The sequence below is a fragment of the Cellulophaga tyrosinoxydans genome, from assembly GCF_900176415.1.
GTDB lineage: Bacteria > Bacteroidota > Bacteroidia > Flavobacteriales > Flavobacteriaceae > Cellulophaga > Cellulophaga tyrosinoxydans.
The window spans coordinates 115,344-230,686 of the sequence record NZ_FWXO01000003.1; the positions used below are offsets into that span (position 1 = coordinate 115,344).

Genomic DNA, 115,343 nt, shown 5'->3' on the forward strand with positions numbered 1-115,343 from the left:
TATTATCCATTACACTTTCCAATTTATCGCAATGCGTTCTTATTTTATCAAAATATGGTTTTACATTATCACAATACGCGTATGCTTTTTTATTAATGTCTTTTAACTTATTGGCACTTCTTCGAGCATCAGTCATCATATCGGTTTGCTTTTTCAAATCGGCTATATGCTCGGCAATTTGCTCAATAATTGCGAGTTGACCATCAGTAAGTTTTTTGTGCGCCGCGCCATAAATATCTTTTAATCCCATAACATTTTTTAAAAGATTATTTTGATAGGTGATTGCTGCGGGAATTACATAACTGTAGACCAATTCGTTATATACTCTACCTTCTATTTGCAACTGAAAAATATATGTTTCTAACTCTACCTCTTTACGAGCCGCGACTTCTACCTCGCTCATTACCTTCATGCTTTTGAACAATTCCAAACTTTCTTTTGAGGTCAAAACTTGAATTGCAGAAGGGGTGTTTTTATTATTGCTAAGTTTTCTTCTTATGGCTTCTTTTTCCCATTCATCACTATACCCATCTCCATCAAATCTTATTCTTTTTGATGTTTTAATGTATTCACGCAAAATGTTAAAAACGGCCTCATCTTTTTTAAGATTCTTTTTATCTATAAGTGCATCAACCTCTTTTTTGAAATCTATTAATTGCTTTGCAACAATGGTATTTAAAACCGTCATTGGTTTTGCGCAATTGGTTTTAGCTCCAACACCACGCATTTCGAATTTGTTTCCTGTAAATGCGAACGGTGAAGTTCTATTCCTATCTGTATTATCCAGTAGAATTTCAGGAATTTTACCTACCACGTTAAGTTTTAACTCGGTTTTCTCTTCTGGAGATAATTTTCCTTGTGAAACACCTTCCAATTCATCTAGAACATTACTTAATTGCGTTCCTACGAAAATAGAAAATATAGCTGGTGGCGCCTCATTAGCACCTAATCTATGATCATTACTAGCAGACGCAATAGAAGCCCTTAACAACTCTTCATACGTGTCTACAGCTTTTATTGTATTGATAAAGAACGTTAAAAATTGAAGGTTTTTCATAGGTGTAGACCCAGGACTCAACAAATTTACCCCTGTATCTGTAGCCAAAGACCAGTTATTATGCTTACCCGACCCGTTAATGCCTGCAAAGGGCTTTTCATGAAACAGCACCTTGAAATTATGCTTGTCGGCAATTTTATCCATCATATCCATTAGCAACAGGTTATGATCTACCGCAAGGTTAGCCTCTTCAAAAACAGGAGCAAGCTCAAACTGATTTGGAGCCACTTCATTATGTCTTGTTTTTACAGGGATGCCCAGTTTAGTACACTCCTTTTCTAGTTCACTCATGAAACTCAACACACGATCAGGTATTACACCAAAATAGTGATCATCTAATTGCTGCCCTTTTGCTGCTTGATGCCCAATTAACGTTCTACCCGTCATTAATATATCAGGCCTTGAGATTGCCAAAGCTTTGTCTAGTAAAAAATATTCTTGTTCCCAGCCCAAAGTTGCATTGACTTTAGACACGTTTTTATCAAAATATTTCGCTACTGCCGTTGCTGCTTCATCCACAGCACTTAAAGCACGTAAAAGCGGTGCTTTATTGTCCAAAGCTTCGCCCGTATACGAAACAAAAATAGTAGGTATACATAATGTAGTGCCATAAATAAAAGCAGAGGAAGTAGGATCCCAAGCCGTATATCCTCGCGCTTCAAAAGTGTTTCTAATTCCTCCACTCGGAAAACTAGAAGCATCTGGTTCTTGTTGTACTAACTGGCCTCCACCAAACTTTTCCAAGGCTCGACCATCTGGTAATAAATCAAAAAAAGCATCATGCTTTTCAGCCGTAGCACCAGTTAAAGGTTGAAACCAATGTGTATAGTGCGTTGCACCCATAGATATTGCCCAAGCTTTCATGGATTCAGCCACCTGATCTGCAATTTTCCGATCAATTTTAGAGCCCGAAAATATAGCACTATGTACACTATCGAGGGCATCTTTAGTAAGGTATTGCAACATCTTCTCTTCGTTAAAAACATTAAGCCCGAAAAGCTCTGATCTTCTCCCTTTTTCTTCTATTGTAATGCGTGGTCTCTCTTGACTTTTTGAAATTGCATTAAATCTTATTTTAGACATATTCATAACCTTACATTTAAAAACAGCAAAATTAGCGATTTAATAATTTAAACATTAAAAAAATATTATAATTGTAAAATACCCCATAAAAAGTACCATCAAATCCAATTATAATGAATTTTTAAATATTTACCCCCTAAAAAAATGGAAGTAAAGCTAAAAAAATTTATTTTTGTTGCAATCTAAAAGAATAATAACAACAAAATATTATGGCCAAAATTAAATTAGAATATATCTGGTTAGATGGATATTTTCCAACGCAAAATATGCGTAGCAAAACCAAAGTTGAAGAGCATGAAGATTTCAAAGGAACTTTAGAAGAATTAGGCAATTGGTCTTTCGATGGTTCATCTACGAGACAAGCAGAAGGAGGATCTTCTGATTGCATACTTGTTCCAGTAGCAATATACCCAGATCCAGAAAGAATTAACGGATGGTTAGTAATGACTGAAGTTATGAATCCTGACGGAACTCCTCATGTATCAAATGGTAGAGCTACTATTGACGACGAGGATGATGACTTCTGGTTTGGTTTTGAGCAAGAATATTTCATTATGGATACTAAGACTCAACTACCTTTAGGTTTCCCAATTGGTGGTTATCCTGCACCACAAGGTTTATACTACTGCTCTGTTGGTGGTAAAAACACACATGGTAGAGATTTAGTAGAAGAACATGCAGATTTATGTATTGCAGCAGGTATTAACTTCGAAGGAATTAACCAAGAAGTTGCTGCTGGACAATGGGAATTTCAATTGTTTGCTAAAGGTGCAAAAAAAGCTGGTGATGAAATCTGGGTAGCTAGATACTTATTAGATAGATTAACTGAAAAATATGGTTACTATATTGAATACCACCCTAAACCATTAGGAAAAGATATGGATTGGAATGGCTCAGGTATGCACGCAAACTTCTCTAACACTATTTTAAGAACTTGTGGAGACAAAGAAGTTTACGCTAAAATTTGCGAAGCATTTAGACCATTAGTAAAAGAACATATTGAGGTTTACGGTGAGTTTAATGATCAACGTTTAACTGGTAAACACGAAACAGCATCTATACATGATTTCTCATGGGGAGTATCAGATAGAGGAGCTTCTATTCGTATTCCAATTATTGCAGTACAAAAAGGATACAAAGGATGGTTGGAAGATAGACGTCCTGCATCAAACGGTGACCCTTACAAAATTGCTGCAAGAATTATCAAAACTGTTAAAACCGCTAAGGTTTAATACAAAGCATAAATTTTTATACAAAAAAAGGGCTGTTGAAATTTCAATAGCCCTTTTTTTTATTACCTAATTAGATATAATTATTGAATGGTAAAATATACAAATAACAAATAGGTAAACAGTAGCACTAAACCTTCCCACCTACCTAAACGCATACGTTTTGGAAAAAATACTAGAGGAAAAAGCAAGAATGATATACCAAGCATCCAAAATACATCATTGTTTAACAATCCTAAATCTACGGCTTTAATTGGAGTTATAATTGAGGTAATACCTAAAACAGCAAGAAGATTAAAAATATTAGAACCTATTAAATTTCCCAAAGAAATGGCTTTCTCTTTTTTAATAACTGCGATTATCGATGCCGCCAATTCTGGCACACTCGTCCCTACAGATACCACGGTAATTGCAATTACACGCTCACTAACCCCATAATAACTTGCTAAACCTACAGCTCCATTAATCAGTAGCTCTGAACCACCCCATAAAGCAACACCTCCAAGTAGTAAGAACATAGCCGTCTTATAATTAGGCAATAAAACATCATCTTCTGGCATTTCATCTTCAACCGCTGGTTTTTGAAAACGAAGTAAATAAACTAAAAAAGCAAAAAGAAATACCAACATGATTACACCTTCATACTGCTGAATTTCATGATCAAAGTATATAAAAAAGAAAAACAAACTTGATGCAATCATCATTACAGGCCAATCCGTAGTATAAAATCCTTTTTTAACATCTATTGCACCCAATAAAACAGTAATACCTAAAACCAGTCCAATATTTGCAATATTAGATCCTACTACATTACCCAAAGCCAAATCTGGAAAACCGTCTAAAGCTGCCTTTATACTTACTATTAATTCTGGAGCAGAAGTAGCAAAGGACACCACTGTCATTCCGATAACTATTTTTGGTATATTTAAACGAAGAGATAAAGCTACCGCTGATTTTAATAACCAACTACCTCCCATTATTAAAAATGATAATCCTAAAATGATAAATAGTAAGTTCAACATTGATCTATATTTTTTAACAAATATAATAGAATTATAACCTCTTTTCTGAAATTAAGAAAGCATGGTGACAATTATTTAGTTACTAAAAAAAATACAGTTCAAAGGTTAATAAAAAAAATGAAAAGCTTATAAAACTTCACTCTTTAAATGATTTGTTCCTTGTAGAATAAAAATAGCACCAAAAACACCCTATAATTATTACATATTTAAACACTAATACAATAATAACTTAATATTTATCACACAATTGAAGCAATAAAGTTAAATATCGAAACTATAATTATTTTTTTAGTTACAAAATCGTATTCAAATTTAATAAATCGATAGGTAGAATTTGTTAATAGTATTACTATTATATATCTTAATTGAATAATCGATTATTAATACTATTTATTAACCTTTAAACAACACAACTATGATTACTCTCGCTAAGTTATTATTGCTATTAATGCTGTCACTGATCATGACTTTTGCATAAGAAAAATCATATAGGCCTATATATCATAAAGACTATCCATGGGATAGTCTTTATATTTTTGTGAAATTTCATGCTATATTTGTCAAAAAGTATTAAAAATGAAAAAGTCTTTCTTTAAATTTTTAGCTAAGGTAAATAAGCTAATATTACCATCTTATACTAAAAAAAGACTAGACCTTGCCAAAGCATCTAAATTGCAATTAGCTATAATTGGTTGGCGTTATTTTGTTACTACTAATGCTATTAGCTAATAATGAATTAAAGAAGCAATTGTATATTCTGAAAGCTTTTCTCTGCCATTTAAAAAATCTAATTCTATCAAAAAATTACATTGGACTATTTCACCTCCTAAATCGGTAATGAGTTTACATGCTGCTTCTGCCGTGCCTCCTGTAGCCAATACATCGTCGTGCAACAATATTCTATCGCCAGGTGCGATACTATCTTTGTGAATCTCCAAGGTATCTATTCCATACTCCAAATTAAAAGAGGTACTAATAACTTCTGAAGGTAACTTACCCGGTTTTCTTATAGGCACAAAACCTGCACCTAATTTTACGGCAAGTAGCGGTGAAAATAAAAAACCACGACTTTCTAAACCCACGACTTTGTCTATTTTTTTATCTTGAATAAGATTAAACAAAGAATTTGCTGCAGAATGCATTGCTTCAGCATTTTTTAATAGCGGTGTAATGTCCTTAAAAACAATACCTTGCTTTGGAAAATTGACGATATCTCGAATATACTTTTTAAAATCCATATAATTTGATGGTTGTAATTTTGCTGTAAATTTAAAAAGAAATATATTTGCAGCCCGTTAAGGGAGAAAAATACGGCCTCGTGGCGCAACTGAATAGCGCATCTGATTACGGCTCAGAAGGTTACTGGTTTGAATCCAGTCGAGGTCACTAAAAAGAGTTAGCAAAATTAAATACTAACTCTTTTTTTTTTGCTCTATACTATAAATAGTACACAACTAACATTTTAAATACAAGATTCTTTTTTTTGCCCTAATCAAATCAATTATAAAACATAGTCTTACTAAGTTGCACTATTTTAATTGATAAAATGGATATATCTTATATCGTGCCTTTTAATATATATTTAAATAACTTTAGAATTGCAATCGTATTGATACATAACATTGGAAAGCTGTGCAAAGAGGCCGGAATTGAATTTGTGTTTCATAATCATGCAGATGAACTTTTGTGTATTGATAACACTCGTGTGTATGACTATTTTATTAAACACACTAACCCGGAATATGTGCATTTTCAAGCAGAATTGTACTGGATACATATTGCTGGAGTTAACCCTTCGGAATAACCTGAAAAATATCCGAATAGATTTATTAGTCGGCATGCGAAGGATTACAAGGAATTAGGGGTGAGTAAAAAAATTGATTTTGAGGCTATATTTAAGCATCAAAAAAATATAAAATATACAGTTGCAGAAGTTGAAGCATATTCTTTCCCTCCAATATATAGTGTAGGATTAGCGTGTAACTATATATAACAGCCTATCAAAAACTAGTTGTGAATAGCCTTTATTTCTGTTAATTTAAAAATCTGATTACCATATTATTAGGTAAAAAAAATAGAATAAATCTTTTTAAGGAACTTATTCTATTTTTAATTTTTAAAAAATATCTTTAGTTTTTATTCCACATACCGTCCATTTCTTCAAGGGTTTTACCTTTAGTTTCGGGGATATATTTTAAAACAATAAACATGGCAATTAATCCCATGATTCCGTAAATCCAATATGCAAAACCATGATGAAACTTTTCAATGAGAAAACTATTCTTATCCATCATAGGAAAAGTCCAAGAAACAAGATAGTTACTTATCCACTGCGCAGCGACTGCTACTGCCAATGCTTTATCTCTAATTTTATTTGGAAACATTTCGGATAACAAGACCCATGTTACTGGACCCCAACTCATAGCAAAAGCTGCTACATAAACCAGCATACATATTAATGCTAAAACACCTACAGTTTGCGAATAAAATGTAGCTCCCAGTGCAAACATTGCTACAGCCATACCTAAAGCACCAATAATCATTAAAGGTTTTCTACCAAACTTATCTACTGTAAGAATAGCTAGCACAGTAAAAATTAAGTTAACACCACCAACAATTATGGTTTGTAATAATGCCGTATCTGTGCCAGACCCCATGTTTTTGAATATCTCTGGCGCATAATACAATACCACATTAATACCTACAAACTGCTGAAAAACCGAAAGCAAAATACCTATTACAACTACAGCAATTCCAAAAGAAAACAATTTACCAGAACGGTGTATTACTGTATTTTGTATTTCATTTAATATTTTCTGTGCCGTTTCTTTACCATTCACTTTTTCAAGAACCTTTAACGCTTTCTCTGGTTGATTTTTAAGTACTAAAGAGCGCGGAGTATCTGGAACAAAGAATAAAAAAATAAGAAATAAAGTTGCAGGTATAATTTCTGAAGCAAACATCCATCTCCAACCAACAGTATTTAACCAAGAATCATCTCCTTGGCCTGCAATATAATAGTTTACAAAATAAACAATCAACATTCCAAAGATGATAGCAAATTGATTTAAAGAAACTAACTTTCCCCTAATTTTTGCAGGTGCAATTTCTGCTATATAAAGTGGAGAAAGCATAGATGCTAAACCCACACCTATACCCCCAATTATTCTATAAAATATAAAAATATAGATAAACGTATGATCACCTTCACCTACAGGTTTTATAAACATTTCGGGCATTGCAGAGCCTAATGCCGAACAAAGAAAAAGGCTTGCTGCAAGCAACAATCCTTTTTTTCTCCCTAATTTATTACTAATAAATCCACTAGAAATCCCACCAACAATACAACCAATTAATGCGCTGGATACTAAAAAGCCTAATCGCGAATTCGCCGACATTTCATTTAATCCGAATGGCATAACAAAAAAATTATCTAATGCACTTACGGTTCCTGAAATTACCGCAGTATCATAACCAAAGAGTAAACCACCTAATGTTGCAACAAGTGTAAGTTGTATTAAGTATTTAGAATGTCTTGAAGATTCCATATCAAATATTATATATATTGATTAATAATATTTTCAAATAATTCTTGTTTACCACTTTGTAACGGTAATTCTCCGTTTTCTTGTGCTAGCTTATACAAATCTTCTAATTTTAATTTACCAGCTTCAAAATCTTTACCCTTTCCACTATCAAAAGAACTGTAACGCTTTGTTCTCAAATCATCATAAGCAGATGATGTAATGATTTTATCAGCAGTTATTAAAGCTCTTGCAAAAGTATCTGCTCCACCAATATGGGCTAAGAATACATCTTCCATATCGGTAGAATTTCTTCTGATTTTGGCATCAAAATTAACACCTCCGCCTTGTAAGCCACCTGCTTTCAAGAACACAAGCATTGCCTCTGTTGTCTCTTGAATATTATTAGGAAACTGATCTGTATCCCATCCATTTTGATAATCGCCTCGGTTAGCATCTAAACTACCTAACATACCCGCTTTTGCTGCTGTAGCAATTTCGTGCTGAAATGTATGCTGCGCTAAGGTGGCATGGTTTACTTCAATATTAATTTTAAAATCTTTTTCTAAACCATACTCTTTTAAGAATCCAATTGCGGTTGCAGAATCAAAATCGTATTGATGTTTCATTGGTTCCATTGGCTTAGGCTCTATAAAGAAATTTCCTTTAAATCCTTTTGCTCTAGCATAATCTCTAGCCATTACTAAAAATTGACCCATGTGGTCTAATTCACGACCCATATCGGTATTTAATAACGACATATAACCTTCTCTACCGCCCCAGAAAACGTAATTTTCACCATCTAATGCCATAGTAGCGTCTAAGGCTAATTTTACCTGACCACCTGCTCTTGATACTACATTAAAATCAGGATTGGTAGCAGCACCATTCATATAACGTGGATTAGAGAAACAGTTGGCGGTTCCCCAAAGTAGTTTTATACCTGAAGCGGCCTTTTTCTGTTTTAAATATTCAGTAATTGTAGCCAGTCTTTTTTCTGATTCTGCAAAAGTTGAAGCTTCTTGAACTAAATCGTAATCATGAAAACAGAAATAATCAAAACCCATTTTGCTAATGAATTCAAAAGCAGCGTCGGCTTTATCTTTTGCTGCTTGAATAGGATCAGAAGCTTTATCCCATTCAAAACTTTGCGTACCTGGACCGAACGGATCACCACCTTGCCCACAGAATGTGTGCCAATAAGCAACAGAAAATTTAAAATGCTCGCGCATTGTTTTTCCAGCAACCACTTGTTCTGGGTTATAGTATTTAAAAGCTAACGGATTATCGGAATCCTTACCTTCAAACTTAATTTGTCCAATACCTTTAAAATATTCTTTATCTCCTAAAATTGCCATTTTTATTGATTTTTAATTTGTTATATTATTTATTATTTAAAACGAGTTCTAATTCTTTTTTCCAATTTTCATATGCTTTTTGATAAGGTTCTTTATCCTTAAAAGGCATAAACGTCATTACATGATCATTATCCATGATTAATTTACCATAGGTATCAAAATCGCCTTCATGTAAACCAGCTGCTCTAGCCGCTCCAATTGCTCCAGTGGTATTGTATATTTCTATTTCATAACCTATAAGGGTTGCAACAGTATTAGCGAAAATATCTGATCTAAATAAATTATCATTTCCAGCTCGGATTACATTAACATTAATCCCGTCTGACTTTAATATTTCCATACCATAAACAAAGGAAAAAGCAATTCCTTCAAGAGCTGCTCTACATAAATGGCCTTTGTGATGGTTGTTTAGATTAACATTGACTAACCTAGTGCCTATGTTCATATTGTTAAGCATACGTTCTGCACCATTTCCAAACGGGAGCATACATACGCCATCGGAACCTATGGTAACCTCAGAAGCTAGGTTATTCATCTCTTCATAAGAATTCACCGCGAGATTATTCAATAACCAACGATACTGAATACCTGCTCCATTAATATTCAACAACTTACCAATTCTTGGGTTGGATTTAGTGTAGTTTACATGTGCAAAATTGTTAACACGCGTACTTTCTTTTCCAGACAAGCTCTCGGTTACTGCATAGACGACGCCAGAAGTACCTCCTGTTGCCGCTACTTCACCTGGGTTAAAAACATTTAAAGACAATGCGTTATTAGGCTGATCGCCAGCTCTATAAAAAATTGGCGTACCTACAGCCAAACCGCTAGCTTCGGCCCCTTTTTCATCAACAGTAGATTGCAATCCAAACGTATCCACTATTTCTGGTACTAATGCCTTGTCTATACCATAATGGTCGAGCAGAAATTGCGCTAATTCATCATTTTTAAAATCCCAAAAAATGCCCTCAGACAAACCTGAAATAGTCGTATTTATCTTATTGGATAATTTATAAGCAATGTAATCTCCAGGCAGCATAAACTTATGAATTTTAGCATATAGGTCTGGTTCATTGTCTTTTACCCATTTTAATTTTGAAGCTGTAAAATTGGCCGGTGAGTTTAATAAATGTGTTGCACATTTTTCTTGACCTAAAGCTGCAAATGCAGCATTACCTATTTCTACTGCTCTACTATCGCACCAAATAATACTTTTTCTAATAGGCTTACCATTTTCATCAACAATAACAAGGCCATGCATTTGATAGGATATTCCTATTCCTTTAATATCTGCTATTGATACAGCATATTTTCTTTTTAAACGTTCTATAGCCTTACAAATATGTTTCCACCACTCTTCAGGATTTTGCTCCGCCCAGCCATTTTTTAAGGCAAGCATACTCATTTCTGTTTCTGGTTCTTGAACAACTCCAAGACTTTTCCCTGTTTTAATTTCTACTAAAGCCGCTTTAATAGACGAGCTTCCTAAATCGAATCCTATGTAATACATAATGTTATAATGAATCTCTTAAAATTATTTTCGTAGGTACGTAAACCTGAATAGGCTTATCTGAATTAATAAACTTCGCTGCACTAACACCTAACTGGTTAAAATCGGTAGAAACCACAGTAATACCTTTATAAATGAATTTTTTCATTGGTGTATCGTTGTAAGACAAAAAACCAACGTCCACACCTGGTTCTAAATTTTTGGCTCTACACTGTTCTAAAAAAGTACCTAACACACGATCGCTAACACTTAAATAAGCTATCCCTTTTTCAATAACATACTCCTTAGGGTTCATTTTTATAACACTTACAAAACCATAATCTTTACAATATTTATCAAAATATTCTAGCGTTTCTTTAGGATGATTTGTGTAATTTGGATATAAAAAGTGAAGCTCTCTATAGTTTCTAAACGATGTTGTCACACTTTCTAGCGCGGCATAAAACGATTTACCAAAATCTTGAAATACGTAATTATTGTCACTACGTGCATGTATATTCCAATCTATTAATAATAAATCTTCATTAGGTATTTTAGCTAAGGTTTTAGACACCAATTTATGATCAAAACCCATAACCACATATTTGTAATACTTACCAAGACTATTATTTATTATGGTCTTAAAATTGTCAATATTATAATGATGAAATTGCACATCTGTGATGATATCATTTTCCATTTCATTTACGAAAGAATGATATAGCACTTCTTTATATGCTTTAAAGGTGTCTAATACCAGAAGTACTTTTCTGTTTTTACTAGCAATATAATACCCCTTGTTAGGAACAGACTTTATTACTCCATTCTCTTTCAAAATTGTATAAGCTTTAAAAACGGTATCTCTAGAAAGTTTGTGTTCTTGACACACACTGTTCACAGACGGTATCGCATCACCAACTGCCAAGATATCTTTAGCCACTGATTGGTTAATTTTATCAACAATTTGCTGATATTTTGGGATATCGCTATCATGATCAATAAAAAAACTAAAGTTATTTTGCATAATTACAATCCGTACTGGTCTGTTCTGGTATGTGCCAAAAATATAAATTTATTCCGAAATACAAAAAATAATTTCTGTACTTACCTTTTAAAGACGACCTTAATACTATTATTATATTTAATAAATGTAACTAAGATTACGAGTTATAATCGTTTTAGTAAAAGTTAGTAAGTTTTGGCCTAACTAACTGGAATATAAAAACTATAAATAATACATAAATTCAAATAAATAATATTGAAAATTTTGAACTTAGAAAGGAATGCCATGGAGAGATAGAGACATCCTATTAATATATATTGATGAACAAAATAATAAGTGCAGAAATTTATTATTTGAATTATTAAACACCAATTAAATCAAAGAAAATTTGAAGCCTTTATTTTTTAGTTTTCTATATTTAGTATAATCAAACTCATATAAAAAGGCACCTTTTTTGGAGCTAGATTTGTCTTTTTCTTTTAACTGGATTAGTATGTTTAAAGACAATAATTTTTTTCTGAAATTTCTACTATCAAATTTTTTCTGAAAAATCTCTTCATACAGTGTTTGTAATTGAGGTATGGTAAACTTCTTTGGCAACAATTCTAATCCTATAGGATAGTATTGCGCACGATTTCTTAAGCGAGCCAAAGCATCAACAACCATTTGATTATGATCCAATACCAATTCTGGTAAATCAGAAACACTATGCCATTGCACACCATCTTTAATCTCTAAAGTTTCTTCATTTTCTAAACCAATTAATGCAAATTGTCCAATAGAAATACAACGAGCCCCTGGATCCCTATCTACCGCAGTATATGATTTTAGTTCTTCCATATAAACTTCATCTAGGCCAGTAATTTCATGTAAAACACGCTTACCCGCCTCTTCTACAGATTCGTTGGGCAAAATAAAACTACCTATTAAAGACCAACCTCCTTTAAGTGGCTCTAATAATCTTTTAAAAAGCAAAAGTTTTAGCGTGCCATGATCATATCCAAAAATAATGCAATCCACTGCTACTAAAATCTTTTCTCCATGCTTGTATTTATCGCTCAAAACCAAAAAAAATTAATCCTTTAAAAATTAATAAACGTAATATATACATTTATTTTTATATTTGCTTTAAAATCATCCGCTATTATGACTTTTATTGACGAATTTTTACCAGATTTAACTGTTGAATCGCCAGGCAGAATAAACTTGATTGGAGAGCACACAGATTATAATTTAGGTTTTGTAATGCCCACCGCCATTGATAAAAAAATAATATTAAAGTTTCGCAAAAATGGCTCACCAACTGAATGTAAAGTTCATAGCTTAAACAATAACGAAACACTATTATTTTCGCTCACAAATATAGCTAAAAGCCCTTTAAACTGGGAAAATTATATTTTGGGAGTAATGCACGAACTACTAAATAGAACAACTAAAATAGCTGGTTTTGATTGTATCATACAAAGTAATTTACCTATTGGCTCAGGACTAAGTTCTTCAGCTGCATTAGAATGTGGGTTAGCATCTGGTTTAAATGCATTATTTGATCTAGGGCTTTCAAAAGAGGATATTGTAGTGTTATCAAGAGCTGCAGAACATAATTACGTAGGAACAAAATGTGGAATTATGGACCAGTACGCCTCAGTCATGAGCAAACCTGGATTCGTTATCATGTTAGATTGCAGGAGTTTAGAATCAAAATATATTCCTTTAAATCTCCATGACTATAAATTGTTATTACTGAATACCAATATTTCTCATAGTCTTGCAGATAGTGAGTATAATACCAGGCTGAATGAATGTTTAGAAGGCTTAAAAATGATTCAGCAAAAACATCCAAATAGTGCTTCGCTAAGAGATGTTACAAAACCAATGCTAGATGAAATAAAACAAAAAATAGATCCAGTTATATACAACAGATGCGAATATATTATAGAAGAAAACGATCGCGTAATTGCTGCATCTAATGCCCTTAAAAATGATGATTTAGTACTTTTTGGCAAACTTATGTATGGCTCTCATGATGGGCTACAACACAAATATCAAGTAAGTTGCCCAGAACTAGATTTTCTTGTAGACTATTCGAGAGACAAAGAATTTATTTTAGGTTCACGAATGATGGGTGGTGGTTTTGGCGGCTGCACCATTAATTTAATTCATAAAGATGTTGTTGAAGCTTATACAAAAGAAATGTCACAAGCCTATCGTAAAAAGTTTAACATAGATCTAGATGCCTATTTAGCAATGCCTGACTCTGGTACAATTATTAAAAAACAAAAATAATGGATAATACGTTTAATGAAAATCCACATAGAAGGTTTAATATTTTAACAGGAGAATGGGTTTTGGTTTCTCCACACAGAACAAAAAGACCTTGGCAGGGAAAAGTTGAAAAAACTGTTTCACCTTTAAAAGACACTTATGATGAAAATTGCTATTTGTGCCCTACTAACACCAGAATGGGTGGGAAAAAGAATCCTGACTACAAAAAAGCGTATTCTTTCATCAATGATTTTGCCGCATTAATGCCCGAAGTACCTGAAGGAGAATTACAGCATAATCTTTTACAGGCAAAATCTGAAAAAGGTGTCTGTAAAGTTGTTTGCTTTTCACCAGACCATTCTTTAACACTCCCTGTTATGGAAGAAAAGGATATTGTCGAAGTCATTTCTTTATGGCAAAGAGAATACTTAGAACTCGGTAAATTGCCGTTTATAAATCATGTTCAAATTTTTGAAAACAAAGGCGATACCATGGGATGTAGTAACCCACATCCACACGGTCAGATATGGGCTCAAGAATCTATTCCTCAAGAAACTTTAAAAAAGACTAAAAATCAAGCAAATTATTGGAAAGGCTTCAAAAAAAGTATACTTTTAGAATACATTGAGCAAGAATTAAAGGCCAAAGAACGAATCGTTGTAGAAAACAAAGATTTCCTTGCATTAGTGCCCTTTTGGGCAATATGGCCCTATGAAACTATGATTATACCAAAACGACATATTCAGAATATTGCACTGTTAAATGAAGATGAAAAAGTTTCCTTTGCTGCAATCATAAAAGAATTGACCATAAAATACGATAACTTATTTAATACAAGTTTTCCATATTCTGCGGGAATTCATCAAGCACCTACAGACGGAGAAGATCATCCGGAATGGCATTTTCACATGTCGTTTTATCCACCATTACTAAGATCTGCAACGGTGAAAAAGTTTATGGTTGGATATGAAATGTTTGCCGATCCGCAAAGGGATATTACTGCTGAACAAGCGGCAAAAAGTTTGAGAGAACTTAGTACCATTCATTATAGCAAACTATAAATATTACATTAGATATGAACAAAAAAATTACTTTAAAAGAGTTAGCTGTCATATCTAATTTTTCCGTTTCAACCATTTCTAAAGCCTTATCTGGCAATAGAGAAATTAGCGAAGAAACACGCAAAAAAATTATTGCCATTGCCAAGTTATATAATTACAGACCCAATGCAGCTGCAAGAAGTTTAAAATCGCAAAAAACAAAAACCATTGGTGTAATTATACCAAATATATTGACACACTATTTTGCCAAAGTTTTAGTTGGTATTGAGCATGAAGCTAGCAAAAAAGGTTACAATATTATCACTTGTATTTCTGATGAATCTTATAAAAAAGAAGTAAAAAGCATGGAAATGTTGGCTTCTGGAAGTGTTGATGGTTTTTTAATATCACTTTCAAAAGAAACTCAGACAAAAGGCAATTACGATCATATTACATCGGTTATAAACAACGGCCTACCAGTACTTATGTTTGATAGAACCTCAAATAAAATCCACTGCGATAAAGTAATAATTAATGATTTTGATGCCGCTTATAATGCTACAAAAGTATTGTTGCATTCGTCCTGCAGAATAGTAATCTTTATTTCGCCTATTTCTGATACAAATGTTGGTTTGGAAAGAGCAAATGGTTATACACAAGCAATAACTGACTTTTTTAATGGTACTGTAGCACCGCTTATTTATAACTTTACGGATTATTCACAAGCTAGGGAAGATATAGAAAATATTTTATCAAAAAAGAAGGTAGATGGCATTATTACTTCAGACGAACTTTCAGCAATATTTTCCATGAATATAGCTATTTCCAAAGGCTTTAAAATCCCAGGTGACATTTCCATTATAGGTTTTACAGATGGTATTTTATCAAGAAATAGCAATCCTCCACTCACCATCGTCAATCAAAATGAAACCGAATTAGGTAAAATTTCTGCCGCTAATTTAATTAAAAGAATAGAAAATAATTCAAAAGAAAGCTATACAACACAAATAATTGAAACTAATATTATTTATCGAAAATCTATAAATGCAACTATTGAGATTTAGAAAACTAAAATATCATGACCAATTAATGGCTGTTTCTTATATTTTTGCTGAAAATTATTTTAAATGGATTTTATATTAAAACCTTGGCCGTGGTATGTTTCTGGCCCACTAATTACCCTAACAATGCTAATACTAGTTCTATTTGGTAAAACCTTTGGAATGTCATCTAACCTAAGAACTTTCTGTGCTATTGGTGGGGCAGGAAAATATGCTGATTTTTTTAAGTTTGATTGGAAAGCGCAACGATGGAATTTAACCGTTGTTTTGGGAGCAATTATTGGTGGATTTATAGCTGTGCATTTTTTGTCTGATGGATCACCTATACAATTGAACCCAGAAACAGTTTCTGATTTAAATTCTTTAGGGTTTGAAAACGTTGGAGCATCACTCTTACCTTCAGAAATTTATAGCTGGGACAGTATTTTAACTTTAAAAGGTATTTCAATACTAACAATTGCTGGTTTCTTGGTTGGTTTTGGAACTAGATATGCGGGCGGATGTACTTCTGGTCATGCCATTACTGGGTTGAGTAATTTACAATTACCTTCCTTAATTGCCGTTGTTGGCTTTTTTATTGGAGGCATAATCATGACCTATTTTCTAATCCCCTTAATATTTTAAGTATGAAGTTTTTAAAATTTTTATTCGTAGGTATATTTTTCGGGATTGTATTAGTAAAATCTGAAGCTGTTTCTTGGTACCGTATTTTTGAAATGTTCAAATTTCAATCTTTTCATATGTATGGAATCATCGGATCCGCAGTTGTGTTAGGTGCTTTGTCTCTATGGCTTATTAGAAGACTAAACGTTAAAAGTACTGAAGGGCAAACTATCCAATTGCCTGAAAAAGAAAAAAATTACACAGCAAATATTATTGGAGGTGCTATATTCGGTTTAGGTTGGGCCTTAGCTGGGGCATGCCCTGGACCTATGTACATTCTTTTAGGCACAGGTGTGTTTAGCATGCTAATTGTTATTGCGGCGGCAACATTAGGCACTTTTGTTTATGGTCTTTTAAAAGGTAAGTTACCTCATTAATCTAATTACGAATTAGTGAGAATATACACGAACATAGTCTATTATAAATTTTTGCGGAAAGAGATGGTCATCAATATCATTTCCACCCAAATTACCTCCTACCGCAGTGTTTAAAATAACATAGAAAGGCTGGTCAAAAGGCCAGTTATTTTTATTTTTAAGAGTGGGATTATAACTAAATAATTCTTTTCCATCTACAAAAAACGATATCTTATCTGGACTCCAGTTTACTGCATACACATGAAAACCTTCTTCTATTCCTATTATTTCAGTTGTTTTAGTATAGGCCTTATCGCCAAACTGTTCTTGAAAATGTAAGGTATTAAAAACGGTATTTGGCTTTCTACCAATATATTCTAAAATATCTATTTCCCCTGAACGAGGCCAACCTACTTCAGAAATATTACTCCCTAACATCCAAAATGCAGGCCATAAACCCTTCGCTAATGGCAATTTTGCACGCGCTTCAATGCTACCGTATTTAAACTCTTTCTTGCCCTTGGTTGTTATACGTGTAGAAGAATAATTATTAGCTCCTTTTTTAATATTTATATGCAAAAATCCATCCTTTAATTCATGGTTGGTTTTTGTATAAATCTGTTTTTCATTATTTCCCCAACCACATAAATTTGGGCAACCATCACCTAATTCAAAATTCCAATACTTTTCATTCAAAGTGGTGCCATCAAAATTATCTTCCCAAATTAGCGTAGATTTAGATTTGCAACCAACACAAATAAGAAATATGGTGAATGCTTTTACTATGGTATTAAACTTCATGCTATTATTCGGTTACAGAAAAATCGGCTTCAAGTGTAGTTTTTGAACTTCCACCTATAAAAACTTTAAAATCCCCTGGTTCAACTTCCCACTTATTATTAGCCGTATAAAACTGAAGCGTTTCTTTTGAAATTTCGAAGGTTACTTCTTGTGATTCATTAGGTTTCAAGTTTACCATTTTAAAATCTTTAAGTTCTTTTACCGGTCTGGTAACACTACCCACCAAATCTCTTATATATAATTGCACCACCTCTTTTCCTTCATATTTACTAGTATTCTTCAAGGTAAAAGAGACAGTTAAAGTATCTATATTTTTTATTGATGTAGCACCTAATATAAGATTACTATATTCAAAATTCGCATAACTCATGCCGTGACCAAATGGGTACAATGGTTCATTACTTTCATCGCTATAATGCGACCAAAAAACAATATCATTTCCTGGATTTGTAGGTCTTCCTGTATTTTTATAGTTATAGTAAATTGGAATTTGACCAACACTTTTAGGGAAAGTCATTGGTAATTTACCACTCGGATTATAATCACCATAAAGTACCTCAGCAATAGCATTCCCACTTTGAGTTCCCAAATGCCATGCTTCAACTATGGTTGGAATATTTTCATTTGCCCAATTAATAGTTAAAGGCCTACCATTCATTAAAACCAAAACTATGTTTTTATTCACGGCATATACTGCTTTTAAGAGCTCATCTTGTAAGCCAGGTAAATCTAAAGATGTTCTACTCCGTGCTTCGCCTGTTTGAAAGCCATACTCACCTAATACCATTACTACTACATCTTTATTTTTAGCAGCTTCTACTGCTTCTTTTATTCCTTTTCGGTTGGTAGTATTTATTTTTGTTTCTGTAATAAATGCATTTTTACCAATAGTTAATTCCACTCCTTTTTGGTGGGTTAAAATATTGCCTGAATATTTTTGTAATCCTTCTAAAACGGAAACAGCCGTATTATCATCTCCTGCAATACGCCAACTTCCTAAAGGACTATTTTTATCTGCTGCCAAAGGACCAATTAATGCTATTTTTAAACCACTTTTCTTTAATGGCAATAACGAACCCTTATTTTTTAAGAGAACTATAGATTTTTTAGCAACATCAAGAACTGCTTCATTATTTTCTTTGCTTCCAATAACTGCATTTTCTCGTTCTTCATTGCAATATTTATAAGGATCATCAAATAAACCTAATTCAAATTTTAATCTTAAAATTCGTTTTACAGCATCATTAATTAATTTAACATCGACCTTGCCTTCGTCAATTAACTCCTCTAAATATTTTACATACACGTATGATTCCATGTCCATATCAGAACCAGCATTTACTGCAATACTAGCAGCCTGTTTCCCATCTTTAGCATAACCATGGTTAATCATTTCACCAATAGACCCCCAATCAGAAACAACAAAGCCATTATAATTCCATTCCTTTTTCAAAACATCACGCTGAAGAAAAGAGTTTCCTGTTGCTGGAATTCCGTTTAATTCATTAAAGGCATTCATAAATGTTTTCACGTCTGCTTTAATTGCCGCCTGAAAAGGAGGAAAAATAGTATTGTAAAGTGTAGAAGTACCAACATCAACAGTATTATAATCTCTTCCTGATTCTGAAAATCCATAACCTGCAAAATGTTTTGCACATGCTGCAATGGTATGTGGCAATGTTAAATCATCTCCTTGAAAACCTTTTACACGAGCGTAGGCAATTCTACTTCCTAAATAGGGATCTTCACCAGCACCTTCCATAACCCGCCCCCATCTTGCATCTCGAGATATATCTACCATTGGAGCAAAGGTCCAATTTATTCCACTTGCAGCACTTTCGGCCGCAGCTACTTCTGCAGACTTGCGAATAGCTTCCATATCCCAACTTGCAGCTTCTGCCAGTGGAATTGGACTCAGTGTTTTATAACCATGAATTACATCAAAACCAATAATTAAAGGAATACCTAATCGAGTTTCTTCAACTGCAATTTTTTGCACTTTTCTGACTTCAGCTACTCCGCGTACATTCAACATAGAACCTACCAAACCTGATTTTAAATGGGCGTATTTGTTTGCTGCATCTCCATTTGTTGGCGCAGGACCAGTAACATTCCAAAAACCGTTATACTGGTTCATTTGCCCAATTTTTTCTTGAAGCGTCATTAGATTTAAAAGCGAGTCTACCTTCTGATCTAAACTGTTCTTCGAAACTTGACTGTTACCTAGGTTTAAGAACAATCCAACACAAATAATTAATTTCAATTTCATTTTAAAAAAGTTTGGTTCTAGTTGCAAGCAATTTCAAATATAAGCAAATTAAAAAGGAGCAATTAAGATTCATTACATCTTACTCACTCCTTTATGCTCAACTCAATTTATTGATAAACTCTTACGTAATCGATCTCCATTGTGGACTGAGAGAAGGCACTATCTATAGCGCCACCTAAATTGCCACCCATTGCAATATTCATGATTAAAAATTGATCCGCGTTAAAAGGCCATGTTTGACTATCTTTTGTTGCTGGATTATACGTGTAATATATTTCATCGTCCACTAAAAATGAAATTTCATTAGCCGACCAGTTAATAGAATACACATGAAATTCTGATGAAACATTACTCACGGTAACTTCTCCTTTATTAGTAGTATTTCCAAAACTTGAAGGCGTATGAATAGCAGCCTGAACCACATTTTGATTATTACCAACATGCTCCATAATATCTAATTCTCCACAAGCAGGCCAGCTAACTGTTTCAAAATTTGATCCCAACATCCATAACGCAGGCCATGTACCACCACCTTCTGGTAATTTGGCCCGTATATCCACACGACCATAAGTAAAATCGAATAAGCCCTGAGTTTTTAGTCTGGCCGAGGTATAACTACTTCCACTAAAGTTTTCTTGTTTAGCTATAATTTTAAGCATGCCATCTTCCACAATTACATTATCCGCTCTGTTGGTGTAATATTGTGATTCATTATTTCCCCATCCGTTTGTTCCTGTGCCAATATCATAGGTCCAATTGGCAGCATTAGGTGCGCCGTTTGTATCAAATTCATCAGACCAAATTAAATTGGAATAGGTAACATCAACTGTTGGAGGCTCTGGAGTACCAGCGTCATCTGCTATTAATATAAACCACCAGGTAAACTCAGTATTACCATCTACAGTTCTTAAAACCATTTCATTTGCAGATCTGCTAAATATCTGGTATTGATGGTTACCTCCAGTGTAATACCCTAAAAATGCAGTTCCTGACAAGGTTAGTGTTTCAAGACCATCTGGCGCACTTAGTGACCATTGACTTGTAAAATCATTTAAAGGATAATTTTCTATATCTGCTCCATTTGGAGTTTCATTATGAGCACCTAATTCATTAATTAAATTAACACGACCAAAAACGGTACCTGAAGGGTCAACCCCATTGGCATCATTTACGCTGTTAGTAATAAACGTAAAACTACCATCTGCATTAAAAATATACCGATCATCATACATTCCTGTAGCCGATTTTTCATTTGCCGCCGCTCCGTACCATTCTGTTGGTATATTTCCACCAACTGGTCCTAAACCAAAATGACCGTTAGCTTCAGACTTAATTCTCCAAGTTCTACTGCCATCAGCAACTAACATTTGCAAAAGATCTTCAGGAGCTTCGTAAGATGCGAAAACCTCAACTTCAATTAATTGACTATTCGTAATGCCTCCTGCTCCAGTAGCGATCACCATTATGGTATAAGTATTGACGCCTGTAGTACTAAAACTATAAGATGCCTCACCATTCGGAGCAACGGTGGTAACATTATTGTTTATAAATTGATAGCTAATAGCATTATCAGCAAATGCTGTAAAATTTACAACACCACTACCATCTCCAAACGGATTAGCAGCATCAGCGCCTACAATTTCTACATCTACCACTAAATTAGTTGGTTCTAAAATAGTAGGTAAAATAGGTTCCTTTTCCTGACAACTAATGAACATTAGTAAGGTTAGAAAAACGAATGATATATTTTGAAAAAAATTCATAGATCTATTTTTTAATTATGAAAATATACATTGTCTACATATACCGTATTTGCTCCTGTTGGGGTCCCCACATAAATCAATTGAGCAATATGTCCTCTTGTAGTTAATCCAGTAAAATCTGATAATGGAATATCTAAACTTACCCATTGCCCTTTGGCAGGAGCAGTTATATTTATTTGATGTTCTACATCGTCTCCACCACCATCATAAACCCCATTGGCACCAAAATCGACTAACTTTATACTAAATGAATCAAAATCTGCAGACCAAACATCTGTATGAAAATGCGTCATTCCACTAGCATCGATGGTCGTTGTAGTTGTTTCAATACCTACAAAATCTAAAGCACCGTATTTTTTAGTGGCATTACCAGCTATCATTACATCTTCGAGATTGGCTTGTGACCAGTCTGTTCTCCATGTGTCTACTGCTACGTTGGTGTAAGCATCACTAAACATAGATATTACATTTGCTGCAGAAACCGAAGGAGTAGGTGCTGCTGTTGTAGGTGCAGTTGCTCCTGTACTACCGCCAGCGGCATTTAAAGTAATGGCATCAAAATAAGAAACAGTTTCTCCGGTTCTCGCATTAAAATCTGGGAACACCACTAAAAACTCAATATTGGTATTATTTGGATCACCAATTACCCCTGAAAAATCAAATGTTAATTCTTCCCATTCATTGGTTTTAGTGTTAGGCACTTTAATCTCTCCTGTTGAGCCTCCTGCGCCATTTGCAAACTTGATTCCTACATCACTAATTACAGATTTCCATACTTTAATTTTTACCGTACTGTTTGTGGCACTTAAAGTAAAAGGAGTTTGTAAAGGGGTTTCAGTACCTGCCCATGATTGCCCTGCTTGTCTTGCTGTAAATTTAGCAACAGTTGCTGATGTGTTTACTCCAGATGCATCTGGGTTGGAAACTATTTCTAATGCAGGATTGTCCACATTTTCAAAAATATTCCATAAAGAGCTTGCTCCTCCTGTTGGAGATTCAAAATTTACTGGAAAAGTTGTTTTACCTGTACCTCCTGTAGAACCACCAGACCCTAAAACTATATCATCCATATAAAAGGTACCTGCGGTATTCCCAGGCCCATCCACAAAAATAACCATTGTAGCATATTGCCCCGTTGGAACAAAAGCCTCTCCTACTCCTTGACTACCATCTATATAACTTTTAGTTGCATTAGTGGCAAAATCAAAGCTCAAGTTCTCCCAACCTGTTCCACCATGTGTTACAACTACTTCATTTTGACGTTCCCCATTAACTCCACCTTCAAATTTAAGTAGTATTGGAACCACAACATTTGACCAAAATTTCATAGTGATTGTTTTATTACTATTTGAAAAATCTACTGGCACACCTAAATTAAATGCTCCACCTTCATAAGCACCACCAGAATTAATTATTGCACCAACTTTTGATGCTACTGTATTTACTCCTGTCAAACTTGGGTTATCTACTACTTCATATTGTGCGCCATTAAATGTTCCAAAAGCATAATCTACTGAGGATATATCGAAAGTAATTGGAAGTTCTAAAGGCAAAGTTGCAGCCGCTTCTTTCACTATATCATCTATATAAAATGTACCTGCGGTATTCCCAGGCCCATCCACAAAAATAACCATTGTGGCATATTGCCCTGTCGGAACAAAAGCCTCTCCTACTCCTTGAGAACCATCTATATAACTTTTAACTGCATCTGTGGCGAAATTAAAAGATAACTCTTCCCATCCAGTTCCTCCGTGTGTAGCAACAACTTCATTTTGACGCTCTCCATTTACGCCGCCTTCAAATTTTAATAATACAGGCAGTGCTACATCTGACCAAAACTTCATAGTTATCGTTTTATTAGTACCACTGAAATCCACAGGTGTACCTAAGGTAAAAGTACCACCTTCCCAATTTGCTCCTGAATTTGTGATTGCTCCAACTTTAGAAGCTTCGGTATTTGCACCTGTAAACGCAGGGTTATCTACCACTTCAAATGATGCTCCATTAAAAGTTTCGAATGCATAATTAATAGCTGCATTATCAAAAGTTATTGGAAGTACTATTGGGTCTGATGCACCAGAAATAATTACTGTTTCAGTAATTTCGATAGTAGCTGAACCAGCTCCACGAGCTACAATGCGCACAGTATATTCTCCAGCCTCTGCATAAGAGTGCTTTACAAATTCACTCGCCATAATGGTAGTGGGCTCTTCGTTCTCTACATCACCAAAATAAATATCATAAACAGTTACATTATTTGCATTTGGAGTTACCGTTATTTCAAATGGATTAGTTGGGGTAACATCAATTTCTGCTGTTAAATCTGTTGGAGGAGTAAACGATATTACTACAACTCTACTTAATTCGCTTGTTAATCCAGTTAATCCAATGGCAACAATACGCAAGGTATATTCACCCTCTGCATATACATGAGAAATAGATTCTCCAGGAGCAGATTTTGTTGCTATTTCATCAGCTACGTCTCCAAAGTATATTTCGTAAGCTGTAGCGCCAACAGACGTTGGTGTAACGGTTACTGTACCTGTATCATCTTGTGATATATCAAAAATAGATTTTAAATTTGATGGAGCAGATACCTCTTGTAGCGCGTATGATGTTTCTTCCTTTTCGCAGGAACCTAGCAAGCCTATTGCTATAAAAAACACTAGTAATTTTTTCATATGTTTCATTTGTCTTGAGTTTAGTTTTATTAATATCCAGGATTTTGATTCCAACGATTACCTGCTAATTCTATTTCTATGGATGGTATTGGAAATACTTCATTTTTTCCTGATGTAAATCCTGTTATTTCTTGCACAGCTCTACCAGTTCTAACCAAATCAAAAAATCTGTGGCCTTCACCTACTAATTCTACTTGCCTTTCAAGAGCTATTGCATCGGTTAAGGCTGCACCCGTTACCGCTAATTCATGATCTGTATCGCCAAAGGCACGATTCCTTACTCTGTTTATATAAAGTAATGCTTGAGCATCGTTGCTAGGAGATTTTCTATTATGCGCCTCAGCAGCCATTAATAAAACATCTGCAAAGCGAATAGATCTATAATTATTTGGATTTGTTAAGTTGGCATCACCAGTGTTTAAATCGCCCTTACGCGAGATATACTTTCTGTTGTAATACCCTGTGTGTTCATACCCTTCAACATAGGCGACATCACTGTTTTGAGCAGCCCAAGCTACAATATCCAAAATGGCCGTATCTTTTCTTAAATCTCCAGATTCAAAAGCATCTACTACTTTTTGAGTAGGTACATTAAAGCTAAAACCTGATTCAAATAAAGGGCCCGAGTAATTTCTAATACCATTAAAACCAACAGCAACATTACCCTCACTACATTGCAAGCAACCAAAACCAGCACCTTCAATATCTGTATATTGTACTTCGAAAACAGATTCTATATTATTTTCATTATCGTTTTCGAACATGGTGGTATAATCCGTCAATAAATCATAAGGGCCTTCATCAATTAATTCATCAAAAACATCAGCTGCTTCTGAAAATTTATTTTGATATAAATATGCTTTCCCTAATAGCGCTAAAGCGGCACCTTTAGTAACACGACCAACTTCTGTTTGAACATAAGGAAGATTATCAGCCGCAAATTGTAAATCGATTTCTATTTGCGCATATACTTGTGCTTTTGGCGTGCGTTCAATGGTATTTTGATCACCAAAAAGCAAACGTTTATCAACAGCCAAAGGAACATCTCCAAACCATTTTACCAATTCAAAATAATAATAAGCTCTTAAAAAAGTAGCCTCAGCTATTACTTGTTCCTTGCCAGAAAAATCGGTTTTATCTTTAAATTCAAGAATATAATTGGCTCTATTTACACCTGCAAACATCCATCCCCAAATATCTCGAAGTTGGTCATTTAATGGTGTATGTGTCATATTATCAACTTCCTGTATTCCAGGCACATCAGTAGCACTCTCACCACCAGCTAGCGTATTATCCGAAGCAATTTCGCCTAACATTACATTCAAGTAAGTAGATTGTAGCAAATCATAAGCTCCGATTAAGGCAGCTTGATAATCTTCTTCTGAATTAAAGTAATTTTCAGAATTTTCATCAAATGATTCTACATTAACAAAATCATCACTACATGAATTAGTAACAAGTGCAGAAAACAAAAAGAGAAGTGTATATTTTATGGTGTTATTTTTCATTTTCATAGCATTAAAATTTTAAGTTAATTCCTAATAAATAGGTTCTTGGCACTGGGTAAAATCCATAATCTATTCCTGCGCCTATTGGACTTCCTGATGAAGCACTTGGGTCGTAACCTCTATATTTTGTTAAGGTTAATAGGTTATTTGCTGACAGATAAAAACGAAGTTTAGACATTCCAAAACGATCAACAACCTTCATTGGCAGTGAATAGCCTAATTGGATATTTTGTATTCTAATAAAAGAACCGTCTTCTACGAAATAATCTGAAAACTGATTGTTACCCGTTGCTCCTGTTGTTACTCTAGGAACCTTGTTAGAAGTTCCTTCACCTGTCCACCTATTTAAGGTGTAAACCGACTTGTTTACTAAAGGTTGAACACGCTCATAATTACGAACAATATCATTCCCCACAGAAGCAAATGCATAGGAATTAAAATCCCAATTTTTATAGTTAAAAGTTAAGTTAAGACCCATGGTCGCATCTGGAATTGGATTACCAATATCCACACGATCATCAGCATCGATAACGCCATCTTCATTGGTATCTACAAAACGTAAATCACCAGGAGCAGCATTTGCTTGTATAGCATGATCTTCTATTTCGTCTTGATTCTGAAAAATGCCATCTGTTTGTAGTCCAAAAAAGTATCCCAAAGGTTTACCTTCTTCAAATCTAGATGGTAAATCTTGACCCACTCCAAAACCACCTCCAGCAATAAAACCTAAGCCATTATTTACTGCTATAGCCTTATTTTCTAAAAAGGTTATATTATAATTTATTCCGATATTAAAGTCGTCTGAAAAATATTTTTTATATCCTATCGCGAATTCGAATCCGGTGTTTTCCACAGTTCCTCCATTTACAACTGGAGAAGATGAACCAGGAGCAGACACACCTAATATTCCTGATGCTGGTGGCTGCAATAATAATTCGTTAGTAGTTTTCTTAAAATAATCTGCAGTAATATCTATCTTATTATCAAATAGCTTTAAATCTATACCAATATCAAGAGTTTCTTGCTGCTCCCATTGTATTTCTGGATTCGGAAGAATACCTACCGATCTACCAAAAACCAATTGATTATTTAAAACATACGCAGCTTCACCATTTAATAAGCCTCTAAAGGCATTAGATGCAATACGGTCATTACCTAAAATACCGTAACTAGCTCTAAGCTTTAAAAAGTTTATTGTTTTACTATCTACTAAAAAGTTTTCATCAGAAACCACCCAACCTAAAGAACCAGAAGGAAAATATCCAAATCTGTTGTTAGGTCCAAATTTGGTAGAACCGTCTCTTCTTAGAACTCCAGACAACAAGTACTTGCCCTTGTAATTGTATTGTAATCTTGTGAAATAGGATAATAAGCGTTCATCGAACCTATCTGCGGCGCCACTTAACTTTAATCCATTTCTTTGATCAACGGTATTTTCAATTTCTGCACTAGCGAAGTCTATTTCTTCAGTAAAAAATCCTTGAGTGCTCCCTGAAAATAATCCGGTTGTTTTAAAAACGGACATCCCTAATGTGGCACTAAAATTATGATTTTCATTGAATGTTTTATCATAATTTATAAACGTATCCCAAGTGTAATCTCTAAAAATATCTTTATTGACAGATAAAGAAGGTCTGTCTTCATTATTAAAAACTTTCCCTGAACCATAAAAAGCTAGTGGAGAAAAATATCTTCCTTGCACCTCAGCATAATTAAATTGATAATTAGTTTGAAAAGTAAAATCATTTAAAAATGAATATTTTAAGCCTAAAACGCCACTAAGCTTATCCACTACAGTAGAATTAAAGGTATTTTCAATTTGTGCCAATGGGTTTACAACTTCATTACCGAGTCCTTCCGATAACGTGTAATTTCCATTAGCATCTTTCACTGCTAGCGTAGGTGAATTGTTTATAGAATTAAATAATACTGAACCCAAGCCGCCTTCATTAAGACCTTTTTTATTAGTTCCGGTATATATTAAATTTGTTGTTAGTTTTAAATTTTTAAATACATCTGTATCAAAATTTATTCTACTTGTAAATCTTTTAAAATTTGCTTTATTACCACCAACTATACCATCTTGAGTTAATAATGAAGTACTAAATGCATAGGAAGATTTATCGGTACCTCCGCTTATGGTAAGGTTATGGTTAATTACTGGAGCTTTTTGAAAAACTTCATCTTGCCAATCTGTTCCTGTCCCTAAATTAGCTACATTGGGATAAGGCGCGGTTTGCCCACCTGCAGCATATGCTTCGTTAATTATAATGGCATATTCGGTAGCATTTAATACTGGTATTTTTCTGGACGTTTCCTGAAAACCAGCATACATATCATAACTAAATTTTAAATCGGTATTTCTTTTCCCTGATTTGGTAGTAATTAAAATTACCCCATTTGCGGCTCTTACTCCATAAATACCCGCAGTTGCATCCTTTAAAACATTTATACTTTCGATATCTCCAGGGTTCACAACACTTAAATCCTCAATAACATTACCATCTACTAATATTAAAGGACGTGCGTCGCCATTAGTAGAAATTCCACGAATTCTTATTGAAGAACCACTACCAGGAGAACCAGATTCTGATGTAATTTGTACACCTGCAACCTGACCCTGTAATGCTTGCTCAATTCTTGTAGGATTTAAATCTTCGATAGTTTCAGCTCCTATCACCGAAACTGCTCCAGTAATTTCTTTCTTAGTTTGGGTACCATAACCAACCACTACAACTTCGCTTAAAGCACTTACATCTTCATCTAATGTGAGGTTTAAGAAATTAGCGTTTTTAATAGCAATCTCTTTAGTAGTATAACCTATATAAGAAAAAACCAATACATCGCCGACTTTAATCTTATCCAATGTAAAATTCCCATCAAAGTCTGATGTAGTTCCTCTAGTTTGATTTTTCACAACCACATTTACCCCAGGCAAAACATCATTAATATTGGAGTCTTTTACATTTCCATTAATAGTGAATTCTTGTGACCAAGATATTGTGGTGAAAAATATTGTTGAGAGCAACAAAATTATGTGTTTCATATGTTGTGTTTTAGAAATCACAATTTATCGTTAATTAAACTGAGAATTAAATAAAATACCACAACAAAAAATATACATATGACATTTTTAACAACTTAAAAATACCATATACGTATATAAATCAGTAGAAATGAACATTATTGGGTGAAACTTAGCAGTACTTAGAAATACCCCAAAAACTGTTTTTGTATGGGCAATGTTGTGGTAAAAATAAACTTTGTATATGTATTACAAATTTATGATATAGTCCGTTAGACTATTTTCGTGTGGCAAATCTATTTTTTTTCTTAATCGATAACGTTTTACCTCAACACTACGAACTGAAATATTGAGTAATGGCGCTATTTCCTTTGATGATAAATTAAGCCTTAGGTAAGCACATAATCTTAAATCATTAGGAGTTAGTTCTGGGTGCCTCTCTTTTATAGTTTTTAAGAATTCTTTATCCGCATTATTAAATGCATCTTCAAATAGTTTCCAATCATCATCATTATTAATATTACGATCAATGGTTTTTATAACGGCATTTATTTGACCTGGTGATTTACTGTTTTGTAATTGAGATTTTATAGTGTTTAAAAATTCATTCTTTTTAATTATACTCATGGTTGAAATAGCCAACTCTCTACTTTTATTATCAATTTCTTGACTAAGTTTTTCATTCTTAATTTGAATAATTTTCTTTTCAGCTTTTATCTTTTTACGCTTTAGCTTTTTCTGATTTTCTTTCAAAAGCAGTTGTTGCTGTTTGCGATAGTATCTTCTATACATTCTGTGCACAACATACCCCAAAGACAAAAATGTGATAAAATATATCACAATCGCCATATACGATGCATACCATGGACGTAAAATCTGAAATGAAAAACTGGCAATATTCTCACTAAAATCATTCCCTATTTTTGATCTTACTTTAAAAACATAATCCCCATAAGTTAGATTTTCAAAGGATACTTCTGGATTTTGTGACCATGAACTCCATGTATTATTAGTACCTGATAATTGATATTGGTAATTAACCTCAGCGTACTTTTCATAATTCGGAACACTATATTTGAAAGCAATATTGTTATTTCTATATCCGAATTCCGTTTCCTTGTTTTGCAGTTCTATTTGCTGATATTTTATAGAGTCTCTATTCCGTACAGCAATAGAATTTATAGCAATAGTGTATTTTTTTGATTTTATTTTATTTAAATCCAATGTTATAAAGCCATTGGAGATTCCTATTAGGTATTTTTTATCAGTAATAAAAGTATTGTTCTCAAAACCTTGCACTCCAATACTTCTTCTAAAAAAACTAGGAATCGCTATTTTATTTGCCTCCATAATCCCATTAAAACTATTAGGAGCTACGGAAATAATATTCTTATCGCTAAATGCCCATAATTTACGATTTTGTTCATCGGGAACTATAATACCAATTGGCCTATCATCATCTTTAAAAAACAAAGAAGAGAACAAACTATCTCGTTCAAAGTCCTTGAGCTTTTCGTTGTATTTAAAAACCCCGTTGTTTGAGGTATATAATATGGCATCATTATAGGAAACTAAACTCGCACCGGAACCCATTACTGGCTTTGCGATAACTTGTTGGACTTTGGTGAAATTTTGATCTAAAACAAGCCTAAAAACACCTTTAAATTCATGGTTTACAATTAGTTCGTTACTTTTTGTAAACTCAAAAAATCGACTTGAAATATCAAATCCTGCAATTTTATTTCTAAAAATCCATTGATTATTTTGCTTTTCGAAAATACTAAGCCCTTTATAATTTCCCTGAATTATAAGATTATCATTCCCCTGGATTTTCTTTATATCCCAAGCACCCGGAAATGTCGAAATCTGTTTTGCTTTATTTTTGTCCACAACAAATGTGCCTTCATTATGACCACAAAACAAAACACCCTCTAATTCTTTTAAAAACCAAACTTGCCCGTTCGTATTTTCAATGATTTTAAATTCTTCATCGCCATTCTTTAGCTTATAAAACAAACCTTGATTGGTACCCAAATACAAATGGTCTTTATAAATAGCTGCGGTATAAACCACCCCTAATTTGCCAATTTTATCCAGATATTCGTTGAATGGAGAACTCAAATTTATAACACTAATTCCGTTATTAAGCGCCAACCATAGATTGCCATCCGCATCTTCAAAAACTGAATGCACAGTATTATCGAACAATCCTTTTTGCTGATTTATTTTTTCTATTAGCTCACCAGAAGAATTTATATATAACAATCCATCAGAAATAGTCCCTAAAATAAAATTACCGTTCTTTAACTGGATACTACTATAAACGTTTAGGTCTTGTAACTCTGCATTTGCAGCAATCTGCCATTTGGTTACGCTATTTTTGTCAATTAGATAAAAACCATTTTTTTCGGTAACAGCTATTTTTCCTGATTTACTATCAAATAAACCTATAACAATATTCTCCTTAAAAACGGAATCGTTCGAAAAAAGCTTAGCAACACCGTTTTCGATTTTAAAAAGTCCTTCATTAGATTTTTGAAAATAAACGGCTCCGTTATTATTAAAAATTCGCGCACGAACACTTTCCGAATTTATTATACTAAAAGATTCATTTTGTGTGTCATAAACATAGATTCTTTGTAAAGACTGAAAAAGCACCCATTTATCTAATTGTATAATATTCCAAAATTCTTCATCCTCAATCATCGGGATGTCTAATTTGGGTACTAAAGATTGATATTTAAGGTTGCCAAAATTATCTTTTTGCCAATACCCAAATTCCATATAGCAACCCGTATATACTCGCTGATCTATTACTTTAACCGATCTAATTTGTGATCCGTTTGGTGAAGAGTAGGTTTGCCAAAAAGCGCCATCGTAGGCCAATAAACCATAGTTATTACCAACATAGATGTATTTATTGGCTGCCTGAGAAACACTCCAATTTTGGTTACCACCATTATAGGCTAATGGCGTAAAATTATTTATAGGTGGTAGTTCTTGCGAAAAGCAAAATGTGATACTTAAAAAATAAACTGCTTTTTTAAAAAATTGTAGCATGAGGTTATTTAAACCATTAGGTCAACATGACCTTAAAGATAATGAATAGCTATCTAGCAATCTAAACAATCTCAGCACTAAGACCTGCCTGCAATAATTTGGTGCAACGCGGTTTTAAATCATCATAATCACCAGTTTTTACTGTACACTTACCATTATGATGAACAATAATAGAACATTGTTCTGCCTGTTCTGGCGTATGATCACAAACACCTATCAAGGTTTCGATAACAAAATCAAAAGTATTTACGTCATCATTAAACAGGACAATCTCGTTTTGTTTTTGCGTTTCTTCTTCTAAAAGTAAATCTTCTAAGATCTTTTCTTTAGTGCTCATAGACCTAATTTTATACTAATATACAAATTCTTTAAAATCAAAAAAATACAATTTTATAATTATTTACTTAGTGTATTTAACTGCTACCCAATTGTTTCGTTCTAAATTAGAAACATACTTAAGTTTAAATTCTTGGCATTTAGCAGTAATTATTTCTATGTCTTCAGTATAGAAACCACTTAAAAATAAAACACCATCATTAGTTAAACATTCAACATATTTTGGGATATCTTCTAGTAAAATGTTACGGTTAATATTTGCAATAATTACTTGGTATTTTTTTCCCGCTAATAAACTTGCATCGCCTTCCAATACAGTTATATGCTCGCAGTTATTACGTTCTACATTCTCTTTGGCATTTAAATAACACCAATTATCAATATCTATAGCATCTATAACCGAAGCGCCCTTCATAGCCGCCAAAATAGCTAAAACACCAGTACCACTTCCCATATCTAAAACTGATTTTCCTTCAAAATCATGATTCAAAATGTGTTGCAGCATCATATGTGTGGTTTCGTGATGTCCTGTGCCAAAACTCATTTTTGGCTCTATAACAATATCAAATTCTACATTAGTCTTTTCATGAAAAGGAGCTCTAACAGCACATTTGTTATCCACCTCAATAGGGCTAAAATTTTGCTCCCAAGTGGCATTCCAGTTCTCCTGTTCAATTTCTTTATAGTCGTAATCAATTTCGAAGTTAGGGTTTGAAAGAATTTCAATAGCATTCAGAATATCATCAGACCAATCATCTTTTTTAATATAAGCTAAAACGCCATCTTCAGTCTCAACAAAACTTTCAAAAAGCACCTCCCCAAGTTCCGCTATTAAAATATCAGAAGCTGGTTGTAACGGACTAATTTTAAAGTTGTACTCGATATAGCTATTGTCTTTTTCCATAACTTTTTAAATCTAAAAAAGGCATTCCTAAAAAGAATGCCCATATATTTTATAAATTATTGTTTTCTTAAATTGCTTTTACAATAGCAATAAAGTCATCTGCAACCAATGATGCTCCTCCTATAAGACCACCATCTACATCTGGCTTAGAGAAAATTTCTACTGCATTATTCGGCTTTACACTCCCACCATAAAGTATAGATACATTATTAGCAATAGCAGTATCGTAAGCTTTAGTTATTGTTTGTCGTATAAAAGCATGCATTTCTTGCGCTTGTTCCGGAGAAGCAGTCTCACCTGTACCAATAGCCCAAACCGGCTCATATGCCAAAATGATGTTTTTCCATGCACTAGCATCTACTGAAAATAATGCGTTTTTAAGCTGACTTTCTACAACTTTAAAATGATTATCGGATTTACGATCTTGCAATTCCTCGCCAAAACAAAACATTACACGCATATTTTTAGCCAAGGCCGCCTGAACCTTTTTAGCTAAAATTTCATCAGTTTCGCCAAAATAAGCTCTTCTTTCTGAGTGCCCTATAATAACTGTATCTATACCAATATTAAGCAACATATCCGCAGAAATTTCACCTGTATATGCTCCATTTTCTGCAAAATGCATATTTTGAGCAATTACTTCAATTTTTGAAGAATCAAGATTTTGTACCGCTGCTGCAAGATTAACAAATGTAGGTGCAACCATTACTTCTGCATTGGTATCTGGTAATTTAGCAGAAAGTTCAGCCAACAAAACCTCGGTTTCAGCATTATTTTTATTCATTTTCCAGTTTCCTGCAACTATCTTACTTCTCATTATAATTATTTTTAACTGTTAGTTTTTTATTTTTTGTGTGACTTATTGTAATTGAATTTCATCTAAATCGTTGTAATGTACCTTTTGTATAATAGTTCCTTTTTCAAGCACCAGAACACCTGGATTAGATCTTACAATAGTTTTTAAGGTTGTTTGATCGGTAAAATAAAAGTCGAAATTCAATTTATATTCTTTTATCAATTTTAATGTAAAGTCCTCACCAGAAGCAGACATACCTATTACTTTATACCCTTTTTTTATAGCATCGTCGGTTACTGTTTTTACTTCATTAAATGCCTCGTAATTACTTTTACCTAAATCGTAAGCAATGACCATAACAAGTTTTGGTTCTTGCAAAAACTGACTTGTGTAATCGTCTCCATCTTTTTCAATTGTAAAATCATGAATTGGAGGTTCGTATCCTGCTTGAACTTCGGTTGTTTCTACATCAATAAAATCGCCATCAACAGTTGGATAATCTCCTCTAGTGACTATAACTTTTTCTTCCCCATTTACTTTAAATTTCCAAGCATAATCAAAAATAGCTTTAGGAGCATCATCTGGCACAGACATACCTTCTTCTATGTTTGCGCCAATTTTATAGGGTCTAAAATCTATAGCTGGTAAATGATTTAATACATAATACACAAAAGCAATACAGCCGAAAATTGAAAGCCCAGTAATGATTCTATTAAATCCGGATCCAAAAAGTGGTTTTATATATTTTATACCCACAAATAAGAATACAATTAAGAAAAGTAAAAAAATGTCTTTGTAAAAAGATTGCCAAGGAGTTAATTTCAAAGCATCGCCAAAGCAACCACAGTCGGTAACTTTATTAAAATAAGCCGAATAAAAGGTTAAAAAAGTAAAACCAATAATCATTAGCAATAAACTCCAAACTGTAAACCTTACTTTAAACCCTAGAATTAAAAGCACACCCAATAAAACCTCAAAAATAACTACAACAATAGCAATTTTTAAAGCATGTGGTTCAAACAGCGGAAGGTTTAATACGCCATAACTAAAATATTCTTCTAGTTTAAATGAAAATCCGACAGGATCGTTAAGCTTAATAAAACCACTTATTATAAATAATATTCCAACAAATATTCTGCTTATACCTACTAAATACTTCATTTAATTATTTAGAATTTGATGTTAAATGTATCATTGCAAATATGGCATAATTTACCATGTCTTGATAATTAGCATCGATACCTTCACTCACTAGTGTTTTACCTTTGTTGTCCTCTATTTGCTTAACTCTAAGGAGCTTTTGCAATATTAAATCTGTTAATGAACTTACACGCATATCACGCCAAGCTTCGCCATAATCATGATTTTTATTCTCCATTAAAGATTTGGTCATTGCCACATGTTTATCAAAAAGTGCTACTGCCTCTTCTGTATTCATATCTGGTTGATCCGCGATACCTTTTTCAATCTGGATTAATGCCATAATGGAATAATTGATAATTCCAATAAACTCTGATTGTTCGCCTTCATCTACTTTACGAACCGCATTTTCCTGTAGACTTCGTATACGTTGCGCTTTAATAAATATTTGATCTGTTAACGAAGGTAATCGTAAAATTCGCCATGCACTACCATAGTCCTTCATTTTTTTAGAAAATAAATCTCTACATATTTTGACTACTGCATCGTATTGTTCTGATGTTTTCTGCATGTATTATTTGTAATTTGTGTAAATTTCGTTCAAAATTTTTAATTGTTCAAGAATAGCGCTTTAAACTTGGTCGGTTAACTAAAATCTTAACTAATTAGCATAAAAATGACCATAAACTGCAAAGGAAATCTGATAGATTTAAACACTCCTAAAATAATGGGAGTACTAAACCTAACGCCCGACTCCTTTTATGATGGTGGCAAATATAAAAACCAAAAAGAGATTATTACTCAAGTAACGCAAATGATTTCTCAAGGTGCGACTTTTATAGATATTGGTGCTTACAGTTCTCGCCCAGGTGCTGAACACGTTTCTGAAACTGAAGAATTAAGGAGAATGACACCAATTGTAGCTTTATTACAAAAAGAATTCCCTGAAATATTACTATCTATTGACACCTTTAGAAGTAAAGTTGCTGAAGAATGTATTGAATTTGGAGCGGCTCTTATAAATGATATATCAGCTGGTAATCTTGATGTTAATATGATGGAGACCATTGCAAAACATAAGGTGCCCTATATTATGATGCATATGAAAGGTACACCGCAAAATATGCAGCAAAATTCCCATTACAACAATTTACTTACTGAAGTGATTAACTATTTTTCTGAAAAAATTGAAGCTGCCCGAAGTAAAAAAATAATAGACATTATACTCGACCCTGGATTTGGTTTTTCTAAAACCACAGCTCAAAATTATGAACTAATGGAAAATCTAAATATATTAAAAAACACCAATAAGCCATTATTGGTTGGGGTAAGTAGAAAATCTATGATTTACAAAATTTTAGAAACCGATGCGAAAAACGCCTTAAATGGTACAACAGTCTTAAATACCGTTGCATTATTAAAAGGAGCAAACATACTAAGGGTGCATGATGTAAAAGAAGCGGTAGAATGTGTAAAACTTATTCAGCAATTAAAGACTGTAAATACATAGTTCTAGTTCATCTATTTTTCCTAATTTTACAAAAACCTTACACTTGGATTTTTTAAATTTTCTAGATTTTAAGATACCTGACATAATCGACATTCTACTTGTCGCGATATTATTATATTATGTGTACAAACTGGTTAGAGGAACGGTTGCCATCAATATATTTATTGGTATTGTAATTGTCTGGGGGTTTTGGAAACTTACAGAACTACTAGACATGAGAATGATTAGTAGTATTCTTGGTGGTTTTATGCAGGTTGGATTAATTGCATTAATAATTGTATTCCAACAAGAAATTCGAAAATTTCTATTAATGATTGGTTCCACCAATTTTTCGAATAAAAAAAGCTTTATAAAACATTTTAAATTTTTAAAGCAAGAGGCATCCGCTATTGGCACAGACATTAATTCCATATTAAGTGCCTGTGAAAGAATGAGCGCATCAAAAACAGGCGCTATTTTAATTATCAAAAGAAACAACTCTTTGGATTTTGTAAAATCTACTGGCGATAAAATGCATATTGAAATTACGCAACCCATTATTGAAAGTATTTTTTATAAAAATAGCCCATTGCATGATGGTGCTGCAATAATAGAAAACAACTATATTGTGGCAACAAGAGTTATATTGCCGGTTTCTAATGAAAGAACAATTCCATTACGATTTGGCTTAAGACATAGAGCAGCCGTAGGAATTACTGAAAAAACTGATGCATTAGCGCTAGTTGTAAGTGAAGAAACAGGAACAATAACCTATATTAAAAACGGTGAATTTGTTCTCTATAAAGACATGATAGAGTTATCTAATATTATAAAAGAAGACCTTTTATAAACCAACCAACTAAACTACCACTAACCATGGAATGTAAAAATTGCAATCTTGCTTTGCGCACTGATTATTCCTATTGTTCTAATTGTGGCGCCAAAGTAATAAGAAACCGTATTACCATAAAAAATCTTTGGTATGATTTTACAGAGCGTTTTTTTAATCTAGACAATACTTTTCTCTTAACTTTTAAACACTTATTCACGAAGCCCGAAGCTGTTATTGGAGGCTATATAAATGGCGTTCGGAAAAAGTATATGAATCCCGTTTCCTATTTTACTATTGCTGTTTTTTTAGGAGGAATATTATACTTTATAATTCAAAAATTCTTTCCAGATGCAATGAATTATCAGTTTGAACAAATGACCATAAATAACTCAGATCCTTCACAAAAATTTGGAATGGAATTTGGCAAACAATTTCAAAATCTCTCGATGGAGTATCAAAGCATATTTTATATTGCTATGCTTCCATTTTTGTCCTTGATCTCTAGAATAGTCTTTTACAATAAGAAACAGTTTAATTTAAGCGAACACTTTGTAATCAACATTTACGCATACGCACACATGTCGATTACTGTAAATAGTTTATACATACTAAGCGTATGGAATAGTCAGTTATTCTATTATATTGCAATGATCAATTCATTTACTTTATTACTATACTTCTCTTATGTATATAAAAAAGTTTTTAAATTAAACTGGAAACAACTTATCTTAAAACTACTACTTTTTGTTTTAATATTTGGAATCCTATTCTTTATAATAATGATCTTAACAGGAATATACTTAGCATTTTTTACGGATACATTTAAACACTTAAAAGAAGCACAGGCAATGCTTATGTACTAAGCTACCTCCTCAGCAGAAAACTGAGCTTCATATAAACTGCTATAATAACCACCATTTTTAAGCAACTGTTTGTGGGTACCGATCTCAACTATTTTACCTGCATCCATTACAATAATTTTATCAGCCTTTTTAATGGTTGCTAAACGGTGAGCAATTATTATTGATGTTCTCCCTTCTGTAATTTTATCGGTGGCTTTCTGTATTAATTGTTCTGAATAGGTATCTACAGAAGATGTTGCTTCATCTAAAACCAAAATACTTGGGTTACTTACATATGCCCTCAAGAATGCTATTAACTGTCTTTGACCACTAGACAGCATAGTTCCGCGCTCTTTAACATTATAATCGTACCCATTAGGGAGACTAGTAATAAATTCATGAACCCCTATTTGCTTGGCAGCAGCTTCAATTTGTGCTATAGTTACATTTTCATCTTTCAATGAAATATTATTTGCAATCGTATCAGCAAATAAGAATACATCTTGTAAAACCACTGCAATTTTGGATCGCAATGCGCTTAACTTAAAATCTTTAACATCAATTCCATCAACACTAATTACACCAGAATTAATTTCATAGAATCTATTTAATAAATTTATTATTGTAGATTTTCCTGCTCCAGTTGCGCCAACAATGGCGACAGTTTCACCCACATTTACTTTAAAAGAAATACCATGAAGCACTTCCTCATTTTCTAAATAACCGAATCTAACGTTAGAAAATTCAATGGCACCTTTTACATCTACGTTTTCAATGGTACCTGAATCTTCAATCTGACTTTCGGTATCTAAAATTTTAAAAACTCGATTAGCAGCAACCATACCCATTTGCAATGTATTGAATTTATCTGCTATTTGACGTAAGGGTCTAAAAAGCATATCAGACAGTAATATAAATGCGAAAATAGATCCGTATTCGTTTGGACCAACATTGGCAATATTCAACAAGCCGCCATACCAAACAATTAACCCTATAGCGATTGAGGATACTATCTCTGCAATTGGAAAAAATATAGAGTTATACCAAACCGTTTTTAACCAAGCATTTTGATGTTTTTCGTTGATTTTGCGAAATTTTTCCTTCTCTATTTCTTCGCGATTAAATAATTGTACAATTTTCATTCCAGTGATACGCTCCTGAACAAAGGAATTAAGATTAGACACTTCTGCCCTTACTTCGGTAAAAGCAACTTTCATTGCCTTTTGAAATAATCGAGTAGCATAGGCAATAATAGGCATTAGTATAAAAACTAAAAGAGCTAATCGCCAACTCTGATAAAGCATTACTCCTGCAACAACAACCATTTTCAACAAATCGGCGACGATCACAAAAAAACCTTGACTAAAAATTTCGCCAATACGTTGCATATCAGCAACTGCTCTGGTCACTAAAACACCAATTGAAGAGGTATCAAAATACTTCATTTTAAAACCCAGCATTTTAGAAAACAATGCAATTCTTATATCTTTTATTACCGATTCTCCCAACCAGTTGGCATAATAATTAAACCCAAGTTGACTTATAACTTGCCCCAAAAGCACTAATATCATTGCAATGGTTAAATTCAATAGCTTATTCGCATCTTTTAAAGTAATAGCTTCATCTACAATATTACCAACAATAATAGCTGTCATTACCGCAAAACCTGATAATAATATTGCAGCAATGGCAACACCGTAAAATGTAATACGATAAGGTTTGGTATAATCTACCAAACGCTTAAATAATGCAATATCAAAAGCTTTTCCTGATGTTTTATCCATGTGTTTTTACAATATTTTGTGGGTACAAAACCTTTGTCAAATATAAGCCTTTTGCTGGTGCCGAAGCACCTGCATTACGCCTATCCTTACTTTTTAATATAGCTTTAACAGTGCCTAAATCCATTTTACCTAATCCTACTTCAAGAAGCGTACCTACTATAGCACGAACCATATTTCTTAAAAACCTATCAGCGGTAATTTTAAATACCAGCACATCATTAACATATTCCCAATGCGCCTCTTTAATATCGCATAAAAACGTGTTTACATCTGTATTGCTTTTAGAAAAACATTCAAAATCTTTACAGTCTAACAGCAATTTTGCTGCCTCATTCATTTTATCAATAGCTAACGGATATTTAACTAAATAAGCCTGTTGGGCATAAAATGGATTTTTTTTCTGTACTATCCAATATTCATATGTTCTAGAAACAGCATCGAACCTAGCATGTGCTTCATCTGCAACTTGAAAAACATTCTCTACCGCAATATCTTTAGGCAAAAAGGCATTCAGTCTAAAAACTAAATTATGGGTATCTTCAATTTCGGTAAAATCAAAATGTGCATACATTTGTTTTGCATGCACGCCTGCATCTGTTCTACCAGCACCCATAACATCTATAGTCTTACCTAAAATTTTTGATAACGCATCTTCTAATACCTCTTGTACAGTAATCGCATTTGGTTGTTTTTGCCAACCGTGATAATGCTTACCGAAGTAAGAAAAACAGATAAAATATCTCAATCGAATATGTTATTTTTGTTAGCGACAAAAGTACTAAAGAAAAGCGATATAACTTTTTCTGATGTTTTACATTTTCACTCCAATTATAAAATTACAAATTGCTTTTTTAATTGACTTTTTAACAAACACTATTAAATGACTCGAATACTTTTACTTTCTGACACGCATAGCCATTTGGATGACACTATTTTAAAATATGCGAAAAAAGCCGATGAAATATGGCATGCAGGTGATATAGGATCTTTAGAAGTTACTGATACACTTAAAAAAATAAAACCTTTGAAAGCTGTTTACGGTAATATAGATGATCATAAAGCGCAGTTAGAATTTCCTTTAGATTACAGGTTTATGTGTGAAAAAGTAGCGGTATGGATCACACATATTGGCGGATACCCCAACAAATACAATACTAGAATTAGGGAAGAAATCAAACACAATCCACCAAAACTATTCATAAGTGGACACTCACATATTTTAAAAGTAATGTGGGATAAAAAACTAAATTTATTACACATGAATCCTGGTGCTTGTGGAACACATGGTTTTCATCAAGCACGCACCATGTTACAGTTTGTAATTGATGATGAAAACATAAAAGATTTAGAAATAATAGAACTTGGCAAAAGAGGTTAAATAAAAAACCCGGGCACTACCCCGGGTTTGACGCACTAATACTACTAAGATGTTAGGCTTAACGTAAGCGATCAGCAGATTTTACAAGATCCTCATCCTTTCTAATTGCCTTGTTGGCCAAGACTAAAAAAACGATAGAAAAAATAGGAATCAGCATCCCAATACCCTTCTCAGAAACCGAAATTTCTCCAGATAAATTTAGTGATCGATAAACGAAAAATCCTAGTAAAAAAAGGTTCAATATCATATTCAATCTGTTCACAACAAATTGGTTTTGTCTTTTCTTGTATAAGAATATCGCTATAAATGCTAATACTGCAGAAATAAAAAATGCTCCCGATATTAAAATATCATGCTGAGCAAATATTTCCTTACCATTTTCATCTGACCATAGGTTAACCCAAAACGGTAAAACAGCGGTTAATAGTATAACCACAAGCAAATATATAGACTGTATTCTCTGAATCATTCGTTAAAAACTTAATTCTAGCTGCAAAATAACTGTCTTTTTAAGAAATATCAATGAAATATTGAAAATAATTTGTAATATTGTCGTGTAATAGTAGATTACTTACCATTTACTCGGATATCAAGTCCAATAAATATCTAGACTTAAATACACTTCAATTTTTTAGAGACGTATAATTTATACAACAATTAATGTTTGAGATTTCAGATTTAAAATCAAAAAAGCTTCCTGAGCTTCAGGAAATTGCTGATGGCCTAAAGGTTCCAAAGTACAAAACCTTAAAAAAACTTGACCTTGTTTATCAAATTTTAGATGTTCAGGCTGCCAACCCAAAAGTTGTTCAAGAGGCGATTAAGAAAACTGCGCCAGAAACCAAAGAACCAACTAGCGAACGCGCACCAAGACCTAAAAAACCTAGAATTGCTTCTAATACGAACAAGTCCGATGGAAAAACAGAAAAATCCAACGAACCCAAAGTAAATAAGCCAAATCCTAGACCTGCAGTTGCCAAAGAGAGTACTCAGAATTCTGAGGAGGCAAAAACAGTGGAGAATACAAAAAATACCCCTACTCCTCACCCAAAAAACCCGAATCAAAAGCATGCTAAAAAGGATTTTCAAAAGAAAACTCCTGTACATAGCAATCAAAATAACCCAAATCAAAATCAGAGTAATAACAATCCTAATCAAAATAAGCCTAATCCGCGTCAGAAACAGGAGAAAAATAACAACTTTGATAAGGATTTAAAAAACAGATATAAAGAACCAGAATACGAGTTTGATAGCATAATAGCTAGTGAAGGCGTACTGGATATCATGCAAGATGGTTATGGTTTTTTACGCTCATCTGATTATAACTATTTGTCTTCACCAGATGATATTTATGTTTCTCAATCTCAAATTAGATTGTTTGGTTTAAAAACTGGTGATACTGTGTTAGGAAATGTACGCCCTCCAAAAGAAGGCGAAAAATACTTTCCACTTATTAAAGTAAATAAAATTAATGGCTTAGACCCTCAAGTAGTTCGTGATAGAGTTGCTTTTGAGCATTTAACACCGTTATTCCCTCAGGAAAAATTTAATTTATCTGATCGTCAGAGTTCTATATCAACTCGTATTATTGATTTGTTCTCTCCAATTGGTAAAGGGCAAAGAGGTATGATTGTTGCGCAGCCTAAAACTGGTAAAACCATGCTTTTGAAAGATATTGCAAATGGTATTGCGGCCAATCACCCAGAAGTTTATCAAATTATATTACTTATTGACGAAAGACCTGAAGAGGTAACCGATATGCAACGGAATGTTCGTGGCGAGGTTGTAGCTTCAACTTTCGATAAAGAAGCTACAGAACACGTACGCGTTGCAAATATTGTATTAGAAAAAGCAAAGCGTTTAGTTGAATGTGGACACGATGTAGTAATTCTTTTAGATTCAATCACACGTTTAGCAAGAGCTTATAACACTGTACAACCAGCCTCTGGAAAAGTATTAAGTGGTGGTGTTGATGCAAATGCATTACACAAACCAAAACGTTTCTTTGGTGCAGCTCGTAACATTGAAGGTGGCGGATCATTATCTATTATAGCGACAGCGTTAACAGAGACTGGATCTAAAATGGACGAAGTTATTTTTGAAGAGTTCAAAGGTACTGGTAACATGGAACTACAATTGGATCGTAAAATATCTAATAGAAGAATTTTCCCTGCAATTGACCTTACTTCATCAAGCACCCGTAGAGATGATCTTTTACTTGACGAAGCAACGATACAACGTATGTGGATTATGCGTAAATATTTAGCAGATATGAATCCTGTTGAAGCAATGGAGTTTATTGAGCAGCGCATTAAGCAAACTAAAAATAACGAAGAGTTTTTAATGACCATGAGTCAATAAGCACCTCTTTAGGTTAACATATCAAAACCCAATGATTTTATCATTGGGTTTTTTAGCACCCAGACTTTACTAAATATTATTATAATCAACCAGATTGAGAAAAAGTCAAAAGCCTGTTGATAATTTAATTTATTCATTTTTTTCAGATATATTTACACAACAGTACATTCAAGTTCCCCAAAAATATTTAGAGTAATAGTTATTTAGTTTTTAATCTTAAAAAATTACAATATCATGAAAATCAAAATTATTTTTGGAGTTATTGCATTATCAAGCACCATTTTTATAAGCTGCAATGACCAAAAAAAATCTCCAGAACCTTTAGAGCCAGTTAAAGTAAAACCTCCTAAACAAATCATTTTAATAAACGAAGCAAAAAGTGTTTACGATAATTACACCAAGAAAAGGGCTGAATTAATTGAAAACACTGAAGCTCCATTAGAAGATGGGTCAAGATTTATTGCTTCAAGATTTGGCGATTATTCTATAGAGGATATGAAAAATTACATTGCTTATGTTGAACAAGAAGCAAAAGAAGCAGGAGTTAAAGTAGAAACTTTGCGGTTTTATTTTTCTACGTATCCTGATAAGAAAGAATTTCCAGACAGGGAAAAAATTGAACACCCTCGGCAGAATTCTTTTTTTATAGTACCAACTATTAAAAAGGATTCTATAAACTATGCTTTTTACATTAAAAATTTAGGTGATGGCAAAAAAGAGGCCGCGTTAATTCGTGATTACCCTGGCATTATGGATAACAAAATTGGTAGTTCTAATACATCCAATAAATCTTACGCTTCAATAGTGCCAAATTTCAATTTAAACGCATATAGTGATGATGAGAGTTTAATTATGAATAAAACAACCATGGGGCCACCACCCTACAGGCCAGATTTTAATTGATTTGAATAAATAATATGTTTTGTTAAAAGAAATACTACTTTATCCTCCTTTGCAAATTTATTTTGCAACCTTAGTAATTTCAATTTTGAGATATGGTAAATATTTTGATTCTAAATTAAAATATTTACCAGTTCTTTTAATGTACATATTTCTTACCGAATTGTTGGGCTTAATTATTAATATAGACCCGAACAAAAATCCGTTTTTTAATGATTTATATGCGAGATATAATTTCATAATTTTCATTGTTTATGATCTTATGTTTTTTGGGTATTTTTTCTATTTATTTTGGCATTATTGCACCCATAAAAAAAACAAACAATTTATACTTTTTGGCAGCATAGCCTATATCTTAGCTTTTATTGTAAATGCGCTAGCAACTAATATAATTATCGATCCTCAGTTATATTCTTATAACATTGGCGTAATTATTCTTGTAATCAGTATTATATTATTCTTGAAAGAAAATAAAAACACTCCGTTTTTTACTAAAAATGTATTATTCTGGATAAGCGTAGGCTTATTAGTATTTCACATAGGATTTATCCCAATAAATATTCTATATTCCTATTCCACAATTGAAACTGTTAAAATGAATTATATATTACCAAAAATTCATTTAGCACTTGTCTTTGTAACCTATGGTTGCTTTATTTATGGACTACTAAGAATGAAAGGGAAACTAAAAGCTTAAATTAGCAGTGATATAATTATATTTAGGTTTTGTACCACTAATTAAAGATTACCAAGTTTGCTTAAATCCATTTTTCTCGACACTTCCATTTTACTCTATTTAGCAACAATTTTGGTTTCTTTATACACCTACAAAAAGTATTTCGACACATCATTAAAATACTTTCCTATTTTATTAATGTATGTATTACTAACCGAAATATTAGGTCTTATCATACGATTAGACCCTAAAATGAATCCTTTTATAACGGGTTTATACTCAAATTACAATTATATCATATACTATATTTACCATTTTATTTACCTTGGATATTTCTATTATGTCTTCTGGCAGAATATTAACAGTGAAAAGGTAAAGCGCAGCATTGCCTATGGTTTTATTACTTACCTAATCATCGCTCTCTTAAATGCTTCATTTAGGAGTATAATTAACGAGAGGCAATTATTTTCTGACACCTTTGGCAGTTTGCTTTTAATATTTTGTGCTGTGTTTTTTATTTTTGAAAATAAATCAAATCCGGAGTTGTTTAGACGTCTATTATTTTGGATAAGTCTAGGAATAATAATTTTTCAATTGGTGTATTTTCCAATAAATATTGTGTACAGTTATATCACAAAAGAAAATGAAGCATTATATTATCAGCTAAGACCTTTTCATGAAGCTGTCTTTTATACCATGTATGGATGCTTTATAACTGGATTTTTACTTTTAAAGCCACGAATAAGAAAATCAAATTAAACAGTTCAGTAGTGCATTTCTACATTTGAGCAAATCAAAAATTTCTCCATTTAGATTTAGACATACATTAGTTGAAACAAACTAATTAAAAAATGACTAGCTACAAAATACTCATGTTAATGCATTTAGCAACTGTTACCCCGTGTTTGATTATCGGCGCTTACTTATTACTGTTTCAAAAAGGCACTAATAAACATCGCATGATTGGAAAAGTGTATTTAGCACTAATGTTTTTTACTGCCTTCATTAGTCTCTTCTTACCAGCACATGTGGGGAGACAGTTTTTGCATCATTTTGGTTGGATACATTTATTTAGTCTATTAACAATTTACACTGTACCAACAGCAATAATTGCCATAAAAAAAGGTAATATCAAGTCACACAAAAGAAAAATGATTCTGCTATATTTTGGTGCTTTAATTATTGCAGGTGGCTTTACTCTTATGCCTGGGAGATATCTACACGACATATTCTTTAAATAAACTAATGCTAGTTTATAATGACTAAAAACCAAAAAAGCGTTCTATCTTTCGACAGAACGCTTTCAATATTACTAAAAATAATAACCTTATGCTAAGGTTGCTATTTGCTTAGACAGTTTACTTTTTAAGTTAGCAGCTTTATTAGAATGTATAATATTACGCTTTGCTAATCTATCAATCATACTTACTACAGTAGGATATAAAGTTTCAGCAGCCTTCTTATCTTCTTCAGCACGTAACTTTTTCAATGCATTACGCATTGTTTTATGTTGGTATTTATTACGTAAACGTACTGCTTCGTTTCTTCTAATTCTCTTTAATGCTGACTTGTGATTTGCCATTTTATTTTTGTTTTGTTTAATTAGAGCATTTAGCCCTTAATTTTTAAAGTAGTCCGTAGGGGAATCGAACCCCTGTTACCAGGATGAAAACCTGGCGTCCTAACCCCTAGACGAACGGACCGTTGTTTAGTTGGAACCTGTTTAAATTAATAATCCAAACATAATTCCTGTTTTATTTGTAGTCCGTAGGGGAATCGAACCCCTGTTACCAGGATGAAAACCTGGCGTCCTAACCCCTAGACGAACGGACCATTGCTTTGCGCAATTGCGGATGCAAAAATACAACTATTTTTAACTATTGCAATAGTTAATAATTATTTTTTACATTTTTAATATGCCTTAGCAAATAATACTCTTTTTGAAGATGGTTTTCCTGTTACGATACAAACACCTTCTTCTTGCTTGGCATCAAGTGGAATGCAGCGTATAGTGGCCTTTGTATCGTTTTTAATCTGTTCTTCTGTTTCTTTAGAACCATCCCAATGGGCCGAAATAAACCCTCCTTTATTTTCTAAAACTTTTTTAAATTCATCGTAAGAATTGACTTCTGTGATGTGATTTGTGCGATAATCAAGTGCTTTTTTGTAAATATTATTCTGTATATCTTCTAGCAAAAATTCAATTTTTTCAATAACAGCATCCGCATTTACTGTTTCTTTGGCAAAAGTATCTCTACGAGCAACCTCAAATGTATTATTCTCCATATCGCGTTGACCAATTGCCAAACGAATAGGAACACCTTTTAATTCATATTCTGCGAATTTAAACCCTGGTTTATATGAATCTCTATCATCAAACTTAACAGATATACCTTTTTGTCTTAACTCTTTAAGTAACGGAGCAACTCTTTCTGCAATAGCGTCAAGTTGATCCTCTCCTTTGTAAATAGGAACTATAACCACTTGAATAGGTGCTAATTTTGGAGGCAAAACCAATCCGTTATCATCACTATGAGTCATAACTAAAGCTCCCATTAATCTAGTTGAAACTCCCCAAGAAGAAGCCCAAACATATTCTTGAGTGCCCTCTTTAGTAGCAAACTTTACATCAAATGCTTTTGCGAAATTTTGACCTAAAAAGTGAGAGGTTCCCGCCTGCAATGCTTTACCATCTTGCATTAAAGCTTCAATACAATAGGTTTCCAAAGCGCCTGCAAAACGTTCTGTTTCCGTCTTAACACCTTTAACTACTGGCATAGCCATATGATTTTCTGCAAAATCCGCATAGATATGCATCATTTGTTCTGCTTCTGCGATAGCTTCCTTTTCTGTAGCATGCGCTGTATGACCCTCTTGCCATAAAAATTCTGCAGTACGCAAGAATAAACGTGTACGCATTTCCCAGCGTACTACATTAGCCCATTGATTAATTAATATAGGCAAATCTCTATAAGATTGTATCCATCTTCTATAAGTATCCCATATTATGGTTTCAGAAGTTGGACGCACTATTAATTCTTCTTCTAATTTAGCATCTGGATCAACGATTATTCCACTACCATCTTCTGCATTTTTTAATCTATAATGCGTAACTACAGCACATTCCTTGGCAAAACCTTCTACATGACTAGCTTCTTTACTCAAGTAAGATTTGGGAATAAACAACGGAAAATAAGCATTTTCATGCCCCGTTTCTTTAAACATTTTATCCAATGCTGCCTGCATTTTTTCCCATATCGCATAGCCATATGGTTTTATAACCATACAACCTCTAACACCTGAATTTTCAGCTAAATCTGCTTGTACGACAAGATCATTATACCATTTAGAATAATCTTCGCTTCTTTTCGTTAAGTTTTTACTCATAGTATCTAGTTTGGCACAAAACTTGTACCTTTATTTAAGAAAATAGTTCGGTAAAACTAACTATTTTTACATTGTTCAACAATTAAATTTCTAATGATGATACATCCAATACCCCACAAAAAAATTAGAATTGCCTTTGCAATACCATTTATTGCACTTTTAGCTGCCTCATGTGGTAGCTATCAGCAATCATCGTATTATGACAACGATGGCATTTATTCTAATAATAATCAGCGATATACAGAAAGACCAACTACGAAAGCCCCGCAGGAAGATAATACATATGCTAATTATTTTGGACAAAAAGCAGACGAATATCAAGAGATTTTAGACAGTGAAATTTTTACAGATATTGATGGCTATTACGGACAAGAACAAGATAATGCTGCAATAGGTGCTGATGGCAATTACATTAACGATTACAATGATTATAATGGTTATGGAGCATGGGGAGATAACCCAAGTAGCTTAACTATTAACTATGTAAATAATGGTTGGGCTGGAAACTATGGCTTCGGCTGGAATAATTGGGGCTGGGACGGTTATTATGGCGCCGGATGGGGCTGGAATAACTGGAGATGGAGAGGCTTCAACGGTTTTGGTTGGAACAATTGGGGCTGGAACAATTGGGGCTGGGGAGGCTATTATGGATATGGCTGGAATAACTGGGGATGGGGTAATCCTTATGGTTATGCTGGTTTTTATGGAAATTATTATCCTCATTACTATAATAATATCTATCGCAACAGGACATATTCTTATGCAGATGGACGCAGAAATAGTTATAGATCAACTAGAACCTATAAGAATACTCCGTTAAGAGGAAGATCAAACACCACAACTGGACGTTATTCAAATACCTCTAGAAACAATACCGCATATAGAAACGGATCTACTTCAAATAGAAATACAAGTTACAGAACAGCTAGAAGCACTAGAGTACAACCTAGTTATAATAGAAGTTCTAGAAGTAGTACAACATACAGAGGTACTACACCAAGCAATGGGTATCAAAGAAGCACAACAACAAGAACGTATACACCTCGTACTTCGAGTTCATCATCTAGCTCTAGATCTTCTAGCAATAGTACCTATAGAGGATCAAACAGTAGCTCTAGAAGCAGTGCTCCTACTACAACTCGTAGCTCAAGCAGCAGATCTTCATCCAGTAGTGGAAGCTATAGATCATCTGGCAGCTCAAGCAGAAGCAGTGGAAGCTCAAGTGGAGGTAGCTCTAGATCATCATCTGGTTCTAGCAGAGGAGGAAGAGGAAATTAGTAGATTGTTTTAATTCCAAAAAAAATTGAAGATGAAAAAAAATATAATTTTCATGATGGCTTTAGCATGCTTTGGCGCCAAAGCTCAAAATATAGATGATGTATTAAGATACAGCAAAGATAACACGCAAGGTACTGCCCGATTTCAAGCCATGAGTGGCGCATTTGGCGCACTTGGAGGGGATTTATCCTCACTTAATATAAACCCAGCAGGTTCTGCTGTGTTTAATAACAGCCAGTTTACGCTTACTGGAACCAATTATAATGTAAAAAACGAAAGTAATTACGGAGCATTTGTCTCGCCTTTTACTACGGACAATACCTTTGACATAAACCAAATTGGTGGTGTTTTTGTTTTTAAAAACAACAATCAAAATGCAGATTGGAAAAAAATTAGCTTAGGACTTAATTTTGATAGGGTTCAAAACTTTAGCAATTATAAATCAAGTAATTTTCGAACCGAAAACGGATTGGATACTTATTTTTTAAGTTTTGCGCAAGGCACTCCTTTAGGACCTTTATTATTACAAAATGGCGAATACATAGAAGAAGCATATCTTGATATAGGTTCTAGTCTAGGATTTATAGAACAACAAGCCTTTTTAGGACTTTTTGGTGGTGTAATAGATGCTGATGATCCAAACGATGATAACAATACATCATATTCAAGCTTAGCAAATTACACTACAGTAAGCCAAAACTATAGAAAAATCACTACTGGATATAATGACAAATACACTTTAAATGTAGCCTCGCAATACCAAGACAATTTATATATTGGCGCCTCATTAAATGTACATTCTATTTATTACGAAGAGCTAAAAGAAATTACTGAGGATAGTTACTTAGCAGACTCACAAGTACAATTTACTACGTTTGACAACTTGTTAAAAACCCAAGGCAACGCATTTTCTTTTAGTTTAGGAGCTATTGCCAAAGTTAACAATAGCTTACGTATTGGCGGAAGCTATCAGTCACCAACTTGGTATAGACTAGAGGATGATTTTTCTCAAAGAATAAATTCTACTTTAGCTGATGTCGACATCAATTTTATAAATTTTAATGTTATAAATCTGTATCCAAGATATACAATCAAAACTCCTGGAAAACTAACAGGTAGTATGGCATTAGTTTTTGGCACAGAAGGCTTAATAAGTTTAGACTATAGCTATCAAGACATGTCACAAGCAGAACTTAAACCAGTTTCAGATGCAAATTTTGCAGCAGAAAATGAATACATGAGAGCACAACTAGGTGCAGTATCTGCCATAAGATTGGGTGGCGAATATAGAATTAAACAAATAAGTTTAAGAGGTGGTTATCGTTATGAGCAAAGTCCTTATTTAAATAATACCATTGGTGATCTAAACGGAGTTTCTGGTGGAATTGGATATAATTTTGGACCTAGTAAACTTGATTTAGCAGTAAATGGATATTCGCAAAACTATAGAGAAAATGTTTTAAGCACAGATCCAACTCCGGCTTTAAATAATACTAGAAGAAATACTAATGTAACTATATCATACACGTTAAACTTCTAACTCTCAAAAAAGTTATTCCGATAGTAAAAGACCTGCGAAAGCGGGTCTTTATCGTTTTAAAGAAAAATGATTTTTAAGTGTTTTGGCTACTAAAATGCCATTTTCTTGTTCCGCATACTCAAATCTAAACCAATAGTCCGATGCCGGCATTGGGTTACCAATGTAAGTACCATCCCAAGCTGTATTAAAATCTAATTGCTTTAATAGTTTACCATAACGATCGAAAATGAATACAACTGGATCTGTCAATGTTTCAATTCCTTTTATATTCCAATCATCATTAATACCATCTGCATTTGGAGTGAAAAATTTAGGATAACCTACAACCAAAAATTCTGTTGGCTCGGTTATACCACAACCATTTTTATCATTAATAATTACTGTATTAACCCCTGGAGGGACATCTAAAAATATAGGACTATCTTGAAACTCACCGCCATTTATTGCATATTCAAAAGACCCATTTCCTCTAAGATCTTCAACAATAATTTCAATATTGTTACTATCAACCAAATAATCGGTAACGATAACTTCCGTTAAAACTGGCGTACCAAATATGGTAATTAATATATCATCTAGTATAGTAATACCCATATTGGTAGTAATTTCCACAAAATACCTACCAGAACTAGCAATATCAGTAGTTACTATTAACTCTTCTGCAGTTGCTAAAGGCCCACTCAACAATGTAGCATCAATAACACCATCATCTTCATAATCTACAGACCAGACAATATTTGCAATATCTGGACCTGCAGGAGAACGTAGTGCACTTAAGGTAATATCAGCATCATCTTCGCAAGCTATAATATCTAATCCTAAAAATTCATCACGTAGGGTACAATCAATCGCTGTATTCTGATTTGCATTTACAGAACTTCCCGTAAAAGTTAACTCAAAAGGTTCTGGGTCACCATCAAAATTGGTATTAAAATTATTGATTAATATATAATAGATTTCACCAGCAACTACATTCAAATATTCGTCATATGTATTTAAACTCTGGGTTTGATTTGGCCGGCCTTCATCTCCATTTTCAGGATTTATTCCTAAACCGGTAAAACTTGTATTGTTTACTTCGTAATTACAGCGAATAGGCTCGGCAGTACCATTGCTAATTTGTTCGCAATCTACATCTGGACCATAAACAGCAAAATCCCACTCTGCAGTAGTAGATAGTGCTTCAAGATCAAAACCCACTTGACCATCAGTACCTGCTCTAAAAACAAACCAAGATGTATTGTTTTCTATATTAGCAGAACTTACGCTTCCTTTTTCTAAACAACCGGTTTGGTTAATAACTTCTGGATCAAAATCTTCTATATCACCTAAACCATCAGCTGTACCTATGTATGGCATATCTGCGCATACTGGTATGGCCGTTCTACAGTCTGGAGAATTTTGTGCAATTATGGTAGTTGAACACAACCCAAAGCACACAATATAAAGTAGTAATCTCATTTTAATAAAACGTCTGGTATTGTATATTAACTTTATATACGGCAGAATATTATATTTGGTCGGCATTTTTTGCATTTAATCGATGAAATGCAACTACAAAAAGAAGCTATCGCTTTAGAGCAAAATGATTGTTAATATATTTTGCAAGAACACGCTCTCCATTAGCATCTAAAAAACTTAACTGAAACCAATAATCAGAGGCTGGCATTTGAACGCCATTATAATAGCCATCCCACAGTGGTTGCGACGTGTTTAATTGTTTAATTAACTTACCATAACGATCAAAAATACTTAGTAAGGGCGAATCTAGAGTATCTAGCCCTTCTACAGTCCAGTTATCATTAACACCATCTCCATTAGGTGTAAAAAATTTATAAAATCCTACAATAACTACTGTTTCCGAGGCTATACCACAACCCTTTATATCATTAACATAAACCGTATGTAAACCAGGTAGTACATTTTCAAAAAATGCAGAATCTTGATAGGCATCGTTATCTATGCGATATTCGTAATCCCCAATCTCTAAGGTTTCAATAGTCACTGTATTATTATCTTGTAAATCACTAATAATAACATTGGAAATTACAGGAGCATTAGAAATTACAAGTTCTATTGTAAAGCTTTCACTACAAGTAATTCCACCAGTATTTGTTGAAATAGTTAGTGTATATGTTCCAGCTACTGAGGCAGTAATTACAGCGCTTGTTTCCCCTGAATCCCACAAATAAGTATAATTTGCATTAGGGGTATCATCACCAAGTATTGCTGTTGATACATCTTCACATAAGTAAACAATACTCGGAAAATCTTGAATTATTTCTTCAGAAACCACAATATTAAAATCTTGAGAAACATCATAACATTTTGGGTTTTCAAAGGATGTTACTCTTATGTAGATAGTTTCCGTTCCGCTTGATTTAGGATGATTTTTATCTAAACCGTTAACATTATTAACAGCGTCGGAAAATGTACTATGATACGAAACAACAAATTCTTGTGGATTTTGTGCGCCTAAAACTTCGGCATCCACTGCATTTAAATCTATGGAACTTTCATCGTAGCAAAATTCTTTATTCGACACACTATTTGCCATTGGATTTGGCGTAAAACCTACCTGAACATCGCTTATAATATTACCTGCGGCTCTTGCCACCACAACTCGGTATTCGGCAGAATCTAAAATTACCAAGGTTGGGTTAGATTCTCCGGCAATTTGAACAAAACCACTCCCCAGATTTTTATACCATGAATAACTTAATGCATCAGAGGTTGTTGCATCTAACTCTATATAATCTGCTTCACATGCTGCTATTGGCGGCCCTAAAAGATTACTAATAATAGAGCAATCTAAAGCGTCGTAAGGATTAGTAGTGAAAATATTACCTGAAAACTGAATTGAAAATCCAGAATTTATATTGGAAAAATTATTAATCAACAAATAATAATCCTCACCTGGCGTAACAGACAACCATGCCTCATAGCCATTATTGTTTGTATTCCCCGTTGGATCCTCACCTACACCAATAAATGAATTTTCATCTTTATTATCCTTAAAATTGCAACGAACTGGAGTGCCCAAATTATTACAATCACTAGATCTATATAATGCAAAATCCCAGTCTTCCGATGTATCTATACTAATATTGAAACCTAATTGCCCTGTTGCATTGGTTCTAAACCTATACCAAGCAGAATTAGATTCTATTGCTCCAGATAGCGTTTTTTCTAAGCAACCTGAGGTATTTGCACCATTAAAATCGTCCACACCATAACTATTCGTACCGCTGTTTACTGGGGTATTATTACAAATAGGGATAGCCGTTGTACAATCTGGTGAAATCTGTGCAACAGCATTACTTAATACTAAAATAAAAATAAACGCAATAAAATATTTCATAAGGGCATGCACCTTAGTAAGTATAAAACTAAAGAGACGACTTAGGCTTTACTAATTAATGTTGTGTAACTAGGTAAACATGCTATTAAATATTAGATAATGTATATCTTTGCACCTCTTAAGAGATGATTTAAAATGAAAATTGACAGTACATTAGAAGAACGTTTTGAAGAATTGGGTGACAATCATATCTCCACGTCAGAAGACACCCCGTTAAGGAAAGATGCATTTGATTTAAGTGACGAAGAAAAAATTCTGAAAATTAAAGATAATGTTTCTCAAATTATGGAAACATTGGGCCTAGATCTTACAGATGATAGCTTAAAAGGAACTCCAAATAGGGTAGCAAAAATGTTCGTAAATGAAATATTTTCAGGACTTCACCCAAAGAGACAACCAAAATCATCCACATTTGAGAATAAATACAAGTATGGTGAAATGTTGGTGGAAAAAAACATTACACTGTATAGCACCTGCGAGCATCATTTTTTACCCATAGTAGGTAAAGCTCATGTGGCCTATATTTCTAATGGAACTGTAGTAGGGCTTTCAAAAATGAATAGAATTGTAGACTATTTTGCTAAAAGACCTCAAGTTCAAGAAAGATTAAATATTCAGATTGTTCGCGAACTTCAAAAAGTGTTAAATACGCAAGATGTTGCTTGTGTTATAGACGCAAAGCATTTATGTGTAAACTCTAGAGGAATTCGCGATATTGAAAGCAGCACAGTTACTGCTGAATATGGCGGTAAATTTAAAGAAGAAGCTACCCGACGCGAATTTTTAAATTTCATTAAATTAGATACAAAATTTTAAAGAATCTCTTTTCGAATGCAGTTATATAAATCCCAAGCTTTAAAAGTTTACAATTCACTTTCAGGAAAGAAAGAAATTTTTGAACCCATAAATGAAGGAGCTATAGGAATGTATGTTTGTGGACCAACAGTTTACAGCAATGTACATTTAGGCAACTGCAGAACTTTCATGTCTTTTGACATGATTTTTAGATACTTTAAACACCTTGGTTATAAGGTAAGGTATGTTAGAAACATTACTGATGCTGGACATTTAGAAAATGATGCAGAAGATGGCGAAGATAAAATTGCCAAAAAAGCTAGATTAGAACTTATAGAACCTATGGAGGTTGTACAACGATATACGGTTGACTTTCATAATATTCTTCAAAAGTTTAATTTTTTACCCCCTAGCATAGAACCAACGGCAACCGGGCATATAATTGAACAAATTGAAATTATTAAAGATATTCTTAAAAAAGGCTATGCCTATGAAATAAATGGATCAGTATACTTTAACGTTCCAAAGTTTAACGAATCTCATAATTACGGAAAGCTTAGTGGTCGCAAGTTAGAAGACATGATTGCCAATACCCGTGAGCTTGCCGCACAAGATGAAAAACATAGCCCTCAAGATTTTGCACTTTGGAAAAAAGCAGAGCCACAACATATTATGCGATGGCCATCTCCATGGGGTGATGGTTTCCCTGGCTGGCACTTAGAGTGTACCGCAATGAGTACTAAATACTTAGGGGAATCCTTTGATATTCACGGCGGTGGTATGGATTTAAAATTTCCGCATCACGAGTGCGAAATAGCACAGGCGGAAGCGTGTAATGGTGTTGAGCCAGTTAAATATTGGCTACATGCCAATATGCTGACCATGAATGGAAAGAAAATGGCGAAATCTACTGGCAATAACATTTTACCAGACGAAATATTTTCAGGAGAAAATTCCATTTTATCGAAAGCCTTTTCCCCTACTGTTGTTCGTTTTTTTATGATGCAGGCGCATTACACCAGTATTTTAGATTTGAGCAATGATGCATTATTAGCGTCTGAAAAAGGATATCAAAAATTGATGGAGGCTGTTAATTCTCTTGAAAATTTAGAAACAACATCTAGCTCCGATTTTAACGTTGAAGCATGGAAACAGAAATGTTATGATGCTATGAATGATGATTTTAATACACCAACATTAATAGCACATTTATTTGAAGCTGTTAAGCACATAAATGCGATTAAAGAAGGTAATGAAACCATTACTCAATCTGACAAAGCACTCTTAATAGAAACATTAAATGCTTTTATTTTTGATGTTTTAGGATTGGAAAATAAAAATGATGCAAATGCTGATTCTGATAAATTATCTGGTGTTGTCACCATGCTCATACAATTACGTAAAGAAGCCCGAGACAATAAAGATTTTGCAACATCTGACAAAATAAGAGATCAATTAGCAGCTTTAGGAATTCAACTTAAAGATGGAAAAGAAGGAACCACTTTTAGTGTTTCATAAATAAAATTCTGATAGCGTAATTTTATAAAAACGTATTGAAAAAAATTCTTATCGCCCCTTTTATTTTTTTGGTGCGATTTTACCAATTAGTAATTTCACCATATACTCCTGCGAGTTGTCGCTACTCGCCCACTTGCTCTCAATACACGCTAGAAGCTCTAAAAAAGCATGGATTAATCAAAGGTGGATGGTTAGCCCTAAAACGTATTTTCAGCTGTCATCCTTGGGGAGGAAAAGGTTATGATCCCGTTCCATAAAACATTTGTACGTTTTCATATTTAATTACTATTTTCTTTACCACCAAAATAGTGAGCTACTTTCTATTTTCTTATCTTAGCCCATCAAAATAAACAATAATGTACTTTTTAGGAATTACTTGGAATCCGAATGACACCCTCTTTAAAATTGGATTCATTCAAATAAAATATTACAATTTGCTTTGGATTGCTGCCTTTGCGGTAGGATGGGTAATTATGAAAAAGATTTTTCTTAAGGAGAAAAAAACAGTGGAACAATTAGATTCACTATTTATTTATACCGTTTTAGCTACCATGTTAGGCGCAAGATTAGGCCATGTATTTTTCTACGATTGGTCTTATTATAAAAATCATTTAATAGAAATATTATTACCGATAAAAGAAAATGCCAATGAAGCTCTTTTCGGATTTATTAATGGGTATGAATTTACCGGCTTTACAGGTTTAGCAAGTCACGGTGCTACCATTGGTATTATTATCGCAATTTATTTATATACCCGTAAAAATCCTGAATTTAAAGTTTTATGGTTATTAGATAGATTAGTAATACCCTCGGCTATTGGAGCATTCTTTGTGCGTTTGGGTAACTTTTTCAATTCAGAAATTAATGGGAAAATTGTAGACAAGTCTTTTATTTTCGCGACAAAATTTGTTCGTAATTCTGATGATTTACCGGCATATGAAGCCATGCAAATTACCAAAGCAAGAACAGCAAATGTAGCTTATGAATTAATAGAGAAAAATCCGAAGTTTTCTGCAATATTAGAAAGGATTCCTTACCGTCATCCAGCTCAGTTATACGAAGGTGTCTGCTATATTTTTGTTTTTATAATCCTTTATTATTTTTATTGGAAAACAGACAAAAAAGACAAACCAGGGTTTTTATTCGGTACATTTTTAGTACTCCTCTGGACGATCAGATTTTTTGTTGAATACGTTAAAGAACGCCAAAATTCATTGGATGAAAGCATGCAATTACTTTCCATTGGACAATGGCTTAGCTTACCATTTATAGCAATTGGCTTATATTTTATGTTTAGACCAACAAAGTCTTAAAAAATGAATTATACAAAACTATTATTAGGAGCATTACTATTAATTAGCTTTCTTTCTTGCAAAGAGGAGGCCAAACAAGTTATAAAAACTTCACCAATAGAATTTACAAAAGAAGGTGAACTAATCATTTATAAATCAAAAACTGACTCCATCATAGGTAAATTTGATATAGAAATTGCGGAAACTGCATACGAAACAGAAACTGGCCTTATGTATCGCAAATCCATGCAAAAGGATCGTGGGATGCTTTTTATTTTTCCTGATGTGGCTATGCATTCTTTCTACATGAAGAATACCGAAATACCTTTAGATATTATTTATATTGATGAAGACTTTAAAATAGCCAGTTTTCAAGAAAATGCAGAACCATTTAATGAAAAAGGGCTGTCGTCTCAAGTACCAATTAAATATGTTTTGGAGCTAAATGCAGGTTTAGCAGAAAAATTACTCTTAGAAATAAAGGATAGTATTTCTTTTAAAAAGCTCTAAATTCTTCCTGAGATGAATTTTCTAATGAATGGTGAAACTTCAGAAAGACTAAGCTTTAGAAAACTAACTGCCGCAGATTTTAATTTGTGGCTACCATTTCATCAAGATAAACGAACCTCTCAATACTGGTCAGGGTTACCAAACAACCCTGTCGATGCTTGTAAAGCTGATTTTGATCGCACCTTTTATCGCTATAATCATGATTTAGGAGGTAAACTGGCACTAATAGAAAAGAAAACTAATAACTTTATTGGGCTTTGTGGATTGCTCATTCAAGAAGTGGATAATAAGTCTGAATTAGAAATTGCCTATTCCTTATTACCAAACTATTGGCATAATGGTTTTGCCATGGAAGCAGCACAGCAATGTAAGCTCTTTGCAACCACAAATAAATTAGCAGACACTTTAATCTCTATTATACAAATAGATAATATACCCTCACAAAAAGTAGCATTAAGTATAGGCATGCAAATTGACAAAAAGACTACCTATCACGATAATCAAGTCTATATTTTTAGAGTTGCCCTTTGAGATAATATATTTTATAAAGAATTAATTTAAGTTTAAAATGCAGCATTATTCCATACTAATAGCTAATGAAACGAACACTAAAAGTTTTATAGATTCGATCTTAAACACTAATGATTTTTCAGAATTTGCAGCATTAAATGAGCTACGCGGAGATGTACTTTCCAAGCATAGAATAGAAGAACTTATTTATGAAGAAGAACATCACGATTTAAAAATTGCCACTTCATCCATTACGCAATCACTAAAATCTATGTCTACAGGTGAGCGTAAAAAAATAGTATTAGAATACCTTATTTCAACAAAACCAGATTACCTAATTCTTGATAATCCTTTTGATAATCTAGACCAGGAAGCCATTCAAAGTTTATCAACCACATTAAAAAACCTATCTAAAGAACTTATTCTAATAGTTTTACTAAGCAGAAAAAATGATGCTCCTAATTTTATCAGTAACACCTATAAATTAGATAAATCGGGTAGCTTAGAAAAAATTAACCTAAACAGTAATCTAGTTAAAGAGAAACAATTTTCAATTAAAATACCAGAACCTATCTTAAAGATTGATGCCTGCGAAGACCCTTTAATTTATTTAAAAAATGTTAGTGTAAACTATCATGACAAACCAATACTAACAAATATTAATTGGAAAATTAATAAAGGCGAATTTTGGCAATTAAAAGGTGCAAATGGTAGCGGTAAAACCACAGTACTCTCCATGATTACTGGAGAAAATAGTAAAGGTTATGGGCAAGATTTATATTTATTTAATCAAAAAAAAGGTAGTGGAGAAAGTATTTGGGATATTAAAAAGAAAATTGGATACTATGCGCCGACCTTAACACATAATTTCTATGGAGAGCATACTTTAGAACACATGCTAATTTCCGGTTTAAATGATTCTATAGGCTTATACAAACTCCCCACTGAGGAACAAATTAACACCGCTAGAGCATGGCTAGTAGTATTAGACCTTTATAGCAAAAAAGATACTTTGTTTATAGATTTACCTGTGGGTCAACAGCGATTAATCATGGTGGCAAGAGCCATGATAAAACAGCCACTATTACTTATTTTAGACGAGCCAACAGAGAATTTAGATGATGCTAGCGCAAGCCTATTTGTAGCTCTTATCAATAAAATTTCTCAAGAAACTTCCACAGCGATTATTTTTGTTTCTCATAGAAACGAAGTAGGATTGCAACCAAAGAACATTTTTGAACTTCAGAAAACCAAAAATGGCTCCATAGGAGTTATTACAAAATAGTATATTATTTTTTAGCTCTAATTCAACTATTCAGATGCTTTGTAAGGTGTTGTTGATTAGAACTACTAATTCTCTATGCAAAGTTCAATTGCATTCTATTTCTTTTTTTATCATAACTTACTTAAAATTAATGGGTTCTTGTGATAATTGTGTGATATATTTTAACTTCATTCGTAATTAACTATGAAAAATATTTTAATAATAGAAGATGATCCTGAGATAATAAAACTTTTAGAGATACATCTTAACGACTTAATTTATACTACTGCCAAAGCAATGGATGGTGCCAAAGGCTTAAAAATGGCTATTGAAAATAACTACGATTTAATAATTTTGGACATAACCCTACCAAGTCTAAACGGAATTGAAGTTTGCAAAAAAATTAGAGCTGAGAAAAATACTCCAATAATTATGTTAACCGCCAAATCTGAAGAGATTGATCGAGTTTTAGGCTTAGAAATTGGCGCTGACGATTATATTACCAAACCCTTTAGTATTAGAGAATTACTAGCACGCATTAAAGCTGTTATGAGAAGATCTAATATTCCTAAATCAGAAAAAAAAGATTCTTCTGTACTATCTTTTGAAGGTATTACAATTGATATTGATAAACGAAAAGTACTTGTGAATAATACCAAAATTGAACTTTCACCAAAGGAGTTTGAACTACTTGTACTAATGGCAAATAATCCAGGTAGAAACTATTCACGAACAGAGTTATTAAACATCATCTGGGGCTATAATTTTAATGGTTACGAGCATACGGTAAACTCTCATATAAATAGATTAAGAGCAAAAATAGAATCCGACATGACCAACCCATATTATATCTTAACCACTTGGGGTGTTGGCTATAAATTTAATGAAGAAATTTCGCATGGATACTAAATACAAAACACTTACACCAAAACTGATTAAAAAAATATCTATTGCTTTTGGCTTGCTTGTTCTCTTGATGGGAGTTTCATATATTTTCATTACAGCGTATTATGCTAACAAATACAATAAGGCGACCATACAACAAGTAAACGCTAATGTGGCAAATCATGTAATACAGGAGAAGTTTTCAAATGCATCGCCATTTTTAGAAGACGGTAGTGTAAACAAACCACTTTTTGGTGATTTAATGCATGATATGATGGCGGTAAACCGGAGTATTGAAGTTTATTTACTAAATAATACTGGAGAAATTCTATATTCAGTAGTACTGGATCACACTGAAAATTCTCCTTCAAAATCGGTTTCGCTAACACCAATAAAATCCTTTATTGCGAATAACGGAAAAACTTTTATTGAGGGCGAAGATCCAAAAAACCCAGGTACCCAAAAAATTTTTTCTGCCGCACCCTATGATGTAGGCGGTAGAAAAGGGTTTATCTATATTATTCTAGCGGGCGAAGATTTTCAACACATAAGCGATAGTTTATTGGGATCTTATTTTGCGAAATTAGGTATAGGAGCTACTTTATTAACTATGATTTTTTCTATACTTATAGGCTTACTTAGCCTTTGGTTTTTAACCAAAAACCTTCGACTAATTACCGGTACTGTAATAAAATTTAGAGAGGGAGATTTAGAAGCCAGAATTGAGAATCCTGAAAAATCCGATATTGAAGTATTTGCCCATTCATTTAATGACATGGCAGACACTATAGTAAGTAATATGGATAAAATGAAATCTGTAGATTCATTAAGGAGAGAACTAATAGCTAATGTTTCACATGATTTACGAACACCTTTAGCAGTGCTAAAAGGATATATTGAAACTTTACAGATTAAAAAAGATTCTCTAACTGAAACACAAAAGGACGAATACCTTCAAATTACAATTGATAATATAGACAAACTTTCCAATTTAATTAATCAACTTTTCGAATATTCTAAACTAGAAGCAGAGCAAATAACACCTATTAAAGAGCCATTTTCAATTACAGAATTATCATATGATTTAATAGCAAAATTTGAAGTTATTGCACAAAAGAAGGACATAAAATTAAGCTTAGACTGTCCCGATGTTAATTGTATGGTTTATGCAGATATAAGTCTTGTGGAAAGAGCTTTACAAAACCTTTTAGAAAACGCTATTAAATTTACCGAACATAAAGGCACGGTGACTTTATCTTTAAAAAAATTAACCCATAATATTGAAATAAATATAACGGATACTGGCTCTGGAATTCCAGCTAATGAACAAGCTTATATTTTTGACCGTTATAAACAAGTAAACAAAACCACAAAACAAGGTTATGGATTAGGCCTAGCAATCGTTAAAAAAATAATGGATTTGCACGAAACCACCATTATTGTTTTAAGCAAGCCAAAAGAAGGGAGTTCTTTTATTTTTAATCTTCCAATGTATCAGATATCATAAAAAAATAAACCCCTAAGAAAATAAATTCTTAGGGGTTTTGTTATAGTAATTTTGACTCTTTAAAGAGCCTAAAAATTATTCATTTTCTAAACCTTCTTGCGTCTTCTTATTTAAGGTATCGAACATTATAGGAGTTGCGATAAATAATGAAGAATAGGTACCAACTACAATACCCACTATCATTGCGAACATAAATCCGCGTAATGAATCTCCACCGAAAGCAAAAATTGCTACAAGTACAACTATAGTTGTTAAAGAAGTATTTAATGTTCTTCCTAAGGTACTATTTAAAGCCATATTGGTGTTTTCACCAGCCTTCCAACCTCTTTCCGCCACGATCTCTCTAATACGGTCAAAAACAATTACAGTATCGTTTAATGAATACCCAATTACTGTAAGTATTGCTGCTATGAATGCTTGATCTATTTCCATATTAAATGGCATTAGTTTACCAAATACAGAGAATACTCCCAATACTACCAATACATCATGGAATACCGCAGCAACAGCTCCTAGAGAGAATTGCCATTTACGGAATCGGAAAAGTATATATAAGAATACCACCGCTAAAGAACCGATAATAGCCCAAAATGCATTGTTCTTAATATCGTCAGCTATTGTAGGACCTACTTTCGTAGATTTCATTATACCTACAGCTTTAGTATCACTAGCAACTGTAAACTCATCATAAGTAATACCATCTGGTAAATACTTTTGTATTGTAGAAAATAATTTTTGTTGAATTTCACTATCAACCTCAATACCTTCAACATCAACCTTATAAGGAGTAGTAATCATTACCTGGTTGTTATCACCAAAAGTTTTAACATTAGTACCACTACCAAAGACTACGTTCAATTCAGAAGCCATTTCAGAAGGGTTCACCGGTTGCTCAAAACGAACCTGATAAGATCTACCACCCACAAAGTCTACCCCTTGTTGTAAACCTGGACCTAATATCAATGAATACAAACCAATAAGTAATAATACCGAAGAAAACACATAAGCAATCTTTCTTTTTGACAAGAAATCGATATTAATATTCTTAAATAAATTCTTTGTTAATCCTGTAGAGAAATCTAGTCTTCTTTCTTTAGCAGATAAATACCAATCTATTAGTAAACGTGTTACAAATATGGCAGTAAACAATGAAGTTAATATACCTATGATTAACGTAGTTGCAAAACCTTTTATAGGTCCTGTTCCAAAAATGAAAAGGATAATAGCTGTTAAACCAGTAGTAATGTTGGCATCTAAAATAGAAGACAATGCATTATTAAAACCATCTGCTACTGCTAACGATTTGCCTTTGCCTTTTGCTATTTCTTCTTTAATACGTTCATATATAATTACGTTCGCATCTACTGCCATACCTATGGTTAAAACGATACCCGCAATACCAGGTAAAGTTAAAACAGCTTTGATACTTGTTAATACACCAAATATTAATAAAATATTGAATAATAAAGCAATATCAGCAAATACCCCTGCTCTACCGTAATAGAATATCATCCATGCCAAAACAATAATCATTGCAATGGCAAAAGAATTAAATCCACTATCAATTGCTTCTTGACCTAATGATGGTCCAACAATTTCAGATTGTACAATTTCAGCTCTTGCTGGTAATTTACCTGCTCTTAAAACGTTAGCAATATCTTTAGTTTCATTTATAGTAAATGAACCTGTTATTTCTGAACGTCCACCTGAAATACCTCCTACTTGAGAAACACCAGGAGCTGTATATACTTTATTATCAAGCACAATAGCTATACCCGTTCCATTTAAGTTAGCATCATTGGTAAGTTTTTGCCATTCTTTAGCCCCTTTAGTATTCATACTCATACTAACAGCAGGTCTACCGCGAGGATCAAAATCATCACGAGCATCACTCACAACATCGCCACTAATTCTTGGTACTCCAGCTCTATTAGATTTTAAAGCATACAATCCAACAATTTCAGATCCCTCAGTTGGTCTTTCCCATAAGAATTTTACAAACTGTAATTCTTTAGGTACCAATCTGCGAATTTCTGGCATATTTAAATAAGCACTGATTTGCGCAGTATCTTTAGTCGATGCGCTTATAAATGAATAATTACCTGTATTTGCAGGAATCAATAATTTTATTAATGGATTTACTTCGCTAGCAAAATCGATAGAATCTTGAGCTACATCAGATAATAAAGAATCAATTTCAGATTCTGGTTTCGCTACAGTCTCAGGCTTATCAACCTCTACTAATGTTTTAAGCTTTTCATTAGCTTCAAAAATAAACTGATTTAAATACTGATTATCAGATCTATAGGTTTCCCAAAATTCCAATTGCGCAGTACTAGAAAGCAATTCTTGCGCTCTAGCAATGTCTTTAGCTCCTGGTAATTCAACTAAAATTCTTCCCGAAGTTCCTTCTCTTTGAATATTAGGTTGAGTAACACCAAAACCATCAATACGCTCTCTTAAAACCTCAAAAGCTGAAACAACAGATTCATCAATTTTGGTTCTAATTATAGGTTTTACTTGATCGTCAGTCATTTGAAAATTAACCACATCACTTAAACCTTTATTAGCAAAGATCTCTGGTGAAGCTAATTTCGTATCTCCTTTTATTTTATCAAAAGCATCAAAAAACAGGTCAACATAAGTATCACTACTATTTTTTGAAGCAGCATCAGCATCAGCTAAAGCTTTATTAAAAATAGGGTTTGAAGTATTGTTTGCTAAGCCTTTCAAAATATCTTTTACTGATATTTGTAAGGTTACGTTGATACCTCCTTTTAAATCCAATCCTTTGTTAAGTTCTTTCTTTTTAGCATCGTTATAGCTAGTAAAACCTAAAATAGATTGTTCACCGATAGAATCAAGATATCTTATTTCAGATTCTTTTCTTTTTTCGATATAATCATTTGTACCACTAGAAATAGTGTTTACGGCATTTTCAGCTGCTTTCTTTTCTACATTATTCGCAATGAACGTGTAAGACAATTGGTAAATACTCACCAATCCAAACAAAAAAGCGAAAAGCTTTATAAGTCCTTTATTCTGCATTAGTTACTATATTAATTTCTGGTTTTTTTTGTAAGCGTGCAAATATATCATTTAAGATAGGAATTGACAATATATTTTTACATTTATAAACAAGGGCAGTTATCAAAATGACTACTGCCCTTATTAATTTGATGAATTATTGGTATTAAAACTCCAATAAATTGTTTGTTTTCTTAACACCTTCAGCACTTTCTTGCATTTTTGCTTTATCTGCAGCGCTTAATGGAATGTTCACTATTTTTTCAATACCGTCTTTTCCTAAAATTACAGGAACACCTATGCAGATATCATTTAAGTCATATTCCCCTTCTAAATAAGTAGAACAAGGGAACATTTTCTTTTGATCGCAAGCAATTGCCTGAACCATGCTAGACACTGCTGCGCCTGGAGCATACCAAGCACTTGTGCCTAATAATTTTGTTAAAGTAGCACCACCAACTTTAGTATCTTCCGCAACTTGACTTAATCTTTCTTCAGATAAAAATTCTGATACTTTTATACTATTACGTGTTGCATGTCCTGTCAAAGGCACCATTCCTGTATCACTATGACCACCTATTACCATTCCATCAACGTCTGAAATAGGTGCTTCTAATGCCTCAGCTAAACGGTATTTAAAACGTGCGCTATCTAAAGCACCACCCATACCAATTATTTTGTTTTTTGCCAATCCAGTAGTCTTATGCACTAGATAAGTCATTGTATCCATAGGATTACTAACAACTATTAAAATTACATTAGGCGAGTGTTTAATTAGGCTAGTAGCTACAGTTTTTACGATACCTGCGTTTATACCTATTAACTCTTCTCTTGTCATTCCTGGTTTACGAGGAATACCTGAAGTAATAACCGCTACATCACTACCGGCAGTTGCAGAATAATCATTTGTAATACCTGTTATTTTAGTATCAAAACCATTTAATGATGCCGTTTGCATTAAATCCATCGCCTTACCTTCTGCGAAGCCTTCTTTAATATCTAATAATACAACTTCTGATGCAAAATTCTTTATAGCGATGTATTCAGCACAACTTGCGCCAACAGCACCTGCTCCTACTACTGTTACTTTCATTTTATATGATTTTAAATTTGATTTTATATTGGCGCAAAAATACTGAATTTAAATAGAAAAATGACGGTGATTTTCAACTTTTAAATTCTCTTTTTGTTAATTTTTTAAGGAAAAATTATTTCTTATTATGTTAAAAAAAAGGCCCATTCAACGAAAACATTAAGGCATTTGAACCATTGGTCGAAAAAACAACCCTAAAACCATTCATCTTTATTAAGTTTACCGTCCCAAATTAAACCTACTTAGTATGAAAAAGTACTCCCCACTTTTGATGCTTTGCGCTATACTTGTTTTTGCAAGTTGCTCAAAGCCAGCAACAAACAATGATCCAGTTATTGGAATATGGGTCAACACAATCTCTAACAATTCTATTGATCAAAAAAATGTCCAAACAGAATATGAATGGATTTTTAATGACGCCTACTTAGGAAGATTTCATCAATATGAAAATAATGTTATTACAGCGCAAACTGATTTCAGTTGGAAAAAAGAAAATGGAATTTACACCATTTCATATCCAGGCTTAGAAAAATCTGATGATGTTGTGACATTGGTTTCAAATACTTTTTTACAAAATAGCAATGGCGAAATTGTAGCCGAAAGAGAATAAAATCAATAAAATAAAAAGTAAACCTTAAGCCACCTTGTCAAGGTGGCTTTTGTGTTTATAAGGGGCATATAAATTGTTGGCAGAAAGGCAAAAAAAAAAAAAAAAAAACACTAGCGCAATGAAGCTCTATATTCAACATTGCATATTTACTAGTATAAAGTAAAGATTATGCTTATTATTTTTTTTCAAATTCTAAATATTCCCTAAGCGCTGCTAAAAAAAGAGTATTAAATTTTTTACTTGAAAAAGGATTTTGGCTGGTGATTAAATTTCTATCCTTAATCGCAAAATTTGATTTAGGTAAACCACTTCTATATTTTAATCCTAGTTTTCTTAAGCGTTTCGCAATTTTTCTAATTTTTGGTTTACCTTTCATTATAAATTTTTCAATAACAATTTCTTCCATAGTCGATACAGCATTAACTTTATAACCTAAATATGGGTTTTCTGCTACTGGAATTGTTAATAAAAGGCTAGGTGCATGACAAATAAGTCCTGTAGGTTTGTTATTTGCTGCAAATTGTTTTAAAAGAATTGGAATATTTCTACTATCCATTAAATCTATCATTAAACCTTGCCCTCCAGGAATTATCATTCCAATATAATTATTGTGATTTTCAATGGCTTTTTCAAGCGTTATTGGGTTATTAAAACCACTATCTGTTTTAATATATTTTATCGCTTCTACCTTAATATCTAAATTGTTCTTCCAATATTTATCGTTTATACTTTCTTCATCTATTGATACAATAATTCCGTTTGGAGTTGCAATATCCACTGCATAGCCGTTTTTTAAAACAGATCTGTAAGCCAAATAAAATTCGTTTAAAAAGACTCCTGTTTGTCTTAATTTTTGTCCCTTATTAAGTTCCAAAGTGTCAGCGGTACTCAAAATAAAAAGTATTTTTTTACTTTGAGCACAAAGAGTTACGTTGGTTATTATCGTAAATGTGATCATTAAAATTATTGATTTCATTATAATTTATTTAGCGGCGATAATTTCAATTTCTATTAAACAATTTGGTGCTGTTGCCAATAGTGGTAAAGGAATAATTGAGCTAGCTGGCAAATATTCCGCATGCCATTCTTTAGAAGCAACATCAATTAACACTTGTTTTTTCTCCATTGTAAAATCTACTATATAGACAGTTTGCTTCACAACATCATTTATTGATAGTTTTGCTGCATTTAGGGCGGTTTTGATATTAATTACTGTTTGACGTACTTGCTTTTCAAAATCAATTGAAACTAGTTGACCATTTACGTCTGATGCCCATTGTCCTGAAAAGTAATAGAGAGATTTCCCTTCCGGTATTTTTGCAATGTGAGAAAACCCGTAATTACTAGGATTAAATAGGGCTGTTGGATTGATAAATGTATTCTTGTTGTGATCCATAATAGTATTGTTATATTTGAATCACAAAGAAAATGGCTTTGCTATAACCCAGCATTTACATATGTAAAGAAAACTAAGCTTTAGTATTATATCTTCTAATACGACTAAGTTGAGTTGGTGTTATACCCAGATAAGATGCTATGTGATATTGAGGTATTAATTGCTCTAATTGCGGATATTCTTTCTGAAAAATTGCATAGCGTTCATTAGCTTCTAACAAAACTATGTCGACTTCACGCTTTTCTTTATCCACAAAATAGCCCTCAGCAATCTTTCTCAAAAGCCTTTCCAAATCTTGATGTTTATCTAACAAACTAGTAAGCTCATTAAAGTCTCCTATAACCAATTCACAATCCGTTAAAGCCTGTTGGTTTATTTTATTGGGTTGCTGAGACACCAATGAAGAATAACCTCCAACCATACTGTTTTGCACAAAAAAGTGTTTATTATATTCCGCCCCTTTATTATTTCTATAAAAAGCCCGAATAACACCACTTCTTAGATATCCGAATTTTTTTGCAATTTCATTTTCCTTAACGAAATACTCTCCTTTTTTTAAAGAATGTTCGTTGAAAATATTTTTTAACACCTCCCAGGTAGCCTTATTAATTGGAGAAATAGCATTAAAATAATCGTAAATATCTTTCATTATATTTTATATACTAATACACAAATAACTATTATAGTTAGTAAAAATAAGCATATGAAACTACAAAATAGTTTTATTCCAACTTATGTAAAGGCGAATAGAAAAAATGGCAATAAACTTTGGTTTACCTCTTTAAGAAATTAAGTGAATCTAGTGCCAACCAAAATATAAACAAGATCGCAGTAAAAAATAGTATTGAATAGTAGAAACAAAAAAGCCACCTTAAATAGGTGGCTATATAGTATATAAAAATTAATTATCTAAACCCAAAATTTATACCAAATGATAAACTATTAAATGCTGCAATGGTATAATCTGCATGTAATCTAAAAAATCCAAGTTTTAATTTAGTTCCTACATTAGCGGTAACACCATTAACCTCTCTAGTTAAACTAAAAGGATCTTCCACACTTGGCGATGTTATAAAGCCACTTTCATAAGTTCCTAAAAAATCTGTGGTAGATTTTCCTTTTAAATACCCTATTCCTCCATAAAAATTAATCACCGGTAATTTTGTAGATACTACTGCTTGAAATGTCCAAGTGTTCATAGTCATTTCTATTCTTTGATCCTGACCTGCTATGACACCAGTATCTGTAAAATCATAAGAACCATCTAAGTGCGTATACCCTATGACACCAGATATAGCTACAGGCCATATTTTTTCTGCAGGTAATAAACTGGTTAATTCATGCTGTAAACCAACTCCATAAAATCCTACGGAAACATCATCTGTATCTACCTTAGGCAAGAATCTAGCTTTTAATTCTATCCCCTTTATTAGCCCCACACTCGCTTGTATAAATGCTGATGGAACAAAATTTATACCTTCCCCAGATAAACCTGATGGGAGTTCAAATTCTTCCCTTTGTGTTATTCCTGGAGCAATTTCACCTTCTACAAAAACTCTAATACCTTCCAAATCACCTAAAGCAGATGCAACCACATTTGAAGCGCTACCATCTACAAATTGCAGATTCTCGTAATCTGCAGTATTTAATACAAAGGTTTTTTTATCATCCTTATTCTTAAAATTTGCCATATTACCGATTATTGAAATCTCAAAACCACCTAATGGCTTAGCTTTTCCTGAATTATACCATCCATTTGAAATACTGTATAGTGCTCCTTCCGATAAAGGTCCGAAATAATCGTTGGTAAAACGCTCTGCATCTTCAACACCAGCAGCAAAAATATCATTAGCATTGGATTGAGCCATACTTGATAATCCTGAAATCATTAATATAGCCAAAAAGAAATGTCTCATAGTTTTATATTTTGCCATAAAACTAAAAAACTCGCACTAGTAGTGCGAGTTTTTGTTGTGTAACCTATATTTTCTATGCATCAATGTTCGCATAAACAGCATTTTTCTCGATAAACTCTCGTCTAGGCGGTACTTCATCGCCCATTAACATAGAGAATACACGATCCGTTTCTGTTGCATTATCAATTACTACTTGTCTTAATGTCCTAAATTCCGGATTCATTGTGGTATCCCACAATTGTTCTGCATTCATTTCTCCAAGACCTTTGTAACGCTGAATACCCACGCTACCATTAAAACTTTCAGCAATTTCATCACGCTCTTTATCATTCCAAGCATATTTCTTCTTGTTTCCTTTTTTTACAAGGTATAGTGGTGGCGTAGCAATATATACGTGACCTGCTTCAATCAACTCTCGCATATATCTGAAAAAGAAAGTAAGAATTAGTGTTTCAATATGACTACCATCGACATCGGCATCACACATGATGACTACTTTATGATATCTTAGTTTTTCAAGATTTAGAGCTTTACTATCCTCTTCTGTTCCTATTGAAACCCCTAAAGCAGTATATATGTTTTTAATTTCTTCGTTCTCAAAAACTTTATGCGTCATGGCTTTTTCTACATTCAAGATTTTACCTCGTAATGGCAAAATAGCTTGAAACATACGGTCACGACCTTGTTTTGCAGTTCCGCCCGCCGAATCTCCCTCGACTAAGAACACTTCACATTTTGAAGCATCTTGCTCAGAACAATCCGAAAGCTTACCTGGTAAACCTCCAATACTCATAACCGTTTTACGCTGCACCATTTCACGAGCCTTAGTCGCTGCATGCCTTGCTTGTGCCGCAAGAATTACCTTTTGAACGATAATTTTAGCGTCCTCAGGATTTTCTTCTAGATAATCGGTTAACATTTCAGACACAGCCTGACTCACTGCTGCTGAAACTTCTCGGTTTCCTAATTTTGTTTTTGTTTGCCCTTCGAATTGTGGCTCTGCAACTTTTACAGATACAATCGCAGTAAGTCCCTCACGGAAATCATCTCCTTGAATTTCGAACTTTAATTTATCCAACATTCCTGACGCATCCGCATATTTTTTTAAGGTAGTTGTAAGTCCTCTTCTAAAACCAGATAAGTGGGTTCCACCTTCATGCGTATTTATATTATTTACATACGAATGTAAATTCTCGGTATAGGAAGTATTATACACCATTGCTACTTCAACAGGGATATCATTCTTCTCCCCTTCCATTGAAATAACACTTTTTATTAATGGTTCACGGTTACCATCTAAAAATTTAATAAACTCCTTTAGACCTTCTTCAGAATAAAAACGCTCTTCTAAAAATCCACTTGGACTATCTTTATCTTTCTGCCTTTTATCTGTCATGGTTATAGAAACTCCCTTATTCAAATAAGAAAGCTCACGCATTCTATTAGAAAGGGTTTCATAACTATACTCAATAGTTTGAGTGAAAATAGTATCATCAGGATAAAAAGTAACTTCGGTACCTCTAATATCTGTTTCGCCAATGCTTTTTACAGGATACAGCGCTTTACCTTTTTCATACTCTTGTTCGTAAATGGTTCCATTACGAAATACCGTAGCTTTTAAATGCTTAGAAAGAGCGTTAACACAAGACACACCAACACCGTGCAATCCACCAGATACTTTATAGGAATCTTTATCAAACTTACCTCCTGCACCAATTTTGGTCATTACAACCTGAAGCGCAGAAACTCCTTCTTTTTTGTGTATATCTACAGGAATACCACGACCATTATCTCTAACAGTTATAGAATTATCCTCGTTTATTGCAACAGTAATCGTATCGCAATGACCTCCCATTGCCTCATCTATTGAGTTATCGACCACCTCGTATACTAAATGATGTAAACCTCTAACTCCTACATCTCCAATATACATGGAAGGACGCATACGAACGTGTTCCATTCCCTCAAGGGCCTGAATACTATCTGCGGAATAATTGTTCTTTTTTTGCTCGTCTTTATTTGCTTCTTCGCTCATAAAATTAATGGTTTCAATATAAATTTTGCAATCTTACAAATATAAACAATACCTCAGCGAAATAAGGTTTTAGCAGCAGTACAGAGCATGAAGTTATCAACAATAATTGTGGAAAATATAATTATAGATTTCTTGCTGAACAATTACATCTATATAGTACTAAAGAAGCACCCAAATTGGGTGCTTCTTACGGACTAATTATAATTAAAACTGAAAACAGTGGTAATTCTTATTTATAAATCTACGCTTTTACATAAGCATCTGAATGCACGTTCGCAACTGCTCTACCAGATGGATCATTCATATTTTTAAATGCTTCATCCCATTCCAAGGCTATTTTAGTACTGCAAGCAACAGACGCTTCTTGAGGCACACAAAGTGCCGCCGCATCTGAAGGGAAATGCGATTCGAAAATTGATCGGTAATAGAACTCTTCTTTAGAAGTAGGCGTTTGTAATGGGAATCGGAATTTAGCGTTAGCTAACTGCTCATCAGAAACCTCATTTTTAACTACTTCTTTTAAGGTGTCGATCCAACTGTAACCTACACCGTCAGAAAACTGCTCTTTTTGTCTCCATGCTACGCTTGCTGGTAGCATATCTTCAAAAGCTTTACGAACAACCCATTTTTCCATGCGCTCACCATTAATCATTTTATCTTTAGGGTTTATGCGCATAGCCACATCCATAAATTCTTTATCTAAGAAAGGCACACGACCTTCTATCCCCCAAGCTGCAAGTGATTTGTTAGCTCTCAAACAATCGTACATATGCAACTTACTTAATTTACGAACTGTTTCTTCATGAAACTCCTTGTCATTTGGTGCTTTATGAAAATACAAGTAGCCTCCAAATAGTTCGTCTGCACCTTCACCGGACAATACCATTTTAATCCCCATAGACTTAATTACTCTTGCCATTAGGTACATTGGAGTTGAAGCTCTAATTGTAGTAATATCATACGTTTCAAGATTGTACACTACATCTTTTATAGCATCTAATCCTTCTTGGATGGTAAATTTTATTTCATGATGCACGGTTCCAATATGATCCGCAACTTTACGCGCAGCGGCCAAATCAGGAGAACCTTCTAAACCAACTGAAAACGAATGTAATTGAGGCCACCACGCATCTGCTGTATCATCAGACTCTATTCTCTTCTGCGCATACTTTTTAGCAATCGCCGAAGTTACAGAAGAATCTAAACCACCAGAAAGCAATACTCCATAAGGCACATCCGACATTAACTGTCTATGAACAGCAGCCTCTAAGGCTTCTTTAATTGCAGCGATACTTGTTTCGTTATCTTTAACTGCATCATATTCCATCCAATCTCTGGTATACCATTTCTTTAATTCCCCATCAGAACTATGTAAGTAATGTCCTGGAGGAAAAAGTTCGATTTTGGTACATGTACCTTCTAAAGCCTTTAATTCTGAAGCTACATAGAACGTTCCATTTTTATCCCATCCCATATATAAAGGAATAATTCCCATATGGTCACGAGCAACAAAATACTCGTCTTTCTCAACATCATAAATAGTAAATCCGAAAATTCCATTCATTTCATCAATGAAATCAACCCCTTTTTCTTGGTATAAGGCTAATATTACTTCGCAATCAGATTCCGTTTGAAAGTTATACTTTCCTTCAAATTGTTTTCTAAGCGCTCTATGGTTATATATTTCACCATTAGCAGCAAGCACTAATTTTTTATCTTGACTAAACAAAGGCTGTTTTCCTGAAGCAGGATCAACAATTGCCAAACGTTCGTGCGCTAAAATTGCTTTATCATTAGCAAATATTCCACTCCAATCTGGCCCTCTATGTCTAATCTTTTTGGACATTTCCAATAATTGAGGTCTTAAATCCTCAGTACTCTCCTTTACATCAAATGCACATACTATTCCACACATATCTTAATATATTATAAGCAATTTTAAAGCAAAGATGCATTTTATGCTTCTATAAAAAAACATTAATCACTAAAATAGTTTTAATTTAAAACAAATAATACAAAATCTATTTTATTATGAAATCATTACTACACATATTCGCAAGTAATTCTCTTTTTTTGTAAGTTTAGATAAATAGCACGTACTTAGTACCCAGTTAGCGTTATAAAAAAACAATTATCTTAAAAAATTATGATTATGAAAAAATTCCTATCCTTATCAACCCTTATCGTATGTTTGGTTTTTGCTTCTACAGCAACTGCACAAAAATTTAGTGGCCTAGACAAAAGCCCTATGGATGTTGCAGCGTTTCCAACTAGTTACAAAGTTGCAGACAAACTAGTTAAAGTAACTTACAGTAGACCTCAATTAAAAGGCAGAACAATAGCAGAATTAGCTCCTGCAGGTTCAGTCTGGAGAACTGGTGCAAATGAAGCGGTTGAGATTACTTTTTACAAAGATGTAGATTTTGGAGGAAAAGAAGTAAAAGCAGGAACGTATTCACTATTTACTATACCTGGAGCAAAAGAATGGACATTTATTTTAAACAGTAAACTTAATCAGTGGGGTTCTTATACCTATGATGAATCTGCTGATATTGTTCGTGTTATGGGTTCTGTTAGTGCTGGAAGCGAATCTTTAGATGCTTTTTCCATGACTTTTAACGACAAGGACAAAGGAGCTGATTTAGTTCTAGGCTGGGGAAAAACAAGAGTTTCGGTACCTGTTAGTGGTAAAGAATAAACACTAAAACAATATTTTAAAAAAAGCCTAACGTTTAACTTTAGGCTTTTTTTGTGCTTATATTTTTTACTCCACTATTTTACCAGAAATGAAAACATGATTTGCTGATACTGTTGGCAATTCCTTCTCTGGAATAGCCATAAGATCTTTATTCAATATTACAAAATCAGCAAATTTTCCTACTTCTATGCTCCCTTTCTCATTCTCTTCAAAATTACTATACGCAGCCCATATAGTCATACCTCTTAATGCTTCTTCTCTACTAAGTGCATCTTTCATTTGAAATCCTTTTTCAGGGTAACCATCATTATCTTTTCTTGCAACAGCGGCGTAAAATGTTAAAAACGGACTCACTTGCTCCACAGGGAAATCTGTCCCTAATGCTACTACACCAGCCTTATCTAACAAAGTCTTATAGGCATAAGCTCCTACCATTCTATCACTACCTAATCTATCTTCTGCCCAGTACATATCGCTTGTAGCATGTGTAGGTTGTATAGAAGGAATTATTCCTTCGTTAAAATAATCGAAGTCAGTCGTTGATATAATCTGAGCATGTTCTATCTTCCATCTGCGATTTTCCTTATTCTTCAACACACTTTTATAAGCTTTTAACACCACCAAATTAGCCGAATCTCCTATAGCATGTGTATTCATTTGATAGTCCGATTTCGCAATTTTTTTAGCTACTTTTTCTATTTCATTCACTGGTGTAACCATGGCACCAAAATGATTTGCTTGATCGGAATAAGAAGATTTTAAAACAGCCCCTCTTGACCCTAAGGCTCCATCCGCATAAACTTTTACAGACCTTACATTTAAATGATCTGTTTTAATAATTCCTTTAGAGAGATAATATTTTAAATTTTCAGGATAATTAGCCACCATTGCATATACTCTTATTTTTAAGTCTCCCGATTGTTGCAAACTATCTATCAATTCGATAATTTCTCTAGACAAGCCTGCATCGTTTACTGTTGTTAGGCCATTGCTAAAGCAAATGCTTTGAGCGTCTTTTAAAGCCTGTATTTTTGATTCTTTTGAAAGCCTTGGCATGATTGGTCCAATTAAATCCATTGGCCCATCAACTAATACACCTGTTAATTGACCATTTTCTTTAACAATTTCTCCACCAACAGCTTTAGTATCTGTATTAATACCCGCCATAGCTAATGCTTTTTGATTAACTAAGAATGCATGACCATCTATTCGTTCTAAAACTACAGGAATATCTGGATAAACTTCATCCAATAATTCTTTGGTTGGAAATTTTTTATCCTCCCAATCATTTTGATCCCATCCCTGACCAAAAATAAAATCACTCTTGTTCTTTTCATTAAACAGGCTAATTCTATCCAGTATTTCTTCAAAACTTTTGGTGCCTACTAGATCAACTGCTAGCTGATTTAAACCTAGTCCGTAAAAATGGCAGTGTGCATCAATCAAACCAGGAACAATGGTTTTACCATCTGCATCAATTACTTGATCCGCCATGTATTTGTCCTCGATTTCTTGATTACTTCCTATTGCCAAAAATTTTCCGTCTTTTATTGCAAATGACTGTGCCTTAGAAAACATCTTATCTACTCTGTAAACATTTGCATTTACGACAATTAAATCTACTTTTTCTTTAATTAAATTACAGCTACAACTAAAAATTGCCAGCATTATTAATATCCGTTTCATTTGGATGGTTTTATTAGGATTAAATTAAAAAATGTACTCAAATAATATTGGGGGGAAGATATATATTGACAAAATACAATATTTAATTTAAATACTAATTTCATAAGTAACTTTATATAAAGAAGTTAGCAACTTTCATTCAAAACTAATAAAGATGACTTAAAATTATTGATTCTATTTATGTCGATTAAGACCTAATAAATTTATAGTATCCCAACCAAGATTTAATTAGTTTTGCATCTTTAATTTTTCAAGATGATTTCAGTAGATAATATTGCAGTAGAGTTTAGTGGCGAAACACTTTTTAGTGATGTTTCTTTCGTAATAAACGAAAGTGATAAGATTGCACTTATGGGAAAAAATGGTGCTGGTAAGTCCACCATGATGAAAATAATTGCAGGTGAACAAAAAGCTACAAGAGGAAATATACGTTTTCCAAAAGATGCCGTTATTGCCTATCTACCACAACATTTGCTTACTGAAGACAATTGCACTGTATTCGAAGAGGCTTCTAAAGCATTTGCCCAAGTTTTTGCAATGCAAAAAGAAATGAATGATTTAAACAAAGCATTAGAGACCCGGACAGATTATGAATCTGATGACTACATGAAACTGATCCAAAAAGTATCTGATTTGGGGGAAAAATATTATGCTTTAGAAGAAATTAATTACGAGGCCGAAGTTGAAAAAGCTTTAGCTGGATTAGGATTTAAAAGAGAAGACTTTCACCGCCAAACAAGTGAATTTAGTGGCGGTTGGCGTATGCGTATTGAGCTTACTAAAATTTTATTACAAAAGCCCGATTTAATTCTACTAGACGAGCCTACAAACCACGTAGATATAGAATCTGTAATTTGGCTTGAAGACTTTTTATTGAATAAAGCCAAAGCCGTTGTGGTAATTTCTCACGATAAAACTTTTATTGATAACATTACTAATAGAACAATAGAAGTTACCATGGGTCGTATTTACGACTACAAGGCAAACTATTCTCATTATTTACAACTTAGAGAAGATCGTCGTAGTCACCAAATAAAGGCTTACCAAGAGCAGCAAAAATTTATTGCAGATAACCAAGCATTTATAGATAGATTTAAAGGAACCTATTCCAAAACCAATCAGGTTACTTCTCGTGAGCGGATGTTAGAAAAGTTACAAATAATTGAAATTGATGAAATTGATACTGCCGCGTTAAAATTAAAATTTCCCGCTTCGGTACGTTCTGGCGATTACCCGGTAACTGTAACCGATTTAACTAAAACCTATGGAGATCATGTTGTTTTTAAAAATGCAAACATGAGTATTTCACGTGGCGAAAAGGTATCGTTTGTAGGTAGAAATGGAGAAGGTAAATCTACCATGATCAAAGCAATTATGGGCGAAATAGATTTTGAAGGCAAATGCTCTCTAGGTCATAATGTAAAGGTGGGCTACTTTGCTCAAAACCAAGCTTCATTGTTAGATCCAGAATTAACAATTTTCCAAACAGTGGATGAAGTAGCTAAAGGAGACGTGCGCACGCAAATAAAGAATATTCTAGGCAGATTTATGTTTGGGGGTGATGATATTGAGAAAAAAGTAAGTGTGCTCTCTGGAGGTGAAAAAACACGCTTGGCTATGGTGAAATTATTATTGGAACCTGTAAACCTTTTAATTCTCGATGAGCCTACGAATCATTTAGATTTAAAATCTAAAGACGTTTTAAAAGAAGCGCTCTTAGATTTTGACGGCACATTAATCTTGGTTTCTCATGATAGAGATTTTCTTCAAGGCTTATCACAAAAAGTATTTGAGTTCAAAGAAAAACGTGTCATTGAACATTTTGAAACTATTGATGCTTTCCTTATAAGAAACCGTATTGAAAATTTAAAAGAGATAGATTTAAAAAATTAAGCGCAATTTTTATATCCTTTTGGAAAAGGGCGATACGCGTAATATTGCAAAACTTCTTCTATAGCAAGCTTTAGTGCCTTGTTTATTGGAACTATTTTATTACCCAAGGCAAAATCTATTTGAGAAAGATTCATGTAATAATCTGTAAAAATGGGCACATATAATCCATTAGCCATGGCCAGTTTAGAAGCCTCGTAGTTTTCTACCTGACCTTCCTTTATAATTTTACAAGTTGCTAAACGTAATTCTCCAAATTTATCTTTACTAGCGCCGTAACCAAACAATCTACAGATTAAGCCTCGATATTTATAATCGCTACATTTACCACTTGTACTATCTACTACAGAAAGTGGCTGGTAAATATGACATATAGGACTGGATTTAGAATTCAATTCTTCTAAGGTTTTTAAAGCAATTCCATTTAAAAATAAATAAAATGCCCATGGGAGAAACTCTAATGGAGATGCATCTACTTCGGCATGTGTACAACACTTACCACAACCTGCTTTACAATGCAAGCCTGTGTTTGATTGAAAAGTAGCAATCTCTTGATCTAAACCAGCATACAATAATTCTACTGCCTTAACCCTCTTTTCTATAGACATATTACATCTAATTTTAGCGCCGCGAATGTACACTAATATTCAATACGTAAAACATTAAAAAAATCTAATTTTAACCATTGTGAAGAATCTGTCGCATTCATTGCAACTATATAAAAATTAGCATGTTTATGCTTTTCGCATACGTTTTGGTCCATACCATAGCCAAAAGCCTGTAATTGTAAAAAGTAAGAGAGCTATACCCATTAAAGTAGTATAGGCCAATTTAAATGGACTACCCGAAGTATTGAAGTACGTATCTAATACAGAACCATCATGTATATTTTCTATAAGGTCTGATTGGCGCTTGCCAAATTCTAATAAATCTCCTGTAACACCATCCAATTGTAAGCCGTAATAATCTTGATATATAAATTTTATTACTCCTTTATCTTTATGTATATCCACACGATCTAAGGTAATAACCTTATCAGAATGTATAGAATCACTCACCACATCATTGGCTTTATTATAAAGCACTTCTAAAGGTAGCCACTTATTTAAGTCTCCAGAAGTTCCTTTTTTAGTTTCTGCCAATATAATTCCTCCGCTATTTTTTTTCCATCCAAGTAACAAGCCCGAAACAGCTATTATAAAGAAAAAAATAAATAAAAAAGCCCCTAATAGTCTGTGAACTTTTCTAAATATACGCAATACTTTAGCTTGTTTTTTTCTCTTAATAGTAGCATTCATATGTTATAACTGCAAAGAATAAAATGAATGCGAAAGTTAAGTATATTATACTGTTGATTTTATCAAAGAAATATTAAATTTAATTTTGATCTTCGTAGATGGTGTTGGCATAATTACTATTAGGTTTCGCAATTAAAAACTCCACCCTTCTATTTTTAAACCTAAGATTGTCTTTTTGGTTGTCTACTACAGGTTTATTAAAACCGTAACCTTTCCATGAAATCCTATCTTTACTTAATCCTAATTTCATTAAAAAATTAGCCACAGTTAATGCTCTTTGGTCCGATAAGTTATCATTATAAGCCTTTGAGCCTTTAGAATCTGTATGTCCGTATAAATACACATTTAAATCTGGATGTTGCGCTAAATAGTGTACCAAGTTTACAAGTTGTTGATTGTATGAAATTTGAATATAGGTTTCATCAAAATCAAAAAGCAAATCTTCTATTACGTAAAGTTCATTTAGATTATAAGATGGGATTTCTATCACCGAAACCATATCTACAAAATAATAAGAAGATTTTCGTGCCGTTTTTTTTACGACTTGCTTTAAGGTTTGGTCATTATTTTTAAAATTTCCTATGGTTAAAAAACGCTCATTACCTTTCCCCATTATGGTAGTAGAAATCTCCACCCATTTGGTATTATCTTTGTAAAAGTTAGCATTGGCTATTTCTTTGTAGTTGATTATACCTCCGGATGGCATATAGTCTAAAGCAATGTTTTTAGAAGTATTGATTTCAAATGCCGCTTGAGTAAAAAGTATACCAAATTCTTGAATTGCAAACTCAACCTCATCTGCTAAATTCACCATAAACGAAACTTTGTATAATTTATCTTTCTCTAGTGCTGTTTCCAGTTCTGCAGTAATATATTCTCTATAATCTTTTGGAGCATACAAATACAGACCCACATAGGCATTACCATCAAATGGTAATTGCGAGCCAATAAAATTATTTTCAACAGGTAGTTTTTCACTACAGGTATTAAAATAATCTGTAGTACCTAAAGATGGCTTTCGCCAATTCTTCACATCTTCACTTAAAGAACCAAAAGAATCTGGACATTTAATATTGGATTCAAAGCTTGGGTTTTTCACTAAATTTTGTCCGTTGAGCAAAAAAAAGGTGAAGCCAAAAAATAAAAACAGCGATTTGGGAATTGTTTTCATCTATTTACTTTTTATTAGAAAGGCAAATCTCAGAAAATATGCTGCAAAATATTTTCAATTAGCGTTGAATGTAAAAGTACTATAGCTAGAATACATTCTTCTAGCTATGAACTAATTACAACTAACCTTTCTAATATAAAGATAGGTATAAAACTTTAAAAATCAAACTTATAGGTTGCTCCAGCAAGTAACTGAAAGGTTTGAACTGGAAAATTAGCCCATCGCATATAACTGCTATTTGCAATATTATTGGCTTTAACAAAAACAGAAAGTTGCTCGTTAAAACGGTATCCTAAATGCGCATTACTATCCCAAAAACTATTTAATGTTCTAATCTCCGATGGAAAATCGGCAGGTTGTACGTTCTGAACCACTTCACTTTGTAAATCTTGACGCTCACCAACATAAAAAATTGATGCTCCCATGAACCATTTTTTATTTAATTGATAATCTGCTATTATCGACCCTGTTACTTTAGGTAAATTCCATGCTGGATTATCAGTCTCTGTGGTATACGTATTTGCTTCCATATTCATACTCAAAGAGAAATTCCTTTTTATATCTACATTTATTTCACCGAAAATTCCCAGTGTTTTTACATCATCATAAAACACCTCGAAGGAATTTTGATAATAATACCCCTTTTCATCATCTCTAAATGAATTTAAAGGATTCCATTTATACAAAGGCTTTTTATTCTCCGTTTTATACGTTGCTTTTAAATTATAACTTAAACTTGGTAATAGTTGACCTTTAATACCTGCGTAGGCATTGTATTTTTGATCAGTAGGCTGTATAGACAATGTAGGTGACACAAATGGATTTTGTTCCACAAAGCCATAAAACGAATTCTGGATTAGCTCGCCTTGTATACCACCATAAGCAATAACAGTTTCATCTAAAACACGGTAACTTGCGGTAATATCTGGATATATAAAGAAGTTACTATCACTATTTTCAGAATCCACACCAAAAACTAAATTCAAACCTAGATTAAGGGTTAAATCATCTCTTAAAATTTCAATACTTGGCCCAATACCTGCTTGAAATAAACTATAATTTATTTCCGGTGTATTCGCAACATTTTTAACGTCAGCATTTTTAAATACTCCGCCTAAATAATCAAATTTTGCTTTTACCGTTAAGTTTTCATCCTGAACTGGAAATTGAGCCTTTGCTTTAAGCATAGCTCTATTCTCACCAGATTTAGTGGCATCCCAAAAACGACGAACTAATGCCTCACCTTTTCTAAAATAAGAATCATCCATATTTAAATGACCCGAAATCTCCGCATTAAAATAGTTTTGTTTAGCATCTATAGCATTAATTTCCTCATCCGTATAAACACCAACAGGTATTCCATACCAATTATATAATTGATGTTGCAAGCCTAAATTAGCTCCCCAATTTAAATCGGTGTCGCGTTTTTTATAAGCAGCTATTAACTTCGTATTGTAAAAAGCATTATTTAAAGCAATACTATCTAACTGACCTCTTGAGGAATGGTGTGTTAAACCTAAATCTAATTGTTCGTCTCTATTTAAAGCTCTACTTGTATACAAATCAGCCAAAGCATTATCAAATGTTCCAAAACCTAATGACGCATAAGAATTATATACTACTGGTGGTGGAATTTTATCTACTGTGGAAGCTTTCCCTTTTGCCGGCGTAAAAGTTGAAGCCACTGGAACAGAGAAAATATTGTACGTAATTTTCTTTTTCTGTAGTACAATAGAATCATTGATTACGGGTAGGGATTTTATTTTAAAAGCATCAGAAATTGTGGGCTTATACGTGTTTACTACAGTCACTGTCTCTGTACCTAAACTATCTTTGCTCTTCTCTTGTGCCGATATTGAATTAAAAATGCCCAAAAAAAGAAGGCTTACTAATTTTATGTACTTCTGCATATAATGTCTCTTTTGCAACTTGATATTAATTTTCTGGATTTACAGACGAATTGCTTTTAGCCTCTTTTGATTTTATTCTGAATGCTTCACTTTTAGCCGATGCTACTATTTCTGGGTATTGCGAAAAATTAGCAATTACACTATCTAGTATATAGGTTGCTTGATAAGCATCACCTAAGGCATCAAAGTTTTTTGCCATTAGTATTAAGCCTTTACCTCCCCATTCTTTGTAAGCCGAGTAATCTTTAGCTAATTTCTGTACCGACGTATTGGAAGCTTCAAAATCCTGTGCTTTATTTTTAAAATAAGCATCGTAGTACAATGCCTCCGCTGCTAATTCACCACTAGCGATAGGTAACACTTTAGCATAAGCTTCCTTAGCTCTCTCTTCATTATTGGTTTTAATGGCAGAACGAGCTATCATTATCTGAGCATCACTTTTAATACGGTCATCTATCTTAGCGGTTGCCAATACCTTTTCTGCATAAGAAATTGTATTGTTATAATCTTTCTGCTCAAAATAACCTTTCATAAGATTAGACTGCGCAAAGGTTACGTTCTGTTGAATGTTAGCCGTACGCTCTAACTTTTCTAAAAATGGAATGGCTGTTGAGTAATTACCTTTACCAACATATATTTCGCAAACCCTTGTTAAGGATTGCTCAGCATATTCGCTAGCTCCTCTATCGGCAACATTTTTGTAAAAATTAAGCGCTTTATCTTTATCGCCTTTAGCGTAATACAATTGTGCTAAATTAAAATTAGCTTTTAAAGCGTGTATTCCTTTAGGAAACTCTTTTAGGTAACCTTCATAGCCACGAATAGCTTGTTCTGTATTACCTTCTAACTTTTTTTGATCGGCAGATTCGTAGGTAGCATTATCTAATTCCGTATCGGTTACTTCAACAAAATCTAAACCTCTAACCCATTCTGCATATTCATTAACTCTACCTAAATCTACATAAATAAGTTTTGCGGTGGTTACCGCTTGAATAGCTTCTTGTGTGTTTGGATAATCTCTAACAACAGTTTTAAATTTAGCTAAGGCTTGCTCATTTCTATTAGAATTATAATACACCAAACCTTGACGAACAATCGCTTGAGGCACTAATGTACTGCCCTTATACTCACTTATTAATTTATCGTAAATACGAATACCTTCATCTACTTTATTGGCGCGAACATAAGAATTAGCCAACTCAAACAACACATCATCTTTTAGTGTAGATTTTGGATATTTAGTTACAAATGAATTTAGCTCCTCAATCTTTGTTGCTACTCTGTCTACAAATCCATAGCTCAAAGCTTTTTGAAATGCCGCATAATCCTTTTCACTACCACTATCATCTAACGCACTATTATAGGCTTCTATGGCAGGCCAATATTTGCTAGACACAAAATAACTGTCTCCTAAACGTAAATAAGCATCATGTTTTTTATCCGTATCAGTACTAGAGGCAACGTAATTATTAAAACTCGTTGCTGCACTTGTATACTGTTTAAGCTTAAAATAGGTATAAGCCAAATTATAATCCAAATCTTTAGACTCGCTGGTTGACTTCGCATGCGGATTTTTCTGGAATTCCGTATAACTCTTTAATGCCTCGTTAAATTTATTGCTATTGAATTCCGCTTCGCCTTTCCAAAAACTAGCACGAGCTTTAAATTTAGGATCTTCAGCACTACCAATAGATTTATCAAAGGCATTTATTGCACCACTATAATCTGCACTAACAAAAAGCTCTACACCGCGATAGAATGCTACCTTTTGGTAGGTAGCTTTACTTGCATAAGATTTATTTTTCTCTAACAAATCCATAGCTCCAGCAAAGTTTCGAGAAGTTATATACGAATCCACCAAAAGCTCCTGGATTTCAGCAGTATGTTCATCTTTAGGATATTTTTCTAGATAATTGGTTAAGACTGAAGGTGCATTTTCATAAGCGTTACCAATCTCATAACTTAATCTTGCGTAATTAAGAAATGCATCTTTCTGTATTTGCGGTGAAAAATCCATCTGCGATGCATTTCTAAATGCATTGAGCGCCTCTGGTTTTTTATCCAATTCTAAATAACATTCTGCTAAATGATAATAGGCGTTTTGCGATACACTATTGGTACCCCCAATAATTTTATTAAACTGTTGAATAGCGTTGTTAAAATCGCCTTGTTTGTAATAGCTATACCCTAAAAAGTAATAATCTGTATTGGACCATTTACCATTAACACCTTTATATTCCAGTAAATAAGGAATAGCATTATCGAACTGATTTAAGTTGAAATAACTTTCTCCAATAATTTTACTTAATTCTGATTTTTCAGCTCTATCAGCCTTCGGCAACTGCTTCTTAGCCAAGGCAATTGCCTCTTCAAACTTTCCTAATTTAAAATTTAGATCGGCCTGATAATAGGATAATTTTTCTTCCAAAACCTTCTGATCGGTAATCTGATCAAAACGTTGGTTTGCGGCATCATAATCATTTTGTTCGTAAGAAATATATCCTAAATAATACTTCGCTTGAGACCCATATACCGGAGAGGTAGTTACTTTATTTAAATACTTTTCAGCCTCCGTTGTATTTTTTGAAGAATATAAGGCATAACCGTAATTAAAATTGAATTTATCCATCTCTGAACGAGAAAGTGAACTTTGATCCACTTTCTTATACCATTTTAAAGCATATGGATATTTTCCTGTTTCAAAATAATATTCCGCTACATCTGCATATGCCGAATTTCGCTTAGTTGATGTTGGATAATTGGTTACAAAATCTTCCATGAGCTTATCCGCTCCCAGCTGATTTAACCTTACTGCAGCATTGGCAACGTAGTACGCACTATTTGCCTCTGTTTCGAGATCTTTGGTAGAATTTTGAACTTGTTCAAAAATAGCCTGAGCTGCTTGAAATTGTTCATTATTATAAAGCGTCAACGCTTGTTGATACTCTCTATTATCGTGAGTATAAATTTTTGATTCTTGTGCGCAAAGAAGATGCAAAGTTCCAAATAAACTAAGCACTAGCGCGGTTTTTTTCTTTAGCATAGTGTTCTCCAACAGTTAAGAAATACCTCGTATTTAAATTATAACGACAAATATTGTACCTAAGTATACGAAGATACTTTTTATTTTAATTTAATTTAGGTCTAATGAACTATCTGAAAAACTTTAAGATTTATTTATCAAAAAGTAAATGCTAGATTTAGAGAAATCTATTTTGAAATTGGTACTGTAAATTTAAAATCACTCCCTTTACCCAATTGACTTTCTACCCAAATTTTACCTCCTAATTTTTCTACAAATTCTTTACAAAGTATTAATCCAAAACCGGAACCCTGTTCATTTGCTGTTCCAGGCAAAGACATGTTTGTAGCAATATTGAATAATTTTTGAGATACTTGATTACTCATTCCCACGCCTGTATCTGAAACTACAAATTCTACATCGTTATTTTTTTCTATAACTGATATTGCAATTTTTCCGCCAGATTTGGTAAACTTAATTGCATTAGATAATAAATTTCTTAGAATTGTTTTGAGCACTTTAGCATCAGAAAATAGTTCTATTGGCTGTAAATTTGGCTCTTGAAGAATTACGTTTTTAGTTTTTGCTATGTGTTGTGCCAATTCTTGAACTTCCATAATTAGTGCCATCACATTTACTTTCTCAGATTTTAAATTTATCTGTCCTGTTTGCGAATGTGACCATTCCAATAAATTCTCAAGAAGTTTTAAGGTAGATTTTGAAGTAGAATTAATCATGCCCAAATACAATTCCAATGTTTCGGGATTCGTATTATTTTCGTCGTTACTTAATATTTCTGTTAGTGATAAAATGTTATTAAACGGGCTCCGTAAATCATGTCCAATAATCGAAAACAATTTATCTTTAGTAGCATTTAATTCTCGTAATTGTTTTTCGCTTTCTTGTAAGGCTTGTTCTGCCTTTTTACTTGCGGTTATATCGCGAATGGCACCAATAATATACTTTTTGTTAGTTGCATCAACAAATCTAGATTTTCGTGTAGAAATAATTTGTTGCTCACCACCTCTTAAGGTAAGCGTTTCTTCATTTATATTTTCAATTCCATCAGCAAGTACTTGCCTATCTATTTGCAAAAACAATTCTCTTTCTTCATCAGAGACATGCTCTGCTAATGTTTTTCCAATAATCTCTTCTCTAGATAACCCAAATAATTCGCAAAACGAATCGTTAACTAATATAAGCTTACTCTGCTCATCTTTAACAAAAATAGCATCACCCATACTATCAAGTATTGTGCGCGTATAAATTTCGCTTTCATCCCCCTTCTTTAAAAGAAATTCGAGTTTAGAATTTGTTAATAAGCCTTCAGAAAAATTCTTTTTACCATCAATTTCATTGTGCCCATTGGGCTCTGCTTTTGTATTTTCAAAATTCTGACCAGCTTTTTTATGGCGGTTGCCTTCCATAATAGCTACATATTGATATTAAAAAAACACTTGTTCTTGGCTAATATACAGATTTTTAAGTAAATTAATACTATAAATTAACAAGGTTCCAGTATAAGAAGAATACCAACTATATTTTTAAAGTTTACTTTAATTTTAATATGGTATTACTATATTTATATCAACATTTATCTACCATGACTGAAAGCATTTTAAAATTAACAGACGTTGCTGTTTTTCAAAAAGAAAATCTAGTGCTAAATGATATAAATCTAGAAATTAAAAAAGGAGAGTTTATCTATTTAATTGGCAAAACAGGAAGTGGCAAAAGTAGTTTCATGAAAACACTTTACGGCGATCTCCCATTAACACAAGGTACAGGTAGTGTTGTTGATTTTGATTTAAGAACCTTAAAAGAAAAAGATATTCCATTTTTAAGAAGAAAATTGGGTATTGTTTTTCAAGATTTTAAACTATTACCAGACCGCACTGTAAACAACAATCTACTTTTTGTTTTAAAGGCTACGGGATGGAAAGATAAATCTAAAATGGATTCTCAAATTGAAGAGGTTTTAGACAAAGTAGGCATGAAAACCAAAGGCTTTAAATTTCCGCATGAACTATCCGGAGGTGAACAACAGCGAATTGCTATTGCCAGAGCACTTTTAAATGATCCTGAATTAATATTAGCCGATGAACCTACAGGCAACCTAGATCCTCAGACTAGTGTGGAAGTAATGAAGGTATTACAAGATATTAACAAGACAGGAAGAACCATTTTAATGGCAACACATGATTATGCACTTTTATTAAAATACCCTTCTAAAACTTTAAAATGCGACGGAAATAAGGTTTTTGAAGTAGTGCAAAAAGCCATGTAACACAAACTTATTTTATGCTATTTTCATAATAGATAAGACCAAGAACTACTTTTAATGATCTTAAAAAAAGAGACCAATCAACCCGATAAAAAAACGAACGCTTTTATTGGTGTTCTCTTATTTCTAATATCACTTGTACTATTTTTTATTACGGTACCCATTGGTTTTATTTATGCATTTTTCTACAAATTATTCACCAAAGGCGTTAAAGGTATTGGCGAATACAGCCTAAAAATTGCTATTTCTGTAGACCAATTGGGCAATGTAGTAATGCAACATCTTTTAAATTTACTTTGGATAAAACCCAATGGCTATAAATTTGGAAATAGAGACGAAACCATCTCCAGCGCTTTAGGCAGAAACAAACAACTACAAACCTTAACCAAGTTTGGATTAGCCATTGATTGGATTCTCGACAAAATAGACCCTAATCACACATTAAACTCTATTGATTATTATATAGAGCCTTCGGAACAAATTATAGACAAACTGGCTTGGATTCACATCGTTAATTTTGAAATTTTAAGCACAAGGAGTTTTGGCAAAGAAAAATATTATATCCCAGGCGGCAAGCGCGAAAAAAATGAATCTGATCATGCAGCGCTACTCCGAGAAATAAAAGAAGAACTACAAGTAGATTTAATAGTTAAATCTTTAGAATTTGTTGGCGTTTTTGAAGCACAAGCCGATACACATAAAAAAGGCACTCTAGTTCGCATGACCTGCTACTCTGGCACCTATTTAGGCGAGCTTGAAGCCGCATCCGAAATAGAAGAAATTGTATGGCTACAATACAAAGACAGAGATAAGGTTTCCGAGGTTGATCAATTAATATTTGATTATTTATTTCAGAAAGGCATCTTACTTTGATGATCATCTAGCCCTTAAAATCATCATATTTTTTCGTTACTTTTGTTCAACATTAGAACATTAACTTCATGACATTATTAGGAATTGATATTGGAGGCTCTGGTATGAAAGGAGCTTTAGTAAATACCGAAACAGGCGAATTACTAACAGAACGCTTTAGAATAGAAACTCCGAAATCAAGAAAGCCAGAGGAAATGGCTAAAGTTTTTGCTGAAATAGTAAAACACTTTGATTATAGCGGACCTATTGGCTGTGGTTTTCCAACGATTATTAAAAAAGGTATTTGTAAAGCGCATGGAAATCTGAGCAAAGAATGGCTAGGCGTTAATGCCGAAGAACTTTTTAGTGATTTTACTGGCTTACCGGTTACTGTAATTAATGATGCTGATGCTGCTGGTTATGCAACCATGAATTACGGTGTGGGAAAAGGACAGAAAGGACTAGTTCTTATGATAACTATTGGTACGGGCTTAGGCAGTGGCGCTTTTTATAATGGTCAGTTACTACCTAATTTCGAATTGGGGCAGATACCGTATAAGAAATACGAAAAATTTGAACATTATGCAGCTGCTTCAATTAAAGAAAAGGAAAAATTAAGTTACAAAAAATGGGGTAAACGTTTCAATAAATTTCTTGAAGCTATAGAATTAATAGTATCTCCAGACTTAATAATTCTTGGCGGAGGAACCTCTAAAGATTTTGAAGAATACAAAAAATATATAAAAATAGATACTCCGGTAATTCCTGCAGAACTACAAAATTATGCAGGTATCATTGGTGCTGCAACAGCGGCTCACATGAAAAAACCTATCTAAAAAAATTACTATAAAAAAATGCCTCAATTTTGTATTTAAATTGAGGCATTTTTTATTTCATTTATTCCTATTTACTTGGCACTAATTTAGCGCCTTCTGGTTTAGAAAAATATCCCTCAGGCACTTGGGGAATAAAATCAACATCACTAATATCTATCTTGGTAATGTAAGCACCCATTTCCTCGTGCTCATCTAACCAATACGTTTTTAATCCAGTTGGTAAAAGAATGCCCTTAGAACTCTTCTGCCCTATTATTTCCATTATTTTTTCTGGTGAATGACCTCCATTCGGAAAATATTCGGGATATGAAACAATATACCTAACAGCACTTATTATATGCGTATTTGTATCAAAATATAATACATAATAATCCTCTGGTGCATCGCCTACATTTGCTTCAAAAGTAACTTTAACCACATCTTGCAAGTTTCCTTTATACTCCTTCTGATCCAGAAGTTCAAGATTTACACCTTCACCATCTAAAACAAAAGGATGCCCTGCTAGATACAAAGGTGTTAAAGCCCAAAAACGTGTATCATATTCAAATGCTGTAGTATCCTTAGCCTTTACCCAAGCTTCTTTACCATCCCAGCCAAATATTGCCGTACTATCTTCAAAACTGGCATGCCTTGCTTTGTTATTCCATGTATCTATAGTTTGGTAAGAATTTCTTCGTGTTGAACCATCTTCAGGTTGGTAATCAAATCTAAATGTTAAGTAACCGTTAGCATACCAAGTTGCCAAACCCCCTTGTGCTTCCATTGCGTTCCATATAACTTTACCAGCCTCCGAAGCATTTAATCTTGTCTTAGCCTTTTCAACTCTATTTGCAATCCATTTTTCCGATATAGGATAGGCAGCCACTACTTTAGTATCTTCCATTACTAGCTCATTCTTTGGCTTATCCTTACACCCTGCAGCAACAAGCAATAGTGCTATTGCAATTAATTTAAAGTCAATTTTCATTCTAATAGTTTTACTATGAGAACTAGTAGTCGCAGCATTTTGAAAACCATTACATAAAAAAAGCCACAACTTTCATTGTGGCTTTTTCTAGTATAAAAATTTTAAATTATGCTATTTTATTTCGCTTACGCTCATTCTCTGTTAAATATATTTTTCTTAAACGCAAATGTTTAGGAGTAACTTCTACATATTCGTCTTTTTGTATATACTCTAAAGCTTCTTCTAAAGAAAACTTGATTGCAGGAATAATTCTAGCTTTATCATCTGCTCCTGAAGAACGTACGTTAGATAATTTTTTTGTTTTAGTAATGTTAACTGTCATATCATCACCTCTAGAGTTTTCACCAATAACCTGACCTTCGTAAATATCTTCTCCTGGATCAACAAAAAACTTACCTCTGTCTTGTAATTTATCAATAGAGTAAGGAATAGCTTTTCCTAATTCCATAGAAACAAGTGAACCATTTTGACGTTGAGGAATATCACCCTTCATAGGCTGATACTCTAAAAATCTATGCGACATAATTGCCTCACCAGCTGTAGCTGTTAATAATTGATTTCTTAAGCCAATAATACCTCTAGATGGAATTAAAAATTGGCACACCATACGGTTACCTTTCGCCTCCATACTTGTCATTTCTCCTTTTCTTATAGAAACCATTTCTACCGCTCTACCCGAAACTTCTTCCGGTAAATCAATAGTTAATTCTTCAATTGGCTCACATTTTACACCATCAATTTCTTTAATGATAACTTGTGGCTGTCCAATTTGCATTTCGTAACCTTCACGACGCATGGTTTCGATTAAAACAGATAAGTGTAATACACCTCTACCAAAAACTAAAAATTTATCAGCACTATCCGTAGCATTTACACGTAAAGCCAAGTTTTTCTCTAATTCACGCTCTAAACGATCTTTTATATGACGAGAAGTTACAAACTTACCATCCTTACCAAAAAATGGGCTATCATTAATGGTAAATAACATACTCATGGTAGGTTCATCTATAGCTATAGTTTTTAATCCTTCAGGGTTTTCTATATCTGCCACAGTATCTCCAATTTCAAAACCTTCTAAACCTACAATGGCGCAAATATCCCCAGCCTGAACTTGTTCAACTTTTAATCTACCAAGACCTTCAAAAGTGTATAACTCTTTAATTTTTGTTTTTACAATTTTACCATCTCTTTTTACCAGAGATACTTGCTGACCTTCTTTTAAAGATCCTCTCAACAATCTACCAATAGCAATTCGCCCAGTAAATGAAGAGAAATCTAATGAAGTAATCAACATTTGAGTAGTTCCTTCTTTAGCTTCAAAAGTTGGCACATGCTCAATAACCATATCTAATAATGGCTCAATATTTTCTGTTTGATTTTTCCAATCATCGCTCATCCAGTTATTTTTAGCTGAACCATAAACTGTTGGAAAATCTAGCTGCCATTCTTCTGCACCTAATTCAAACATCAAATCAAAAACTTTTTCATGAACTTCTTCAGGAGTACAGTTTTCTTTATCTACTTTATTAATTACCACACATGGCTTAAGACCTAAATCTATCGCTTTTTGTAATACAAATCTAGTTTGTGGCATTGGCCCTTCAAAAGCATCAACCAATAACAAAACACCATCTGCCATGTTTAAAACACGTTCTACCTCACCACCAAAATCGGCGTGACCAGGAGTATCAATGATGTTAATTTTAGTCCCTTTGTAAACTACAGAAACGTTTTTAGAAGTAATAGTAATACCTCTTTCACGCTCTAAATCATTGTTATCTAATATTAAATCACCTGTGTTTTGGTTCTCTCTGAACAATTGACAGTGATACATAATTTTATCTACCAAAGTAGTCTTACCGTGGTCTACGTGTGCAATAATGGCAATATTCTTTGTTGCTGACATAACTCTATATTTTGGGAAAACTCCCCTCTAAATTTCGCGGCAAAGGTACTGCTATTTTTTTAAGTGCAACCTAAAGTTAAGATTTTTTTATTACCCTGATTTTGAGCGTTTTCAAGAGACTCCAAATAGATATAATTTCTATTATCTTTGTTATAATAATTATTACAAACAAAATGAATCTAGAAAGGATACCTCAAATAAAACATACGACTAGTAATAACTTCTTTTTATTGTGCGGCCCTTGTGCTATAGAAGGTGAAGATATGGCTTTACGAATAGCAGAACGAGTACTAACCGTTACAGACAAATTACAAATTCCGTATATTTTTAAGGGAAGTTTTAAAAAAGCAAATCGTAGTAGAGTAGATTCTTTTTCTGGAATTGGCGATGAAAAAGCGCTTAAAATATTACGAAAAGTTTCTGAAACGTTTAAAGTACCTACCGTAACCGATATTCATGAAGTATCAGATGCTATGATGGCTGCTGAATATGTAGATGTTTTACAAATTCCTGCATTTTTAGTTCGTCAAACAGATTTAGTAGTTGCTGCAGCAAAAACAGGAAAAGTAGTAAACCTAAAAAAAGGCCAATTTATGAGTCCTGAAAGCATGCAACACGCAGTTACTAAAGTTACCGATTCTGGAAATGAACAGGTAGTAATTACCGATAGAGGTACCATGTTTGGCTATAAAGATATGATTGTAGATTTTAGAGGCATACCAACTATGAAAACCTATGCCCCAGTGGTATTAGATGTTACCCATTCTTTACAACAACCTAACCAAACTAGCGGTGTTACAGGTGGACGTCCAGACATGATAGAAACTATAGCGCGAGCAGGCATTGTTACTGGAGCTGATGGTATTTTTATGGAAACACATTATGATCCATCAATCGCGAAAAGTGATGGTGCTAATATGTTACATTTAGATCACTTAGAAAAACTATTAACTAATCTAGTGGCTATTAGAAAAACGGTAAATAGTTTATAAATAGAGAAGGGTGAACATTTTGTTCACCCTTTTCTATTATTTTTTTGTAGTTTATATTTACTCACAAATAGAAACTGTAAAAGAGCCTTCAAAAATACTCTCAGCAAACATTTCACTTCCTTCTTTATTTAATTTCATTTTACCTGAAATTTCAGTTGCACTTACCGAAGTAATCTCCACAGTCTCCCCTAAACTATTGAATGGTGTATTATTGCCATTTTGAGTCACAATATTAATATCTGTATAAACGCCCACCATATTTGGCACTGTAGCTGAAATGGTTAATTCATAATCAAAGAAATCAGTCTCACAACCTAAATCTTCATTGGTTAAATAAATTGTAATCTCTTCAGTACTTGTACTAGATCTAAAAAAAGCTTGACCACCCATAAAAGTAAAAGCTTGGCCTTCCACCGTTCCGGTTAGGGTTTGATTACTAATACTGCTAGAATCATCGTTATCACTAGAACAGCTTACAAAAGTGATTAATACTACAAGTGACCAAAATAATTTCTTCATTTTAAAAAGTTTTTATGTTATGGTTTAGAAACTCACTTTTTTTTTAAATTATTGCTTTTAAAACAATCTGGCATCTAAAAAATGATTTGCAAAATGGCAACAACAAATAACAAGAATTCACGTTGTAATAATCAACTTACAATTAAGATAAATTGAATTCCATTATTGCTCAAATAAAAGCGCATCGCAGGTACAAAATTGTCATTACACTAACCGTTGTAGGACTAATTTTGCTAATCATTCGTGTGGTAAGTACGCAAACCATATTGTTTACTTTTCTTTTATGGAATCTTTTTTTAGCTCTATTACCCTTAGTGTTTTCAAAAAGTCTACGCTATAGTTCAAGAATAAGTAATTCTAAATTTTTGGGCGTATTATTTATTATTCTTTGGCTTTTATTTATACCCAATAGCCCTTACATTGTTACCGATTTAAAGCATGTGGATAACGATTATGGCATACAATGGTTCGACCTTACCCTAATACTAGTTTTTGCAATAAATGGACTTCTGATTGGAATAATTTCTATGTTGGATATTTTTAAATTACTTCAAAATAAATATTCTACCAAAATCACCCATTCCGTTGTTGGACTTATTTGCATTTTAGGTGGATTTGGTATCTTCCTAGGCCGCTTTCTACGATTTAATTCTTGGGATATATTCACTAAACCCGATACGCTATTTTATAGTATTTTTCACACTCTTTTCATGAAAGAAACCTGGATTTGGACTATTCTTTTTGGTGGATTTATGTGGATTTCATTTCTTTTAATAAAGCCTTTACTAGTTAAGAAAAATATTCCTGCAAATTAACACCTAAACACCATCTACGTAATCTTGTAAATAGGCATAACGTTTGGTTAGTTTGCCATTTTGAGTCATTCTTGCCCGTTCTAATACTCCATTTTTATCATCATTAAAAAAGGCAGGAATCACATTCTTTAAAAATGCATCGCCAAAACCAACGCTAGCATCTCTAGGCAATTCACATGGTAAATTATCTACTGCCATAACCGCAATAGCCTTAGCATCTTTGTAATCTATTTCAGATTCTGTTTGTGGATTATATCCGTAAATAGGATCCGCGATTGTAGAAGGTCTTATAGTCGTCGCAACTGGTCCGTCAATATCACAACTAACATCGGCCACAACCTTTATGTTAAATTCTGGATGTTTGGCATCCTCGCGAGAATACAAATACGGGGCACCATTACCATAAAAATGGCCGGCTATGTATAAATCTGTTACTTTAGCAAACCGAAAAAAATTGGACTTATATTCCTGCGGATTCGCAAAAAAATCTGCTTTATTACCGCGAGACCCATCTTTTCTCTTATTGTATTCAGATGCGTCAATTTGGCAATACACAGGCTCGTTAAATTGATGCTCCAAATACTCAGAAACAGTAACTTTTCTTAGGTTCATCGCATCTAACATTTCTTTAGCGCCATTGCCTACTCTACCTCTTCCGGTTAAAAGTATTTTTATTGCTGGTAACTTTATTTTTTGCAATTCACTGATTAATGCCGCTTGATCCCCAAGCGTTTCAGCTTTTGGCAGATTAAATAATTCAAACTTAAGTCCGTATGCTCTCAATCCATTATACGCACCAACAATACCGGCATACCTGCCAAAAGCTACTAGACGTTGTCCTTTTTCATTGGTTATAACCTCATGATCATACAATTCTATTTTCTTATCCAAAACCGCCTTTAAAAGTGTTCTATTATAGGGCTGTTTTTTAATCGTATGAGAGAAAAAGAAATATTTCTTATGCGGAATTAACGAAGCAATAGGCACTTCCTTCACCCCAAGCAAAACATCACAATCTTCCATATTGGAATCAACCGTAAGTCCAAGATTTTTATAATCTGCATCCGCAAAGGTTCTAATGGGTGATGGCTCTATACACACTTCTGCATTTGGGTATGTTTGCAGTACTTTTTTGCAAGCCTCAGGTGATAAAACCACTCTTCTGTCCGGTGGGTTTTTACGCTCTCTTATAATTCCGAATTTCATACTTTTTGGGTTTTGAATACTAAGTTTTTGGTTGATATAAAATACTTTAGTGCTATGGTCATTATTTCAAATTGCTTAGTGTTACTATGTTTTTGCTTCTTTAGAAATAGAAGCATCGTAAACCAAGTAGACTAATTTTTTAAAATATAACTTTATGATTAATATCTGTTTCAAATGTAACAAATGACAAGATGGCGTGCAAAACTTTTTTTGGAATACTTTTTGAACTACCTTTGGCGTCCGCTACCGCAAAATTTCGTTGTATGTAGTAGGATTTGTTCTTTGAAAATAAACATTTCAATAAGGGGCCGCCTGGTTTTGACAGCGAGACCAATTGGGATGTAAGCATGTCGAGCGCTGGGCTACAGCTCGTAAATCTCATTTTCCACACTTTTAATTGGCGAAAATAATTACGCTCTTGCCGCTTAATCCGAATTACAGTAGGATTTAGCCTCGTCTCTACTAGGTAGAGAAGCGAGATGTTCCTGAATAGCCCTTGTTGGCGGCGATTCTTTAAGGAGCACCAGAAATGTCAACACAAGGATAGTATTGCTTTGGTATTATCACTAAAACTTTAAGAAGCTAAGTGTAAAATAGGCGGTTTTCAGTCGGTTTTGCATCGAAAAACAAATGAAAACTAAACATGTAGAAAGCATTGTAATTGCTTGTTTGGACGGGAGTTCGATTCTCCCCGGCTCCACGATTAATCGCAACTGATTTGCGACTAATACATTAAAAGCTCGATAAGTTTACTTGATCGGGCTTTTTTGTTTTTTAGATGTCTGGTGAAAAGGAAATATAAGTCTTTCTTGCAAAACAAAAGCTAATGCATAATTAGTTTTCATATGCATTGCTTTAGACAAAAATTAGAAGTGTATTTTTTACTTTAATCCTTATCAATTTTATTATAGCTACTGATCATTGCTATAGCCCAAATGGCAACCAAAACAAAAACAATAATGGAAAACCACAATACAATATCTTTACCTTCCATTATCTATAAGTTTTACTAATATTAATACCCCTAATAATGTTGGTGCCCATAAGCCAATGAAAATTCCGTGGAGCTCATCAACGCTAATAAATACATATTCTGCCACGAGAATAATCACCAGACACAATGCCAACATTACTGTATTACCTAATCCTATTTTTTTAAAAAAATTCATTCCGTTAGAAGTTTACTTAAAGTTACAAATAATATTGTCTAAATTTAAATGAACGAAAAAACATTTGTGTAACTATTACCTACACAACACATATAGTTATTATTGCAGTAGGAATACTTGGTATTGAAAATGTATACCTATTGTAGTCTTTTCTCTTTTTTATAAAATTTTGAAGTGAAAATACTATTTAAATTCTTGAACGAAAAAGACCTTTACGATCGCTTAAGGCCTCCCAACAGCCTATAAATACAAAATAGTGGTAAGATTTACAATTTAATATATGCAGCATCTATAACAAATTTATCGCCTGTTTGATGCAGGTGATGCGTAGCTAACAGACCAGGATAAAAATCAGGTTTTATGATCTTTATTTGTCTTTCTTCATATTCATTTATGGTAAGCTTCTCTATTTTATTAATGCTTAATGCCCTGCCATATACCCCATCTACATTCACTTGCGAAGGTCTGTAAACACCAGTACTATCGCAAAAAATAGCACCTCCGTTTCGTCCCATGGCAGCATTTATAATCACTGGATTTTGTGCATGTGGCTCCATGTGATTTAATTTTAAAGAGTCTATTCTATAAATAAATAATTCGGTTTCCATAGGAGCATTCACATCTGCTTGTTTATTTATAAATAACCATTTATTCTGGTCAATATCTGTATAATAAGTAGCATCGTATATTACTTCTCCTTCAAATGCATTAGCATATAATTCCCATTTTTTTGGAAAATCTCTGCATTTATAAATTACTAATTTTTTGTTTTCTGATGATTCTGGCATCAAGAATATATCATCGCCTTCCTGAAAAATAGATGGATATGACATATGATAAGGAAAATCAAATACATCAACAACATGAGTAATTTCATTATTTTCTACTATTCCGCACGATATTTTTCCGCGCTTTGTACTATTGGGTATAGCTTCAAAAAACACATAGGTTTGCTTCCCGTATTCAAACAAAAACGGATCTGCCCATTGTTCACCTTTGGGCAAAATTACTGGCTTTAGCGCATTGACATCTGCAGTTAAAAAACTTCCATGACCCGTAAACAAGGTCCAGCAATGAAAACGTGTGCCATGCACCTTCGTTTGTATTCGCTCTTTAGATTTCTTTAAAAGTGTTCCGTAAAACGAAAAAATGTATTTTAAAACAGGCACTAAAGCAGGTTCTTTAACTTTAACGGCAGTAGGCTTTTGAGAAAAATTGGTAGCCACTAAATTTTCCTGAAGTAATCTTACATTTTTAAGAAGAAGGGAAACAGAACCCTCAATTACAGTATTCTTCGTATTTGCTAGAGACCAATACCTGTTAAAAATAGCTTCATCAACTAAATAACTTTCTTTTTGGCCCATCTTCTCCCCTACTAAAGAAACTCCAATCATTGGTGCTTTATGCAGAACTTCCCAAAATGTAGTACAATACTTCGGGCAGTTTTGTGCATTGGAATAATCAAAAGTCCAAACGCCATTTTTACTCAATGAGACAATTTCATCATGTAATTTTACAGCTGAAAAATTGAATAAAAGATCAATACCCAGTGAATTTAAAAAAAATAAATCATCGGCATGAGCCGAATCTAAAATGTCTACCTGTTGAATATCTTTTAACTTAAAGCCAAGCGTATGTTCTGTAACCGTTGCCACGGGTTTAAAAAAGTAATTTTGTTCAATACGTATTTGTTTTTGCAAAAACCACTTTGCCAATTTAGTTTTTGCCCTATGCAAGAAAGAACTTTGTTGATTTTGGTCCGAATTTTCGGCAGCTGACACATAAAGAAATGTCGCTAATTCGTAATTGGTATTCGCATGAATTTCTTTTAAAATCCGCAGCTCGCTGTTGGTGAAACTTTCAAATTTATTTTTTACTATACCAATTTTCATTCTTACACTAGCTTAATTCAAAAAAACACACATATACAAGAATAATAAAAAACTCATATCAACTTTTTTTATACTAAAAGTCCATATGAGTTCTAAGTGTTGTGCGTAAAATTTAATTATTTTTTACTCTTTTTGCTCTTTTTGCTCTCTCCATAACCATACCCGTACCCATAATTATAGTCATTATGTTTTTCTTTACCAATATCATTCATGAGATACACCATATTTTTAATTTTTCCCGAGGTATTTAATTCCTTCACAAAATCTAATACTTTTTTCTGGGTATGCCCTGCTCTAATCACATATAAACTTATGTCTGCAAATTCCGAAATCAACAGCGTATCTGTAACTAAAACTGTAGGAGCGGTATCAACAATAATATAATCAAACTGTTTAGACACTTCGTTTATAAACTTTTCGAAAGAATTATTGGATAATAATTGTGTTGGATTTAATGGAATAGATCCACTAAAACACACCTTATGGTATTCATTTTTACCAAATCCGTCATGAATACAATCTTCTATTTTGATGGTATTATCGTATAGATAATTGGATAGTCCTACCACATCTTTATTGATGTCAAAATACGTGTGCAATTGCGGGTTTCTTAAATCGGCACCAATCAATAATGTCCTTTTTTGTATGCTAGCATAGGTTAAAGACAAGTTTAAAGAAGTTACACTCTTTCCTTCTCCCTTAACAGATGAAGCTACATAAATAACCTTTGCCAAACCTTTGTCTTTTTTAGGCATCAGATAATTAATATTTGTGCTTAATATTCTAAATGACTCTGATAATACCGAGCGATCATTCGCATCGACAAAACTAGTTTTATTTTTAAAAAATGGCATTTCACCCACTATAGGTACTTCAGGTGTTACTTTCTCTACATCTTCTCTATTCTTTATTTTTGTACTGAAAAAATCTATTAAATAGATAATCGCAAAAGGAATAAATAAGCCTAGAAATACAGCAAAACCCAACAGCATTTTATTCTTTGAGGCTATAGGCGAATCATCGGTAATGGCAAAATCTACCACCTTAATTGATGGTGCTGTAACCGCATATTTTATTGCGGCTTCTTCTCTTTTTTGAAGTAATAATAAAAATAAGTTCTCTTTTATACTCTGCTGACGCTCTATTTCACGCAATGCCTTTTCCTTTTCTGGTAATTTAGCAAAATCACTATTGGTAATATTGCTTTCAGTAGTTAATCGAGATAGGGAAGCTTTTAATTGATTTTGATAACTGTTTACCGTTGCCAATATATTGGTCTTAGACCTATCTAATTGTGTAGTTATGGCTCTTAAGGTAGGATGACTTTCCCCAACACTAACTAATAATTTTTCTCGTTCTAAAACTAGATTATTATATTCTGCAACCAATAAATTAAGGTTTGATCCTGAAACGCCAATATCTGCAGGAAGCAAACTATAGTTGTCCTGATTCATCAATGACTGCTTTAACAGTCTCGCGATTGATATTTGCGTTTGTACATTTACTAATTCATTCTCTGTTAGTGACTTATTCTGTAGGGTGACACTAGCATCTGCTTCAATGTATGACAAACTGTTGGTTTGCTTAAAATCTTGTTTTCCTGCTTCAATAGAATCTAGCTCCTGCGTTAGGTATAAAAAACGTTCATCAATAAAATCTATAGTGCGTTTGGAGACCAACTGCCTGTCTAAAATACCGTCTCTATTAAACTTATTTATAATTTCATTCAAAACAATTTCAGACCGTTGCGCATTTTCACCTGCCAGAGATAAAGTGAGAATTTCACTCTTCTTATTCGTAGGTTCCACCGATAAATTATCTAGTAGATTTAGTACAGCATCTTTTACAGGAGAAATAGTAACTAAAAACTTTACTTGTTCGTAGTTTCTATAATCTTCATTTTCCTTTAATCTGATGGTAAATGGTAAACCATCTACATTAGTTTCTGTTTCTTGAAAAGGTACCTTTATTTCCTTTTCACTATCGGTAATTATCTTAAAATAATTCGGATGAATGCTGATTTTAAAGCTAGAATCTTCATAAACACTTTCATCTGGAGTAACTCTTTTTAAATCAAAAGGAACTTCCCAAATTTGCGTTGTTTTAATAGTACCTAAATCGTAATACGAAACATCTAAATGAAGTTCCTTAACCACTTGCTCTATTAATCGGTAAGAACGTATAACTTCAATTTCATTGTCTAAATTTACGTTGGTGCCTCCCGTAAAAATTGCAGCCGCTTCCGAGGCTATATCGGTTTCCTGCTTATCATCTGTAATTTTAATTTTAGCAACGGTTTGGTAATTAACCGGCGTATATCTTATTTCAAAAAGTGCTGCAGCTACACACAAAATAAGCCCGAGTAAAAAATAGGGCCATTGCCTGTAATATTTTAAAAGGAATTTTTTTAAATCAAAAACATCTTCTTTTTCCTCGAGATCTAAACTAAAAGGTTTTTTACTCATCTTATTATAACTATTATGGCTAGTGTTAAATTTTTATTTTTTCCAACTTTCTGCTCCGGCTATCAACTTGCAAAGTTAGGTATTCGCTTTTTTACTTAGGCTTTGTTTCGGTGCAAGGTTTTTTAATACGTTAAATTGTCACTCTAGCGGCTTTTCCTCCTAAAAGGAACCCTTTTAATTGAAAGGAGCTTTTAAAATGGACACTAGATTTTCTTCAAAAACAGCCAAGGTATGGTGCGTTGCATATCGCTTATTTGCATAAGCCCCCATTTCTTCTCTTAACAATTCATCATTGATTAAAATTTCAATCTTATCCGCTAAACTTGTGGCGTCATTCTTTTGCACCAAAAAACCGGACTTCCCTTCCTGAATAATATCTGGAATACCGCCTTCAAAAGTAGAAACCATTGGCAATGAAAACTGCATGGCTTCGAGCAATACAATTGGAGCACAATCATCTAAAGTAGGGTGTACAAAAATATCGGCATTCTTAAATTCAGCTGCTTTTTCTTCATTATATTTTCTACCTACATAAAATAATACATCCGAAATATTATTCTGTTTAATTATATTCTCAAATTCTTCTTTTGAAATATCTCCTTCACCACCCACAACCACACTTTGGAATACCACCTTTCTTGTTTTTAAAATTTTACATGCATCAACAAGCACAAACAAACCCTTGAATTTTAGTAAATTAGACAAAAATAAGAGTCGGACTTTATCATTATCTTTTTTTATTAAACTAGGAGAATCATCTATAATTGGAATTCCATTGGGGCAATAGTAAACATTCTTTTCCTTTACATATTTTTTAATATCATAATATAAATAAGGGGAAGTAAGAATTACTTTTTCGTTTTTAAGCACCAATAGGTATAATAAATGGTCGAACCATTTATCTTGATAATCCGCTACTCCTTTGTTATGAAAATGATAGATGATGTTTGTTCTGAAAATTTTTAAAATCAAAACAACCAGACAGTCTTTATAAAAACCATTACCATGAGAGTTTAATGTCATGTATACCAGTTTTGGTCTAAAAACCAGCAAGCTAGTTATCGTCTCTTTAAATATTTTTAAAAATCTCATCCACTTTTTTACTCCGTTCTTCCCAATTTCCTGAATACTAGCAGATGTACCTAAATCAATGAATTTAGTAGTGAATGTAGAATTAATAATTTTACTGTCTCGGATAAACCCACCTACCATAGCTGCTCCATGAACAGGAGGAGGTAAATGCAATATAAAAAGTATTTTCTTCATTCCAGTTTTAAAAAAAATTGCTGAATCATTTCTTGAAAAGTGAAAGGCATTTTATTATCCCTTAAAAATTTAACTTCACCTTCTAATGGTTTAATATTTTTTAATGTATTCTGTATTTTTTCAACTAACTCGGCTTCATTTTCTGGATTAAACAATTGACCATTACTTTTGTCTATTAAACTTGCAGCACCGGCATGATCCGAACATAAAATATGGCAACCCCCTATTAAGGCTTCATTTATAACCGCACCGTATGGTTCATAAATACTTGGCAATATGAAAACTTGCGAAAATACGTACCAATTATACAATTCCTCTTCTTCTTTCCTTCCAATAAAGATAATTTTGGAACTCAAATTTAAAGAAATCACCAGGTCTTCTAACTTATCCCGTAACTCTCCTTCACCTACTATAATCAGTTTAAAATTATTTTCTTGTATTTTGGAAACAGCTTTAATTAAAAAATCAATATTTTTAACTTCTACTAATCGGCCTATAAATAATAGAATTTTATTATTTGATAATTCGTATTTCTTTATATTTTGATTGGCTACCTCTATACTTTTTGAGTAATTTAATCTTATTTTTTCTTCATTATGTATAATAGGCAGTTCTAGTGTTTTTGTTTTTTTTGAAATATTTTCATAATACCAATTAGAAACCTCATTGCTTGTAAATATTACTCCTTCTATATTTTTGGTTACAATACTTCTCAAAATAGAACGAATTCCTTTTCTATCAATAGATTGCATAATACTATCATCACTCAAAGTGTAAACTTTTATATTTGGTTTAAATAATTTAGTATAAATAAATACCACCAAAGTCACCGGACTATACTCATTACAAAATATTATATCAGGCTTATGCCTATTTATTGCATTAATAATTCCAAATCGTATTGTCCTTCCAAATAAACCAAAACCTTTTTCTAAATAATTACAAGTAAAGCTGCATTTTCTTTTAATATTATCCTGATCAAACTTTTGATCACTAACATTTTGCAGTTCAAAATAAAAATTCGCCGCATATTTATCATGCAGAGCGTTAAAAAAATCAACTCTATAAGGAGCTAGTGCATTATGAAAAACCAAAAGCTTTTTTTTCATATAAATGTTTTAAAAAATTAACATAGTTTGGTTTATAATAGTATAATTACTACTACTGGGTAAGTCTATTTATATCCCAATTAATATCCTCTTTTAATATTTTAGAGGGCGAACCACCTATTAAAATATTTTCTCTATCGAAAGACTTTGTAACTGTACTTCTTGTTGCAATTACGGTGTTTGCCGCTATATTCACTCCTTTTAAAATAGATACATGTGAGGCTACCCAAACGTGATTACCTATACAAACATCTTTTGCGAAATTTATGCGTTTATTTGATTTGGTATCAATTATTGAATGAGAATCTCCAGTTCTTATATCTATATCATATGCAAATAAACAATCATCGCCAATCGTTATTTTTGAATTAGGTTCTGTCACTGCAATGTGTACATCTTCAAATTTACAATTCTGCCCAATTAAAGCACTACAATTACAATCCTCTATCCAAATAACGCCTCCTCGATTAAACCAAACATTTTTAGAAATATGTATCTTATTCTTATCTCCTATAATATATAATTTAACATTATTTAATATCACAGATTCTTCAATAAAAACTTTATTGCCATTTCCCGTAATTTCAATAATACATGATCTTAATATCGCCGATGAACTTATATTAAGTGTGTTATTTTTGCCTTTCATTATCTTTTTAAAAGAAGGCAATTTTTTCCCTGGATTTAAAATTATTCTAGTATACTTTAAAAGTAAAGGATGGCCTTTAATAAATTTTTTAATTTTTTGCTTCATTTAAAATAAATTATTTCTGCTAGAGTGTTTTAAACAGATTTTGTAATCCATAGGCTAGGCATCAACATTCGTAAATGCAATGTAAAAAAGTGTTTTACTGCTCTAAAAATTCCAAAATGTCGTAATTCATACCTAAAAAAGTAAAAAGGATGGCAATATCCGGTTGGCGCATATAAGGACTTTGCTCGTTTAATAAGGCTAACTTCTGGTCGTTGCCATGCTGGCGGTAGCGGATTAGACTCGCAATACCCTACTATACCTGAACTTATTCTTGTTTCAAAACCATTTTTTCTAGCTCGTAAACCATATTCAAAATCCCCCGTAGCATGTGGAAACATAGGATCTAGAATACCCGTTTTATCCTTTACTATTTTTGGCACTAAAACCATATTCCCATTGATATAAAAGCAAGGCAAAGGTTCCTTGGCATCAAAAACTATTTGTTTCTCGTTTTTATCAAAACCTCCATAGGTAATTTTACCGTCTACTTCTGAAGCCATGACGCCAGCAATAATACTATTGGGATAGTTTTCATGATTGTTCAACAATACCTCAATACCATTAGGCTTAATCTTGACATCGTCATTTAACCATAAATAAAAATCAAAATCTGCAGCTTCTTGTGCAGTTTGCCAAGCCAAATGCATGCCTCGATTCCAATACAATTCCCCATTACCTTGCAGGATACGCACTTCAGGGAACTCTTTTGTTACCGCTGCAGCAGTACCGTCATTTGAGCCGTCATCCACCAAAAATATAGTCAGCAAATGGTTTGCTGGTAACGTAGCGGCATAAAGCGAATTTAAACAACTTAATGTTTTCTCTCTTCTATTGTGACAGGTTAAGAGAACTGCAACAAACTTTTTCATTTATTTATCTTCTATATGTGCTTGTAAATATTTAAATTTTAAAAACTTAGGCCCATGTAAAAGCCAAACACTAATTTCCTTATCATTTAATATTCTAAATTGATTGGAGCTTAACAATCCTATCAAAAGCCAAAAAAAATAATAATTTAAATCATATGTAGTAGATTCCTCAATAAATGCCATCATAAATCGAGAAGATATTAACAACCCAAGCATTTTTGCCAACCAATTATTTGACTTAAATATAGCTAAATATGATACAATTAGAATCAGTATTAAATAAAGTAAAACTCCAAAAATACCGAAATACAAAAATAGGTTTAAAATATGTACCTCTGACTTATATCTTAAGTCCTTAACGGCTCCACCAGTGTCATAAAAAAAATTTGAAATATATCCTTGAGATGGACTTTTGCCAAAAATAATTCCCTCATTAATAGCAACATCTAATATTATTTCTTCATACAAAAATGTTCGCGTATCAGCGCTTAAAGATTCCTCTTCTCCAGTTGATCCTTTAGAAGTATAATCCTCGTTTTTACTCGCTTCTTGAAATAAATTATAATTTCCCGACAATCCTAGATATAAGAAAATAATAGGTGTAATAAAAAAGGATAACCAAATTATGGTAATTATTGTTTTATTAAAAAACCTTCTAAAAAAGTAAACACTCACTATTAGAAATGAAATTGCAATTTTTATTAGATTTGCCCTCCACGAACTATTTACTAACACTACTGCGGTTACAACTGTTAATATTAAAATCACCCACTTTCTTTTCAAATATGGAATGAAAATAATAAAAATTACAGTTGGTAACATTAACCTACCATAAAGTTCAGAATCTGTTAAGATTGTTAATGGTATTAACAAAAAACCAAACAACAATATTTTTTTTAAATAAAACTGCAAAATAGACCAAAAAAATGTCAGGTTTTGTCCTAAATAAAATACTAATGCAATTAAAGTAAACAAAACAGATTCTAAAGAAAAAAATTTAAATGACCAATAATCTTCAGCTAGATAAAACCCTCGAAATAGCGAAAAAATAAGATAGAATAACCAGATATTATAACATATTACTACCGACTTATTTACATCTGACAAACCATAAAGAGTTTTTATTCTAAAAAAGATAAACACTGAAATATAATTCAAAAATGCAATGATATATGTTCCATATTGTAACTGGTAATTGAATGTTCCATTTATTTCAATCACTGTTAAGGCATCCGTAACTACTAACGAAATAACGGTAAAATACAAAAAGGCATACTCTATTTTTAATCTAGTAATCTGCATTTTTGATATTTATAAAAATTAATATTTTGACAATCATATCAACAAAAAGAATAACAAAATTATTAATGTTAATGAAATTCTAATTAGTTTAATTTAATTAGCTTTTTTATAAAAACTCTTATGGATTAAATCCTTATAAACATTAATAAGATCAGCAAGTATTTTTTCCTTATCATGTCTTTCTAAAGCTATATTACGAGCATTGTTACCTAGTATATTTACAGTATTATCTTTCAATGCTAATCTTGTAATTTCATGAACTAATTCAAAAACACCATTTGAGGGGATCAAAATACCAGTTTCTTTATTTTGAATTAAAGAAGCTATACCGCCCACATTACAAGCTATTACCGGCAACCCTAAAATTTGAGCCTCACAAATACTATTTGGACTATTGTCTATATAAGAAGGGTGTACATAAACATTAGCATGTTTTAATATTTCAATTAGCTCAGTCGGACTTTTTACTCCATGGCATTTTATACCTACTTTCTTATGATTTATTTTATCCGATTTTTCAAAATGCTTTAGAAGCTGTGAATTTTCACTAAGCCCTATTATATCCCATTGAAAATTTATTTTAGCTAACTCTTTTAGCTTTTGGGCTGCCTTCAAAACGAGATCTATACCTTTATAAATTGTTGGAGATAGAGTAGATACTATTCTAAGTTTAGACTTGCCTTGTTCTAAATTATGCTTTTCATAAAACACTGGCCTTAAAACTTCATCTACATGATAATATTTAACCTGCATATTATATAACTCTGCCACTTTTCTATCCCAATGAGTTCTACCCATTACAAACTTAGCGTTTTCTAAAACTTTAGCTTCTCTTAAGGCTTGGTTCCGAAACCTTTTAAAGTCGAAACCTGGATTATTACCCTTCAAAGTATTTAAAATATATTTTGGATTTAAGTGAAAATTCCATTTAGATTGATTAACAGGGAAGAATGTATTAATGCAACCGTTAATTAATCCTTGCAGGTGATAAACAACTGGGATATTTGTAAATTCTTGAACAACTGAAAAAGATCCTTCCGTACCAAAAACGTGAATGACATCAGGAGAAAAATCATCTATAACTTTTTGCACATCACTTTTTAAATCTATGTCTTCAAGATCTCCATTCCAATTTTTTAGTAATTTAGAAAAAGGGTTAATTCTCGTGGAATTATATTTTAGTGGATAATACGTGGTACTACCTCTTTTAACTTTTTTGTTCTCTGTTTCAGAAAAAAAACAAATTGCTAGATCCAAATCAGATGCTTCTGCAACCAATAACTCCAGGGACTCTACCCAACCAATACCATGATAACTATTCTTACCATGATCGTATAAAGAACCCGTTTCATTAAACCAAAGAATTTTCATGTTATTATTTATTTACTTGTTCCAAACACCTACAGCAGTGCCATTTATTATTTTTTTATACTGCATCGGCCATAATGGTAAGGTATACCCCAAACAAAAACAAGTTGCCAAGATTACACCCGTAGTACCCCATTCCAAATATCTTCCAAAAAACATACTTAAAGGAATATTTAGAAACATTGTTAACACAGATGTGTATAATTGAAGTCTAATTTTTCCAACGCCATTTATAAAATTAACATATATCATATTAAATGTCATAATGGCCACAAAAAGAGCCATTGCCAAGGATAATTGCAATGGTATTATTATTTTATCACCAACCCATAATTCATAAAACCAATCAGACAAAAACAACATTAATCCTAACCCTATTGGTACAAATAACCATATTTTCATTAACGTTTTTACTGAATTTTCAATCCAATTTGTATCTTTCCTAGCAAAGGCATCTGTAAAAGAAGACCAATAAGGAGTTGTCACTATCGCAAAAACCATTAAAAGTATTGAAAAATACTTGTATGCAATGTTATAGGGCACCACCTCTTCTGGAGAAAAAAGATTGGTAATAATAAAATTATCTGTTGAAAATAAAACTAATGCAGCTATTTGAACGATAAAAAAATTAAAACCAATACCCGTAATATCCTTAAGATACTTCTTACTCGCTAAACGAAATCTAGGTTTAAAATTTTTAAATTCTGAATTAAAGGCATAAGTGTTTAAAACAATTAAAATAATCACAGGAATAGCTGAAAAAATAGACCCAAATATTAATAGAGAACTTTCATTACTTTTAGTTAAAATCCATATAGCGAATAAAGATAATATTTGTGTAAAAAACTGAATTTTATTATCAATTGAATGATTTTGATTGGCTTGATAAATCGTAGTTATTAATTTTACGATTAACTGAATGGCAAAAAAAACAAATACCACAGGTAATAAAATATCTAATGTTTTATCTAACTCTACACTTGTATTAAAAACTGTTGACCATTTAATATAATTATTAACTACAAAAAATATCACCATCATACATATACTTATACATGCAATTGTATAATACGCCGTGCTTACAAGTGCCTGTGCATCTTGATAATTTTCTTTTGCCTTCGCTTCAGCAAATTTATTTCGAAGACCATGCCCTAAGCCAATATCAAATATAGAAAACCACATAATAAAAGAGCTAAGTGTTAACCAAACTCCATAGTTTTCAGTGTCTAAATAATTTATCGTTAGAGGAACAAGAAGAAAATTTGAAATAATAGTGCCAATTTTAAATATAAAAGCCCAGCCAATATGTTTAACAATTTGTTTAGTTCTAACATGTTCAAAACCAACAAAATCTATAATTTTAGATAAAATATTTCCCAATGTTGATTTTATTATAGTGTTTATTTTTTTTCATAAACTAAAATTACTTAAGCCACGAAAACACACTAAAGCTTAACCTCTTTAATTTTATCCAAGTTCGACAAAAACCAGTCGTAGGTATCCGTTATGCCTTGCTCTAAAGAATATTTGGCATGCCAGCCTAATTTATTCATTTTATCGCTTTCCATTAATTTACGAGGTGTGCCATCTGGTTTTGTGCTGTCCCAAACTATCTCACCTGTATGCCCTACTGTTTTTTGTATGGTTTCGGCTAACTCTTTTATGGTTACGTCGGTACCCGTACCTACATTATACAAGTAATCTGGTAATACATTTTTTACCGCAAAAACTACAGCTTGTGCCATATCGTCTACATGTAAAAATTCGCGCATTGGTGTACCACTACCCCATAACGTAACCGGTGTATTTCCATTGGCTTTAGCTTCATGAAACTTACGTAACATGGCCGGTAATACATGCGATGATTTTAAGTCAAAATTATCAAATGGGCCGTATAAATTGGTAGGCATTAAGCTCACAAAATCTTTTCCGAACTGCTTACGTATTGCCTGACATAATTTTACCCCAGATATTTTTGCAATGGCATACCATTCATTCGTTGGTTCTAATGGCGCTGTAAGTAAGTATTCTTCTTTTAAAGGTTGTGGTGCTAATTTTGGATAGATACAAGAGCTCCCTAGAAAAACAAATTTTTGAACATTGTTTTCGTGGGCAGCCTGTATTAAATTATTCTGTATTTGCATGTTTTCCATTAAAAACTGATATGGAAAATCATTATTTGCTAAAATACCACCCACTTTAGCAGCGGCATCAATAATGCCATCAAATTTTTCGGCTGCAATAAAGTCATTTACGGCCTTCTGGTTTCTTAAATCTAGTTCCTTACTGGTTTTACCTACTAAATTGGTATACCCTTCTTTTTCTAATGCTCTCCAAACAGCGGAACCCACCATTCCTCTATGTCCAGCAATATAAATTTTAGAATTCTTATTCATTTTTAATGGTTGTGTTTTCTTTTTATTTTCACTCTTTAATGTCATTTCAAGAGAATTTTACGCTTGAAATGAGTACAGTTAGTATCGAGAACCTTTTTGGCTATAAACCTGTTCTCGATACAATTTTTTATCAAAAATCACTCGAACTGACACAATTTTTACGTTCTACTCTTTTAATTCTTAATAAAACCACCCTGTCAGTTCGAGTGAATTTTACGATTGAAATGAGTAAAATTAGTATCGAGAACCCTTGTTCGACAAAATACTTCTCGATACCACTAATTCTTCCGCAATAGTTCCAAAATAATTCACTAGAAGTGACATTTTGTTGCAACTTTAATTTTTTACTAACCGCTGTCTATTAAAACAATTACTAATAAAAAATTGTATCGAGAGCTCTTGTTTTACACAAAACTTCTCGATACAAATTATTCTTCCGCTATTGCTCCAAAATAATTCACTCGAAGTGACATTTTAGTTACTTCTTTGATCTATTATTTTCTTTAAACATACTGCTTCTCGATACAAATTAATCTTACCCTAGTATTCTAAATTGATTAACTCGAAGCAATTAAATCTATTCGAAATAATTATACGTTGTAAAGCCTCCGTCTTTTAGATATTGGTCTTTTTTCATTAACTTAATATCGCCTTGCATCATATCTTTTACCAATGCTGGTAAATCATATTTAGCTTCCCAACCTAATTTTGTTTTTGCTTTTGTTGGATCACCAATTAAAAGCTCTACTTCAGTTGGTCTAAAATATTTAGGATCTACTGATAAAACTTCTTTACCAATTTCTAATTGATATTCTGGGTTATTACATTTAGCAACATACGCCTTTTCATCAACGCCTTTGCCTTTAAATTCTAATTCTACACCCACTTCACTAAATGCCATACGTACAAAATCACGTACTGGTGTAGTTTTACCGGTAGCAATTACCCAATCTTCAGCTTCTTCTGCCTGAAGAATCATCCACATCATTCGCACATAATCTTTAGCATGACCCCAGTCTCTTTGAGCATCTAAATTACCTAAGTAGAATTTATCTTGTAAACCAAGGGCTATTCTTGATACTGCTCTAGTAATTTTACGTGTTACGAAAGTTTCCCCTCTTATAGGAGATTCATGGTTAAAAAGTATCCCATTACAAGCATACATACCATAAGCCTCTCTGTAATTTACTGTGATCCAATACGCATACATTTTTGCAACGGCATACGGACTACGTGGGTAGAAAGGAGTTGTTTCTGATTGCGGCACCTCTTGTACTTTACCATACAATTCTGAAGTTGACGCTTGGTAAATTCTTGTTTTCTTTTCTAAACCTAATAAGCGTACAGCATCTAAAATACGTAAGGTACCAATACCATCTGCATTGGCAGTATATTCAGGTACTTCAAAAGAAACCTGTACATGACTCATAGCCGCTAGGTTATAAATCTCATCTGGTTGAATTTCTTGTATTAAACGAATAAGGTTGGTACTATCCGTCATATCACCATAATGTAAAACATAGTTTCTGTTTTCAATATGTGGATCTTGATACAAATGATCTATCCTATCTGTATTAAAAAGTGATGATCTACGCTTTAATCCGTGAACGATGTATCCTTTTTTTAATAAAAGCTCACTTAAATAAGCTCCATCTTGACCTGTAACTCCAGTGATAAATGCTACCTTATTTTTCAATTTTATAATTTTTATAGTTAATTAATTCTATTCTAAAACTTCATATTTACTAAAAGATTGTGCAAATTACCTGAAAAAAATTTGTTTCGGTTATTTATAACAATCAAGCCTAAAACCAATTTAGGCTATTTTTATTTTTTTTACAAAACTACTCTCTTATATCTAATTTTATCAAGTATTGCTGCTGATAATTATTTTAAAATCGATATAAGCACAATAAAAGCAGTTTAGATGTTACTTGCATAGGTACTAAATAAAGAAACAATTAAAATTAAAACAATTGCAACCCATTGTGCTGCAAATAAAACTCGTATGTTTTGCTACCTATTTTTCACCTATTAAAAATGAAGCTTTTTAAATAAAAAATAACGACTTTGCCAATACTAAATTTCACAATTCAACAGTTATAATTACCTTTTGCAGATTAATACTATTTAATTAATATTTATTTTCGTGCTTTGTATTGCTAAACTAACCATATGAAAAAACCAGACTACATTAGGTGCTTGGGTTATAATCTATTTTCTGATGATTTAACTACCATACCATTTAATGAGCATGTTGTAGTGAATACCATTAATCAATACTCATATTGCATAGCGGAAAAGGATGGAGCTTTTAAAAAAGCACTCAAAAGCTCTACCATTTTATTGCCTGATGGTATAGGTGTAGTCTTGGCATCAAAATTTTTATATGGTAAGCAAATAAAAAAAATTGCTGGTGCAGATATTCATGCCTTTCTATTACAAAAACTTAATGTGGAAGGTGGTAGTTGTTTTTATTTAGGGGCCTCTGAAACCACTTTAGAAAAAATTAAAGATCGACTTTCAAAAGAATATCCAAATATAAAGGTGGGAACGTATTCTCCTCCTTTTAAACCGGAATTTTCACCAAGTGATAATTTAGAAATGATTGCGCAGGTAAACCAATTTGAACCTAACGTTTTGTTCATTGGAATGACCGCTCCAAAACAAGAAAAATGGTGTGCAGCAAATCATGATAAAATAAATTCCAATATTATATGTTCTATAGGAGCAGTTTTTGATTTTTACGCAGGCACTGTGGAACGACCAAGTGAAAAATGGCGAAATCTAGGATTAGAATGGCTAGGGAGATTGGTTAAAGAACCAAAGCGCATGTGGAAACGCTATATTTATTATGGATTTGTATTTGGTTATTATTTAGTAAACGAAAAATTTAAAATTCTCTTTAAAGTTAAAAAAACGCAACAGTAGAAAAAGTTGCCCATTTTTTAACCAATTACAGTATTAAGAAACTAAAATGAAAAATTCTTTTTTTATCCTCCCGTTATCGTTTTTCATTCATTTAATTACTTTAAATGTTGGGTTATACCTATTTTCTCACGAATTATACACCGACCCAATTAAT

General features: G+C 33.0%; 96 protein-coding genes, 3 tRNA genes and 1 other RNA gene (2 of these 100 cut by a window edge). 40 read left to right on the top strand and 60 right to left on the bottom strand.

Going from position 1 to position 115,343, the window contains the following annotated elements; all coding sequences use genetic code 11:
* Nucleotides 1–2,140, bottom strand: the 5' portion of a protein-coding gene (locus B8963_RS10070; RefSeq protein ID WP_084061399.1) for a glutamine synthetase III family protein. It extends 47 nt beyond the left edge of the window; only the first 2,140 of its 2,187 coding nucleotides appear in the window; the start codon lies at nucleotides 2,138–2,140; its stop codon lies beyond the left edge, outside the window.
* Nucleotides 2,141–2,349: 209 nt separating this feature from the next.
* Between B8963_RS10070 and B8963_RS10075 the strand changes: the two genes are divergently transcribed.
* The gene (locus B8963_RS10075) at nucleotides 2,350–3,372 is read left to right on the top strand and encodes a glutamine synthetase beta-grasp domain-containing protein (RefSeq protein WP_084061400.1); all 1,023 of its coding nucleotides are present in this window, start codon (nucleotides 2,350–2,352) and stop codon (nucleotides 3,370–3,372) included.
* An 80-nt stretch (nucleotides 3,373–3,452) separates the two neighbouring features.
* Here B8963_RS10075 and B8963_RS10080 read toward each other — a convergent pair whose 3' ends face one another.
* A complete protein-coding gene (locus tag B8963_RS10080) occupies nucleotides 3,453–4,391 on the bottom strand; it encodes a calcium/sodium antiporter (RefSeq protein ID WP_084061401.1) in 939 nt (312 codons plus the stop codon).
* 576 nt (nucleotides 4,392–4,967) lie between these two features.
* On the opposite strand from B8963_RS10080, the gene B8963_RS10085 reads away from it, so the two are divergent.
* Nucleotides 4,968–5,120, top strand: a complete 153-nt coding sequence (locus B8963_RS10085) for an SsrA-binding protein (RefSeq protein WP_084061402.1) — start codon at nucleotides 4,968–4,970, stop codon at nucleotides 5,118–5,120.
* Here the strand turns inward: B8963_RS10085 and B8963_RS10090 are convergent.
* A complete protein-coding gene (locus B8963_RS10090; RefSeq protein WP_084061403.1) occupies nucleotides 5,117–5,629 on the bottom strand; it encodes an adenine phosphoribosyltransferase in 513 nt (170 codons plus the stop codon). The genes B8963_RS10085 and B8963_RS10090 overlap by 4 nt on opposite strands.
* Before the next feature lie 74 nt (nucleotides 5,630–5,703).
* Between B8963_RS10090 and B8963_RS10095 the strand changes: the two genes are divergently transcribed.
* Both B8963_RS10095 and B8963_RS10100 read left to right on the top strand, forming a co-directional pair.
* A tRNA-Arg gene (locus B8963_RS10095) sits at nucleotides 5,704–5,777 on the top strand.
* Nucleotides 5,778–5,937: 160 nt separating this feature from the next.
* On the top strand, nucleotides 5,938–6,195 hold the full coding sequence (locus tag B8963_RS10100; protein WP_084061404.1) for a hypothetical protein: 258 nt from the start codon (nucleotides 5,938–5,940) through the stop codon (nucleotides 6,193–6,195).
* A gap of 325 nt (nucleotides 6,196–6,520) precedes the next feature.
* Here the strand turns inward: B8963_RS10100 and xylE are convergent, their stop codons facing one another.
* The 5 genes from xylE to B8963_RS10125 form a co-directional block, all read right to left on the bottom strand.
* The gene (xylE, locus tag B8963_RS10105) at nucleotides 6,521–7,939 is read right to left on the bottom strand and encodes a D-xylose transporter XylE (RefSeq protein WP_084061405.1); all 1,419 of its coding nucleotides are present in this window, start codon (nucleotides 7,937–7,939) and stop codon (nucleotides 6,521–6,523) included.
* A gap of 8 nt (nucleotides 7,940–7,947) precedes the next feature.
* Entirely contained in the window at nucleotides 7,948–9,273 is a 1,326-nt protein-coding gene (gene xylA / locus B8963_RS10110; RefSeq protein WP_084061406.1) for a xylose isomerase, read from the bottom strand.
* A 25-nt stretch (nucleotides 9,274–9,298) separates the two neighbouring features.
* Nucleotides 9,299–10,783 carry a xylulokinase gene (locus B8963_RS10115; RefSeq protein ID WP_084061407.1) on the bottom strand — a complete coding sequence of 495 codons (1,485 nt, stop codon included), beginning with the start codon at nucleotides 10,781–10,783 and terminating at the stop codon, nucleotides 9,299–9,301.
* Between the two features lie 4 nt (nucleotides 10,784–10,787).
* On the bottom strand, nucleotides 10,788–11,786 hold the full coding sequence (locus tag B8963_RS10120) for a GntR family transcriptional regulator (protein WP_143312511.1): 999 nt from the start codon (nucleotides 11,784–11,786) through the stop codon (nucleotides 10,788–10,790).
* 351 nt (nucleotides 11,787–12,137) lie between these two features.
* Nucleotides 12,138–12,827 (bottom strand): NUDIX hydrolase, encoded by a 690-nt coding sequence (locus B8963_RS10125; protein ID WP_234989652.1) that lies wholly within the window; start codon nucleotides 12,825–12,827, stop codon nucleotides 12,138–12,140.
* Between the two features lie 84 nt (nucleotides 12,828–12,911).
* Here B8963_RS10125 and galK point away from each other — a divergent pair, with 84 nt between their 5' ends.
* From galK to B8963_RS10150, 5 genes are all read left to right on the top strand, one after another.
* Nucleotides 12,912–14,048: a galactokinase gene (gene galK, locus B8963_RS10130; RefSeq protein WP_084061410.1), complete on the top strand. Its 1,137-nt coding sequence runs from the start codon at nucleotides 12,912–12,914 to the stop codon at nucleotides 14,046–14,048.
* Complete coding sequence (locus B8963_RS10135) at nucleotides 14,048–15,088, top strand: UDP-glucose--hexose-1-phosphate uridylyltransferase (RefSeq protein ID WP_084061411.1); 1,041 nt, start codon at nucleotides 14,048–14,050, stop codon at nucleotides 15,086–15,088. The genes galK and B8963_RS10135 overlap by 1 nt, the downstream gene beginning before the upstream one ends.
* A 14-nt stretch (nucleotides 15,089–15,102) precedes the next feature.
* Nucleotides 15,103–16,131, top strand: coding sequence for a LacI family DNA-binding transcriptional regulator (locus B8963_RS10140; RefSeq protein WP_084061412.1), 1,029 nt, complete (start codon nucleotides 15,103–15,105; stop codon nucleotides 16,129–16,131).
* Between the two features lie 63 nt (nucleotides 16,132–16,194).
* Complete coding sequence (locus B8963_RS10145; RefSeq protein ID WP_084061413.1) at nucleotides 16,195–16,752, top strand: YeeE/YedE family protein; 558 nt, start codon at nucleotides 16,195–16,197, stop codon at nucleotides 16,750–16,752.
* A 2-nt stretch (nucleotides 16,753–16,754) separates the two neighbouring features.
* A complete protein-coding gene (locus B8963_RS10150) occupies nucleotides 16,755–17,168 on the top strand; it encodes a DUF6691 family protein (protein ID WP_084061414.1) in 414 nt (137 codons plus the stop codon).
* Nucleotides 17,169–17,180: 12 nt separating this feature from the next.
* Here B8963_RS10150 and B8963_RS10155 read toward each other — a convergent pair whose 3' ends face one another.
* From B8963_RS10155 to B8963_RS10210, 12 genes are all read right to left on the bottom strand, one after another.
* Nucleotides 17,181–17,948 carry a glycoside hydrolase family 16 protein gene (locus tag B8963_RS10155; RefSeq protein ID WP_084061415.1) on the bottom strand — a complete coding sequence of 256 codons (768 nt, stop codon included), beginning with the start codon at nucleotides 17,946–17,948 and terminating at the stop codon, nucleotides 17,181–17,183.
* Nucleotides 17,949–17,952: 4 nt separating this feature from the next.
* The gene (gene bglX, locus B8963_RS10160; protein WP_084061666.1) at nucleotides 17,953–20,217 is read right to left on the bottom strand and encodes a beta-glucosidase BglX; all 2,265 of its coding nucleotides are present in this window, start codon (nucleotides 20,215–20,217) and stop codon (nucleotides 17,953–17,955) included.
* A gap of 107 nt (nucleotides 20,218–20,324) precedes the next feature.
* Nucleotides 20,325–21,980, bottom strand: a complete 1,656-nt coding sequence (locus B8963_RS10165) for a glycoside hydrolase family 16 protein (protein ID WP_084061416.1) — start codon at nucleotides 21,978–21,980, stop codon at nucleotides 20,325–20,327.
* Between the two features lie 11 nt (nucleotides 21,981–21,991).
* Complete coding sequence (locus B8963_RS10170) at nucleotides 21,992–24,661, bottom strand: PKD domain-containing protein (protein WP_084061417.1); 2,670 nt, start codon at nucleotides 24,659–24,661, stop codon at nucleotides 21,992–21,994.
* Nucleotides 24,662–24,690: 29 nt separating this feature from the next.
* Nucleotides 24,691–26,175 carry a RagB/SusD family nutrient uptake outer membrane protein gene (locus tag B8963_RS10175; RefSeq protein ID WP_143312512.1) on the bottom strand — a complete coding sequence of 495 codons (1,485 nt, stop codon included), beginning with the start codon at nucleotides 26,173–26,175 and terminating at the stop codon, nucleotides 24,691–24,693.
* Nucleotides 26,176–26,179: 4 nt separating this feature from the next.
* A complete protein-coding gene (locus tag B8963_RS10180) occupies nucleotides 26,180–29,215 on the bottom strand; it encodes a SusC/RagA family TonB-linked outer membrane protein (protein ID WP_084061418.1) in 3,036 nt (1,011 codons plus the stop codon).
* A 228-nt stretch (nucleotides 29,216–29,443) separates the two neighbouring features.
* Nucleotides 29,444–32,254, bottom strand: a complete 2,811-nt coding sequence (locus tag B8963_RS10185; protein WP_084061419.1) for a helix-turn-helix and ligand-binding sensor domain-containing protein — start codon at nucleotides 32,252–32,254, stop codon at nucleotides 29,444–29,446.
* 61 nt (nucleotides 32,255–32,315) lie between these two features.
* The gene (locus B8963_RS10190) at nucleotides 32,316–32,591 is read right to left on the bottom strand and encodes an ATP-dependent Clp protease adaptor ClpS (protein ID WP_084061420.1); all 276 of its coding nucleotides are present in this window, start codon (nucleotides 32,589–32,591) and stop codon (nucleotides 32,316–32,318) included.
* A gap of 63 nt (nucleotides 32,592–32,654) precedes the next feature.
* A complete protein-coding gene (gene prmA, locus B8963_RS10195; protein ID WP_084061421.1) occupies nucleotides 32,655–33,494 on the bottom strand; it encodes a 50S ribosomal protein L11 methyltransferase in 840 nt (279 codons plus the stop codon).
* Between the two features lie 67 nt (nucleotides 33,495–33,561).
* Complete coding sequence (gene tpiA, locus B8963_RS10200) at nucleotides 33,562–34,311, bottom strand: triose-phosphate isomerase (protein ID WP_084061422.1); 750 nt, start codon at nucleotides 34,309–34,311, stop codon at nucleotides 33,562–33,564.
* A gap of 42 nt (nucleotides 34,312–34,353) precedes the next feature.
* Complete coding sequence (locus tag B8963_RS10205) at nucleotides 34,354–35,451, bottom strand: BT_3928 family protein (protein ID WP_084061423.1); 1,098 nt, start codon at nucleotides 35,449–35,451, stop codon at nucleotides 34,354–34,356.
* 4 nt (nucleotides 35,452–35,455) lie between these two features.
* Nucleotides 35,456–36,001: a DUF1599 domain-containing protein gene (locus tag B8963_RS10210; protein WP_084061424.1), complete on the bottom strand. Its 546-nt coding sequence runs from the start codon at nucleotides 35,999–36,001 to the stop codon at nucleotides 35,456–35,458.
* 105 nt (nucleotides 36,002–36,106) lie between these two features.
* Between B8963_RS10210 and folP the strand changes: the two genes are divergently transcribed.
* Genes folP through B8963_RS10225 form a run of 3 tightly spaced genes read left to right on the top strand, consistent with a single transcriptional unit; the run spans nucleotide 36,107 to nucleotide 38,614 of the window.
* The gene (gene folP / locus B8963_RS10215; RefSeq protein ID WP_084061425.1) at nucleotides 36,107–36,940 is read left to right on the top strand and encodes a dihydropteroate synthase; all 834 of its coding nucleotides are present in this window, start codon (nucleotides 36,107–36,109) and stop codon (nucleotides 36,938–36,940) included.
* 43 nt (nucleotides 36,941–36,983) lie between these two features.
* Nucleotides 36,984–37,769, top strand: coding sequence for a diadenylate cyclase (locus B8963_RS10220; protein ID WP_084061426.1), 786 nt, complete (start codon nucleotides 36,984–36,986; stop codon nucleotides 37,767–37,769).
* Nucleotides 37,770–37,795: 26 nt separating this feature from the next.
* Nucleotides 37,796–38,614 carry a DUF3667 domain-containing protein gene (locus B8963_RS10225; protein ID WP_084061427.1) on the top strand — a complete coding sequence of 273 codons (819 nt, stop codon included), beginning with the start codon at nucleotides 37,796–37,798 and terminating at the stop codon, nucleotides 38,612–38,614.
* Here the strand turns inward: B8963_RS10225 and B8963_RS10230 are convergent.
* The gene (locus B8963_RS10230) at nucleotides 38,611–40,377 is read right to left on the bottom strand and encodes an ABC transporter ATP-binding protein (protein ID WP_084061428.1); all 1,767 of its coding nucleotides are present in this window, start codon (nucleotides 40,375–40,377) and stop codon (nucleotides 38,611–38,613) included. The genes B8963_RS10225 and B8963_RS10230 overlap by 4 nt on opposite strands.
* Nucleotides 40,370–41,122, bottom strand: coding sequence for a tRNA pseudouridine(38-40) synthase TruA (gene truA / locus B8963_RS10235; protein WP_084061429.1), 753 nt, complete (start codon nucleotides 41,120–41,122; stop codon nucleotides 40,370–40,372). The genes B8963_RS10230 and truA overlap by 8 nt, the downstream gene beginning before the upstream one ends.
* Before the next feature lie 135 nt (nucleotides 41,123–41,257).
* Between truA and B8963_RS10240 the strand changes: the two genes are divergently transcribed.
* Nucleotides 41,258–41,755, top strand: coding sequence for a metallophosphoesterase family protein (locus B8963_RS10240; RefSeq protein WP_084061430.1), 498 nt, complete (start codon nucleotides 41,258–41,260; stop codon nucleotides 41,753–41,755).
* A 58-nt stretch (nucleotides 41,756–41,813) separates the two neighbouring features.
* On the opposite strand, the gene B8963_RS10245 is transcribed toward B8963_RS10240, so the two are convergent.
* On the bottom strand, nucleotides 41,814–42,224 hold the full coding sequence (locus tag B8963_RS10245) for a DUF4293 domain-containing protein (RefSeq protein WP_084061431.1): 411 nt from the start codon (nucleotides 42,222–42,224) through the stop codon (nucleotides 41,814–41,816).
* Nucleotides 42,225–42,415: 191 nt separating this feature from the next.
* Between B8963_RS10245 and rho the strand changes: the two genes are divergently transcribed.
* From rho to B8963_RS10270, 5 genes are all read left to right on the top strand, one after another.
* Complete coding sequence (gene rho, locus B8963_RS10250; protein ID WP_084061432.1) at nucleotides 42,416–44,116, top strand: transcription termination factor Rho; 1,701 nt, start codon at nucleotides 42,416–42,418, stop codon at nucleotides 44,114–44,116.
* 234 nt (nucleotides 44,117–44,350) lie between these two features.
* Nucleotides 44,351–45,019: a hypothetical protein gene (locus tag B8963_RS10255; RefSeq protein WP_084061433.1), complete on the top strand. Its 669-nt coding sequence runs from the start codon at nucleotides 44,351–44,353 to the stop codon at nucleotides 45,017–45,019.
* 139 nt (nucleotides 45,020–45,158) lie between these two features.
* On the top strand, nucleotides 45,159–45,713 hold the full coding sequence (locus tag B8963_RS10260) for a hypothetical protein (protein WP_143312513.1): 555 nt from the start codon (nucleotides 45,159–45,161) through the stop codon (nucleotides 45,711–45,713).
* 57 nt (nucleotides 45,714–45,770) lie between these two features.
* Complete coding sequence (locus B8963_RS10265; protein WP_084061435.1) at nucleotides 45,771–46,451, top strand: hypothetical protein; 681 nt, start codon at nucleotides 45,771–45,773, stop codon at nucleotides 46,449–46,451.
* Between the two features lie 92 nt (nucleotides 46,452–46,543).
* Nucleotides 46,544–46,933 (top strand): DUF2306 domain-containing protein, encoded by a 390-nt coding sequence (locus B8963_RS10270; protein WP_200810831.1) that lies wholly within the window; start codon nucleotides 46,544–46,546, stop codon nucleotides 46,931–46,933.
* A gap of 86 nt (nucleotides 46,934–47,019) precedes the next feature.
* Here the strand turns inward: B8963_RS10270 and rpsT are convergent, their stop codons facing one another.
* The 4 genes from rpsT to proS form a co-directional block, all read right to left on the bottom strand.
* A complete protein-coding gene (gene rpsT, locus B8963_RS10275; protein ID WP_084061436.1) occupies nucleotides 47,020–47,274 on the bottom strand; it encodes a 30S ribosomal protein S20 in 255 nt (84 codons plus the stop codon).
* 49 nt (nucleotides 47,275–47,323) lie between these two features.
* Nucleotides 47,324–47,395 (bottom strand) — tRNA-Glu (locus B8963_RS10280).
* Between the two features lie 58 nt (nucleotides 47,396–47,453).
* A tRNA-Glu gene (locus B8963_RS10285) sits at nucleotides 47,454–47,525 on the bottom strand.
* A gap of 78 nt (nucleotides 47,526–47,603) precedes the next feature.
* Entirely contained in the window at nucleotides 47,604–49,079 is a 1,476-nt protein-coding gene (gene proS / locus B8963_RS10290; RefSeq protein ID WP_084061437.1) for a proline--tRNA ligase, read from the bottom strand.
* Nucleotides 49,080–49,172: 93 nt separating this feature from the next.
* Between proS and B8963_RS10295 the strand changes: the two genes are divergently transcribed.
* Together B8963_RS10295 and B8963_RS10300 are read left to right on the top strand one after the other, a co-directional pair.
* The gene (locus tag B8963_RS10295; RefSeq protein ID WP_143312514.1) at nucleotides 49,173–50,357 is read left to right on the top strand and encodes a hypothetical protein; all 1,185 of its coding nucleotides are present in this window, start codon (nucleotides 49,173–49,175) and stop codon (nucleotides 50,355–50,357) included.
* Between the two features lie 31 nt (nucleotides 50,358–50,388).
* A complete protein-coding gene (locus tag B8963_RS10300) occupies nucleotides 50,389–51,897 on the top strand; it encodes an OmpP1/FadL family transporter (protein ID WP_084061439.1) in 1,509 nt (502 codons plus the stop codon).
* A 48-nt stretch (nucleotides 51,898–51,945) separates the two neighbouring features.
* Here the strand turns inward: B8963_RS10300 and B8963_RS10305 are convergent, their stop codons facing one another.
* Both B8963_RS10305 and B8963_RS10310 read right to left on the bottom strand, forming a co-directional pair.
* Entirely contained in the window at nucleotides 51,946–53,358 is a 1,413-nt protein-coding gene (locus B8963_RS10305) for a T9SS type B sorting domain-containing protein (RefSeq protein WP_084061669.1), read from the bottom strand.
* Between the two features lie 106 nt (nucleotides 53,359–53,464).
* Nucleotides 53,465–55,258 (bottom strand): T9SS type B sorting domain-containing protein, encoded by a 1,794-nt coding sequence (locus tag B8963_RS10310; protein ID WP_084061440.1) that lies wholly within the window; start codon nucleotides 55,256–55,258, stop codon nucleotides 53,465–53,467.
* 135 nt (nucleotides 55,259–55,393) lie between these two features.
* Here B8963_RS10310 and folE point away from each other — a divergent pair, with 135 nt between their 5' ends.
* The 9 genes from folE (at nucleotide 55,394) to B8963_RS10355 (ending at nucleotide 63,539) form a co-directional block, all read left to right on the top strand.
* Nucleotides 55,394–56,074: a GTP cyclohydrolase I FolE gene (folE, locus tag B8963_RS10315; RefSeq protein ID WP_084061441.1), complete on the top strand. Its 681-nt coding sequence runs from the start codon at nucleotides 55,394–55,396 to the stop codon at nucleotides 56,072–56,074.
* Nucleotides 56,075–56,089: 15 nt separating this feature from the next.
* A complete protein-coding gene (cysS, locus tag B8963_RS10320; protein WP_084061442.1) occupies nucleotides 56,090–57,571 on the top strand; it encodes a cysteine--tRNA ligase in 1,482 nt (493 codons plus the stop codon).
* 35 nt (nucleotides 57,572–57,606) lie between these two features.
* Complete coding sequence (gene yidD, locus B8963_RS10325) at nucleotides 57,607–57,828, top strand: membrane protein insertion efficiency factor YidD (RefSeq protein WP_084061443.1); 222 nt, start codon at nucleotides 57,607–57,609, stop codon at nucleotides 57,826–57,828.
* A 99-nt stretch (nucleotides 57,829–57,927) separates the two neighbouring features.
* Entirely contained in the window at nucleotides 57,928–58,884 is a 957-nt protein-coding gene (gene lgt / locus B8963_RS10330; RefSeq protein WP_084061444.1) for a prolipoprotein diacylglyceryl transferase, read from the top strand.
* Between the two features lie 3 nt (nucleotides 58,885–58,887).
* Nucleotides 58,888–59,373, top strand: a complete 486-nt coding sequence (locus tag B8963_RS10335; RefSeq protein ID WP_084061445.1) for a DUF192 domain-containing protein — start codon at nucleotides 58,888–58,890, stop codon at nucleotides 59,371–59,373.
* Nucleotides 59,374–59,385: 12 nt separating this feature from the next.
* Nucleotides 59,386–59,904 (top strand): GNAT family N-acetyltransferase, encoded by a 519-nt coding sequence (locus tag B8963_RS10340; protein WP_084061446.1) that lies wholly within the window; start codon nucleotides 59,386–59,388, stop codon nucleotides 59,902–59,904.
* A gap of 37 nt (nucleotides 59,905–59,941) precedes the next feature.
* The gene (locus B8963_RS10345; RefSeq protein WP_084061447.1) at nucleotides 59,942–61,168 is read left to right on the top strand and encodes an ATP-binding cassette domain-containing protein; all 1,227 of its coding nucleotides are present in this window, start codon (nucleotides 59,942–59,944) and stop codon (nucleotides 61,166–61,168) included.
* Between the two features lie 183 nt (nucleotides 61,169–61,351).
* Nucleotides 61,352–62,056 (top strand): response regulator transcription factor, encoded by a 705-nt coding sequence (locus B8963_RS10350; RefSeq protein ID WP_084061448.1) that lies wholly within the window; start codon nucleotides 61,352–61,354, stop codon nucleotides 62,054–62,056.
* The gene (locus tag B8963_RS10355; protein ID WP_234989653.1) at nucleotides 62,031–63,539 is read left to right on the top strand and encodes a sensor histidine kinase; all 1,509 of its coding nucleotides are present in this window, start codon (nucleotides 62,031–62,033) and stop codon (nucleotides 63,537–63,539) included. Before B8963_RS10350 ends, B8963_RS10355 begins: the two co-directional genes overlap by 26 nt.
* Nucleotides 63,540–63,614: 75 nt before the next feature.
* On the opposite strand, the gene secDF is transcribed toward B8963_RS10355, so the two are convergent.
* Both secDF and B8963_RS10365 read right to left on the bottom strand, forming a co-directional pair.
* Complete coding sequence (gene secDF / locus B8963_RS10360) at nucleotides 63,615–66,587, bottom strand: protein translocase subunit SecDF (protein ID WP_084061450.1); 2,973 nt, start codon at nucleotides 66,585–66,587, stop codon at nucleotides 63,615–63,617.
* Nucleotides 66,588–66,732: 145 nt separating this feature from the next.
* Complete coding sequence (locus B8963_RS10365) at nucleotides 66,733–67,659, bottom strand: malate dehydrogenase (protein WP_084061451.1); 927 nt, start codon at nucleotides 67,657–67,659, stop codon at nucleotides 66,733–66,735.
* Nucleotides 67,660–67,906: 247 nt separating this feature from the next.
* Between B8963_RS10365 and B8963_RS10370 the strand changes: the two genes are divergently transcribed.
* A complete protein-coding gene (locus tag B8963_RS10370) occupies nucleotides 67,907–68,269 on the top strand; it encodes a hypothetical protein (RefSeq protein ID WP_084061452.1) in 363 nt (120 codons plus the stop codon).
* Nucleotides 68,270–68,444: 175 nt separating this feature from the next.
* On the opposite strand, the gene B8963_RS10375 is transcribed toward B8963_RS10370, so the two are convergent.
* The 6 genes from B8963_RS10375 to asnB form a co-directional block, all read right to left on the bottom strand.
* Entirely contained in the window at nucleotides 68,445–69,245 is an 801-nt protein-coding gene (locus B8963_RS10375; RefSeq protein WP_084061453.1) for a DJ-1/PfpI family protein, read from the bottom strand.
* A 6-nt stretch (nucleotides 69,246–69,251) separates the two neighbouring features.
* A complete protein-coding gene (locus B8963_RS10380) occupies nucleotides 69,252–69,665 on the bottom strand; it encodes a RidA family protein (RefSeq protein ID WP_084061454.1) in 414 nt (137 codons plus the stop codon).
* Nucleotides 69,666–69,738: 73 nt separating this feature from the next.
* Complete coding sequence (locus B8963_RS10385; protein ID WP_084061455.1) at nucleotides 69,739–70,314, bottom strand: Crp/Fnr family transcriptional regulator; 576 nt, start codon at nucleotides 70,312–70,314, stop codon at nucleotides 69,739–69,741.
* Between the two features lie 256 nt (nucleotides 70,315–70,570).
* A complete protein-coding gene (locus tag B8963_RS10390; protein ID WP_084061670.1) occupies nucleotides 70,571–71,581 on the bottom strand; it encodes a DUF6588 family protein in 1,011 nt (336 codons plus the stop codon).
* A gap of 73 nt (nucleotides 71,582–71,654) precedes the next feature.
* Nucleotides 71,655–73,616 (bottom strand): DNA topoisomerase (ATP-hydrolyzing) subunit B, encoded by a 1,962-nt coding sequence (gene gyrB, locus B8963_RS10395; RefSeq protein WP_084061456.1) that lies wholly within the window; start codon nucleotides 73,614–73,616, stop codon nucleotides 71,655–71,657.
* Nucleotides 73,617–73,857: 241 nt separating this feature from the next.
* Nucleotides 73,858–75,531: an asparagine synthase B gene (asnB, locus tag B8963_RS10400; RefSeq protein WP_084061457.1), complete on the bottom strand. Its 1,674-nt coding sequence runs from the start codon at nucleotides 75,529–75,531 to the stop codon at nucleotides 73,858–73,860.
* Between the two features lie 237 nt (nucleotides 75,532–75,768).
* Here asnB and B8963_RS10405 point away from each other — a divergent pair, with 237 nt between their 5' ends.
* Nucleotides 75,769–76,314: a DUF2911 domain-containing protein gene (locus tag B8963_RS10405; protein ID WP_084061671.1), complete on the top strand. Its 546-nt coding sequence runs from the start codon at nucleotides 75,769–75,771 to the stop codon at nucleotides 76,312–76,314.
* Between the two features lie 66 nt (nucleotides 76,315–76,380).
* Here B8963_RS10405 and B8963_RS10410 read toward each other — a convergent pair whose 3' ends face one another.
* Complete coding sequence (locus B8963_RS10410) at nucleotides 76,381–78,000, bottom strand: amidohydrolase (RefSeq protein WP_084061458.1); 1,620 nt, start codon at nucleotides 77,998–78,000, stop codon at nucleotides 76,381–76,383.
* A gap of 255 nt (nucleotides 78,001–78,255) precedes the next feature.
* On the opposite strand from B8963_RS10410, the gene B8963_RS10415 reads away from it, so the two are divergent.
* Nucleotides 78,256–79,893 carry an ABC-F family ATP-binding cassette domain-containing protein gene (locus B8963_RS10415; protein ID WP_084061459.1) on the top strand — a complete coding sequence of 546 codons (1,638 nt, stop codon included), beginning with the start codon at nucleotides 78,256–78,258 and terminating at the stop codon, nucleotides 79,891–79,893.
* Here B8963_RS10415 and B8963_RS10420 read toward each other — a convergent pair.
* The 6 genes from B8963_RS10420 to B8963_RS10445 form a co-directional block, all read right to left on the bottom strand.
* A complete protein-coding gene (locus B8963_RS10420; protein ID WP_084061460.1) occupies nucleotides 79,890–80,498 on the bottom strand; it encodes a YkgJ family cysteine cluster protein in 609 nt (202 codons plus the stop codon). The genes B8963_RS10415 and B8963_RS10420 overlap by 4 nt on opposite strands.
* A 126-nt stretch (nucleotides 80,499–80,624) precedes the next feature.
* Nucleotides 80,625–81,188 (bottom strand): PepSY domain-containing protein, encoded by a 564-nt coding sequence (locus B8963_RS10425; protein ID WP_084061461.1) that lies wholly within the window; start codon nucleotides 81,186–81,188, stop codon nucleotides 80,625–80,627.
* A gap of 79 nt (nucleotides 81,189–81,267) precedes the next feature.
* Entirely contained in the window at nucleotides 81,268–82,359 is a 1,092-nt protein-coding gene (locus B8963_RS10430; protein ID WP_084061462.1) for an OmpA family protein, read from the bottom strand.
* A 155-nt stretch (nucleotides 82,360–82,514) separates the two neighbouring features.
* Nucleotides 82,515–84,269, bottom strand: a complete 1,755-nt coding sequence (locus B8963_RS10435) for a TonB-dependent receptor (RefSeq protein WP_084061463.1) — start codon at nucleotides 84,267–84,269, stop codon at nucleotides 82,515–82,517.
* A gap of 25 nt (nucleotides 84,270–84,294) precedes the next feature.
* Nucleotides 84,295–87,312 (bottom strand): tetratricopeptide repeat protein, encoded by a 3,018-nt coding sequence (locus B8963_RS10440; protein WP_084061464.1) that lies wholly within the window; start codon nucleotides 87,310–87,312, stop codon nucleotides 84,295–84,297.
* 167 nt (nucleotides 87,313–87,479) lie between these two features.
* Nucleotides 87,480–88,718 carry a PAS domain-containing sensor histidine kinase gene (locus B8963_RS10445; protein WP_084061465.1) on the bottom strand — a complete coding sequence of 413 codons (1,239 nt, stop codon included), beginning with the start codon at nucleotides 88,716–88,718 and terminating at the stop codon, nucleotides 87,480–87,482.
* A 176-nt stretch (nucleotides 88,719–88,894) separates the two neighbouring features.
* Here B8963_RS10445 and B8963_RS10450 point away from each other — a divergent pair, with 176 nt between their 5' ends.
* From B8963_RS10450 to ppgK, 3 genes are all read left to right on the top strand, one after another.
* The gene (locus B8963_RS10450; protein ID WP_084061466.1) at nucleotides 88,895–89,578 is read left to right on the top strand and encodes a cell division ATP-binding protein FtsE; all 684 of its coding nucleotides are present in this window, start codon (nucleotides 88,895–88,897) and stop codon (nucleotides 89,576–89,578) included.
* Between the two features lie 54 nt (nucleotides 89,579–89,632).
* On the top strand, nucleotides 89,633–90,448 hold the full coding sequence (locus tag B8963_RS16200) for an NUDIX hydrolase (protein WP_084061467.1): 816 nt from the start codon (nucleotides 89,633–89,635) through the stop codon (nucleotides 90,446–90,448).
* A 68-nt stretch (nucleotides 90,449–90,516) separates the two neighbouring features.
* Nucleotides 90,517–91,263, top strand: a complete 747-nt coding sequence (ppgK, locus tag B8963_RS10460) for a polyphosphate--glucose phosphotransferase (protein WP_084061468.1) — start codon at nucleotides 90,517–90,519, stop codon at nucleotides 91,261–91,263.
* A gap of 67 nt (nucleotides 91,264–91,330) precedes the next feature.
* Here the strand turns inward: ppgK and B8963_RS10465 are convergent, their stop codons facing one another.
* Nucleotides 91,331–92,230, bottom strand: a complete 900-nt coding sequence (locus tag B8963_RS10465; RefSeq protein ID WP_084061672.1) for a hypothetical protein — start codon at nucleotides 92,228–92,230, stop codon at nucleotides 91,331–91,333.
* Nucleotides 92,231–92,336: 106 nt separating this feature from the next.
* Entirely contained in the window at nucleotides 92,337–94,136 is a 1,800-nt protein-coding gene (gene typA, locus B8963_RS10470) for a translational GTPase TypA (protein ID WP_084061469.1), read from the bottom strand.
* Nucleotides 94,137–94,309: 173 nt separating this feature from the next.
* Here typA and kdsA point away from each other — a divergent pair, with 173 nt between their 5' ends.
* Nucleotides 94,310–95,128 (top strand): 3-deoxy-8-phosphooctulonate synthase, encoded by an 819-nt coding sequence (gene kdsA, locus B8963_RS10475; protein WP_084061470.1) that lies wholly within the window; start codon nucleotides 94,310–94,312, stop codon nucleotides 95,126–95,128.
* 57 nt (nucleotides 95,129–95,185) lie between these two features.
* Here kdsA and B8963_RS10480 read toward each other — a convergent pair whose 3' ends face one another.
* Nucleotides 95,186–95,647 (bottom strand): hypothetical protein, encoded by a 462-nt coding sequence (locus tag B8963_RS10480; protein WP_084061471.1) that lies wholly within the window; start codon nucleotides 95,645–95,647, stop codon nucleotides 95,186–95,188.
* 152 nt (nucleotides 95,648–95,799) lie between these two features.
* Between B8963_RS10480 and B8963_RS10485 the strand changes: the two genes are divergently transcribed.
* Nucleotides 95,800–96,462, top strand: coding sequence for a DUF1361 domain-containing protein (locus B8963_RS10485; protein WP_084061472.1), 663 nt, complete (start codon nucleotides 95,800–95,802; stop codon nucleotides 96,460–96,462).
* 3 nt (nucleotides 96,463–96,465) lie between these two features.
* On the opposite strand, the gene B8963_RS10490 is transcribed toward B8963_RS10485, so the two are convergent.
* A complete protein-coding gene (locus tag B8963_RS10490; RefSeq protein WP_084061473.1) occupies nucleotides 96,466–97,668 on the bottom strand; it encodes an NAD(P)-dependent oxidoreductase in 1,203 nt (400 codons plus the stop codon).
* Between the two features lie 304 nt (nucleotides 97,669–97,972).
* Here B8963_RS10490 and ssrA point away from each other — a divergent pair.
* Nucleotides 97,973–98,371, top strand: a transfer-messenger RNA (tmRNA) gene (ssrA, locus tag B8963_RS10495).
* 280 nt (nucleotides 98,372–98,651) lie between these two features.
* Here the strand turns inward: ssrA and B8963_RS10500 are convergent.
* The 12 genes from B8963_RS10500 to gmd all read right to left on the bottom strand — a co-directional run bounded on the left by B8963_RS10500 (nucleotide 98,652) and on the right by gmd (nucleotide 113,954).
* Entirely contained in the window at nucleotides 98,652–98,837 is a 186-nt protein-coding gene (locus B8963_RS10500; protein WP_084061474.1) for a hypothetical protein, read from the bottom strand.
* A gap of 266 nt (nucleotides 98,838–99,103) precedes the next feature.
* The gene (locus tag B8963_RS10505; protein WP_084061475.1) at nucleotides 99,104–100,729 is read right to left on the bottom strand and encodes a glucosamine inositolphosphorylceramide transferase family protein; all 1,626 of its coding nucleotides are present in this window, start codon (nucleotides 100,727–100,729) and stop codon (nucleotides 99,104–99,106) included.
* 116 nt (nucleotides 100,730–100,845) lie between these two features.
* The gene (locus B8963_RS10510; protein ID WP_084061476.1) at nucleotides 100,846–103,194 is read right to left on the bottom strand and encodes a GumC family protein; all 2,349 of its coding nucleotides are present in this window, start codon (nucleotides 103,192–103,194) and stop codon (nucleotides 100,846–100,848) included.
* Between the two features lie 174 nt (nucleotides 103,195–103,368).
* Nucleotides 103,369–104,460, bottom strand: a complete 1,092-nt coding sequence (locus tag B8963_RS10515) for a glycosyltransferase family 4 protein (protein WP_084061477.1) — start codon at nucleotides 104,458–104,460, stop codon at nucleotides 103,369–103,371.
* The gene (locus tag B8963_RS10520) at nucleotides 104,457–105,569 is read right to left on the bottom strand and encodes a glycosyltransferase family 4 protein (protein ID WP_084061478.1); all 1,113 of its coding nucleotides are present in this window, start codon (nucleotides 105,567–105,569) and stop codon (nucleotides 104,457–104,459) included. Before B8963_RS10520 ends, B8963_RS10515 begins: the two co-directional genes overlap by 4 nt.
* 52 nt (nucleotides 105,570–105,621) lie before the next feature.
* The gene (locus tag B8963_RS10525) at nucleotides 105,622–106,323 is read right to left on the bottom strand and encodes an acyltransferase (RefSeq protein WP_084061479.1); all 702 of its coding nucleotides are present in this window, start codon (nucleotides 106,321–106,323) and stop codon (nucleotides 105,622–105,624) included.
* 29 nt (nucleotides 106,324–106,352) lie between these two features.
* A complete protein-coding gene (locus B8963_RS10530) occupies nucleotides 106,353–107,192 on the bottom strand; it encodes a glycosyltransferase family 2 protein (RefSeq protein WP_084061480.1) in 840 nt (279 codons plus the stop codon).
* Nucleotides 107,193–108,458: a hypothetical protein gene (locus B8963_RS10535; RefSeq protein ID WP_143312515.1), complete on the bottom strand. Its 1,266-nt coding sequence runs from the start codon at nucleotides 108,456–108,458 to the stop codon at nucleotides 107,193–107,195.
* A gap of 129 nt (nucleotides 108,459–108,587) precedes the next feature.
* Nucleotides 108,588–109,865 (bottom strand): glycosyltransferase family 4 protein, encoded by a 1,278-nt coding sequence (locus B8963_RS10540; RefSeq protein WP_084061482.1) that lies wholly within the window; start codon nucleotides 109,863–109,865, stop codon nucleotides 108,588–108,590.
* A 12-nt stretch (nucleotides 109,866–109,877) separates the two neighbouring features.
* Nucleotides 109,878–111,242 (bottom strand): lipopolysaccharide biosynthesis protein, encoded by a 1,365-nt coding sequence (locus B8963_RS10545; protein WP_159447292.1) that lies wholly within the window; start codon nucleotides 111,240–111,242, stop codon nucleotides 109,878–109,880.
* 65 nt (nucleotides 111,243–111,307) lie between these two features.
* A complete protein-coding gene (locus B8963_RS10550; RefSeq protein WP_084061673.1) occupies nucleotides 111,308–112,258 on the bottom strand; it encodes a GDP-L-fucose synthase family protein in 951 nt (316 codons plus the stop codon).
* A gap of 577 nt (nucleotides 112,259–112,835) precedes the next feature.
* Nucleotides 112,836–113,954 carry a GDP-mannose 4,6-dehydratase gene (gmd, locus tag B8963_RS10560; protein ID WP_084061485.1) on the bottom strand — a complete coding sequence of 373 codons (1,119 nt, stop codon included), beginning with the start codon at nucleotides 113,952–113,954 and terminating at the stop codon, nucleotides 112,836–112,838.
* A gap of 479 nt (nucleotides 113,955–114,433) precedes the next feature.
* On the opposite strand from gmd, the gene B8963_RS10565 reads away from it, so the two are divergent.
* Entirely contained in the window at nucleotides 114,434–115,189 is a 756-nt protein-coding gene (locus tag B8963_RS10565) for a WecB/TagA/CpsF family glycosyltransferase (RefSeq protein ID WP_084061486.1), read from the top strand.
* Between the two features lie 46 nt (nucleotides 115,190–115,235).
* On the top strand, nucleotides 115,236–115,343 hold the start of the coding sequence (locus B8963_RS10570) for an exopolysaccharide biosynthesis polyprenyl glycosylphosphotransferase (RefSeq protein WP_084061487.1). The gene runs 1,239 nt beyond the window's last position; the window shows 108 of its 1,347 coding nt (coding positions 1–108); it begins with the start codon at nucleotides 115,236–115,238; its stop codon lies beyond the right edge, outside the window.

What these genes read in the sequence shown, in the direction of transcription:
- prmA (WP_084061421.1), bottom strand. Translation starts at nt 33,494, where the DNA reads ATGGAAAAAGACAATAGCTATATCGAGTACAACTTTAAAATTAGTCCG.
- B8963_RS10255 (WP_084061433.1), top strand. Translation starts at nt 44,351, where the DNA reads ATGAAAATCAAAATTATTTTTGGAGTTATTGCATTATCAAGCACCATT.
- B8963_RS10365 (WP_084061451.1), bottom strand. Translation starts at nt 67,659, where the DNA reads ATGAAAGTAACAGTAGTAGGAGCAGGTGCTGTTGGCGCAAGTTGTGCT.
- B8963_RS10115 (WP_084061407.1), bottom strand. Translation starts at nt 10,783, where the DNA reads ATGTATTACATAGGATTCGATTTAGGAAGCTCGTCTATTAAAGCGGCT.
- folE (WP_084061441.1), top strand. Translation starts at nt 55,394, where the DNA reads ATGAAAATTGACAGTACATTAGAAGAACGTTTTGAAGAATTGGGTGAC.
- proS (WP_084061437.1), bottom strand. Translation starts at nt 49,079, where the DNA reads ATGAGTAAAAACTTAACGAAAAGAAGCGAAGATTATTCTAAATGGTAT.
- B8963_RS10180 (WP_084061418.1), bottom strand. Translation starts at nt 29,215, where the DNA reads ATGAAACACATAATTTTGTTGCTCTCAACAATATTTTTCACCACAATA.
- ppgK (WP_084061468.1), top strand. Translation starts at nt 90,517, where the DNA reads ATGACATTATTAGGAATTGATATTGGAGGCTCTGGTATGAAAGGAGCT.
- B8963_RS10480 (WP_084061471.1), bottom strand. Translation starts at nt 95,647, where the DNA reads ATGAAGAAATTATTTTGGTCACTTGTAGTATTAATCACTTTTGTAAGC.
- galK (WP_084061410.1), top strand. Translation starts at nt 12,912, where the DNA reads ATGACTTTTATTGACGAATTTTTACCAGATTTAACTGTTGAATCGCCA.
- xylA (WP_084061406.1), bottom strand. Translation starts at nt 9,273, where the DNA reads ATGGCAATTTTAGGAGATAAAGAATATTTTAAAGGTATTGGACAAATT.
- B8963_RS10295 (WP_143312514.1), top strand. Translation starts at nt 49,173, where the DNA reads ATGATGATACATCCAATACCCCACAAAAAAATTAGAATTGCCTTTGCA.
- B8963_RS10080 (WP_084061401.1), bottom strand. Translation starts at nt 4,391, where the DNA reads ATGTTGAACTTACTATTTATCATTTTAGGATTATCATTTTTAATAATG.
- B8963_RS10205 (WP_084061423.1), bottom strand. Translation starts at nt 35,451, where the DNA reads ATGAAGTATTTAGTAGGTATAAGCAGAATATTTGTTGGAATATTATTT.
- B8963_RS10335 (WP_084061445.1), top strand. Translation starts at nt 58,888, where the DNA reads ATGAATTATACAAAACTATTATTAGGAGCATTACTATTAATTAGCTTT.
- B8963_RS10430 (WP_084061462.1), bottom strand. Translation starts at nt 82,359, where the DNA reads ATGAAAACAATTCCCAAATCGCTGTTTTTATTTTTTGGCTTCACCTTT.
- B8963_RS10515 (WP_084061477.1), bottom strand. Translation starts at nt 104,460, where the DNA reads ATGAAGAAAATACTTTTTATATTGCATTTACCTCCTCCTGTTCATGGA.
- B8963_RS10500 (WP_084061474.1), bottom strand. Translation starts at nt 98,837, where the DNA reads ATGAATTTTTTTAAAAAAATAGGATTAGGTAATACAGTAATGTTGGCA.
- gyrB (WP_084061456.1), bottom strand. Translation starts at nt 73,616, where the DNA reads ATGAGCGAAGAAGCAAATAAAGACGAGCAAAAAAAGAACAATTATTCC.
- B8963_RS10135 (WP_084061411.1), top strand. Translation starts at nt 14,048, where the DNA reads ATGGATAATACGTTTAATGAAAATCCACATAGAAGGTTTAATATTTTA.
- B8963_RS10150 (WP_084061414.1), top strand. Translation starts at nt 16,755, where the DNA reads ATGAAGTTTTTAAAATTTTTATTCGTAGGTATATTTTTCGGGATTGTA.
- B8963_RS10450 (WP_084061466.1), top strand. Translation starts at nt 88,895, where the DNA reads ATGACTGAAAGCATTTTAAAATTAACAGACGTTGCTGTTTTTCAAAAA.
- B8963_RS10410 (WP_084061458.1), bottom strand. Translation starts at nt 78,000, where the DNA reads ATGAAACGGATATTAATAATGCTGGCAATTTTTAGTTGTAGCTGTAAT.
- B8963_RS10100 (WP_084061404.1), top strand. Translation starts at nt 5,938, where the DNA reads ATGGATATATCTTATATCGTGCCTTTTAATATATATTTAAATAACTTT.
- B8963_RS10370 (WP_084061452.1), top strand. Translation starts at nt 67,907, where the DNA reads ATGAAAAAGTACTCCCCACTTTTGATGCTTTGCGCTATACTTGTTTTT.
- rpsT (WP_084061436.1), bottom strand. Translation starts at nt 47,274, where the DNA reads ATGGCAAATCACAAGTCAGCATTAAAGAGAATTAGAAGAAACGAAGCA.
- B8963_RS10425 (WP_084061461.1), bottom strand. Translation starts at nt 81,188, where the DNA reads ATGAATGCTACTATTAAGAGAAAAAAACAAGCTAAAGTATTGCGTATA.
- bglX (WP_084061666.1), bottom strand. Translation starts at nt 20,217, where the DNA reads ATGAAATTGAAATTAATTATTTGTGTTGGATTGTTCTTAAACCTAGGT.
- B8963_RS10490 (WP_084061473.1), bottom strand. Translation starts at nt 97,668, where the DNA reads ATGAAATTCGGAATTATAAGAGAGCGTAAAAACCCACCGGACAGAAGA.
- tpiA (WP_084061422.1), bottom strand. Translation starts at nt 34,311, where the DNA reads ATGAGAAGTAAGATAGTTGCAGGAAACTGGAAAATGAATAAAAATAAT.
- B8963_RS10145 (WP_084061413.1), top strand. Translation starts at nt 16,195, where the DNA reads ATGGATTTTATATTAAAACCTTGGCCGTGGTATGTTTCTGGCCCACTA.
- B8963_RS10340 (WP_084061446.1), top strand. Translation starts at nt 59,386, where the DNA reads ATGAATTTTCTAATGAATGGTGAAACTTCAGAAAGACTAAGCTTTAGA.
- B8963_RS10190 (WP_084061420.1), bottom strand. Translation starts at nt 32,591, where the DNA reads ATGAGCACTAAAGAAAAGATCTTAGAAGATTTACTTTTAGAAGAAGAA.
- B8963_RS10170 (WP_084061417.1), bottom strand. Translation starts at nt 24,661, where the DNA reads ATGAAAAAATTACTAGTGTTTTTTATAGCAATAGGCTTGCTAGGTTCC.
- B8963_RS10550 (WP_084061673.1), bottom strand. Translation starts at nt 112,258, where the DNA reads ATGAATAAGAATTCTAAAATTTATATTGCTGGACATAGAGGAATGGTG.
- B8963_RS10270 (WP_200810831.1), top strand. Translation starts at nt 46,544, where the DNA reads ATGACTAGCTACAAAATACTCATGTTAATGCATTTAGCAACTGTTACC.
- B8963_RS10520 (WP_084061478.1), bottom strand. Translation starts at nt 105,569, where the DNA reads ATGAAAAAAAAGCTTTTGGTTTTTCATAATGCACTAGCTCCTTATAGA.
- B8963_RS10310 (WP_084061440.1), bottom strand. Translation starts at nt 55,258, where the DNA reads ATGAAATATTTTATTGCGTTTATTTTTATTTTAGTATTAAGTAATGCT.
- B8963_RS10375 (WP_084061453.1), bottom strand. Translation starts at nt 69,245, where the DNA reads ATGAAATCAATAATTTTAATGATCACATTTACGATAATAACCAACGTA.
- B8963_RS10440 (WP_084061464.1), bottom strand. Translation starts at nt 87,312, where the DNA reads ATGCTAAAGAAAAAAACCGCGCTAGTGCTTAGTTTATTTGGAACTTTG.
- B8963_RS10540 (WP_084061482.1), bottom strand. Translation starts at nt 109,865, where the DNA reads ATGAAAATTCTTTGGTTTAATGAAACGGGTTCTTTATACGATCATGGT.
- rho (WP_084061432.1), top strand. Translation starts at nt 42,416, where the DNA reads ATGTTTGAGATTTCAGATTTAAAATCAAAAAAGCTTCCTGAGCTTCAG.
- B8963_RS10385 (WP_084061455.1), bottom strand. Translation starts at nt 70,314, where the DNA reads ATGAAAGATATTTACGATTATTTTAATGCTATTTCTCCAATTAATAAG.
- B8963_RS10230 (WP_084061428.1), bottom strand. Translation starts at nt 40,377, where the DNA reads ATGGATAAAACATCAGGAAAAGCTTTTGATATTGCATTATTTAAGCGT.
- cysS (WP_084061442.1), top strand. Translation starts at nt 56,090, where the DNA reads ATGCAGTTATATAAATCCCAAGCTTTAAAAGTTTACAATTCACTTTCA.
- B8963_RS10155 (WP_084061415.1), bottom strand. Translation starts at nt 17,948, where the DNA reads ATGAAGTTTAATACCATAGTAAAAGCATTCACCATATTTCTTATTTGT.
- B8963_RS10510 (WP_084061476.1), bottom strand. Translation starts at nt 103,194, where the DNA reads ATGAGTAAAAAACCTTTTAGTTTAGATCTCGAGGAAAAAGAAGATGTT.
- B8963_RS10390 (WP_084061670.1), bottom strand. Translation starts at nt 71,581, where the DNA reads ATGAGACATTTCTTTTTGGCTATATTAATGATTTCAGGATTATCAAGT.
- secDF (WP_084061450.1), bottom strand. Translation starts at nt 66,587, where the DNA reads ATGCAGAATAAAGGACTTATAAAGCTTTTCGCTTTTTTGTTTGGATTG.
- B8963_RS10355 (WP_234989653.1), top strand. Translation starts at nt 62,031, where the DNA reads ATGAAGAAATTTCGCATGGATACTAAATACAAAACACTTACACCAAAA.
- B8963_RS16200 (WP_084061467.1), top strand. Translation starts at nt 89,633, where the DNA reads ATGATCTTAAAAAAAGAGACCAATCAACCCGATAAAAAAACGAACGCT.
- B8963_RS10530 (WP_084061480.1), bottom strand. Translation starts at nt 107,192, where the DNA reads ATGAAAAAGTTTGTTGCAGTTCTCTTAACCTGTCACAATAGAAGAGAG.
- B8963_RS10185 (WP_084061419.1), bottom strand. Translation starts at nt 32,254, where the DNA reads ATGCTACAATTTTTTAAAAAAGCAGTTTATTTTTTAAGTATCACATTT.
- B8963_RS10345 (WP_084061447.1), top strand. Translation starts at nt 59,942, where the DNA reads ATGCAGCATTATTCCATACTAATAGCTAATGAAACGAACACTAAAAGT.
- B8963_RS10465 (WP_084061672.1), bottom strand. Translation starts at nt 92,230, where the DNA reads ATGAAAATTGACTTTAAATTAATTGCAATAGCACTATTGCTTGTTGCT.
- B8963_RS10225 (WP_084061427.1), top strand. Translation starts at nt 37,796, where the DNA reads ATGGAATGTAAAAATTGCAATCTTGCTTTGCGCACTGATTATTCCTAT.
- B8963_RS10075 (WP_084061400.1), top strand. Translation starts at nt 2,350, where the DNA reads ATGGCCAAAATTAAATTAGAATATATCTGGTTAGATGGATATTTTCCA.
- folP (WP_084061425.1), top strand. Translation starts at nt 36,107, where the DNA reads ATGACCATAAACTGCAAAGGAAATCTGATAGATTTAAACACTCCTAAA.
- B8963_RS10435 (WP_084061463.1), bottom strand. Translation starts at nt 84,269, where the DNA reads ATGCAGAAGTACATAAAATTAGTAAGCCTTCTTTTTTTGGGCATTTTT.
- B8963_RS10300 (WP_084061439.1), top strand. Translation starts at nt 50,389, where the DNA reads ATGAAAAAAAATATAATTTTCATGATGGCTTTAGCATGCTTTGGCGCC.
- B8963_RS10420 (WP_084061460.1), bottom strand. Translation starts at nt 80,498, where the DNA reads ATGTCTATAGAAAAGAGGGTTAAGGCAGTAGAATTATTGTATGCTGGT.
- B8963_RS10505 (WP_084061475.1), bottom strand. Translation starts at nt 100,729, where the DNA reads ATGAAAATTGGTATAGTAAAAAATAAATTTGAAAGTTTCACCAACAGC.
- B8963_RS10405 (WP_084061671.1), top strand. Translation starts at nt 75,769, where the DNA reads ATGAAAAAATTCCTATCCTTATCAACCCTTATCGTATGTTTGGTTTTT.
- B8963_RS10245 (WP_084061431.1), bottom strand. Translation starts at nt 42,224, where the DNA reads ATGATTCAGAGAATACAGTCTATATATTTGCTTGTGGTTATACTATTA.
- B8963_RS10380 (WP_084061454.1), bottom strand. Translation starts at nt 69,665, where the DNA reads ATGGATCACAACAAGAATACATTTATCAATCCAACAGCCCTATTTAAT.
- B8963_RS10210 (WP_084061424.1), bottom strand. Translation starts at nt 36,001, where the DNA reads ATGCAGAAAACATCAGAACAATACGATGCAGTAGTCAAAATATGTAGA.
- B8963_RS10565 (WP_084061486.1), top strand. Translation starts at nt 114,434, where the DNA reads ATGAAAAAACCAGACTACATTAGGTGCTTGGGTTATAATCTATTTTCT.
- typA (WP_084061469.1), bottom strand. Translation starts at nt 94,136, where the DNA reads ATGTCAGCAACAAAGAATATTGCCATTATTGCACACGTAGACCACGGT.
- kdsA (WP_084061470.1), top strand. Translation starts at nt 94,310, where the DNA reads ATGAATCTAGAAAGGATACCTCAAATAAAACATACGACTAGTAATAAC.
- B8963_RS10240 (WP_084061430.1), top strand. Translation starts at nt 41,258, where the DNA reads ATGACTCGAATACTTTTACTTTCTGACACGCATAGCCATTTGGATGAC.
- B8963_RS10175 (WP_143312512.1), bottom strand. Translation starts at nt 26,175, where the DNA reads ATGAAAATGAAAAATAACACCATAAAATATACACTTCTCTTTTTGTTT.
- B8963_RS10260 (WP_143312513.1), top strand. Translation starts at nt 45,159, where the DNA reads ATGTACATATTTCTTACCGAATTGTTGGGCTTAATTATTAATATAGAC.
- B8963_RS10085 (WP_084061402.1), top strand. Translation starts at nt 4,968, where the DNA reads ATGAAAAAGTCTTTCTTTAAATTTTTAGCTAAGGTAAATAAGCTAATA.
- B8963_RS10305 (WP_084061669.1), bottom strand. Translation starts at nt 53,358, where the DNA reads ATGAGATTACTACTTTATATTGTGTGCTTTGGGTTGTGTTCAACTACC.
- asnB (WP_084061457.1), bottom strand. Translation starts at nt 75,531, where the DNA reads ATGTGTGGAATAGTATGTGCATTTGATGTAAAGGAGAGTACTGAGGAT.
- B8963_RS10090 (WP_084061403.1), bottom strand. Translation starts at nt 5,629, where the DNA reads ATGGATTTTAAAAAGTATATTCGAGATATCGTCAATTTTCCAAAGCAA.
- lgt (WP_084061444.1), top strand. Translation starts at nt 57,928, where the DNA reads ATGTACTTTTTAGGAATTACTTGGAATCCGAATGACACCCTCTTTAAA.
- xylE (WP_084061405.1), bottom strand. Translation starts at nt 7,939, where the DNA reads ATGGAATCTTCAAGACATTCTAAATACTTAATACAACTTACACTTGTT.
- B8963_RS10415 (WP_084061459.1), top strand. Translation starts at nt 78,256, where the DNA reads ATGATTTCAGTAGATAATATTGCAGTAGAGTTTAGTGGCGAAACACTT.
- B8963_RS10445 (WP_084061465.1), bottom strand. Translation starts at nt 88,718, where the DNA reads ATGGAAGGCAACCGCCATAAAAAAGCTGGTCAGAATTTTGAAAATACA.
- B8963_RS10140 (WP_084061412.1), top strand. Translation starts at nt 15,103, where the DNA reads ATGAACAAAAAAATTACTTTAAAAGAGTTAGCTGTCATATCTAATTTT.
- B8963_RS10120 (WP_143312511.1), bottom strand. Translation starts at nt 11,786, where the DNA reads ATGCAAAATAACTTTAGTTTTTTTATTGATCATGATAGCGATATCCCA.
- B8963_RS10165 (WP_084061416.1), bottom strand. Translation starts at nt 21,980, where the DNA reads ATGAATTTTTTTCAAAATATATCATTCGTTTTTCTAACCTTACTAATG.
- B8963_RS10350 (WP_084061448.1), top strand. Translation starts at nt 61,352, where the DNA reads ATGAAAAATATTTTAATAATAGAAGATGATCCTGAGATAATAAAACTT.
- B8963_RS10525 (WP_084061479.1), bottom strand. Translation starts at nt 106,323, where the DNA reads ATGAAGCAAAAAATTAAAAAATTTATTAAAGGCCATCCTTTACTTTTA.